The organism is Micromonospora sp. L5, assembly GCF_000177655.2.
Taxonomy (GTDB): Bacteria; Actinomycetota; Actinomycetes; order Mycobacteriales; family Micromonosporaceae; genus Micromonospora; species Micromonospora aurantiaca.
The window spans coordinates 6,380,042-6,495,384 of record NC_014815.1 but is presented as its reverse complement, the minus strand read 5'-3'; the positions used below and the strand labels follow the sequence as shown (position 1 = coordinate 6,495,384).

General features: G+C 75.6%; 9 protein-coding genes and 1 pseudogene (2 of these 10 running past the window's edge). All 10 read left to right on the top strand.

The window, feature by feature from the left end:
* A protein-coding gene (locus ML5_RS29325) for a type I polyketide synthase (protein ID WP_013477278.1) crosses the window boundary here: on the top strand, positions 1-5,728 show its end. 16,835 nt of this gene lie to the left of the window's left edge; the window shows 5,728 of its 22,563 coding nt (coding positions 16,836-22,563); its start codon lies beyond the left edge, outside the window; it ends in the stop codon at positions 5,726-5,728.
* Positions 5,729-5,754: 26 nt separating this feature from the next.
* Positions 5,755-35,568, top strand: coding sequence for a type I polyketide synthase (locus ML5_RS29320; protein WP_013477277.1), 29,814 nt, complete (start codon positions 5,755-5,757; stop codon positions 35,566-35,568).
* Between the two features lie 349 nt (positions 35,569-35,917).
* Complete coding sequence (locus ML5_RS29315) at positions 35,918-46,069, top strand: type I polyketide synthase (protein ID WP_013477276.1); 10,152 nt, start codon at positions 35,918-35,920, stop codon at positions 46,067-46,069.
* Positions 46,070-46,112: 43 nt separating this feature from the next.
* On the top strand, positions 46,113-60,728 hold the full coding sequence (locus tag ML5_RS29310; protein WP_013477275.1) for a type I polyketide synthase: 14,616 nt from the start codon (positions 46,113-46,115) through the stop codon (positions 60,726-60,728).
* 41 nt (positions 60,729-60,769) lie between these two features.
* On the top strand, positions 60,770-72,001 hold the full coding sequence (locus ML5_RS29305) for a type I polyketide synthase (protein WP_013477274.1): 11,232 nt from the start codon (positions 60,770-60,772) through the stop codon (positions 71,999-72,001).
* Positions 72,002-72,047: 46 nt separating this feature from the next.
* Positions 72,048-86,168, top strand: coding sequence for a type I polyketide synthase (locus tag ML5_RS29300; RefSeq protein WP_013477273.1), 14,121 nt, complete (start codon positions 72,048-72,050; stop codon positions 86,166-86,168).
* A gap of 47 nt (positions 86,169-86,215) precedes the next feature.
* Positions 86,216-97,165 carry a type I polyketide synthase gene (locus tag ML5_RS29295; RefSeq protein ID WP_013477272.1) on the top strand — a complete coding sequence of 3,650 codons (10,950 nt, stop codon included), beginning with the start codon at positions 86,216-86,218 and terminating at the stop codon, positions 97,163-97,165.
* Between the two features lie 72 nt (positions 97,166-97,237).
* Positions 97,238-102,196: a type I polyketide synthase gene (locus tag ML5_RS29290; protein ID WP_369752328.1), complete on the top strand. Its 4,959-nt coding sequence runs from the start codon at positions 97,238-97,240 to the stop codon at positions 102,194-102,196.
* Positions 102,197-102,243: 47 nt separating this feature from the next.
* Complete coding sequence (locus tag ML5_RS29285) at positions 102,244-111,741, top strand: type I polyketide synthase (protein ID WP_013477270.1); 9,498 nt, start codon at positions 102,244-102,246, stop codon at positions 111,739-111,741.
* A gap of 25 nt (positions 111,742-111,766) precedes the next feature.
* Positions 111,767-115,343, top strand: a pseudogene (locus ML5_RS33205) (type I polyketide synthase) (its annotated part continues 1,904 nt past the right edge of the window); the annotation flags it as partial.

The following is a 115,343-nucleotide window of genomic DNA, read 5'->3' as shown; positions in this document are numbered from 1 at the left end:
GGACCAGGTGTTCGGTCTGGTGGCGGAGGTGGCCGCCGGGGGTCGGCTGGCAGGTGTGGTGCACACCGCTGGTGTGTTGGACGACGGTGTGGTGGAGGGGCTGACGGCGGAGCGGTTGGCGGGGGTGTTGGCGCCGAAGGTGTCGGCGGGTTGGTTGTTGCATGAGGCGACAGCGTCGCTCGCGCTGGATCTGTTCGTGGTGTTCTCGTCGGTTGCGGGTGTGCTCGGCTCGCCGGGTCAGTCGGCGTATGCGGCGGGTAACGCGTTCCTGGACGGGTTGGCGGTGTGGCGGCGGCAGCTCGGGTTGCCGGCGGTCAGCCTGGCGTGGGGCATGTGGGACACCGCCGGCATGGCCGCCTCGATCGGCGGCAACGACCGGGCCCGTACGGCACGCGCCGGCCTGCGGCCGATGAACGCCCGCACCGGCCTGGAACTCTTCGACGCCGCCGTGGGGGCGGAGCGGGCGGTGCTGGTGCCGGCCGCGATCGACGTACCCGCGCTGCGGGCGGCAGCCGCCGGCGCGGTCGTACCGCCGATGCTGCGCAACCTGGTCGACGTGGCGACGACCCGCCGCCGCGCCGGCCAGGGCGCCCCCGGCGGCTGGGCCGAGCGCCTCACCGGGCTCAGCGCCGAGGAGGGCCTCGCACAGGTCGACGAGCTGATCCGGGGCCTGGTCGCGCAGGTCCTCGGGCACGGCGGCGCCGAGGCGGTGCCGGCGGACCGGGCGTTCAAGGACCTGGGCTTCGACTCGCTGACCGCCGTCGAGCTGCGTAACCGGGTGAACGGCGCGACCGGCCTGCGCCTCACCTCGACCCTGGTGTTCGACTACCCGTCCCCGCAGGTCCTGGCGGCCCACGTGTACGCGGAACTCGCCGGCACCCGGCCCGGTGCCGTCGCGGCCGACGAGGCGACGGCCGGCGACGCCGACGAGGCGATCGCGATCGTCGGCATGGCCTGCCGCTACCCCGGCGGGGTGGAGTCTCCCGACGAGCTGTGGAGGCTGGTCAGCACCGGTGGGGAGGGCATCGGGGAGTTCCCGGCCGACCGGGGCTGGGACCTGGAGTCCCTGTACGACCCGGACCCCGACCACGCCGGCACCTCGTACACCCGCCACGGCGGCTTCCTGTACGGCGCGGCGGAGTTCGACCCCGGCTTCTTCGGCATCTCGCCGCGCGAGGCCCTCGCCATGGACCCACAGCACCGGCTGCTGCTGGAGGCGTCCTGGGAGACGTTCGAGTCGGCGGGCCTGGACCCGTCGGGCCTGCGGGGCAGCCGGACCGGTGTCTTCGCGGGCGTCATCTACCACGACTACTCGACGCGCCTGATGGAGACGCCCGAGGTCGAGGGCTACATCGGCACCGGCAACTCGGGCAGCGTGCTGTCGGGCCGGGTGGCGTACACGTTCGGGCTCGAAGGCCCGGCGGTGACCGTGGACACGGCCTGCTCGTCCAGCCTGGTGGCGTTGCACCTGGCGGTGCAGGCGCTGCGCGGCGGCGAGTGCGACCTGGCGCTGGCCGGCGGCGTGACGGTGATGGCCACGCCCGGCACGTTCATCGAGTTCTCCCGGCAGCGTGGCCTGTCGGCCGACGGCCGGTGCAAGTCCTTCGCGGCGTCGGCGGACGGCACGGGCTGGTCCGAGGGCGTGGGCGTGCTCCTGGTGCAACGCCTGTCGGACGCCCAGCGTGAGGGCCGGCGGATCCTGGCGGTCGTACGCGGCAGCGCCGTGAACCAGGACGGTGCGTCGAACGGTCTGACCGCGCCGAACGGTCCGTCGCAGCAGCGGGTGATCCGGCAGGCCCTGGCGAACGCGCGGCTCACTGCGGCCGACGTGGATGTGGTGGAGGCGCACGGCACGGGTACGACGCTGGGTGATCCGATCGAGGCGCAGGCCGTCCTGGCGACGTACGGGCAGGACCGGCAGGGGCGGGAGCCGTTGTGGCTCGGCTCGGTGAAGTCGAACATCGGGCACGCACAGGCGGCAGCCGGTGTCGCCGGTGTGATCAAGATGGTCATGGCGATGCGCCACGGCCTCGTCCCGCCGACCCTGCACGTCGACGAGCCGTCCCCGCACATCGACTGGACGGCCGGGGCGGTGGCCCTCGCCACCGAGCCCACTCCGTGGCCGCGGGTGGACCGGCCGCGTCGGGCGGCGGTGTCGTCGTTCGGGATCTCCGGCACGAACGCGCACGTGATCATCGAGCAGCCGCCGGCCGGGACGATCGAGGGTGAGGTCGTCGCACGCGAGGTGCCGGCGGTCGTGCCGGTGCTGTTGTCGGCCCGCGACGTGGCCGGGCTGTCGGCGCAGGCGGGTCGGTGGGCGGGGTGGCTGGCGGCCGGCGAGGCTCCGCGTGTGGTGGATGTGGCGTGGTCGTCGGTGGCGTCGCGGTCTGTGCTGGAGCACCGGGCGGTTGTGTCCGGCGCGAGCCGGGATGAGCTGTTGGCGGGTCTCGCGGCCGTGGCGGCCGGCGATCCGTCGGGAGCTGTCGTGACCGGCGCGGCGGGTCAGCGTGGTCAGCTTGCGCTGTTGTTTTCGGGTCAGGGTGCGCAGCGTGTGGGTATGGGCCGGGAGTTGTATGGCGGGTTCCCGGTGTTCGCGGCGGCGTTGGATGAGGTGTGCGGACACCTCGACCCGCTGCTGCCGCGCCCGCTGCGGGAGGTGCTGTTCGCGTCGTCGGGCACGGCCGAGGCGGAGTTGCTGGACCAGACCGTGTTCACGCAGGCCGGTCTGTTCGCGGTCGAGGTGGCGTTGTTCCGTCTGGTGGAGTCGTTCGGGATCGTTCCCGACGTGGTGGCCGGTCACTCGATCGGTGAGGTGACGGCGGCGTATGTGGCGGGGGTGTTGTCGCTCGCGGATGCGTGTGAGCTTGTGGCGGCGCGGGGTCGGTTGATGCAGGCGTTGCCGGCGGGTGGCGGGATGTTGGCGGTGGCGGCGGACGAGGCTTCGGTGGGGGAGTCGATCGCGGGGTTGGCGGACGTCGGTGTTGCGGCGGTCAACGGTCCGGCTGCTGTGGTGGTGTCGGGTGCCGTCGAGGCTCTCGACGCGGTGGAGCGGGTCTGGCGTGGGCGGGGTGTGCGGACGCGCCGGTTGGCGGTGAGTCATGCGTTCCACAGTCCGTTGATGGAGCCGATGCTGGCGGAGTTCCGGGCGGTGCTGGAGGGGCTGGCTTTCGCGGCGCCGTTGTTGCCGGTGGTGTCGAATGTGACCGGTGCGCTGGCTGACGCCGAGGAGATCCGCAGCCCGGAGTACTGGGTGCGGCATGTGCGGGAGGCTGTGCGCTACGCCGACGGGGTGACCGCGTTGCGTGAGGCGGGTGTGGACACGTTCCTGGAGGTCGGCCCGCAGAGTGTGCTGACCGCGATGAACGCCGACGTGCTCGCCGAGGACGCGCTCGCGGTGGCCGTGCAGCGCCGGGACCGGTCCGAGACGCAGGCGTTGCTGCACGCCCTGGCGGAGCTGCACGTCCACGGCGTGCCGGTGTCCTGGACGCAGTGGTTCACCGACACTGGTGCCGCCCGGGTCGACCTTCCCACGTACGCCTTCCACCGCGAGCGGTACTGGCCCGAGCCGGCGAGCCGGCCGCGACAGACGGCGACCCACGGCGGCGACGCCGACTTCTGGAACGCCGTCGAACGCGGCGACCTGAACGCCCTGGCCGCGCAGTTCGGCGACGACGGCACCGCCCTGGACGCCCTCACCCCGGCCCTGCCGGTCCTGTCGAGCTGGCACCGGGCGCGTACGCAGCGGGCCGTCCTGGACGCGTGGTCGTACCGGGTCGGATGGAAGCGCACCGACATCACCGCCGAACCGGCGCGGCCCGGCGTGTGGCTGCTCGTGACGGCGCAGGACGACCTGGCGGACGGCACCCGGGCGGAGGCGGTGACCAAGGCCCTCGCCGAGGTCGGCGCCGACGTGGTCCGGCTCACCGTCGACCCGGTCGGCACCGACCGGGTGGGCCTCGCCCGACGGCTGGGCGACGCGCTGGCCGACGGCCCCGTCACCGGCGTGCTCTCCCTGCTCGGCCTCCGCGACCAGCCGCACCCCGCCCACCCGGCCGTGCCGGTCGGGGCGGCCGCCACGCTGCTGCTGCTCCAGGCGCTGCACGACACCGGGGCGACGACCCGGCTCTGGTGCCTGACCCGGGGCGCGGTCAGCACCGGCGACGGGGACACCGTGCACGCCGTCGCCCAGAGCGGGCTCTGGGGCCTGGGGCTCGTGGCGGGCCTGGAACACCCCCACCTGTGGGGCGGGCTGGTGGACCTGCCCGAGCAGGTCGACGCGACGGCCTGGGACCGGCTGGTGCGGGTGGTGACCGGCGCCGGCGACGAGGACCAGCTGGCCGTGCGCCCCTCCGGGGTGTTCGTCCGTCGCCTGGTCCGCTCGGCACCCACCGTTCCCGACGCGGCGCAGCGGTGGCGGCCGTCCGGCACCGTGCTGGTCACCGGCGGCACCGGCGCGCTGGGCGCGCACGTGGCCCGCTGGGCGGCGGCCAACGGGGCGGAGCACGTCGTGCTGACCAGCCGCCGGGGCGAGCGCGCCCCCGGGGCGGCCGAGCTGTGCGAGGAGCTCACCGCCCAGGGCGTACGGGCGTCGGTCGTGGCCTGCGACGTCGCCGATCGCGACCAGGTGGCGGAGCTGCTGGCCCGCCTCGACGAGGATCCCGCGCCGCTGACGGCCGTGGTCCACGCGGCGGGCGCCGGCGAGTCCGGGCTGATCGCCGACACCGACCTGGCCGCGTTCGCGGGCGTGCTCGACGGCAAGGTGGCCGGCGCGCTGCACCTGGACGCCCTGCTCGGCGACCGGCCGCTGGACGCGTTCGTGCTCTTCTCCTCCATCGCCGGGGTGTGGGGCAGCGGCGGACAGTCCGCGTACGCCGCCGGCAACGCCTTCCTCGACGCGCTCGCGGAGCAGCGGCGCGGTCGGGGCCTGGCGGCGACGTCCGTGGCCTGGGGACCGTGGGCCGACGGCGGCATGGCCACCGGCGAAGCCCAGCAGATGCTGGCCCGGCGCGGCCTGACCGCCATGGCGCCGGCCGACGCCGTGCACGCCATGCGGTACGCCGCCGGCCTGCCCAGGGCGGCGCTGACCGTGGCGGACGTCGACTGGGCGGTCTTCGCCCCGGCGTACGCCTCGGCCCGCCCCCGGCCGCTGCTCGACGACATCGCCGAGGCCCGGGAGGCGCTGCACGCCCACGCCGGGGAGCAGCAGCCCGGCGCTGCCGATGCCCTGCGGGAGCACCTGCTCACCCTGCCCCGCCCCGAGCGGGGCCGGCACCTGGTCGACCTGGTCCGTACCCACGCCTCGGCCGTGCTCGGCCACGCGGGCACGGACCGGGTCAAGCCCCAGCGGGCGTTCAAGGAACTCGGATTCGACTCGCTGACGGCGGTCGAGCTGCGCAACCGACTGGCCGGCGCCACCGGCCTGTCACTGCCCGCGACCCTCGTCTTCGACCACCCGACCCCGGCCGTGCTCGCCGAGAACCTGCTCGACGGCCTGGTGCCCGAGGCGGCGCAGGCGGACGACGGCGACCCGGCGGAGGCGGCCGTCCGGCAGACGCTCGCGGCGATACCGCTGGCCCGCCTGCGCGAGGCGGGGCTGCTGGACCTGCTGCTCAACCTCGCCGACGCCGACGGCGGTACCGGGGCCGAGCCCACCGACGAGGCCCTGGACCTCGACGACCTCGACACCGACACCCTCGTCAGGCTGGCGCTTGACGGAACCGATTCCTGACCGTTGTCCCCAGTACGGAGCTCATGATGTCTACGTCCGCAGACAAGGTCGTCGAGGCGCTTCGCGCGTCGCTCAAGGAGACGGGTCGCCTCCGCCAGCTCAACCAGCAGCTGACCGCCGCCGCCCGGGAGCCGATCGCGATCGTCGCGATGTCCTGCCGCTACCCGGGCGGCGTCGCCAGCCCCGAGCAGCTCTGGGACCTGGTGGCCGCCGGCGGCGACGCGATCGGCGGCTTCCCGACGGACCGGGGCTGGGACCTGGACAACCTGTACGACCCGGACGCCGACCGGGCCGGCCGCTCCACGACCCGCGAGGGCGGCTTCCTCTACGACGCGGCCGACTTCGACGCCGAGTTCTTCGGCATCTCGCCGCGCGAGGCCGTGGCGATGGACCCCCAGCAGCGGCTGCTGCTGGAGACGTCGTGGGAGGCGTTCGAGCACGCCGGCATCGCACCCGCCTCGATGCGGGGGCAGAAGGTCGGCGTCTTCGTCGGCACCGCCGCCAACGGCTACGGCATGGGCCCGCAGAGCGAGGCCGAGGGCGCCGACGAGGGCTACCTGCTGACCGGTACGGCCACCAGCGTCGTCTCCGGCCGGATCGCGTACGCCCTCGGCCTGGAAGGCCCCGCGGTCACCGTCGACACCGCCTGCTCGTCGTCGCTGGTCGCCCTGCACCTGGCGTGCCAGGCGCTGCGGCAGGGCGACTTCGACCTGGCCCTGGCCGGCGGCGTGTGCGTCATGGCCACCCCCGGCCCGTTCGTGGGTTTCTCCCGGCAGCGGGGGCTCGCCCCGGACGGCCGCTGCAAGTCGTTCGCCGCCGCCGCCGACGGCACGGGCTGGTCCGAGGGCGTCGGCATCCTGCTGGTGGAGCGGCTGTCGGACGCGCAGCGCAAGGGACACCCGATCCTCGCCGTGATCCGGGGCAGCGCCGTCAACCAGGACGGCGCGTCCAACGGCCTCACCGCACCCAACGGCCCCGCCCAGCAGCGGGTGATCCGGCAGGCCCTCGCAAACGCCCGGCTGACCACGGCCGACGTGGACGCCGTCGAGGCGCACGGCACCGGCACCGTCCTCGGCGATCCGATCGAGGCGCAGGCCCTGCTGGCCACGTACGGGCGGGACCGCCCCGCCGACCGGCCGTTGCTGCTCGGCTCGATCAAGTCGAACATCGGTCACAGTCAGTCCGCCGCAGGCGTGGCCGGCGTGATCAAGATGGTGATGGCGATGCGGCACGGACTGGTGCCGTCCACCCTGCACGTCGACGAGCCGACGCCGAAGGTGGACTGGTCGGCCGGCGAGGTGTCGCTGGTGACGGAGTCGACGCCGTGGCCGGCGACCGACCGTCCCCGCCGGGCGGCCGTGTCGTCGTTCGGCATCTCCGGCACGAACGCGCACACCATCATCGAGGAGCCACCGACCCCGGATGCCGTCGAGCCCGCCGACGCCGGACCGGCACCCACAGTCGCCCTGCCGGCGGTGCCCGTGCTGCTCTCCGCCCGCTCCGAGGCCGCGCTCGGCGCGCAGGCGGGCCGCTGGACCCGGTGGCTGGAGGACGACGAGGCCCTCCGCACCGTGGACGTCGGCTGGTCGTCGGTCGTGTCGCGCTCCGCGCTGGAACACCGCGCGGTGCTCACCGCCACCGACCGCGAGGAGCTGCTGGCCGGGCTGCGCGCCCTCGCCGCCGGCCAGCCGTCCGGCGCGCTGGTCGCCGGGCAGGCCGCCGACCGGGGTCCGCTCGCGGTGCTCTTCTCCGGTCAGGGCGCGCAGCGTGCCGGCATGGGCCGGGAGTTGTACGCGGAGTTCCCGGTCTTCGCCGCCGCGCTGGACGAGGTGTGCGCACAGCTCGACGCGCTGCTGCCGCGCCCGCTCAAGGAGGTGCTGTTCGCACCCGAGGGTTCCGCCGAGGCGGAGCTGCTGGACCGGACGGTGTTCACGCAGGCCGGTCTGTTCGCGGTCGAGGTGGCGCTGTTCCGGCTCGTCGAGTCCTTCGGCGTCGCCCCCGACATGGTCGGCGGTCATTCGATCGGCGAGGTCACGGCGGCGCATGTGGCGGGGGTGTTGTCGCTGGCGGATGCGTGTGAGCTTGTGGCGGCGCGGGGCCGGTTGATGCAGGCGTTGCCGGCGGGTGGCGGGATGCTGGCCGTTGCGGCGGCCGAGGCCGATGTGCTGGCGACGCTGGACGGCTCGACCGGTGTGGGGGTCGCGGCGGTCAACGGGCCGACGTCGGTGGTGGTCTCCGGTGCGGTGGAGGCGCTCGACGAGGTGGAGCGGGTCTGGCGTGGGCGGGGTGTGCGGACGCGCCGGTTGTCGGTGAGTCATGCGTTCCACAGTCCGTTGATGGAGCCGATGCTGGATGAGTTCCGGGTGGTCCTGGACGGGTTGACGTTCGAGGCGCCGGCGTTGCCGGTCGTGTCGAACGTGACCGGTGCGCTGGCTGACGTCGACGAGATCCGTTCGGCCGACTACTGGGTGCGGCACGTCCGGGAGGCTGTGCGTTTCGCCGACGGGGTCGCCGCGCTGCGCGCCGCCGGGGTGGACACGTTCCTGGAGATCGGCCCGCGCAGCGTCCTGACCGCCATGACCCGGGACGTGCTGAGCGGGCGGGAGCCGGCGGACGCCGACGACGACACCCCGGTCGTCGCCGTACCCGCCCTGCGCGCCGACCGCCCCGAGTCGCGGGCCCTGCTCGCCGCCCTGTCCGAGCTGCACGTCAACGGAACACCCGTCGACTGGGCGGCCCTCTACGCCGGCACCGGAGCGACCCCGGTCGCCCTGCCCACATACGCGTTCCAGCGGCAGCGCTACTGGCCCGAGCAGATGCCGGCCTCGGCCACCGGCCCGGTCAGCCCGGACGTGGTGGACGTCGAGTTCTGGTCGGCCGTCGAGCGCTCCGACGTGGCGGCGCTCGCGGCGCAGATCGGCGTCGACGGCGCGGCCCTGGACGTGCTCGCCCCGGCCCTGCCGGTGCTGTCGTCCTGGCGCAGGGCGCGGCTGCGGGACGCCGTCGTCGACGGCTGGTCGTACCGGGTGGTGTGGAAGCGGACCGCCGCCCCCGCACCGGTCACCCCGTCGGGCCGGTGGCTGCTCGTGGAGCCCGCCGACGACGCCGCCACGACCGAGTGGGCCGGGGCGCTCGCGGGGGCGCTGAGCGCCGCCGGCGGCGAGGTGTCCCGGCTGGCGGTGGACCCGCTCGCCGAGCGCGACCAGGTGACGTCGCGGGTGGCCCAGGCCGTACAGAACGCCCCGTTCACCGGGATCGTCTCCCTGCTGGGCCTGCTGGAGCGGCCCCACCCCGGCCGGCCGGCGGTGCCGCTCGGCACGGCCGCCACGATGACGCTGGTGCAGGCCCTGCACGCCGCCGACGTCACGGCACCACTGTGGATGCTCACGCGGGGCGCGGTCGGCACCGGCGACACCGACCCGGTGCGCAGCGTCGCCCAGGGCGGGCTGTGGGGCCTGGCCCGGGTCGCCGGGCTGGAACACCCGCAGCTCTGGGGCGGCCTGGTCGACCTGCCGGACGCGCCCGGGCGCGGCGACTGGGACCACGCGGTGGGCGTCCTCACCGGCGGTGGCCCCGAGGACCAGGTGGCCGTACGACCCTCCGGCGTCTTCGTACGGCGACTGGTGCGTGCCACGCCGGCGGCCGTCGGCGCCGTCGACCGCTGGCAGCCGTCCGGCACCGTCCTCGTCACCGGCGGCACCGGCGCGCTGGGCGCGCACGTGGCCCGCTGGGCGGCGGCCAACGGGGCGGAGCACCTCGTGCTGACCAGCCGCCGCGGCGAGCACGCCCCCGGGGCGGCCGAGCTGCGCGACGAACTGACCGGGCTCGGCGCCCGGGTGACCCTGGTCGCCGCCGACATGGCCGACCGCGCCCGCGTCGAGGCGCTGCTGCGCGACGTCGACGCCGACCCGGCGCCGCTGACCGCGGTGGTACACGCCGCCGGCGTGGGCCAGCTGACCATGCTGGTCGACACCGACCTCGCCGGGCTGGCCGGGGTGCTCGACGGCAAGATCGCCGGCGCCGTGCACCTGGACGAGCTGCTGGGCGACCGGCCGCTCGACGCGTTCGTGCTGTTCTCCTCCATCGCCGGCATCTGGGGCAGCGGCGGACAGGCCGCGTACGCCGCCGGCAACGCCTTCCTCGACGCCCTCGCCGAGCGGCGCCGCGCCCGCGGCCTGGCCGCCACCGCCGTGGCCTGGGGCCCCTGGGCCGAGGGCGGCATGGCCAGCGGCGAGGGCCAGGAACTGCTGGCCCGCCGCGGCCTCAGCCCGATGTCCCCGGCCCAGGCCGTGTACGCGCTGCGCAGCGCCGTCGGCCGGGCCGTGCCGTCGGTGACCGTGGCGGACGTCGACTGGTCCCTGTTCACCCCGGCGTTCGCCGCCGCCCGCGCCCGCCCCCTGCTCGACGACGTCGCCGAGGCGCGCGACGCCCTGCGCGTGGTCGATGCCGAGCCGGAGGACACCGCCGGCGGCGGGCTGCGCCAGCACCTGCTGACGCTGCCCCGCGCCGAGCAGGACCGCCACCTGACCGACCTCGTACGCACGCACACCGCCGCCGTGCTCGGCCACTCCGGCACGGACCTGGTCAAGGCCGGCCGGGCGTTCAAGGAACTCGGCTTCGACTCGCTGACCGCCGTCGAGCTGCGCAACCGGCTCGGCGCCGCCACCGGCCTCACCCTGCCCACCACCCTGGTCTTCGACTACCCGAACCCGGCCGCCCTCGCCGACCACCTGTCGGTGACGCTGCGCCTGCACGAGGTCGAGACCGTGACCGCCTGGGGCCCCGCAGGGCCGGTGGACGGCGACCCGATCGTCATCGTCGGTATGAGCTGCCGCTATCCGGGCGGCGTGGCCAACCCGGACGACCTGTGGGACCTGGTCGCCACCGGGCGCGACGGCATCAGCGGCTTCCCCGACGACCGGCACTGGGACATGGGCCGGCTGCTGGCCGTCGACGCCGACGGGCAACCCGTCTCGCACACCCGCGAGGGCGGCTTCGTCGACGGCGCCACCACCTTCGACCCGGGCTTCTTCGGCATCTCGCCGCGCGAGGCCGTCGCCATGGACCCGCAGCAGCGCCTGCTGCTGGAGGCGTCCTGGGAGGCCATGGAGCAGGCCGGCATCGACCCGGACGAGCTGCGCGGCAGCCGTACCGGCGTCTTCGTCGGCGCCTCCCCGTCGGGCTACGGCACCACCGACACACCGGCCGAGCTGGCCGGCTACCAGCTCACCGGCGGCGCGCACAGCGTCATCTCCGGCCGCGTGTCGTACACCTTCGGGCTGGAGGGCCCGGCGGTGACGGTCGACACCGCCTGCTCGTCCTCCCTCGTGGCTGTGCACCTGGCCGCTCAGGCGCTGCGCGGCGGCGAGTGCGACATGGCGCTGGCCGGCGGCGTCACCGTCATGGTGACCCCCGGTGCCTTCGTCGAGTTCTCCCGCCAGGGCGGCCTCGCCCCGGACGGTCGCTGCAAGTCCTTCGCCGCCGACGCCGACGGCACCGGCTGGTCGGAGGGCGTCGGCGTGCTGCTGGTCCAGCGGCTCTCCGACGCCCGGCGGCAGGGCCGCCAGGTGCTCGCCGTGCTCGCCGGCAGCGCCGTCAACCAGGACGGCGCGTCCAACGGCCTCACCGCCCCCAACGGCCCCGCCCAGCAGCGGGTGATCCGGCAGGCCCTCGCGAACGCCCGGTTGACCACGGCCGACGTCGACGCGGTCGAGGCGCACGGCACGGGAACGACGCTCGGCGACCCCATCGAGGCGCAGGCCCTGCTGGCCACCTACGGCCAGGGCCGCCCCGCCGACCGGCCGCTGCTGCTCGGCTCGATCAAGTCGAACATCGGCCACAGCCAGGCCGCGGCCGGCGTCGCCGGCATGATCAAGATGGTGCAGGCGATGCGGTACGGCCTGCTCCCGCGGACCCTGCACCTCGACGAGCCGACCCCCCACGTGGACTGGTCCTCCGGCGCGGTCTCCCTGCTCACCGAGGCGCGCCCCTGGCCGGCGGTGGACCGGCCGCGCCGGGCCGCCGTGTCGTCGTTCGGCATCAGCGGTACGAACGTGCACCTGATCCTGGAGCAGCCGTCCGCGCCGACCGACGCGGACGAGCCGGCCGACGGCGACGAGCCGGTCACCGGTGACGAGCCGTCCCGGCCGCCGACGGTGCTGCCGCTGCTGCTGTCGGCCCGCGACGCGGCCGGGCTGTCGGCGCAGGCCGGCCGCTGGGCGCAATGGCTCGGCGGCACCGAGGCCCCGCGCCCGCTCGACGTGGCGTGGTCCTCGGTGGCGTCGCGCTCCGTACTGGAGCACCGGGCCGTCGTGTCCGGGGCGAGCCGGGACGAACTGCTGGCGGGCCTCGAAGCCGTGTCGGCGGGCGAGCTTCCGGCCGGCGTGCTCACCGGCCCGGGCGGCCAGCGCGGCCAGCTGGCGCTGTTGTTCTCCGGTCAGGGTGCGCAGCGTGCCGGGATGGGCCGGGAGTTGTACGGGGTCTTCCCGGTGTTCGCCGCCGCGCTGGACGAGGTGTGCGGGCAGTTGGATCCGTTGTTGCCGCGTCCGTTGCGGGAGGTGCTGTTCGCTTCTGCGAATTCCGCCGAGGCGGGGTTGCTGGACCAGACCGTGTTCACGCAGGCCGGTCTGTTCGCGGTCGAGGTGGCCTTGTTCCGCCTCGTGGAGTCGTTCGGGGTCGTTCCCGACATGCTGGCCGGTCACTCGATCGGTGAGGTGACGGCGGCGCATGTCGCGGGTGTGTTGTCCCTGGCGGATGCGTGCGCCCTCGTGGCGGCGCGGGGTCGGTTGATGCAGGCGCTGCCGACCGGTGGCGGGATGCTGGCCGTAGCCGCTGATGAGGCGGCCGTGGCGGAGTCGGTCGCGGGGCTGACCGATCGGGTCGGTATCGCGGCGGTCAACGGGCCTGCCGCAGTGGTGGTGTCGGGTGCCGTCGAGGCCCTGGCCGAGGTGGAGCGGGTCTGGCGGGATCGGGGGGTGCGTACCCGTCGGCTCACCCTCAGCCACGCGTTCCACAGCCCGTTGATGGCGCCGATGCTCGATGAGTTCCGTACGGTTCTGGGCGGGTTGGCGTTTGCGGCGCCGTTGTTGCCGGTCGTGTCGAACGTGACCGGTGCCCTGGTTGGTGACGAGATCTGCACGCCGGAGTATTGGGTGCGGCACGTGCGCGAGGCTGTGCGGTACGCCGACGGGGTCGCCGCCGTGCGGGCTGCCGGTGTGGATACGTTCCTGGAGGTCGGCCCGCAGAGCGTCCTGACCGCTATGAACGCCGACCTGCTCGCCGATGACGAGGCCGTGCTGGCGGTGGCTGTGCAGCGCCGTGACCGTTCGGAGGCGCAGGCGTTGCTGCACGCCCTGGCCGAGTTGCACGTGCACGGCGTGCCGGTGACCTGGCAGTCGTGGTTCGCCGAGACCGGCGCGCGGCGGGTGGACCTGCCCACGTACGCCTTCCAGCGGGAGCGGTACTGGCTGCCGCCGACCGGCCGGTCGGCCGACGTCTCGGGGGCCGGCCTCGGCGTGGCGCGGCACCCGCTGCTCGGCGCGGCGGTGTCGGTCGCCGGCGAGGACATGGTGGTGCTGACCGGCCGGCTGTCGGTGTCGACGCACCCGTGGCTCGCCGACCACGTCGTCTCCGGCGCCGTGGTCGTGCCGGGCACCGCCCTGGTGGACCTCGTCGTCCGGGCGGGCGACGAGGTCGGTGCCTCCCGTGTCCGTGAGCTGACCGTGCTAGCCCCGCTCGTGCTGCTCGCCACCGGCGGCGGGGTACGGGTGCAGGTCCGGGTCGGTCCCGTCGACGGCACCGGCAGCCGGTCGGTGACCGTGCACTCGCAGTCCGAGGACGACCCCGAGTCGGGGTGGACCCGGCACGCCGACGGCCTCGTCGGCGCCCCCACTGCCGACGAGCCCACCCTTGGCGCGTGGCCGCCGCCCGGTGCGTCCGAGGTGGACGTCACCGGCTGGTACGCGACGGTCGCCGAGCACGGGCTCGCGTACGGGCCGGTCTTCCGGGGCCTGCGCCGGGCGTGGACCGCCGACGGCGAGGTGTTCGCCGAGGTCGCCCTCGCCGACGAGTTCGCCGGTGATCCGGCGGGCTTCGGGGTGCACCCGGCGCTGCTGGACGCCGCCCTGCACCCTGTCGGGCTGCTGCCCGCCGACGAGGCGGGCGGCGGTCCCCGGGTGCCGTTCGCGTTCGAGGGGGTGCAGGTTCACGCCGTCGGCGCCCGGACGCTCCGGGTCCGCCTCACCGCCTCCGGCAGCTCGGTGCGGCTGGTAGCCACCGACGAGACGGGCGTGCCCGTGGTGTCGGTGGACTCGCTGACGCTGCGCGAGATGACCGGCCTGGCGGCCGCGCCGGACGAGGCGTACCGATCCCTGTTCGAGGTCTCCTGGCAGCCGGAGCAGATCGCCGCGCCCGACGGCGCGTACGGCTGGGTCGTGCTCGGTGGGCGTCCGCTCGACGGCGCCCCGCAGCTTCCGGCGTACGCCGGCGTCGCCGATCTGACCACGGCGGCGACGGACGGCACCGCCCCGGCGGCGCTGCTGCTGCCCGTCACCCCGGCGCCTTCCGGCGCGGACGTGCCCGACGCGGTGCGCTCCGTCACGGCGGACGTCCTCGGCGTGGTGCAGGCGTGGCTGGCGGCCGCGCCGCTGGCGGACTCGCGGCTGGTCGTCGTGACCCGCGGCGCGGTGGCTACCGGCGCCGACGACCGCGTCACCGACCTGGCGGGGGCGGCGGTCTGGGGCCTGCTGCGCTCGGCCCAGTCGGAGCACCCCGGCCGGATCGTGCTGGCCGACCTGGAACCCGGCACCGACCTGGACGCCGACCTGCTGGCCCTGCTCGCCGCCGTCGCCGACGGCCCCGCCCTCGGCGGGCAGGTCGCGGTGCGGTCGGGCACGGCGTACCTGCCGCGGCTGGTCCGCGCCACGGGCGCCGCGCGCACCCCGGCGGCCCTCGGCGGGGGAACCGTCCTGGTGACCGGCGGCACCGGATCGCTGGGCGCCCTGGTGTCCGAACACCTCGTCACCGCGTACGGCGTGCGTTCGCTGGTGCTGGTGTCCCGGCAGGGGCCGGCTGCCCCCGGCGCCGACGAACTGGTGCGGCGGCTGGCCGCGCTGGGCGCGACCGCCCGGGTGGTCGCCACCGACGTCACCGACCGCGAGCGCGTCGGCGAGCTGGTCCGGTCCATCACCGCCGACGACCGCCTGGCCGGGGTGGTCCACACCGCCGGCGTCCTCGACGACGGCATCGTCAGCGGGATCACCGCCGACCGGCTGGCGGACGTGCTTGCCCCGAAGGTCACGGCGGGCTGGTGGCTGCACGAGGCGACCGCCGAGCTGGACCTCGACCTCTTCGTGCTCTTCTCCTCCGTCGCCGGAGTGCTCGGCTCTCCCGGCCAGGCCGCGTACGCGGCCGGCAACGCCTTCCTGGACGCCCTCGCCGTGCTGCGGGCGCAGCGCGGGCTGCCCGCCGTCAGCCTCGCCTGGGGCATGTGGGACACCGACGGCATGGCGGCGTCGATCAACGACGCCGACCGGGCCCGGGTGACCCGGGCCGGCCTGGTCCCGATGACCGCCCCCGTCGGGCTCGGGCTGTGGGACGCCGCCCTGACCCACGGCGGCGCGGCCCTGGTGCCGGCCGTGGTCGACCTGCCCGCCATGCGGGCGCAGACCGCCGCCGGCCGGGTGCCGGTGATGCTGCGGGGCCTGGTGGGACCGGCCGCAAAGCGCCGCCGCTCCGGCACCGGCGCGTGGGCCGACCGGCTGGCCGGCCTCGACCCGCAGGAGGCGCGTACGCAGGTGGCGCTGCTGGTGCGCGGAATGATCGCGCAGGTCCTCGGCCACGGCGGCGCCGAGGCGGTGCCGGCGGACCGGGCGTTCCGGGAGCTGGGCTTCGACTCGCTGACCGCCGTCGAGCTGCGCAACCGGATCAACAGCGCGAGCGGGCTGCGACTCACGTCGACACTCGTCTTCGACTACCCGACCCCCGGTGCCCTGTCGGAGCACCTCTACGAGCAGCTGTCCGGCCAGGTCGCCGCGCAGCAGCAGGCCGTGCGGGCGACAACCGTCGACGAGCCGATCGCCATCGTGGGCATGGCGTGCCGCTACCCGGGTGGCGTGACGAACCCGCAGCAGCTGTGGGACCTGGTCGCCGCCGGCGCCGACGGCATCGGCGAGTTCCCCACCGACCGGGGCTGGGACCTCGACCGGCTCTTCCACCCCGACCCGGACAACCCCGGGACGTCGTACACCCGCCACGGTGGCTTCCTGTACGGGGCCGCCGAGTTCGACCCGGACTTCTTCGGCATCTCGCCGCGCGAGGCGATCGCCATGGACCCGCAGCAGCGGCTGCTGCTGGAGGCGTCCTGGGAGACGTTCGAGTCGGCCGGTCTCGACCCCTCGCGGCTGCGCGGCAGCCGGACCGGCGTCTTCGCCGGCCTGATGTACCACGACTACGCCTCCGGCGTGCAGGACCTGCCCGAGGGCGTGGGCGGCTACCTCGGCACCGGCACCTCCGGCAGCGTGCTGTCCGGCCGGGTGGCGTACACGTTCGGGCTCGAAGGCCCGGCGGTGACCGTGGACACCGCGTGTTCGTCGTCGCTGGTCGCGCTGCACCTGGCGGTGCAGGCGCTGCGCGGCGGCGAGTGCGACCTGGCGCTGGCCGGCGGCGTGACGGTGATGGCCACGCCCGGCACGTTCATCGAGTTCTCCCGGCAGCGTGGCCTGTCGGCCGACGGCCGGTGCAAGTCCTTCGCGGCGTCGGCGGACGGCACGGGCTGGTCCGAGGGCGTGGGCGTGCTCCTGGTGGAGCGCCTGTCGGACGCGCAGCGCAACGGGCACCGCGTGCTTGCGGTCGTGCGTGGCACTGCCGTCAACCAGGACGGCGCGTCGAACGGTCTGACCGCCCCGAACGGCCCGTCGCAGCAGCGCGTGATCCGTCAGGCGCTGGCCAACGCGCGGCTCACCGCCGCCGACGTGGACGCCGTCGAGGCGCACGGCACCGGCACGACCCTGGGCGACCCGATCGAGGCGCAGGCCCTGCTGGCGACGTACGGGCAGGACCGGCCCGCCGACCGGCCGCTCTGGCTGGGCTCGGTCAAGTCGAACATCGGCCACACCCAGGCCGCCGCCGGGGCAGCCGGCATCATCAAGATGATCATGGCGATGCGGCACGGCGTGCTGCCGTCGACGCTGCACGTCGACGAGCCGTCCCCGCACATCGAGTGGAGCGCCGGGGAGGTCTCCCTGCTCACCGAGGCCCGCGACTGGCCTGCGGCGGGCCGGCCCCGTCGCGCCGCGATCTCGTCGTTCGGCGTCAGCGGCACGAACGCGCATGTGATCATCGAGCAGCCGCCCGCCGAGGCGGAGCCGACCCGGGGCGAGGGCGCGCCGACGCCCACCGCCGGGCAGCTGCCGTCGCCGGTGCTGCTGTCGGCCCGCTCCGAGGCCGCCGTCGCGGCCCAGGCGGAGCGCTGGGCCCGCTGGATCGCCGGCGACGAGGAACTGCGCCCCCTCGACGTCGGCTGGTCGTCGACCGTCAGCCGGGCCGTCATGGAGCACCGCGCGGTGGCCACCGCGACGGACCGGGACGAACTGCTGGCCGGGCTGCGCGCCCTCGCCGACGGTGAGCCGGCCGCCACCGTGGTCACCGGCACGGGCGCGACGCGTACGCAACTGGCCGTGCTCTTCTCGGGCCAGGGTGCGCAGCGTGCCGGGATGGGCCGGGAGTTGTACGCCGGGTTCCCCGTGTTCGCGACCGCGCTGGACGAGGTGTGTGCGCAGCTCGATCCGTTGTTGCCGCGTGCGTTGCGGGAGGTGCTGTTCGCGTCGGCGGGCACGGCCGAGGTGGAGTTGCTGGATCAGACGGTGTTCACGCAGGCCGGGTTGTTCGCGGTCGAGGTGGCGTTGTTCCGTCTGGTGGAGTCGTTCGGGGTCGTTCCCGACGTGGTGGCTGGTCACTCGATCGGTGAGGTGACGGCGGCGTACGTGGCCGGGGTGTTGTCCCTGGCCGACGCGTGTGCCCTCGTGGCCGCGCGGGGTCGGTTGATGCAGGCGTTGCCCACGGGCGGCGGCATGCTGGCCGTGGCCGCTGACGAGGCTGCGGTGGCGGAGTCTCTCGCCGGGATGACCGATCGGCTGGGTATCGCGGCGGTCAACGGTCCGGCCGCCGTGGTGGTGTCCGGTGCCGTCGAGGCTCTCGACGAGGTGGAGCGGGTCTGGCGGGAGCGGGGTGTGCGTACGCGCCGGCTGACGGTGAGCCACGCGTTCCACAGTCCGCTGATGGAGCCGATGCTCGACGAGTTCCGCGCCGTCCTGGCGGGGCTGACGTTCCGGGCGCCGCTGCTGCCGGTGGTGTCGAACCTGACCGGCGCGCTCGCCGACCCGCAGGAGATCACCCGCGCCGAGTACTGGGTGCGGCACGTGCGGGAGGCCGTCCGCTACGCCGACGGCATCGCCGCCCTGCGGGCCACCGGGGTCGACACCTTCCTGGAGATCGGCCCGCAGAGCGTCCTGACCGCGATGAACGCCGACCTGCTCGCCGAGGACGCGCTCGCGGTGGCCGTCCAGCGCCGGGACCGGCCCGCCCCGCAGGCACTCCTGCACGCCCTCGCCGACCTGCACGTCCACGGTGTCCCGGTGACCTGGACGCAGTGGTTCACCGACGCCGGCGCCGCCCGGGTCGACCTGCCGACGTACGCCTTCCAGCACCAGCGGTACTGGCTCGGCGCGGGCCAGGCGCGTGCCGCCGACGTGTCCGGGGCGGGCCTCGGCGTGGCCGGGCACCCGCTGCTCGCCGCGGCCGTCTCCGTGGCCGGCGCGGACATGGTGGTGCTGACCGGCCGCCTCTCGACGTCGACGCACGCGTGGCTCGCCGACCACGTCGTCTCCGGCGCGGTGATCGTGCCGGGCGCCGCCCTGGTGGAGTTGGCGGTGCGGGCGGGCGACGAGGTGGGCGCGTCGCGGGTGCGGGAGTTGACCGTGGCCGCGCCGCTGGTGCTGCCGCAGGCGGGTGCGGTGCGGGTGCAGGTGCGCGTCGGTGCGGCCGACGAGACCGGCGTCCGGGTCGTGGCGGTGCACTCGCAGTCCGAGGGTGATCCGGAGGCCGACTGGGTGCGGCATGCGGAGGGCGTGCTGGAGCCGGCGTCGGCCGGCGAGCCGAGCCTGGGGGAGTGGCCGCCGGTCGGCGCGTCCGAGGTGGACGTGGCGGGCTGGTACCCGACGCTGGCGGAGCACGGCCTGGCGTACGGGCCGGTGTTCCGGGGGCTGCGCCGGGTGTGGACGGGCGGCGACGAGGTGTTCGCCGAGGTGGCGTTGCCGGACGAGGTGGCGACGGAGGCGGCGCGCTTCGGTGTGCACCCGGCGCTGCTGGACGCCGCCCTGCACCCGATCGGGCTGCTGCCCGGCACCGAGGGGTCGGGCGGGCCGCGGGTGCCGTTCGCGTTCGAGGGTGTGCAGGTGTATGCCTCGGGCGCGCGGGTGCTGCGGGTGCGGTTGTCGCGTACGGGCTCGGCGGTGCGTCTGGTCGCGTGCGACGAGTCGGGCGCGGCCGTGGTCTCGGTCGACTCCCTCGCCCTGCGCGAGCTGACCGGCGTGACCGCGGCGGGCGCGGCGGCCCGCGCGATGTTCGAACTCACCTGGCAGGCCGAGGAGATCGCCGCCACCGGGGACCTCTCCGGGTGGGCGCTGGTCGGCTCGCCGGCAACCGCCGACCTGCCGGCGTACGGCGACGTCGAGGCGCTCGTCGCGGCGGTCGACGCCGGCCGGACGGTCGCACCGAGGGCGCTGCTGCTGCCGATCGACGGGCCGGAGAGGGCCGTCCCCGATGCGGTACGCGCGGCGACCTCGGAGGTGCTGGCGACCGTCCGGTCCTGGCTGGCAGCCGATGCGCTGGCGGAGTCGCGGCTCGTGGTGGTGACGCGGGGTGCGGTGTCGGTGGCGGCGGACGACCGGGTGTCGGACCTGGCCGGTGCGGCGGTGTGGGGTCTGCTGCGGTCGGCGCAGTCGGAGCACCCGGGTCGCATCGTGCTGGCGGACGTGGACGGTGACGTGGATGCCGGGCTGCTGGGTGTGCTGACCACGGTGGCCGACGAGCCGTCGACGCACGGCGGTCAGGTCGCGGTGCGTGCGGGCGCGGTGTTCGTGCCGCGTCTGGTGCGCGCGGTCGCTGCGGCGTCGGTGGAGACGCCGGTTGTGGGTGACGGTGCGGTGCTGGTGACCGGTGGTACGGGTGCGTTGGGTGCGTTGGTCGCGGAGCATCTGGTGTCGGCGCATGGTGTGCGGTCGCTGGTGCTGGTGTCGCGTCGTGGTGCGGAGGCCGCTGGTGCGGGTGAGCTGTCGGAGCGGTTGTCGGCGTTGGGTGCGTCGGTGCGGGTCGTTGCCTGTGACGTGACGGACCGGGACCAGGTGTTCGGTCTGGTGGCCGAGGTGGCCGCCGGGGGTCGGTTGGCGGGTGTGGTGCACACGGCTGGTGTGTTGGATGACGGTGTGGTGGAGGGGCTGACGGCGGAGCGGTTGGTGGGGGTGTTGGCGCCGAAGGTGTCGGCGGGTTGGTTGTTGCATGAGGCGACAGCGTCGCTCGCGCTGGATCTGTTCGTGGTGTTCTCGTCGGTTGCGGGTGTGCTGGGTTCGCCGGGTCAGTCGGCGTATGCGGCGGGTAACGCGTTCCTGGACGGGTTGGCGGTGTATCGGCGGCAGCTCGGGTTGCCGGCGGTGAGTCTGGCGTGGGGGATGTGGGACACGGCAGGCATGGCCGCCTCGATCGACGAGGCGGACCGGGCGCGGTCCGCGCGGGCGGGTCTGACGCCGATGAGCGCCGAGATCGGGTTGGAGCTGTTCGACGCCGCCCTGGTGGCGGAGCGGCCGGCGTTGGTGCCGGCCGTGATCGACGTACCGGCGATGCGCGCAGCGCTCGGCGCCGGCCCGGTGCCGGCCGTGCTGCGTACCCTGATCGGGTCGACGGCGGCCCGGCGACGGGCCGCGCGGAGCGGCGACTGGGCCAACCAGCTCGCGGGCCTGGCGCCCGACGAGGCGCGCGCCCAGATCGACGTGCTGGTACGGGGTCTGGTCGCGCAGGTGTTGGGGCACGGTGGTGCGGAAGCCGTGCCGGCGGACCGGGCGTTCCGGGAGTTGGGCTTCGACTCGCTGACGGCGGTGGACCTGCGTAACCGGTTGAACGCGGCCACCGGGCTGCGGCTGGCCTCGACGCTGGTCTTCGACTACCCGACCCCGGCCGTGCTCGCCGACCACCTGCACGAGCAGGTCTCCGGGCAGATCACCGCCCGCCAGACGGCGGTACTCACCGCCGGCACCGACGAGCCGATCGCGATCGTGGGCATGGCCTGCCGCTACCCCGGTGGCGTCGATGGTCCGGACCAGCTGTGGGCGTTGCTGGCCGGCGGCGGCGACGGGATCTCGGAGTTCCCCACCGATCGCGGCTGGGACCTGGAGTCGCTGTTCGACCCGGACCCGGAGCACAGCGGTACGTCGTACACGCGCCATGGTGGTTTCCTGTACGGGGCGGCGGAGTTCGATCCGGGCTTCTTCGGGATCTCGCCGCGTGAGGCTCTGGCGATGGATCCGCAGCAGCGGTTGCTGCTGGAGGCGTCGTGGGAGTCGTTCGAGTCGGCGGGGCTGGACCCGCAGCGGTTGCGGGGCAGCCGGACGGGTGTCTTCGCCGGTGTCATGTACCACGACTACGCCTCCCGCCTGATGGACCTGCCGCCGGACGCCGAGGGCTTCGTCGGCACGGGCACGTCGGGCAGCGTGCTGTCCGGTCGGGTCGCCTACACCTTCGGGTTGGAGGGCCCGGCCGTCACCGTCGACACGGCCTGCTCGTCCAGCCTCGTCGCGCTGCACCTCGCCGCGCAGGCGTTGCGTTCCGGTGAGTGCGACCTGGCGTTGGCCGGTGGTGTGACGGTGATGGCGACGCCGGGGACGTTCATCGAGTTCTCCCGGCAGCGGGGCCTGTCGGCCGACGGCCGCTGCAAGTCGTTTGCGGCGTCGGCCGACGGCACCGGCTGGTCCGAGGGCGTCGGCGTGCTGCTCGTGGAGCGGCTGTCGGACGCGCGGCGCAACGGGCACCGCGTGCTGGCGGTGGTACGTGGCTCGGCCGTGAATCAGGACGGTGCGTCGAACGGTCTGACGGCGCCGAACGGTCCGTCGCAGCAGCGGGTGATCCGGCAGGCGCTGGCGAACGCCCGCCTGACTCCGGCGGACGTGGACGCCGTCGAGGCACACGGCACGGGTACGACGCTGGGTGACCCGATCGAGGCGCAGGCGTTGCTGGCGACGTACGGGCAGGAGCGTCCGCAGGATCGGCCGTTGTTGCTGGGGTCGGTGAAGTCGAACATCGGGCACACGCAGGCGGCTGCGGGTGTGGCTGGTGTGATCAAGATGGTGTTGGCGATGCGGCACGGCGTCGTCCCGGCGACGTTGCATGTGGACGAGGCGTCGCCGCATGTGGACTGGTCGGCGGGGGCGGTGGCCCTGGCCACCGAGCCCACTCCGTGGCCGCGGGTGGACCGTCCGCGTCGGGCGGCGGTGTCGTCGTTCGGCATCTCCGGCACGAACGCGCACGTGATCATCGAGCAGCCGCCCGCTGAGACGATCGAGGGTGAGGTCGTCGCCGGCGACGTGCCGCCGGTCGTACCGGTGCTGCTGTCGGCCCGCGACGCCGCCGCGCTGTCGGCGCAGGCGGGCCGGTGGGCGCGCTGGCTGACCGCCGACGAGGCCCCGCGTCCGCTGGACGTGGCCTGGTCCTCCGTCACCACCCGACCCGCGCTGGAGCACCGGGCGGTCGTCACCGCCGCCGACCGGGACGACCTGGTCGCGGCGTTGACTGCCCTCGCCGACGGCGACCCCACCGGTACGGTCGTCTCCGGCGCCACCGGCCAGCGCGGCCGGCTCGCCCTGCTCTTCTCGGGCCAGGGCGCGCAGCGCGCCGGGATGGGCCGGGAGCTGTCGGCCGGGTTCCCGGTGTTCGCCGCCGCGCTGGACGAGGTGTGCGGACACCTCGACCCGCTGCTGCCGCGTCCGTTGCGGGAGGTGCTGTTCGCGTCTGCGGGTTCCGCCGAGGCGGAGCTGCTGGACCAGACGGTGTTCACGCAGGCCGGGTTGTTCGCGGTCGAGGTGGCGCTGTTCCGCCTGGTGGAGTCGTTCGGGATCGTGCCGGACATGCTGGCTGGTCACTCGATCGGTGAGGTGACGGCCGCGTACGTGGCCGGGGTGTTGTCCCTGGCCGACGCGTGCGCTCTCGTGGCCGCGCGGGGTCGGTTGATGCAGGCGTTGCCCACGGGCGGCGGCATGCTGGCCGTGGCCGCTGACGAGGCCGCAGTGGTCGAGTCGATCGCCGGGCTCGCCGACCGGGCAGGCGTCGCTGCGGTCAACGGACCCACCGCAGTGGTGGTGTCCGGTGCCGTCGAGGCCCTCGACGAGGTGGAGCGGCACTGGCGCGACCGGGGTGTGCGCACTCGCCGTCTCATGGTGAGCCACGCGTTCCACAGCCCGCTGATGGAGCCGATGCTCGACGAGTTCCGCACGGTCCTGGACGGGTTGACGTTCTCCGCGCCGCTGCTGCCGGTCGTGTCGAACGTGACCGGGGCCCTGGCCGGGGACGAGATCCGCACGGCCGACTACTGGGTGCGGCACGTGCGCGACGCCGTGCGTTTCGCCGACGGGATCACCGCCCTGAGGGCCGCCGGTATCGACACGTTCCTGGAGGTCGGGCCGCAGAGCGTGCTGACCGCGATGGCCGCTGACGTGCTGCCCGGCGACGACGCCGTGCTGGCCGTCGCGGTGCAGCGCCGGGACCGTCCGGAGGCGCACGCGCTGCTGCACGCCCTGGCGGAGCTGCACGTGCACGGCGTGCCGGTGACCTGGCAGTCGTGGTTCGCGGACACCGGCGCGCGCCGCGTCGACCTGCCGACGTACGCCTTCCAGCACCAGCGCTACTGGCCCACCGCCGGCCGGGCGCGTACGGGCGACGTGTCCGGGGCCGGGCTCGGCCGCACCGGGCACCCGCTGCTCGGCGCGACGGTGGACCTGGCCGGCGACGACGAGATGGTGCTGACGGGCCGGCTCTCCCTGGCCACGCACCCGTGGCTGGCCGACCACACGGTCTCCGGGCTGACGCTGGTGCCGGGCACCGCCCTGGTCGAGCTGGCGGTGCGGGCCGGCGACGAGGTGGGCCTCTCCCGGCTGCGGGAGCTGACCATGGCCACCCCGCTGGCCCTCCCCGGAACGGGAGGCGTACGGATCCAGGTGCGGGTGTCCACGTCGGAGTCGCCGCAGCGTCCCGTCGCCGTCTACTCCCGCCCCGACGACGATCCCGAGGCGGGCTGGACCCGGCACGCGGAGGGCGTGCTGGAGCCTTTCACCGCCGACGAGCCGGACCCGGTCACCTGGCCCCCCGCCGGCGCGGCGGAGGTGGACCTGGCGAGCTGGTACCCGACGCTGGCGGAACACGGCCTGACGTACGGGCCGGCCTTCCAGGGGCTCCGGCGTGCCTGGACCGGCGGCGACGAGGTGTACGCCGAGGTGGTCCTGCCGGACGACGCGACGGAGGCCGCCGGGTTCGGCGTGCACCCGGCGCTGCTGGACGCCGCCCTGCACCCGATCGGGCTGCTGCTGGTCGGCGAGGAGTCGGGCGGGCCACGGGTGCCGTTCGCGTTCGAGGGCGTGCAGGTGCACGCCTCGGGAGCGGGGGCGCTGCGGGTACGCCTGACCCGCGACGGCTCCGGGCTGCGGCTGGCCGCGTACGACGAGGTGGGCGCGCCGGTCGTGTCGGTGGACTCCCTCGCCCTGCGGGAGCTGACCGGCGTGGCCGCGCCGGGCGTGGCCACGCGGTCGCTGTTCGAGCTGCGATGGCCGGCCGTGGAGGCCGCGCCCGCCGGGGAGCTTTCCGGCTGGGCGCTGGTGACCGGCGGCCGGGAGCTGCCGGCACCCGTCGGAATGCCCACGTACCCCGACGTGGCGACGGCCGCGGGGGAGGAGTCTGTCCCCCGGACGCTGCTGCTGCCGGTGTTCCCCGCGCCCGGGTCGGCGACGGCGGAGTCGGTCCGGGCGGTGACCTCGGACGTGCTGGCGACCGTGCAGTCCTGGCTCGCGGCGGATGCCCTGGCGGACTCGCGGCTCGTGGTGGTGACCCGGGGCGCGGTGTCCGTCGGGGACGACGACCGGGTGACCGACCTGGCCGGCGCGGCGGTGTGGGGTCTGCTGCGGTCGGCGCAGTCGGAGCACCCGGGCCGCATCGTGCTCGCGGACGTCGACGGCGACCCGGATGCCGCGCTGATGGCCCTGCTGGACGGCGTCCTGCGGGAACCGACCGCGACCGGCGGCCAGTTGGCCGTCCGCGGGGGTGCGGTGCACTCGCCGCGCCTGGTCCGGGCCGGCATCACGGCGGCGGAGACGCCGGCCGTGGGTGACGGTGCGGTGCTGGTCACCGGCGGTACGGGTGCGCTCGGTGCGCTGGTCGCGGAGCACCTGGTGTCGGTGCACGGCGTGCGGTCTCTCGTGCTGGTGTCGCGGCGCGGCCCGGAGGCCGCCGGTGCGGGCGAGCTGTCGGAGCGGCTGTCTGCGTTGGGTGCGTCTGTGCGGGTCGTTGCCTGTGACGTGACGGACCGGGACCAGGTGTTCGGTCTGGTGGCCGAGGTGGCCGCCGAGGGTCGGCTGGCAGGTGTGGTGCACACCGCTGGTGTGTTGGACGACGGTGTGGTGGAGGGGCTGACGGCGGAGCGGTTGGCGGGGGTGTTGGCGCCGAAGGTGTCGGCGGGTTGGTTCCTGCACGAGGCGACGGCGTCGCTGGATCTCGACTTGTTCGTGGTGTTCTCGTCGGTGGCTGGTGTGCTGGGTTCGCCGGGTCAGTCGGCGTACGCGGCGGGCAACGCCTTCCTCGACGGGCTTGCGGTCCACCGGCGGCAGCTCGGGTTGCCTGCGGTCAGCCTGGCGTGGGGGATGTGGGACACGGCAGGCATGGCCGCCTCGATCGACGAGGCGGACCGGGCGCGGTCCGCGCGGGCGGGTCTGACGCCGATGAGCGCCGAGATCGGGCTGGAGCTGTTCGACGCCGCGCTGGGCGCCGACCGGGCGGTCCTCGTACCGGCCGTGATCGACGTGCCCGCGCTGCGGGCGGCGACCTCCGGCGGCCCCGTGCCGGCCGTGCTGCGCACCCTGATCGGCGTGACCGGCACCCGCCGCCAGGCAGGGCAGGGCGGTGGCGGCTGGGCCGACCGGCTCGCCGGGCTGACCGAGGACGAGGGCCGCGCCCAGGTCGACGTGCTGGTGCGGGGTCTGGTCGCGCAGGTGTTGGGGCACGGTGGCGCGGAGTCGGTGCCGGCGGACCGGGCGTTCCGGGAGTTGGGCTTCGACTCGCTGACGGCGGTGGACCTTCGTAACCGGTTGAACGCGGCCACCGGGCTGCGGCTGGCCTCGACGCTGGTCTTCGACTACCCGACCCCGGCCGTGCTCGCCGACCACCTGTGGTCGGAGTTGGCCGGGGTGCGCCAGTCGACCGCCGGCCCGGTCGCCGGCCCGGTCGTCGGCACCGACGAGCCGATCGCGATCGTGGGCATGGCCTGCCGCTACCCGGGCGGGGTGGAATCCCCCGACGAACTGTGGGGGCTGCTGGCCGGCGGCGGCGACGGGATCTCCGAGTTCCCGGCGGACCGGGGCTGGGACCTGGAGTCGCTGTTCGACCCGGACCCGAACCGCAGCGGTACGTCGTACACGCGCCACGGGGGTTTCCTGTACGGGGCGGCGGAGTTCGACCCGGGCTTCTTCGGGATCTCGCCGCGTGAGGCTCTGGCGATGGATCCGCAGCAGCGGTTGCTGCTGGAGGCGTCGTGGGAGTCGTTCGAGTCGGCGGGGCTGGACCCGCAGCGGTTGCGGGGCAGCCGGACGGGTGTCTTCGCCGGTGTCATGTACCACGACTACGCCTCCCGGCTCATGGACCTGCCGACCGAGGTGGAGGGCTACGTCGGGACCGGCACCTCCGGCAGCGTGCTGTCCGGTCGGGTCGCCTACACCTTCGGGTTGGAGGGGCCGGCGGTCACAGTGGACACGGCGTGCTCGTCGTCGCTGGTGGCGCTGCACCTCGCCGCGCAGGCGTTGCGGTCGGGTGAGTGTGATCTGGCGTTGGCCGGTGGTGTGACGGTGATGGCGACGCCGGGGACGTTCATCGAGTTCTCCCGGCAGCGGGGCCTGTCGCAGGACGGCCGCTGCAAGTCGTTTGCGGCGTCCGCCGACGGCACCGGCTGGTCCGAGGGCGTGGGTGTCCTGCTGGTGCAACGGCTCTCCGACGCCCAGCGCGAGGGCCGAAAGATCTACGCCGTGGTGCGTGGCACGGCCGTGAACCAGGACGGTGCGTCGAACGGTCTGACCGCGCCGAACGGTCCGTCGCAGCAGCGGGTGATCCGGCAGGCGCTGGCGTCGGCGCGGCTGTCGCCGTCCGATGTGGACGTGGTCGAGGCGCACGGTACGGGTACGACGCTGGGTGACCCGATCGAGGCGCAGGCCGTCCTGGCCACGTACGGGCAGGACCGGCAGGGGCGGGAGCCGTTGTGGCTCGGCTCGGTCAAGTCGAACATCGGGCACACGCAGGCTGCTGCGGGTGTGGCTGGTGTGATCAAGATGGTCATGGCGATGCGGCACGGCCTCGTGCCGGCGACGCTGCACGTGGACGAGCCGTCGCCGCATGTGGACTGGTCGGCCGGGGCGGTGGCCCTCGCGACCGAGCCCACCCCGTGGCCGGCGGTGGACCGTCCGCGTCGGGCGGCGGTGTCGTCGTTCGGGATCTCCGGCACGAACGCGCATGTGATCATCGAGCAGCCGCCGGCTGAGACGATCGAGGGCGAGATCGTCGCCCGCGACCTGCCGCCGGTCGTACCGGTGCTGCTCTCCGCGCGCTCCGACGCGGCCCTGGCCGGCCAAGCGGGCCGGTGGGCGCGCTGGCTCGCCGCCGACGAGGCCCCGCGTCCGCTGGACGTGGCCTGGTCCTCCGTCACCACCCGGCCCGCGCTGGAACAGCGCGCCGTCGCCGTGGTGGCCGACGGCAACGACCTGCTCACCGCGCTTCGGGCCCTCGATGCGAGCGAGCCCTCCGGGACCGTCGTGACCGGCTCCACCGCCGTACGCGGCCAGCTCGCGCTGCTGTTCTCGGGCCAGGGCGCGCAGCGCGCCGGCATGGGCCGGGAGTTGTACGCCGGGTTCCCGGTGTTCGCGACCGCGCTGGACGAGGTGTGTGGACACCTCGATCCGTTGCTGCCGCGTCCGTTGCGGGAGGTGCTGTTCGCGTCGTCGGGTTCCGCCGAGGCGGGGTTGCTGGATCAGACGGTGTTCACGCAGGCCGGGTTGTTCGCGGTCGAGGTGGCGTTGTTCCGTCTGGTGGAGTCGTTCGGGGTCGTTCCCGACGTGGTGGCTGGTCACTCGATCGGTGAGGTGACGGCGGCGCATGTCGCGGGCGTGTTGTCCCTGGCCGACGCGTGTCAGCTTGTCGCCGCGCGGGGTCGGTTGATGCAGGCGTTGCCCACGGGCGGCGGCATGCTGGCCGTGGCCGCTGACGAGGCCGCAGTGGTCGAGTCGATCGCCGGGCTCGCCGACCGGGCAGGCGTCGCTGCGGTCAACGGACCCACCGCAGTGGTGGTGTCCGGTGCCGTCGAGGCCCTGGACGAGGTGGAGCGGGCCTGGCGGGACCGAGGTGTGCGTACCCGCCGGCTCACCGTCAGCCACGCGTTCCACAGCCCGCTGATGGAGCCGATGCTCGACGAGTTCCGCACGATCCTGCACGGCCTCACCTTTGCCACGCCGCTGCTGCCGGTCGTGTCGAACGTGACCGGGGCCCTGGCCGACGCCGACGAGATCCGCACGGCCGACTACTGGGTGCGGCACGTCCGCGACGCCGTGCGCTTCGCCGACGGGATCACCGCCCTGAAGGCCGCCGGTATCGACACGTTCCTGGAGGTCGGGCCGCAGAGCGTGCTGACCGCGATGGCTGCCGACGTGCTGCCCGGCGACGACGCCGTGCTGGCCGTCGCGGTGCAGCGCCGGGACCGTCCGGAGGCGCACGCGCTGCTGCACGCCCTGGCGGAGCTGCACGTGCACGGCGTGCCGGTGACCTGGCAGTCGTGGTTCGCGGACACCGGCGCGCGCCGCGTCGACCTGCCCACGTACGCCTTCCAGCACCAGCGCTACTGGCCTGAGGGTACGCCCACGAGGCAGGCCGCCCCGGAGGGCGGCGACACCGAGTTCTGGGCCGCCGTCGAGCGCGGCGACCTGGCCGCCCTCGCCGCCGAACTCGGCGGCGACACCGAGGACCTGGACGCGCTCGGCCCGGCCCTGCCGCTCCTGGCGCGCTGGCGTCAGCACCGGTCGCGCGACACCGCCCTCGACGGGTGGTCGTACCGGATCGGGTGGGAGCCGGTACGGCCGGCCCCGGCGACCCGGCTGTCCGGGCGGTGGCTGGTCGTCACCGTCGACAGCGGTGCCGACGCGGGCGTGGCGAAGACCCTCACCCAGGCGGGCGCCCGGGTGGACACGCTCACCGTGTCGTCCACCCTCGCCCGCGCCGAACTGGGCGAGCGACTGGGCCGGATCAGCGGGGACGGCTGGGCCGGGGTGCTCTGCGTGCTGCCCCGCCAGGACCGGCCCCTGGCGGACACCCCGGCGGTGCCCGCCGGCACGGCGGTGCTGCTCACCCTTGTCCGCGCGCTGACCGACACCGGCCTGGCCGGAAGGGTGTGGGCGCTCAGCCGTACCGCGATGCCGGTCACGGCGGGGGAGCGGGCCGGCGACGTGTGGGCGGCGCTGGCGTGGGGCCTGGGCCGGGTCGTCGCCCTCGAACAGCCGGACCGCTGGGGTGGCCTGGTCGACCTGCCCGACCGCGCCGACCGCGGCGCCCGCGCCGGGCTCGTCGCGGTCCTCGCCGACGGCACCCTGGACCAGGTGGCCGTCCGCCGCAACGGCCTCTTCGGCCGGCGGCTGGTGCCGGCCGCGCCGCCCGCGGGTGCGGGTTGGCGGCCCGCCGGGACGGTGCTGGTGACCGGTGGTACGGGCGCCTTGGGTCGGCATGTGGCGCGCTGGTTGCTGGCGAACGGGGCGGCCGAGGTGGTGCTGGCGTCGCGGCGGGGTCCGGCGGCTCCGGGCGCTGCGGAGCTGGTGGCGGAGCTGGGCGCGGTGCGGGTGGTGGCGTGCGACGTCACCGATCGGGCCGCGGTCGAGGCTCTGGTCTCCGGGCTGCCGGAGCTGACCGCCGTCGTGCACACCGCCGGGGCGTCCGGCGGCACCGCCGCAGCGCACGAGGTGACCGACGGCGAGCTGTCGGAGACCCTGGCCGGCAAGGTGCTCGGCGCCCTGCACCTCGACACCGCCTGCCGGGGTCGGGACCTCGACGCGTTCGTGGTCTTCTCCTCGGTCGCCGGTGTCTGGGGCGGCGGCGGGCAGGCCGGCTACGCGGCCGGCAACGCCCTGCTCGACACCCTCGTAGCCGCCCGCCGGGCGAAGGGCCTGCCCGCCACCGCGCTGGCGTACGGCCCGTGGGCGGAGGACGGCATGGCCGCCGGGGAGACCGCGGACGGCCTGCGCCGCCGCGGGTTCAGCCCGCTCGCGCCCGACGCCGCCGTCGCGGCGCTCGGCCGCTGGGTGAACGCCCCCGAGGCGGCCCCGGTGATCGTGGACGTCGACTGGTCCCGGTTCGTCACGGCGTTCACCGCCGCACGGCCGAGCCACCTCTTCGACCGGGTCGCCCCCGCCGTCGCCGGGGAGCCGCAGCGGCCGGAGAACACCGCCGCGACCGACGGGCTGCGCAACCGGCTCGCCACGCTGCCGGCGACCGGCCAGGAGGCGCTGCTGGTCGACCTCGTCCGCGCGGAGGCGGCGGCCGTGCTCGGCCACCCCACCACCGACCAGGTGCCGGCCGGCCGGGCGTTCCGCGAGCTGGGCTTCGACTCCCTCGCCGCCGTGCAGCTGCGGGACCGGCTGGGCCGGGTCACCGGCCTGACCCTGCCGTCGACAGTGGTCTTCGACCACCCCTCGGCGGCGGAACTGGCCCGCTTCCTGCGTACCGAAATCGTGGTCGGCGCGGACGGCGGCCCGGCTGCCGGCGGCGCGACCGCGGCCCGGCCCGCGGCCGACGAGCCGATCGCGATCGTCTCCATGGCCTGCCGCTTCCCGGGCGGGGTGTCGTCGCCGCAGGAGCTGTGGCGGCTGCTGGCCGACGGAGTGGACGCGGTCACGCCGATGCCTGCCGACCGGGGCTGGGACCTCGACGCCCTGTTCGACAGCGACCCGGAGCAGGTCGGCACCAGCTACACCCGCAGCGGCGGGTTCCTGCACGACGTCGCCGGCTTCGACGCCGCGTTCTTCGGGATCAACCCGCGCGAGGCCCTCGCCATGGACCCGCAGCAGCGGCTGCTGCTGCACACCACCTGGGAGGCCTTCGAACACGCCGGCATCGACCCGCACCGGGTACGCGGCTCCGCCACCGGCGTCTTCATGGGCACCAACGGGCAGGACTACGCCACGCTGCTGCTGGGCGCCCGAGCCCAGGTGGAGGGCTACCAGGCGACCGGCAACGGCGCGTCGGTGGTCTCGGGCCGCCTGGCGTACTCGTTCGGGCTGCACGGCCCGGCGGTCACCGTCGACACGGCCTGCTCGTCGTCGCTGGTGGCCCTGCACCTCGCCACGCAGGCGCTGCGCAGCGGCGAATGCGACCTCGCGCTGGCCGGCGGCGTGACGGTGATGTCGACGCCGGGCGCGTTCCTGGAGTTCTCCCGGCAGCGCGGCCTCGCCGCCGACGGGCGGGTCAAGGCGTTCGCCGAGGCCGCCGACGGCACCGGCTGGGGCGAGGGCGTCGGCGTCCTGCTGCTCCAGCGGCTCTCCGACGCCCAGCGCGACGGCAACCGGATCCTCGCCGTCGTACGGGGCAGCGCCGTCAACTCCGACGGCGCGAGCAACGGCCTCACCGCGCCGAACGGGCCCGCGCAGCAGCGGGTCATCCGGCACGCGCTCGACAACGCCGGCCTCACCCCCGCCGACGTGGACGTCGTCGAGGCGCACGGCACCGGCACCACCCTCGGCGACCCGATCGAGGCGCAGGCCCTGCTGGCCACGTACGGCAGGGACCGGACCGCCGACCGGCCGCTGTGGCTCGGGTCGGTGAAGTCGAACATCGGCCACACCCAGGCCGCGGCGGGCGCCGCCAGCCTCATCAAGATGGTGCTGGCCCTGCAGCACGAGGTGCTGCCGAAGACCCTGCACGTCGACGCGCCGACCCCGCACGTCGACTGGTCCTCCGGCACGCTGGCGCTGCTCACCGAGGCACGACCGTGGACCACCACGGAAGGGCCGCGCCGGGCGGGCGTCTCCTCGTTCGGCATCAGCGGCACCAACGCCCACGTCATCCTGGAACAGGCCCCGGACCGTCCGGAGCCGGTCTTCCCCGACGGGGACCGTCCCGCGGCGATCCTGCCGTGGCCGGTCTCCGCCGCCGACCTGCCCGCGCTGCGCGAGCAGGCCGGCCGGCTGGCCGACCGCGCCGCGACGGGCGACGACCCCGCCGACCTGGTCGCCTGGGCGCTCGCCGACGGCCGGGCCCACCTCGGCCGGCGGGCCACAGTGGTGGCCGCCGACCGGGCGACCCGAACGGCCGCGCTGCGGGCCCTGGCCGCCGGGGAGGAGCACCCCGCGGTGGTCACCGCCCGGCGACGCGGCGGCGGCCTCGCCGTCCAGTTCTCCGGCCAGGGCGCCCAGCGCCCCGGTGCCGGCCGCCGGCTGTACGACACGTTCCCCGTCTTCGCGGCGGCCCTCGACGAGGTCTGCGCGGTCCTGGACCACCAGCTGCCGCAGCCGCTGAAGCCGGTGCTGTTCGCGGCCGAGGGCAGCGCCGAGGCGACGCTGCTCGACGAGACGGTCTTCACCCAGGCGGGGCTGTTCGCGCTGGAGGTGGCCCTGTTCCGGCTGGTCGAGTCGTTCGGGGTGGTGCCCGGGCACGTTGCCGGGCACTCCATCGGCGAGATCACCGCCGCTCACGTCGCCGGCGTGCTGTCCCTCGCCGACGCCGCCACGCTGGTGGCCGCCCGGGGCCGGCTCATGCAGGCCCTGCCCGCCGGGGGCGGGATGCTCGCCGTCGCCGCCGACGAGGCGGCCGTCGTCGAGTCCCTGGCCGGGCTGGGCGACCGGGTCGGCGTCGCCGCCGTCAACGGCCCCACCGCCGTGGTCCTCGCCGGGGCCCTCGACGCCCTCGACGGGCTGGAACGGCTCTGGCGGGAACGCGGCGTACGCACCCGCCGGCTGCGGGTCAGCCACGCGTTCCACAGCCCGCTGATGGAGCCGATGCTGACCGATTTCCGAGCCGTCCTCGACGGACTGACGTTCGCCGCGCCGCTGCTGCCGATCGTGTCGAACCTGACCGGGCGGCTCGCCGAGCCCGACGAGATCCGTACGCCCGGCTACTGGGTGCGCCACGTCCGGGAGGCCGTCCGGTACGCCGACGGGATCGCCGCGCTGCGCGACGCGGGCGTGGACACCTTCCTGGAGCTCGGACCGCAGGCGGTGCTGACGGCGATGACCGCCGGCCTGCTCCCCGACGCCGACGACGGCACGGCCGTGGCGGCGCTGCGCGCAGGCGCCGACGAGCCGGCCGCCCTGCTCGCCGCGCTGGCCGTCGTGCACGGCACCGGGCGCGACGTCGACTGGGCGGCGGTGCTCGCCGCGCTGGCCGGCCCCCGCCCGGATCGCCGGCTGCTGCCCGAGCTGCCGACGTACGCGTTCCGGCCGCAGCGCTACTGGCCGACCCTCGACACGTTGCCGGCACCGGCCGCCGACGACCCGGTCGACGACGCGTTCTGGCGGGCCGTCACCGACGGCGACCTGGGCCGCCTCGGCCTCGACCCGGACCAGCCGATGCGCGAGCTGCTGCCGGAACTGGAGTCGTGGCGGCGCCGCCGGCAGCTCGACGGCACCCTGGCCGGCTGGCGGTACCGGGTCACCTGGGAACGCCGGGCGCTGACCGTCGCCGACCCCGGCACGTGGCTGGTGGTGGCCCCGCCGCACCAGGTCACCGAGCGGGTGCTCGCCGCCCTCACGGCCGGAGCCGCGACGGTGCACCTGCTGACCGTCGACCCGGCCACCGTCACCCGCGACGGTCTGACCGCCGACCTCGACCGGCTCGCCGCCGCGCACCAGCCGACGGCACTGCTGTCCCTGCTGGCGCTGGACGAGGCGCCGCACCCGGAGCAGTCCGCGCTGCCGACCGGCCTGGCGGCGAACCTGCTGCTCGTGCAGGCGCACACCGGCCGCTCCGGCCCGGCCGTGCCGCTGTGGCTGGCCACCACCGGCGCGGTCGCCGTCGGCGGGGAAGCGGTCGTGCACCCGACGCAGGCCACGACCTGGGGCCTCGGCCTCGTCGCCGCGCTGGAGCACCCCCGGCACGTCGGCGGAGTCGTCGACCTGCCGGCGGACCCGGCCGAGGCGGCGTACGCGGCCCTGGCCGGGGCCCTGGTCAACGTCGACGGTGAGGACCAGCTCGCCGTCCGGGAGGCCGGCGTGCACACCCGGCGGCTGGTCCGCGACACCGGGCTGCCGGCGGCGGGCGACGGCTACCGGCCGAACGGCACCGTCCTGCTCACCGGCGGGACCGGCCCCCTCGCCCGGCACACCACCGACTGGCTGGGCCGCCACGGCGCCGAGGTGCTCCCGCTGGCCGAGCCGGCCACGGGCAAGCTCGGCGACCTGATGGAGCGGCTCGCCGCCGAGGAACGGCCGGTGACCGCGCTCGTGCACGTCCCGGCCGAGACCGGCTCGGTGCCGCTGACCGAGCTGACCCTCGCCGCCCTGGCCGCCGACCTGGCCGCCACCGTCGGCGACGTCCCGAGGTACGCCGACGAGCTGGCCCACCGCCCGCTCGACGCGTTCGTGCTGTGCACCTCGACCACTGGGGTGTGGGGCGCGGGCGGCCGGGCCGGCCAGTCCGCCGGCGACGCGCTGCTGCACGCGCTCGCGGCGAGCCTGCGCCACGGGGGACTGGCGGCCACCGCCGTGGCGTGGGGCCCGTGGCGCGACGATCCCGAGTCGGCGGAGCAGACGCAACTGCGCCGGCGGGGCCTGCCGGGCCTGCCCCCGGAGCTGGCCGTCGAGGCGTTCGGGCAGGCGCTGCGCGCGCAGGGGGCGCTGATCGTCGCCGACGTGCGCTGGGACCGGTTCGTGCCGACGTTCGCGTCGATGCGGCAGTGCCCGCTGCTGACCGGGGTCCCGGAGGCGGGCGCGGCGATGCCCGCCGACGACGAGCGCCGGCCGGCCGACGACGAGGCGGCGACCGCGCTGCGGGAGCGGCTGCGTCCGCTGAGCCCCGCCGACCGCGAGGGCGTCCTCGTCGACCTCGTGGGCGGCCTGGCGGCGACCGTGCTCGGCCACGGCGGCGACGCGGGGCTGGAGCCCGACCGGGCGTTCCGCGAGGTCGGCTTCGACTCGATGACGGCCGTGGAGCTGCGCAACCGGCTCCGCGCCGCCACCGGCGTCCACCTGCCCGCCGCCGTGGTGTTCGACTACCCCACGCCGGCGGCCCTCGCCCGGCACCTGCGCGACCGGCTCGCCGAGGACGGCGCCGCCGCGGCGGCGCCGCTGCTCGCCGAGCTGGAACGGCTCGACGGCGCCTTCGCGGCCGAGGCGCCGGACCGGCTGACCCGGCAGAAGCTGCTGGTGCAGCTGCAGGCGTTCGTCGCCCGGTGGGGCGACGACCGTGGTCCCGCCGAGGAGAAATCGGCCACGCACACCCTCGACGACGCCACCGACGCCGAGATCTTCGATTTCATCCACCGCGAGCTGGGTGGCCCCGGCGGCAATTTGCCAGGAATCTAGAAATGGTGTCGTACGACCGTTGTCGGCGGTCGTGACACGCCGGGCCGGGCGGGTCCGCGCACTCGCCCGGCCGCACCCCGCGAGGGCGGTGCGCCGCACCGCTCGCAGGGCGGGTCGGCCCAGCCTGCGCCCCCGCCACCTAGGGGCACCCGTAGGGGCACGCTAGGGGTTGTGACCGCCGTCCGGCGACAATTACCTTTCGTCCGGCGCGTAAGACCTGGTGGGGGGCTGAAACGCCATTTTGTCTGGCAATTCGTGGTCGGCTGAATGGGTTTGGATCTTCGCGGCTTGTGGCGTCCGTGGACGGTATTGGGTCGCTGTTTCTCTCCGACCCGAAGAGGTGGCGTCAATGGCGACTGAAGATACGCTCCGGGAGTACCTGAAATGGGTGACGGCGGACCTTCACCAGACCCGGAGGAAGCTCGGCGAGCTTGAGGCGGCCAGCCGCGAGCCGATCGCCATCGTCGGCATGGCCTGCCGATTCCCGGGCGGGGTGGGCTCGCCCGAGGAGCTGTGGGAACTCGTCGAGTCCCGCCGCGACGCCTACTCCGCGTTCCCCGCCGACCGCGGCTGGGACCTGGCGCGGCTGTTCCACCCGGACCCCGACCATCCCGGCACGTCGTACGTCGCCGAGGGCGGCTTCGTCGACTCCGCCACCGAGTTCGACGCCGCGTTCTTCGGCATCTCGCCGCGCGAGGCGCTGGCCATGGACCCCCAGCAGCGGCTGCTGCTGGAGACCTCGTGGGAGGCGTTCGAGCACGCCGGCATCGACCCCTCGACGCTGCGAGGCCACCAGGTCGGGGTGTTCGCCAGCACCACCGGCCAGGACTACGTGGGGCTGCTTCAGCAGCCGCCACCCGGCACCGAGGGCTACATCCTCACCGGCACCGCGGCCAGCGTCGTGTCCGGCCGGATCTCGTACGCGCTCGGCATCGAGGGGCCCGCCGTCACCGTCGACACCGCCTGCTCGTCGTCGCTGGTCGCGCTGCACCTGGCCTGCCAGGCGCTGCGGCAGGGCGAGTGCACCCTGGCGCTGGCCGGCGGCGCCACCGTCATGTCCACCCCGTCCGCGTTCATCGGCTTCAGCCGCCAGCGCGGCCTGGCCCTGGACGGCCGGGTCAAGTCGTTCGCCGCCGCCGCCGACGGCACCGCCTGGGGCGAGGGGGCCGGCCTGCTGCTCGTCGAGCGGCTCTCCGACGCCCGCCGCAACGGCCACCCCGTGCTCGCGGTCGTACGCGGCAGCGCCGTCAACTCCGACGGCGCGAGCAACGGCCTGACCGCCCCCAACGGCCCGTCCCAGCAGCGGGTAGTGCTCCAGGCGCTGGCCAGCGCCCGGCTCGCGCCCGAGCAGGTCGACGTCGTGGAGGCGCACGGCACCGGCACCACCCTCGGCGACCCGATCGAGGCGCAGGCGCTGCTGTCGACGTACGGGCAGGGCCGGCCGGCCGACCAACCGCTCTGGCTCGGCTCGGTCAAGTCGAACATCGGCCACACCCAGGCCGCCGCCGGCGTGGCCGGCGTGATCAAGATGGTGATGGCGTTGCGGCACGACACCGTGCCCGCCACCCTGCACGTCGACGAGCCGACGCCCAACGTGGACTGGACGGCCGGCGCGGTGTCGCTGGCCACCGAGCCGCAGCCGTGGCCCGCCGGGGAGCAGCCCCGCCGCGCCGGCATCTCCTCCTTCGGCATGAGCGGCACCAACGCCCACGTGATCATCGAGGAGGCGCCCGCCGCCGACCCGGCCCCGGCGGACGCCCCGGACGGCCCCGCCGCCGCGACCGACCCGGTCACCGTGCCCGGCACCGCCCCGGTCGACGGGGCCGGCCTCGTGCCGGTGCTGGTCTCCGCCCGCGACGCCGGATCCCTGACCGCGCAGGCCACCCGCTGGGCCGACTGGCTCGACGACCGCCCCGGGCTGCGGCTGACCGACGTCGGCTGGTCGTCGGCGAGCACCCGGGCCGGCCTGGAGCACCGCGCCGTGCTGCTCGCCACCGACCGCGCCGACCTGGCCGCCGCCCTGCGCGCGCTGGCCGCCGGCGGCGACGCCCCGGGCCTGGTCACCGGCGCGGGTCCGCGCGGCGGCAAGCTCGCGTTCCTCTTCTCCGGCCAGGGCGCGCAGCGCAGCGGCATGGGCCGCGAGCTGGCCGCCGCGTTCCCCGTCTTCGACCGGGCACTGGCCGAGGTCTGCGCCGAGCTGGACCGGCACCTGCCCCGCCCGCTCGCCCCGGTGCTCTTCGCGCCCGAGGGCGACGAGGCGGCCGGGCTGCTCAACCAGACCCTCTACACCCAGGCCGGTCTGTTCGCCGTCGAGGTCGCGCTGTTCCGGCTCCTGGAGAGCTGGGGGGTCGTCCCGGACGTGCTGCTCGGCCACTCGATCGGCGAGCTCTCCGCCGCGCACGCGGCCGGCGTGCTGTCGCTGCCCGACGCCGCCACGTTGGTGGCCGCCCGGGGCCGGCTGATGCAGGCCCTGCCGGCCGGCGGCGCGATGCTGGCCGTCCAGCTCCCCGCCGACGCCGTCCGGTCCGCTCTGGCCGACGTCGAGGACCGGGTCGCGGTGGCCGCCGTCAACGGGCCCACCGCCGTCGTCGTCTCCGGCGCCGCCGACGCCGTCGAGGAACTCGAACGCCGCTGGGCCGACCAGGGCGTACGCACCAGGCCGCTGCGGGTCAGCCACGCCTTCCACAGCCCGCTGATGGAACCGATGCTCGCCGAGTTCGCCGCCGTGGTGCGCCGGCTGGAGCTGCACCCGCCGGCGCTGCCGATCGTGTCGAACCTGACCGGCGCCGTCGCCGACCCCGACGAGATCCGCACCTCCGAGTACTGGGTGCGGCACGTGCGGGAGGCGGTCCGCTTCGCCGACGGCGTCGAGCAGCTGCGCGCCCTGGGCGTGCGTACGTTCCTGGAGGTCGGCCCCAGCGGAGTGCTCACCGCGCTGACCCGCGACGTCCTGGCCGACGACGAGACCTCCGCCGTGGCGCTGCTGCGCCGCGACCGCCCCGAGCCCACGTCGGCGCTCACCGCCCTCGCCGAGCTGCACGTCGGCGGGGTGGAGGTCGCCTGGACGAGGCTGTACGCGGGAGCCGACACCGCGCGGGTGCCGCTGCCCGGGTACGCCTTCCGCCGCCGGCGCTTCTGGCCCGAGCCGCCGCCCGCCGGCCCCGGCCCCGCCTCCTCCGACGGCGACGACGAGTTCTGGACCGCCCTGGAGCAGGCGGACGTCGACACGCTGCGCGGCGAGCTGGGCGACGACGAGCAGGTACGGGCGCTGCTGCCGGCCCTGCCCGCGCTGTCCTCCTGGCGCCGGTCCCGGCGGGAACGCTCCCTCGTGGACGGGTGGTCGTACCAGGTGAGCTGGCAGCCCGTGCCGGTCGAGGACGGCGACGCCCCGGCGGGCCGCTGGCTGGTTGTGCTGCCCGCCGAGGACGCGCCGGCGTGGGCCGACGGCCTGGCCGGGCTCTTCGGCGACGCCGAGCCGCTGGTGCTGCGCGTCGGCGCCGCGGACCTGGACCGCGCGGCGCTCGCCGCCCGGCTCCGGATGCTGACCGGCGACCGCGGTGTCGACGGCGTGCTCGCCGTCGTCGCCGGCCAGGACCGGCTGCTGCCCGAGCACCCCGGCGTGACCCTCGCCGCCGCCGGCACCCTCGCCCTCGTCCAGGCGATGACCGACCTGGACCTGGTGGCGCCGCTGTGGTGCGTCACCAGCGGCGCGGTGGCGGCGGCCCCGGGCGACCGGGTCGTGCACCCGCTGCAGACCGAGGTCTGGGGCCTCGGCCGCGCGGCGGCCGTCGAGCAACCGCACCGCTGGGGCGGCCTGGTCGACGTGCCGGCCACCGTCGACGCCGCCATCACCCGGCGGCTCGCCGCCGTGCTGGCCGGCCACGGCGGCGAGGACCAGGTGGCCGTGCGCCCCGGCGGAACCTGGGCCCGGAGGCTCACGCCGGCCCCGCCGACGACCGACGAGAACCCCGCCGGCGACTGGTGGTCCGGCGCCGTCCTGGTCACCGGCGGCACCGGCGCCCTCGGCGGCCACGTCACCCGCTGGCTGCTCGACCGGGGCGCCGGGCGGGTGGTCCTGGCCAGCCGCCGGGGCGCCGCCGCCCCCGCCGTGGCGGACCTGCTCGACCGGTACGGAGCCGACGGGCGGGTCACCGCCGCCACCTGCGACGTCACCGACCGGCGGTCCGTGGCGGACCTGGTCGGCTCGCTGCCCGACCTGACGGCGGTCGTGCACGCCGCCGGCACCGACCAGCTCACCCCGATCACCGACACCACCCTCGACGAGTTCTCCCACGTCGTCGCGGGCAAGGTGCTCGGCGCCCTGCACCTCGACGCCTGCCTCGCCGAGCGCGACCTCGCCGCGTTCGTCATGTTCTCCTCCATCTCCGGCGTGTGGGGCAGCGCCGGGCAGTGCGCGTACGGCGCCGGCAACTCTCTGCTGGACGGCCTGGCCGTCAACCGGCGCGACCGGGGCCTGCCGGCCACCGCCGTGTCCTGGACGGCCTGGGGCGGCGCGCACGGCATGGCCGCCGAGAACGTCGCCACCGAGCAGCTCAACCGGATGGGCCTGCCGCCCGTCGACCCGGAGAAGGCGCTCGTCGCCCTCGACCGGGCGCTGCGCCGGCCCACGCCCTGCGTGACCGTCGCCGACGTCGACTGGAGCCGGTTCCACCCCGCGTTCACAGTGGCCCGGCCCAGCCCGTTCCTCGGCGACCTGCCGCAGGTGCGGGCGCTCGTCGCCGAGGAGGAGGCCGCCACGCCGGCGGACGGGGTCGCCGCGCCATTGCGCCACCTCGCGGCGCTCCCGGCCGCGGAGCAGGAGCGGGAGCTGCTGCGCCTGGTCAACGAGCAGACCGCGGCGGTGCTGGGCCACGCCACCCCCGACGAGCTGCGCGGCCGCCCGTTCAAGGACCTCGGCTTCGACTCGCTGACCGCCGTGGACTTCCGGGGACGGTTGAACGCGGCCACCGGCCTGCGGCTGCCCACCACACTGGTCTTCGACTACCCGACCCCCGCCGAGCTGGCCGCGCACCTGCGCGAGCTGGTCTCCGGCGCCGCCCCGGCCGCCGCCCCGCAGACCGTCGTCGTCGATGCCGACGAGCCCGTCGCGATCGTCGGCATGGCCTGCCGCTACCCCGGCGGCGTCGACGGGCCGGAGGCGTTCTGGCGGCTCGTCGCCGACGGCGTGGACGCCATCTCGCCGTTCCCCACCGACCGGGGCTGGGAGATACCCGAGCCGGCCGAGGGGACGCACCCGCCGGCGGGCGGCTTCCTCCACGACGTGGCGGACTTCGACCCCGCCTTCTTCGAGATCTCGCCCCGCGAGGCCCTCGCCATGGACCCGCAGCAGCGGCTCACCCTGGAGACGTCCTGGGAGGCACTGGAGCGGGCCGGGGTGGACCCCGCGTCGCTGCGCGGCAGCCGTACGGGCGTCTTCGTGGGCGCTTCCACCTCCGGCTACGGCACGGGCCTGACCGAGGTCCCCGAGGGCGTCGAGGGCTACCTGATGACGGGCGCCGCGCACAGCGTCATCTCCGGCCGGGTCGCGTACGCCCTCGGGCTGGAGGGCCCCGCCGTCACCGTCGACACCGCCTGCTCCTCGTCGCTGGTGGCGCTGCACCTCGCCGGGGCGGCGCTGCGGCGCGGCGAGTGCGACCTGGCGCTGGCCGGCGGCGTGGCCGTGATGGCCACCCCGACGGCGTTCCAGGAGTTCTCCCGCCAGGGCGGCCTCGCCTCCGACGGGCGGTGCAAGTCCTTCGCCGCGACGGCGGACGGCACCGGCTGGTCCGAGGGCGTCGGCATGCTGCTCGTGCAGCGGCTCTCCGACGCCCGGCGGCAGGGCCGCCGCGTCCTCGCCGTCGTCCGCGGCTCCGCCGTCAACTCCGACGGCGCGTCGAACGGCCTGACCGCCCCCAACGGCCCCTCCCAGCAGCGGGTGATCCGGCAGGCGCTGGCCGGCGCCGGGCTGGCGGTCACCGACGTGGACGTCGTCGAGGCGCACGGCACCGGCACCGTCCTCGGTGACCCGATCGAGGCGCAGGCGCTGCTGGCGACGTACGGGCAGGACCGGGGCGACGCCGGCCCGCTGCTGCTGGGCTCGGTCAAGTCGAACATGGGCCACGCGCAGGCCGCCGCCGGTGTGGCCGGCGTGATCAAGGTGGTGCTGGCGATGCGGGAGGGGACCGTACCGGCGACGCTGCACGTGGACGAGCCGTCGCCGCACATCGACTGGTCGGCCGGCGACGTGGAACTGGTGACCCGGTCCCGGCCGTGGCCGGCCGTCGACCGGCCCCGCCGCGCGGCGGTCTCCTCGTTCGGCATCTCCGGCACGAACGCCCACGTGGTCGTCGAGCTGCCCACCGACGCGCCCGCCGACGCGCCCGCCGACGCCGAGCCGGTCGACGCACCGATGCCGCCCGCAGCCGCTGCGGAGGGGGAACGCGCCGCCGGGCTGCTCACCGCCGACGTGGTGGCCTGGCCCGTCTCGGCCCGCTCCACCTCGGCCCTGGCCGCGCAGGCGTCCCGGCTGGCCCGGCACCTTCGCGCGTACCCCGGCCTCGCCCCGGCGGCGGTCGGCTGGTCGCTCGCCGCGACCCGCTCGGCGTTCGACCGGCGCGCCGCCGTGCTCGGCGCGACCCCCGGCGAGCTGCTGGCCGGCCTGGACGCGCTCGCCGCCGGCACCCCGGCCGGCAACGTCGTGACCGGCACCGTCGCCAACCACGGCGCGGGCCCGGTGTTCGTCTTCCCGGGCGCCACCCCGGCGGGGGCGGTGGCCGCACTGGTGGGCCGCTGCCCGGTCTTCGACGACACCCTCGCCGAGTGCCGGCAGGCCCTCGCGCCCTGGGTCGACGTCGATCCGGCCGCCCTGCTCACCGGCGCGGACGCCTCCTGGGGCGAGCGGCCGGAGCTGGCCCGGCCCGTGCTGTTCGCCGTCGGGGTGGCGCTCGCCGCCGTCTGGCGGCACGCCGGCGTCACCCCCGCCGCTGTCGTCGGCACCGGCGACGGCGAGGTCGTGGCCGCGTACGTGGCGGGCCTGCTGTCCCTGCCCGACGCCGCCCGCACGGTGGCGTTGCGGGCCCGCGCCGCCGCCGGCCACCTGGACCCCGACGGCCTCCGCGCCGCCCTCGCGGGGCTCGCCCCGCAGCCGGGGACCGCCCGGCTGGCCTCCACGTTCACCGGCGACTGGGCCGATTCGGCCCGCCTCGGTGTCGACCACTGGGCCGACCTGACCGGCCTTGGTGTCGACCGGGCGGGCCCCGGTGCCGACCCGGCCGGCCTCGGAGCGGCGCCGACCGCCTCCGGCGCCGACCGCCCGGCCGATATCGCCGGGGGACCGGAGCGGCTCGACGCCGCCCTGCGCGCCGCCGTCGCGGCCGGACACGTGACATTCGTGGAGGTCTCGCCGGAGCCGGCACTGGCCGCCCGGGTCGCCGCCGCGCTCGACGCGGCCGGCACCCCCGGGCACGTCCTGAACACCCTCGGCGGCTCGGCCGACGCCGCCACCCGGCTGCTGACCGGCCTCGCCACCGCGCACACCCTCGGCCTGGCGGTGGACCACCGCCGGCTGCTGCCCGAGGCCGAGCCCGTCGACCTGCCCACGTACGCCTTCGACCGGAACCGCTTCTGGCTGGAGCGCACCGGCGCGCACCGCTCGGTCCTGCCCGCAGTGGGCCTCGACGTGGTCGACCACCCGCTGCTCAGCGCGGTGGCCGACCTGCCCGGCGACGAGGGCCTGCTGTTCACCGGCCGGATCACCCTCGCCACCCACCCCTGGCTCGCCGACCACGCCGTGCTGGGCACGGTGCTGCTGCCCGGCACAGCCCTGGTGGAGCTCGCGTCCTGGACCGGCCGGCAGGCCGGCACGGCGACCGTCGCCGAGCTGAACCTGGAGGCGCCGCTGGCGATCCCCACCGAGGGCGGAATCGACCTGCGGGTCCGCGTCGGCCCGCCGGACGAGACCGGGCACCGGCCCGTCGCCGTCCACACCCGGCGCGACGACGACACCGGACCCGACGGTTCCCGGGCCTGGCAGCGGCACGCCTCCGGCCAGCTCGCCGACACCGTCGACCCGGACCCCGTGCCGGCCGCCGTGTGGCCGCCCGCCGACGCCGAGCCGATCGCCCTCGACGGGCTCTACGCCCGGCTCGCCGCCCAGGGCTACCACTACGGCCCCACCTTCCGGGCGCTGCGCGCCGCCTGGCGCTCGGGCCGGGACATCCTCGCCGAGGTCGCCCTGGACGCCGACGCGTCCACCGACACCACGGCCTTCTCCGTGCACCCGGCCCTGATGGACGCGGCGCTGCACGCCATCGGCGCCAGCGCCACGGACGGCGCCACCGACGCCACGGCCGGCGACCCCGCCGGTGGCGCGTCGGGCACCGAGGGCGGCCCCGACATCCGCCCGGGCCTGCCGTTCACCTGGTCGGGCGTCACCATCCGACCCACCCGCGCCCGCGAACTGCGGATCCGGCTGCGCGCCACCGACGCCGGCTCCGTGGCCCTGACCGTGACCGACACGGGCGCCACCCCGGTCGCCTCCGTCGACGGTCTGGTCCTGCGGCCCATCTCCGGCGAGCAGCTCAGCGCCGCCCGCCGCTCGGCCAGCCGGTCCCTGCACCGCCTCGACTGGGTCGCCCCCGCCACCGGCCGCGCCGACGCCACCTCCCGGCTCGTCGTCCTCGGCGCCGACTGGCCCGGCGCCGACCGGCACCCGGACCTGTCGACGCTCGTCGCCGACGTACGCGCTGGTGCCGCCGCACCCGACGCGGTGGTGGTGACCTGCGCCGGAACCGCCGCCGGCGAGCCACACCCGGCCGCCCAGGCGCACCGGGTCGCCCACCGGATGCTCGCGCTGGCCCAGCAGTGGCTCGCCGAGGAGTCCCTCACCGCCGCCCGGCTGGTGGTGGTCACCTGCGGCGCGGTCCGGGTCGACCCGGACGAGCGGATCGCCGACGTGCCGGCCGCCACCGCCTGGGGCCTGCTGCGCTCGGCCCAGTCGGAGAACCCCGACCGGATCGTGCTCCTCGACGTCGACGACGACGCCCCGGCCGCCGCGCTGCTGCCGGCCGCTCTCGCCACGGGCGAACCCCAGCTCGCCGTACGTGCCGGGCAGCTCCGGGTGCCCCGGCTGACCCGGCTCGGCCCGCCCCCGGCCGACGCGCCGGGCCCCGACCTGGCCGCCGGCACCGTCCTGGTGACCGGGGCGACCGGTCTGCTCGGGCGGCTCGTGGCACGGCGGCTCGTCACCCGCCACGACGTACGGCACCTGCTGCTGGTCAGCCGCAGCGGGGCGGACGCACCGGGCGTCGCCGCGCTGGTCGACGACCTGGCCGGGCTGGGTGCCACCGCCCGGGTGGCCGCCTGCGACGTCACCGACCGCGATGCGCTCGCCCTGCTGGTCGATGAGCTCCCCGCCGACCAGCCGCTGACCGGCGTGGTGCACGCCGCCGGGGTACTCGACGACGGCGTCCTGCCCGCGCTCACCCCGGAGCGCTTCGACGCCGTGCTGCGTCCCAAGGTCGACGCGGCGTGGCACCTGCACGAGCTGACCGAGAAGCTGGACCTGGCCGCGTTCGTGCTCTTCTCCTCGGCGGCCGGCCTGTTCGGCGGCCCCGGGCAGGCCAACCATGCGGCGGCGAACTGTTTCCTCGACGCCCTCGCCCAGCACCGGCGCGACCGGGGACTCCCGGCGCTCTCGCTGGCCTGGGGCCCGTGGGTGAACGACACCGGCGACGGGCGGACCGGGCACGTCGACGAGGCCCGGATGAACCGGGGCGGCTTCGTGCCGCTCGGCGCCGAGGAGGGCATGGACCTGTTCAGCGAGGCCCTGCGCTTCGCCGAGCCGGTGGTCGTACCGGTCAACCTGGACCTCGCCCTGATCGGCCGGCACGGGCCGGCGGCGGTGCCGCCGGTGCTGCGGTCGCTGGTGCGGCCGGCGACGACCGGCGCGGTACGGGCCGCCGAACGCGATCCGGCCGAGGCGCTGCGGGAGACCCTCGCCGCCACGGCGGAGGCCGACCGCGACCAGGTGCTCTCCGACCTGGTGCGGACCCACGCCGCCGCGGTCCTCGGCTACGCGTCGATCCGCTCGATCGACGCCGAGCGCGGCTTCGTCGAGCTGGGCTTCGACTCGCTGACCGCGGTCGAGTTCCGCAACCGGCTCAACGCGGCCACCGGGCTGCGGCTGCCGTCCACGCTGATCTACGACCGGCCGACCACGGCCGCGCTGGTCGAGTACCTGCGGGGCGCGCTGCTGGCGGAGCGGAGCACCTCCGCGCTGACGGTGCTCGGCGAGCTGAACAAGCTGGAGCACGCCATGCGGGCGGTGGCCTCTGCCGACACCGACCGGGCCGCCGTCGGCGCCCGGCTGCGCGAACTGCTCTCCCTGTGGACCTACACCGAGTCCGGTGCGGACTCCGCCGCCGACGAGGGCGCCAGCCTCGAGTCGGCCTCCGCCGAGGAGATCTTCAGCCTGCTGGACGAAGAGTTCGGCTCGGCCTGATCCGGCATGTCGCACACCTCGAACCCCGATACGGAGTGGCCCGATGCCCACTGAGGCAGAGTTCCTCGACTACCTCCGGCGTGCGACTGCCGACCTGCGCGACGCGCGTCGGCGGGTACGCGAGGTGGAGGCCAAGGACCGCGAGCCGATGGCAGTCATCGGCATGGCGTGTCGGTTCCCGGGCGGCGTGTCCAGCCCGGCGGAGCTGTGGGACCTCGTCGACCGGGGCGGCGACGGGGTGGGCGACTTCCCGGCCGACCGGGGCTGGGACCTGGAGCGGCTCTTCGACGTCGACCCGGACAACCCGGGCACGTCGACCAGCAGCCAGGGTGGCTTCCTCTACGACGCGCCGCAGTTCGACCCGGGCTTCTTCGGCATCAGCCCCCGCGAGGCCCTGGCGATGGACCCCCACCAGCGGTTGCTGCTGGAGACCTCCTGGGAGGCGTTCGAGCACGCCGGCATCGACCCGCAGGCGCTGCGCGGCAGCCGGACCGGCGTCTTCGCCGGGGTCATGTACCACGACTACGCGTCGCGGGTGCTGGACCTGCCCGACGGCGTCGAGGGCTACATCGGCACCGGCAACTCCGGCAGCGTGGTGTCCGGGCGGGTGGCGTACACATTCGGGCTGGAGGGCCCAGCCGTCACTGTGGACACGGCGTGCTCGTCGTCGCTGGTCGCCGTGCACCTCGCCACGCAGTCGCTGCGCCAGCGGGACTGCGACTTCGCCCTCGCCGGCGGCGTCACCGTGATGTCCACCCCCGGCACGTTCGCCGACTTCTCCCGCCAGCGGGGCCTGGCCTCGGACGGCCGCTGCAAGTCCTTCGCCGCCGCCGCCGACGGCACCGGCTGGTCCGAGGGCGTCGGCGTGCTGCTCCTGCAACGGCTCTCCGACGCCCGCCGCGACGGCCGCCGGATCCTCGCCGTGGTCCGGGGCAGCGCCGTCAACCAGGACGGCGCCAGCAGCGGGCTCACCGCGCCCAACGGACCGTCACAGGAGCGGGTCATCCGGCAGGCTCTCGCCAACGCCCGGCTCTCGCCGGCCGACATCGACGTGGTCGAGGCGCACGGCACCGGCACCACCCTCGGCGACCCCATCGAGGCACAGGCACTGCTGGCCACGTACGGGCAGGACCGGGGCGAAGGCGGGCCGCTCTGGCTGGGCTCGGTCAAGTCGAACCTGGGCCACACTCAGGCTGCCGCCGGTGCCGCCGGCCTGATCAAGATGATCGAGGCGATCCGGCACCGCACCATGCCCGCCACCCTGCACGTCGACGAGCCCTCCCCGCACATCGACTGGTCCGCCGGGCAGGTCTCGCTGCTGACCGAGGCACGCACGTGGTCGGCCACCGACCGGCCGCGCCGGGCCGCCGTGTCGTCCTTCGGCATCAGCGGTACGAACGCGCACGTCATCCTGGAGGAGGCGCCCGTCGACGACGCCCCGTCCACGGAGGAGGCCCCGTCCGCCGCCGACGCGCCGGTGGCGCTTCCGCTCGCCCCGGTGTTCCTCTCCGCCCGTACGCCCGAGGCGCTCGCCGGGCAGGCCGGCCGTTGGGCCGACCACCTCGCCCGCGCCGACTCCCCGCGCCCGGTGGACGTCGCGGCCTCCTCGGTCAGCCGCGCGGGACTGGAGCACCGCGCGGTCGTCCTGGCCGGCGACGCGGACGACCTGCTCGCCGGGCTGCGGGCCCTCGCCGCAGGCGAGCCGGCCGGCACCGTCACCACCGGCGCGTCGGCGCCGCGCGGCCGGGTGGCCTTCCTCTTCTCCGGTCAGGGCGCGCAGCGCGCCGGTATGGGTCGTGAGCTGTACGCGGCCTTCCCGGTCTTCGCCGCCGCCTTGGACGAGGTGTGTGCTCACCTCGACCCGCTGCTGCCGCGCCCGCTGCGCGAGGTGCTCTTCGCCGGGGCGGGCACGCCCGAGGCGGAGCTGCTGGACCAGACGGTGTTCACCCAGGCGGGGCTGTTCGCCGTCGAGGTGGCCCTGTTCCGCCTGGTCGAGTCGTTCGGTGTCGCGCCGGACCTGGTGGCCGGGCACTCCATCGGTGAGATCGCGGCGGCGCATGTGGCGAGCGTGCTTTCCCTGGCCGACGCGTGCGCGCTGGTCGCGGCGCGGGGTCGGCTGATGCAGGCCCTGCCGGCGGGCGGCGGCATGCTCGCCGTGGCAGCCGACGAGGCCGCGGTGGCCGCCTCCCTGGCGGGGATGACCGGCCGGCTGGACGTGGCCGCCGTGAACGGCCCCGCCGCCGTGGTGGTGGCGGGCGACGCCGAGGCCCTCGACGAGGTGCAGCGGGTGTGGTCCGAGCGGGGCGTGCAGACCCGCCGCCTGCGGGTCAGCCACGCCTTCCACAGCGCGCGGATGGACCCGATGCTGGCCGAGTTCGCGGCCGTCGCCGAGGGGCTGACGTTCCGGCCGCCGACGATCCCGGTGGTGTCGAACCTGACCGGCCGCGTCGCCGACGCCGACCAGCTCTGCGACCCGGGCTACTGGGTGCGCCACGTACGCGGCACGGTGCGCTTCGCCGACGCCGTCGACTGCCTGCGCGCCGGGGACGTCGACACCTACCTCGAGGTCGGACCGAACGGCGTCCTGACCGCCATGGCGCAGAACTGCCTCGCCGAGCGCTCGGACGACGAACCGGCGCCCCTGCTGGTGTCCGCGTCGCGCCACGACCGCCCCGAGCCGCAGGCCCTCCTGGAAGCCCTCGCAGCGCTGCACGTGCACGGCGTGACCGTCGGCTGGGCGGACCTGCTCGGCCGGGCCGGCGGCCGGCACCTGGACCTGCCGACGTACGCCTTCCAGCACCAGCGCTACTGGCTGGAGCCGGCGGGCCGCTGGACGGACGTGTCCGGGGCGGGCCTCGGCGTGGCCGGGCATCCGCTGCTCGCCGCGGCCGTCTCCGTGGCCGGCGCGGACATGGTGGTCCTGACCGGCCGCCTCTCGACGTCGACGCACGCGTGGCTCGCCGACCACGTCGTCTCCGGCGCGGTGATCGTGCCGGGCGCCGCCCTGGTGGAGTTGGCGGTGCGGGCGGGCGACGAGGTGGGCGCGTCGCGGGTGCGGGAGTTGACCGTGGCCGCGCCGCTGGTGCTGCCGCAGGCGGGTGCGGTGCGGGTGCAGGTGCGCGTCGGCGCGGCCGACGAGACCGGCGTGCGATCGGTGACCGTGCACTCGCAGCCCGAGGAGGCCGCCGACCCGGAGTGGGTCCGGCACGCGGAGGGTGTGCTGGAGCCGGCGTCGGCCGACGAGCCGGGCGTGGGGGAGTGGCCGCCGGTCGACGGCGTCGAGGTGGACGTGGCGGGCTGGTACCCGACCCTGGCGGAGCACGGCCTGTCGTACGGGCCGGTGTTCCGGGGGCTGCGCCGGGTGTGGACCGTCGGCGAGGACGTGTACGCCGAGGTGGCGTTGCCGGACGAGGTGGCCGGTGACGCCGCGGGGTTCGGCGTGCACCCGGCGCTGCTGGACGCCGCGCTGCATCCGATCGGGTTGCTGTCCGGCTTGGAGGGCTCGGGTGGGCCTCGGGTGCCGTTCGCGTTCGAGGGTGTGCAGGTGTATGCCTCGGGTGCGCGGGTGCTGCGGGTGCGGCTCACGCGCGCGGGTTCGGCGGTGCGCCTGGTCGCGTGCGACGAGTCGGGCGCGGCCGTGGTCTCGGTCGACACCCTCGCCCTGCGCGAGCTGACCGGGGTGTCGTCGTCCCCGGACGCGTCGGCCCGATCGCTGTTCGAACTCACCTGGCAGGCCCAGGAGGTCGCCCCAGCCGGGGACGCCTCCGGGTGGGCGCTGCTGGGCTCGCCCGCCGCCGCCACCGACCTGCCGGCCGTCGCTGAGCTGCCGGTGTACGCCGACGTCGAGGCGGTCGCCGTGGCGTCGGGTGTGGCGCCGCGTCTGTTGCTGGTGCCGGCGGGTGGCCTGCGCCGGGCCCTTCACGTCGGGACGGAACCTGCTTCGGCCCCCGGTGAGATGCCCGCCGCCGCCGTCGACAACGGCCCCGAGTCGGTGCGGGCGGCGACGTCGCAGGTGCTGGCGACGGTGCGGTCCTGGCTGGCGGCCGACGCGCTGGCGGAGTCGCGGTTGGTCGTGGTGACCCGGGGTGCGGTGTCGGTCGGGGACGGAGACCGGGTCACCGACCTGGCCGCAGCGGCGGTCTGGGGTCTGCTGCGCTCGGCGCAGTCGGAGCACCCGGGTCGCATCGTCCTGGCGGACGTCGACGGTGATGTGGACGCCGGGCTGCTGGATGTGCTGACTTCCGTGGCCGACGAGCCGGTGGCGTTCGGTGGTCAGGTCGCGGTGCGTGCGGGCGAGGTGTTCGTACCGCGTCTGGTGCGCGCGGTCGCCCCGGCGTCGGTGGAGACGCCGGTCGTGGGTGACGGTGCGGTGCTGGTGACCGGCGGTACGGGTGCGCTCGGGGCGTTGGTCGCGGAGCATCTGGTGTCGGCGTACGGCGTGCGGTCGCTGGTGCTGGTGTCGCGTCGTGGCCCGGCGGCTGCGGGTGCCGGTGAGTTGTCGGAGCGGCTGACCGCGCTGGGTGCGTCGGTGCGGGTGGTCGCCTGCGACGTGACGGACTGGGATCAGGCGTCCGCCCTGGTGGCGGAGGTTTCCGCTGGAGGCCGGCTGGCGGGTGTGGTGCACACCGCCGGTGTCCTGGACGACGGCGTAGTCGAGGGGCTGACCGCCGAGCGGCTTCGTGCGGTGCTGGCGCCGAAGGTGTCGGCGGGTTGGTTCCTGCACGAGGCGACGGCGGGTCTGGGTCTGGATCTGTTCGTGGTGTTCTCGTCGGTTGCGGGTGTGCTGGGTTCGCCGGGTCAGTCGGCGTACGCGGCGGGTAACGCGTTCCTCGACGCCCTGGCGGTCTACCGGCGGCAGCTCGGGTTGCCTGCCGTCAGCCTCGCCTGGGGCATGTGGGACACCGCCGGCATGGCCGCGTCCCTCGACGACGCCGACCGGGCGCGATCGGCGCGGGGCGGCCTCACGGCGATGAGCGCCGAGACCGGGTTGCGCCTGTTCGACGCGGCGCTCACCGCAGACCGCCCCGCCCTGGTGCCCGCCGTGATCGACCTGTCCGCCCTCCGGGCCGCCGTCGGCGCCGGCCCGGTGCCGCCGATGCTCCGCAACCTGATCGGTACGACCACGATCCGGCGCCAGGCGGGACAGGGCACCACCTGGGCGACCCGTATCGGTGGCCTGACCGCCGATGAGGCGCGCGCCCAGGTCGACGTGCTGGTACGCGGCCTCGTCGCGCAGGTGCTCGGGCACGGCGGGGCGGAAGCCGTGCCTGCCGACCGGGCGTTCCGCGAGCTGGGCTTCGACTCGCTGACCGCCGTCGACCTGCGCAACCGTGTGAACGCGGCCACCGGCCTGCGGCTGCCCTCGACGCTGGTGTTCGACTACCCTACGCCGCAGGCGCTCGCCGTCCACGTGCACGCCGAACTCGCCGGCGCCGCCGGCGGTCCCGCCGCGCCGGGCGCGCGGACCACCACCCGCGCCGACGAGCCGCTCGCCATCGTCGGCATGGCCTGCCGCTACCCGGGCGGCGTCGAGACGCCCGACCAGTTGTGGGCGCTGCTGGCCGCCGGCGGGGAGGGGATCGAGGAGTTCCCCACCGACCGTGGCTGGGACCTGGAGAGCCTGTTCGACCCCGACCCGGACCACCCCGGGACGTCGTACACCCGGCACGGCGGCTTCCTGTATGACGCGGGTGCGTTCGACCCGGCGTTCTTCGGCATCTCGCCGCGTGAAGCCCTGGCGATGGACCCGCAGCAGCGGTTGTTGCTGGAGGCGTCGTGGGAGACGTTCGAGTCCGCCGGTCTCGATCCGCAGCGGTTGCGGGGCAGCCGGACCGGTGTCTTCGCCGGCGTCATGTACCACGACTACGCGTCGCAGCTCATGGAGCTGGCCGGCGAGGTCGAGGGCTACGTCGGCACCGGCAACTCGGGCAGCGTGCTGTCCGGGCGGGTGGCGTACACGTTCGGCCTCGAAGGCCCGGCGGTCACCGTCGACACGGCCTGCTCGTCCAGCCTCGTCGCGCTGCACCTCGCCGCGCAGGCGTTGCGGTCGGGTGAATGTGACCTCGCCCTGGCTGGCGGCGTGACGGTGATGGCGACGCCGGGGACGTTCATCGAGTTCTCCCGGCAGCGGGGGTTGTCGCAGGACGGCCGGTGCAAGTCGTTCGCCGCCTCGGCCGACGGCACCGGCTGGAGCGAGGGCGTGGGTGTCCTGCTCGTGCAGCGGCTCTCCGACGCCCAGCGGGAAGGCCGGCGCATCCACGCCGTCCTGCGGGGTACGGCTGTGAACCAGGACGGTGCGTCCAACGGCCTGACCGCGCCGAACGGTCCGTCGCAGCAGCGCGTGATCCGGCAGGCCCTCGCGAACGCGCGCCTGACTCCGGCGGACGTGGACGCCGTGGAGGCACACGGCACGGGCACGACCCTCGGTGACCCGATCGAGGCGCAGGCTCTGCTGGCGACGTACGGGCAGGAGCGTCCGCAGGATCGGCCGTTGCTGTTGGGGTCGGTGAAGTCGAACATCGGGCACACGCAGGCGGCTGCGGGTGTGGCTGGTGTGATCAAGATGGTCATGGCGATGCGGCACGGTCTGGTGCCGGCGACGTTGCATGTGGACGAGGCGTCGCCGCATGTGGATTGGTCGGCCGGGGCGGTGGCCCTGGCTACGGAGGCGACCCCGTGGCCGCGGGTGGACCGTCCGCGTCGGGCGGCGGTGTCGTCGTTCGGGATCTCCGGCACGAACGCGCATGTGATCATCGAGCAGCCACCCGCCGAGACGATCGACGCGCGGCCCGCCGACCGGCCGCGCCCCGGACTCGTACCCCTGGTGCTCTCCGCCGCGGACGCTCCGGCGCTGCGCGACCAGGCGGCCCGGCTGGGCGCGCACCTCGCGGCACACCCGGAGCTGGCGCCGGCCGACGTCGCACACGCCCTGGTCACCACCCGGACCGCGTTCGCGCACCGCGCCGTCGTCCTCGGCCGCGACACAGTCGGCCTGACGCGCGCCTTGGAGTCGTTCCACCTCGGCGAGGCCACCCCCGCCACGGTCACCGGCACCGCGCTGCGCGGCGGCGACCCGATCCTCGTCTTCCCCGGCCACGGCGACCCGTGGCCCGCCGCGACGGTCGAGCTGCTGGACCGGGCACCGGAGTTCGCCGCCGTGATCGCCGCCTGCGAGGCGGCCCTCGCCCCCCACGTGGACTGGTCGCTCGCCGCCGTGCTGCGCGGCGCGGACGGCGCCCCGACCCCGGCCGACCCCGGGGTGGCGCCGGCCGTCCGGTGGGCCGTGGCCGTCTCGCTGGGACGCTGGTGGCGCTCGCTCGGCGTACGGCCCGCCGCCGTGCTCGGGCACGCCCACGGGGCGCTCGCGGCCGCCTGCGTGGCCGGCGCGCTGTCGCCGGAGGACGCGGCGAGGACGATCGCCCTCGGCAGCCGGGCCGGCGCCGACCCGGACGCGCTGGCCGGGACCACCCTCGGGGCGGCCGAGGTGCCGCTGTACTCGGCCGTGACCGGCGGACGGGTCGACACCGACGGCCTCGACGCCGCCCGGTGGTACCGGGAACTGTCCGCCGACGCCGACGCCGACGCCGACGCCGACGCCGACGCCTTACGCGTCCTGCTCGACGAGGGCCACCGGGTCTTCCTCGAGGCCGCTCCCGCGTCCGTGCTCGCCGCCGGGATCCGCGAGAGCGCGCGGGCCGACGACGCCGTCGTGGTGGCCGCCGAGGACACCCTGGCCGGTGGCTGGCAGCGCATGCTGACGGTCCTCGCCGGGCTGCACGTGCACGGCGTGCCGGTCGACTGGACGGCGATCCTGGGCGCCCCCACCGGCCCGCCGGTCGCGCTGCCCACGTACGCCTTCCAGCGCCAGCGCTACTGGCCGCAGCCGACGTCAGCGACCGCCCCCGCCCTCGCCGTCGCCGACGAGGCGGACCGGAAATTCTGGGAGGCCGTGGAACGCGCCGACGCACAGGCGCTGGCCGCCGCGATGCGCATCGACGAGGCCACGGCCCGCTCCCTCGACCCCGCGCTGCCGCTGCTCTCCTCGTGGCGTCGGCGCCGCCGCGAAGAGTCCACCGTCGACTTGTGGCGCTACCGGGTGACCTGGAAGCCGCTGACCGTCGCGGAGGCCACCCTCGCCGGCACCTGGCTGCTGGTCGTGCCGGCCGCCGGCGTCGAGCACCCCCTGGTCGACGGCGTCGCCCGGGTGCTGGGCGAGGGCGGGGCCGAGGTCGTCCGGATCGACGCGACGGAGCCGGACCGGCAGGCGCTTGCCGACCGGCTCGCGCGTACCGGTGGGCCCGTCGCCGGCGTGCTCTCGCTGCTCGGCCTGGACGACGCGCCGCACCCGGCCCACCCGGTCGTCCCGGCGGGCCTCGCCGCCACGTACGCACTGGTCCAGGCCCTCGGCGACGCCGGAATCACAGCGCCGCTGTGGTGCGCCACCGCCGGTGCGGTCTCGACCGGCCGGGCCGACCAGCTCGACCGCCCCCGGCAGGCGATGCTCTGGGGGCTCGGCCGGGTGGTCGCCCTGGAGCACCCGGACCGCTGGGGTGGCCTCGTCGACCTGCCCACGAAGCTGGACCCCCGGGACCGGGCCCGGCTCGTGGCGGTGCTGGCCGGCGTCGACGCCGAGGACCAGCTGGCGCTGCGCCCCTCCGGGGTGTTCGCCCGGCGGCTGGTCCGGGCCCGCGCCGACCGGACGGCGACCGGGGACTGGCGTCCCGCCAGCGGCGCCGTCCTGGTCACCGGCGGCCTCGGGTCGATCGGGGCCCAGGTCGCGCGCTGGCTGGCCCGCGAGGGCGTCGGCGAGCTGGTGCTGACCGGCCGCCAGGGGCCCGCCACGCCCGGCGCCGACGCGCTGGCCGACGAACTGCGCGCCGCCGGTGCCACCGTCACCGTGGCCGCCTGCGACGTCGCGGACCCCGCCGCCGTACGGGCCCTCGTCGAGCGGCTGGCCGGGCAGGGCACCCGCGTCGGGGCCGTGTTCCACACCGCGGGCGTGGCCCACGCCGCGCCGGTCGCGGCCACCGACGTGGCCGACCTCGCCGACGCCCTGCGGGCCAAGGTGGCCGGCGCGGTGAACCTGGACGAGGCGTGCGGCGACGATCTGTCGGCGTTCGTGCTCTTCTCCTCCGGCGCGGGCGTCTGGGGCGGCGGGCACCAGGGCGGCTACGCCGCCGCCAACGCCTTCCTCGACGCGCTCGCCGAGGACCGGCGACGGCGCGGCCGGGCCGCCACCGCCATCGCCTGGGGCGCCTGGGACGGCGGCGGCATGGTCGACGCCGAGGGCGCCGCCGACCAGATGTTCCGCTCGGGCGTCCGGGCCATGCGCCCCGACCTCGCGGTCTCCGTGCTGGCCGGGGCGCTCGACGACGGCGACACCACGCTCACCGTGGCGGACATCGCCTGGGACCGGTTCCTCCAGACCTACACGCTGGCCCGCCCCCGGCCGCTGATCGCCGACGTCCCCGAGGTGGCGCGGCTGCTCGCCGCCGGGCAGCGCGACGCCGACCCGTCCGACACGGCCTCGCCGCTGCGCGGCCGGCTGGCCGGCCTCGCCGAACCGGAGCGGCGCCGGGTCCTGCTCGACCTCGTACGGGTCCACGCGGCGGCGGTGCTGCGGCTGGCCTCGCCGCAGGCGCTCGCTGCGGACCGGTCGTTCCGGGAGATCGGCTTCGACTCGCTCAGCGCCGTCGAGATGCGCAACCGGCTCGCCGAGGCGGTGGGGCTGAACCTGCCGGCGACCCTGGTGTTCGACCGCCCGACGCCCGACGCCCTCGCCGAGCACCTGGCGGGCAGGCTCGCGGGCGACGACAGCCCGGCGGCGGTTCCCACCCGGGCCGCCACCGCGCTGGACGAGCCGATCGCCATCGTCTCGATGAGCTGCCGCTACCCCGGCGGCGTCGCCGGCCCCGAGGACCTGTGGCGACTCGTCGCCGAGGGGCGCGACGGCATCGCGGAGTTCCCGGCCGACCGGGGCTGGGACCTGGCGGCCATCTACGACCCCGACCCCGACCGGCCCGGCACCTCGTACGTGCGGGAGGGCGGCTTCCTCACCGACGCCGCCGGCTTCGACGCGGCCCTGTTCGGCATCTCCCCGCGCGAGGCGATGGTGATGGACCCGCAGCAGCGGGTGCTGCTGGAGAGCGCCTGGGAGTTGTTCGAGCGGGCCGGCACCGCGCCGGCCGACATGCGGGAGACCAACACCGGCGTCTTCGTCGGCACCAACGGCCAGGACTACGCGACGCTGCTGATGGCCGCCCGGGTCGAGACCGAGGGCTACCAGGCCACCGGCAACGTCGCCGCCGTCATCAGCGGTCGGCTGGCGTACCACTTCGGGTTGCAGGGCCCGGCCGTCAGCGTCGACACCGCCTGCTCGTCGTCGCTGGTGGCGCTGCACCTGGCCTGCCAGTCCCTGCGGCAGGGCGAGTGCGACGTCGCGGTCGCCGGCGGCGTGACGGTGATGGCCACCCCCGGCCCGTTCCTCGAGTTCGCCCGGCAGCGTGGGCTCGCCCTCGACGGCCGGTGCAAGTCGTTCGCCGGGGCCGCCGACGGCACCGGCTGGGGCGAGGGCGTCGGCCTGGTGATGTTGCAGCGGCTCTCCGACGCCCAGCGCGACGGCCGGCGGATCCTTGCCGTCGTCCGCGGCTCGGCGATGAACCAGGACGGCGCCAGCAACGGCCTGACCGCGCCCAACGGGCCCGCCCAGGAGCGGGTGATCAACCAGGCGCTGGCCAACGCGCGGCTGACCGCCGCCGACGTGGACGCCGTCGACGGGCACGGCACCGGCACCCGGCTCGGCGACCCGATCGAGGCGCAGGCGCTCCTGGCCACGTACGGGCAGGACCGGCCCGCCGACCGGCCGCTGCTGCTCGGCTCGGTCAAGTCGAACATCGGCCACACCCAGGCCGCCGCCGGGGTCTCCGGCGTGATCAAGATGGTGCTGGCGCTCCAGCACGACCTGCTGCCGCCCACCCTGCACGTGGACGAGCCGTCGCCGCACGTGGACTGGTCGGCGGGCGCCGTCGCGCTGCTGACCGAGGCGCAGCCGTGGCCGGACGTGGAGCGGCCTCGCCGGGCCGCCGTGTCGTCGTTCGGCGTCAGCGGCACCAACGTGCACGTCATCCTCGAACAGGCGCCGGCCGCGCCGCCGGCCGACACCGGCACGCCCCGCCCCGCCGCCGGGCCGCCGGTGCTGCCCTGGGTCGTCTCGGCCGACACCGCCGACAGCCTGCGGGCCCAGGCGGCCCGGCTGGCCGACTGGCTGCCGCAGACCGCCGCGTCCGCCGCCGACGTGGCCCGGGCACTGGCGACCGGACGGTCCCCGCTGCGGCACCGCGCGGTGCTGCTCGCCGAGGACGCCGACGCCGCCCTCGGCGGCCTGCGGGCCCTCGCCGCCGGGCAGGAGCACCCCGGGCTCACCCGGGGCGTCGCCGAGCCCGGCGGGGCGCTGGCGATGCTCTTCTCCGGCCAGGGCGCCCAGCACGCCGGCATGGGCCGCCGCCTGTACGAGACGTTCCCCGTCTTCGCGGCGGCCGTCGACGAGGCGTGCCAGCACCTGGACGCGTACCTGCCGCGGCCGCTGCGCACGGTGCTGTTCGCCGAGCCCGGCACCGCCGAGGCCGACCTGCTCGACCAGACGGTCTTCACCCAGGCCGGGCTCTTCGCCGTCGAGGTGGCGCTGTTCCGGCTGCTCGAACACTGGGGGATCCGGCCCGACTTCGTGGCCGGGCACTCCGTCGGGGAGATCAGCGCGGCCCACGTCGCCGGGGTGCTCGACCTGCCCGACGCCTGCGCGCTCGTCGGCAACCGGGGCCGGCTGATGCAGGCCCTGCCCGCCGGCGGCGGGATGCTGGCCGTCGCCGCGCCCGAGGTTGACGTGCTGCGGGCGCTGGACGGCACGCCGGGACAGGCGGCCGTCGCCGCCGTGAACGGGCCGGCCGCCGTCGTCGTCGCCGGCGCCGACGAGGCGCTGGCCGGGTTGGCCGCCCACTTCGCCGACCTCGGCGTACGCACCAAGCGGCTGCGGGTCAGCCACGCCTTCCACAGCCCGTTGATGGAGCCGATGCTCGCCGAGTTCGCGGCCGTCGCGGCGACCCTGTCGTACGCCCCGCCGACGGTGTCGCTGGTGTCGAACCTGACCGGCGCGGTCGTCGACGCCGAGCAGCTCTGCACCCCCGGCTACTGGGTGCGCCACGTCCGGGAGGCGGTCCGCTTCGCCGACACCGTCACCCACCTGCACGCCCACGGGGTGACGCGGTTCCTGGAGGTCGGGCCGGACACCGTGCTGACCGCACTGACCGCCGACGCGCTGCCGGTGGACGCCCCGATCGTCGTGACCGGTGTGCAGCGGCCCGGCCAGGACGAGGTGACCACCCTGCTCGGCGCGGTGGCCGAGCTGTACTGCCACGGCATGCCCGTACGCTTCCCGGCGCTGCTTCCCGGTGGCGGCCACGTGGACCTGCCCACGTACGCGTTCGCCCACCAGCGGTTCTGGCCGACCCTCGACGCGGTGCCGGGGCCCACCCCCGCCACCACCCCCGACGACGTCGACTCGGCGTTCTGGCGGGCCGTGGCATCGGGCGACGGCGACGAACTCTCCAGCCGGCTCGGACTCGACGCGGACCGGCCGCTGCGGAAGCTGCTGCCGGACCTGGACCGGTGGCGGCGCCGGCAGCGGGAGGACACCCTCGCCGGCGGCTGGCGCTACCGGATCACCTGGCGTCCGCGGGCCCTCGCGGCGGGCGCCGTCGAGGGCACCTGGACCCTTGTGCACAGCGGCACCGGCCAGCCGGTCGCCGACCGGCTCGCCGAACTGCTCACCGCCCGGGGCGGTGACGTGCGGCAGATCGTCGTCGATCCGGCGACGATCGACCGGAACGCGCTCGCCGGGCAGCTCGCCGCCGCGGCGCCCGCCCGGATCGTGTCGCTGCTCGCCCTCGACGAGCGGGCGCACCCCGAGCGCCCGGCCGTGCCGCTGGGCCTGACCGCGAACCTCGCCCTCGTGCAGGCGGTCACGGACGCCCTGCCCCCGGCACCGTTGTGGCTGCTCACCCGGCAGGCAGTCGCCACCGGCGCCGACGACCCCGTCGCCCGCCCCGCCCAGGCCACCACGTGGGGCCTCGGCCTGGTGACCGCGCTGGAACACCCCCGGCACTGGGGTGGCCTGCTGGACCTGCCCGCCACCCTGGACACCGCCGCCGCCGAGGGAGTCCTGGCGGCCCTCACCGCCGCCGGCGACGAGGACCAGCTCGCGGTGCGCGACTCCGGGACGTACCTGCGGCGGCTGGAGCGCGCGCCCCGCGCCGAGGCACCGGCCGGCTGGCAGGCACCGGACACCGTCCTGGTCACCGGCGGCACCGGCGCCGTCGGCCGGTACGCCGCAGGCTGGTTCGTCCGGCACGGCGCGCGGCGACTGCTGCTGGTCAGCCGGCGCGGCGCGGCCGCCCCCGGGGCCGACGAGGCGGTGGCGGAACTGGCCGCCCTCGGCGCCGAGGCCCGGGTGCTGGCCTGCGACCTGGCCGACCGGGACGCCGTCGCGGACCTCGTGCGCTCCCTGCGCGCCGACGGCGAGACCGTGCACGCGGTGGTGCACGCCGCCGGGGTGGGCCGGCTCAACCCGGTCGCCGCCGTGACCGAGGCGGAACTCGCCGACGTCGTCTCCGGCAAGATCGCCGGCGCCCGGCACCTCGGCGAGCTCCTCGACCCGGAGCCGCTCGACCTGGTCGTGCACTTCTCCTCCATCGCGGCCGTCTGGGGCGTCGGCGACCACGGCGCGTACGCCGCCGGCAACGCCTTCCTGGACGCCTGGGCGCAGTCCCGGCCTGCCGGGCGGGCCCGGCACCTCTCGGTGAACTGGGGCCCCTGGGCCGGCGGCGGCATGGTGACCGACGCGCACGCCGCGGCCATGAGCCGGCGCGGGGTGTCCCTGCTCGACCGGGAACCGGCGATGGCCGCCCTGCGCGCCGGCCTCGACGGCGACGACACCGCCCTCACCGTCGCCGACATCGACTGGGACCGCTTCGCGCCGGTGTTCGCCTCCGCCCGGCCCCGGCCGCTGATCAGCGAGATCGCCGAGGTGGCCGCGCAGGCCGCGGCGGCGCGTGCCACCGCCGAGGAGGGCGACCAGGTCGCCGGCGAACTGCGCAAGCGGCTCGGCGAGCTGTCGCAGGCCGAACAGGTACGGCTGCTGGTCGACCTCATCCGCACCGCCGCGGGCGAGGTCATCGGCCACGACACCCCGTACGCGGTGGAGGCCGGGCGGCCCTTCCGGGACCTCGGCTTCGACTCGCTCACCGCCGTGGAGCTGCGGGGCCGGCTGGCCCGCTCGACCGGGCTGAGCCTGCCCAGCTCGGTGGTGTTCGACCACCCGACCCCGCAGGCGCTGGCCGAGCACCTTCGGGCCGAACTGCTCGACGAGGCGTCGGTGGAGGCGCTGCCCACCCTCGCGGAGCTGGACCAGTTGGAGAGCGTCCTCGCGCTGCGCGACCCGGACGACATCGGCCGGGTGCGGATCACGATGCGCCTGCACAGCCTGCTCGAACGGCTCGGCGTCGCGGAGGAACGCCGGGAGGAGACCGCCGAGGTGGCCGACCGGCTGCGGGCGGCCAGCAACCAGGAGCTGTTCGACCTCATCGACCAGGACCTCGGGCTCTCCTGAGCCGTACGGGGACCTGTGGTGTCACGAGAAAGCGAGATGTCATGGCGGACGAAGAGCGGCTGCGCGAATACCTGACGCGCGTCGTCGCCGAGCTGCAGCAGACCCGCCAACGGCTGCGCGAGGTCACCGCCGAGGAGTCCGAGCCGGTGGCGATCGTGGCGATGAGCTGCCGCTACCCGGGCGGCATCAGCTCGCCCGAGGAGCTGTGGGAGTTCGTCTCGTCCGGCGGGGACGCCATCGGCGACTTCCCCACGGACCGCGGCTGGGACCTGAAGCGGCTCTACCACGCCGATCCGAACAACGCCGGCACCTCGTACACCACGGCCGGCGGGTTCCTGCGCGACGCGGGGGAGTTCGACGCCGCGCTGTTCGGCATCTCGCCGCGCGAGGCGGTCGCCATGGACCCGCAGCAGCGGCTGCTGCTGGAGGTCACCTGGGAGCTGTTCGAACGCGCCGGCATCGCCCCGCTGTCGCTGCGTGGCAGCCGCTCCGGCGTCTTCGTGGGCACCTCCGGGCAGGACTACGCCGCCGTGCTGCACCGGGCGCCCGGCGTCGAGGGGTACGTGCTGACCGGCACCGCCGCCAGTGTCGTGTCCGGTCGGCTGGCGTACACGTTCGGGCTGGAAGGCCCGTCGGTCACCGTGGACACCGCCTGCTCGTCGGCGTCGGTCGCCATCCATCTCGCCTGCCAGGCGCTGCGCCAGCGCGAGTGCGGCCTCGCCCTGGCCGGCGGCGCGACCGTGCTGGCCACCCCCGGCCCGTTCGTCGAGTTCTCCCGGCAGCGCGGCCTCGCCGCCGACGGCCGGTGCAAGTCGTTCGCCGCCTCCGCCGACGGCACCGGCTGGTCCGAGGGCGTCGGCATGCTGCTGCTGGAACGGCTCAGCGACGCCCGCCGCAACGGCCACCCCGTGCTCGGCGTCATCCGCAGCTCGGCGGTCAACTCCGACGGCGCGTCGAACGGCCTCACCGCCCCCAACGGCCCGTCCCAGCAGCGGGTCATCCGGCAGGCCCTGGCCGGCGCGAAGCTCACCCCCGACCTGGTCGACGTGGTCGAGGCGCACGGCACCGGCACCACCCTCGGCGACCCGATCGAGGCCCAGGCGCTGCTCGTCACGTACGGCCGGGAGCGGGGCGACGCCGCGCCGCTGCTGCTCGGCTCCATCAAGTCGAACATCGGCCACACCCAGGCCGCCGCCGGCATCGCCGGTGTGATCAAGATGGTGCTGGCGATGCGGCACGGCGTCGTGCCGGCCACCCTGCACGTCGACGAGCCCACCCCGCACGTGGACTGGGCCGCCGGCGCGGTCACCCTCGTCACCGAGGCCACGCCGTGGCCGGCCGTGGACCGGCCGCGCCGGGCCGCCGTCTCGTCGTTCGGGATGAGCGGCACCAACACCCACCTCATCCTCGAACAGCCCGAACCGGCCGGCGTCGAGGCGGACCACCCGGTGCCGCCCGCGCCCGCGCCGGTGCTGCTCACCGGCCGCACCCGCACCGCCCTGCGCCGCCAGGCCGAGCGCTGGTCGGCCTACGTCGCCGACGACGCGCACCTGCGCCCGGCCGACGTCGCCTGGACCTCGGCGGTCTCCCGCTCACCCCTGGAGCACCGGGCGGTCGTGCTCGCCGACGACCGCGACGGCCTGCTCGCCGCCCTGCACGCCCTCGCCGACGACCGGCCCGCCCCCGGCCTGGTCACCGGCACCGCCGCCGAGCGGGGCGGGGTCGCGTTCCTCTTCTCCGGCCAGGGTGCCCAGCGCGCCGGCGCCGGCCGGGAACTGTACGAGGCGTACCCGGTCTTCGCGGAGGCGCTCGACGAGGTCTGCGCCCACCTCGACCACCGGCTGCCCCGGCCGCTGAAGCCGCTGCTGTTCGCCGGGCCCGGCACCGCCGAGGCCGACCTGCTCGACCAGACCGTCTTCACCCAGGCCGCGCTGTTCGCCGTCGAGGTGGCGTTGCACCGGTTGCTCGGCTCCTGGGGGCTGGCCCCCGACATGGTCGCCGGGCACTCCGTCGGCGAACTGACCGCCGCCCACGTGGCCGGCGTGCTCGGCCTCGACGACGCGTGCGCCCTCGTCGCCGCCCGGGGCCGGCTCATGCAGGCCCTGCCCACCGGCGGCGCGATGCTCGCCGTGGCCGCCGACGAGGCCCGGGTCGCCGAGTCGATCGCCGCGCTGACCGGCCGGGTCGCCGTCGCCGCCGTCAACGGCCCCGACGCCGTCGTCGTCTCCGGCGAGGCGGCGGCCATCGACGAGCTGGCGGGACTCTGGACCGACCGGGGGGTGCAGGTGCGGCGGCTGCGGGTCAGCCACGCCTTCCACAGCCCGCTGATGGAGCCGATGCTCGCCGAGTTCGCCGCCGTCGCGGCCCGGCTCGACCTGCGCGCCCCGACCCTGCCGGTGGTGTCCAACGTGACCGGTGAGCTGGCCGACCCGGCGCAGCTCACCGACCCGGACTACTGGGTGCGCCACGTCCGGGAGGCGGTCCGCTTCGCCGACGGCGTACGCGCCCTGCGCGCCCACGGCGTCGGTACCTTCGTGGAGGTCGGACCGGACGCCGTGCTCACCGCCGGCGTCCAGGAGACCCTCGCCGGGACCGAGACCGAGACCACCGACGCGGCCCCCGCCGTGGTGGTTCCGGTGCTGCGCCGGGACCGCCCGGACCGCCGTACCCTGCTCGCCGCCCTCGCCCAGCTCCACGTCGCCGGTACGCCGCCGCGCTGGGCGGACGTCCTCGCCGACCTGCCCGGCCGGCTCGTCGACCTGCCCACCTACCCGTTCGAGCGGCAGCACTACTGGGTGCCGGCCGAGGCGCCCGCCGACGACACCACGACGGGCGGGGCCGGCGCGCTCGACCGGCGGTTCTGGGCCGCCGTCGAACGCGCCGATCTCGACGCGCTGCGCGACACCCTCGCCGTCACCGACACCGCCGCCGCCGAGTCGCTGCGTACCCTGCTGCCCGTCCTCGCCGACTGGCGGCGGCAGCGGCAGGAACACTCGGTCCTCGACGGCTGGCGGTACCGGGAGGAGTGGCAGGTGGCCCCCGAGCCCGCCCCCGCCCGGCTGACCGGCACCTGGCTGCTGGCGGTGCCCGCCGCCGACGCGGACGACCCGGCGGCGCGGGCCGTCCGGGCTGCGCTGACCGACGCCGGCGCCGACGTGCGGCCCCTGACCGTCGAGCCGGACGCCGACCGGGCGGCCCTCGCGGCAGCCCTCGCCGGCACCGAGCCCGCCGGCGTCGTCTCCCTGCTCGCCGGGGAACCGCGCACCGGCGGCACGGTCCTGCCCGGCCTGACCGCCACCCTCGCGCTCGCGCAGGCGCTCGGCGACGCCGGCGGGGCCACGTCGCTGTGGCTGGTCACCCGGGGCGCGGTCGCCGCCGCCTCATACGACCGGCTCGTCGACCCGGCGCAGGCAGCGATCTGGGGCCTCGGCCGGGTCGTCGGCGTCGAGGCGCCGCACCGCTGGGGCGGCCTGGTCGACCTGCCGTCCGACCCCGACGACCGGGCCGTCGCCCGGCTCGCCGCGATCCTCACCGGATCGACCGGCGAGGACCAGCTGGCGGTACGCGGCCCCGGGGTCTTCGCCCGCCGCCTCGTCCGCGCCGCCCTCGGCGACCGCCCGCCGGCGCGCCGGTTCACGCCCACCGGCACCGCCCTGGTCACCGGCGGCACGGGCGGGCTCGGGGCCCGCGCCGCCCGCTGGCTCGCCGCCGCCGGAGCCGAACACGTCGTGCTGGTCAGCCGGCGCGGGCCCGACGCCCCCGGCGCGGCCGCGCTGGAGGCAGAGCTGACCGCCCTCGGGACCAGGGTCACCGTCGCCGCCTGCGACATCGCCGACCGGGCCGCCGTCGCCGACCTGCTCGACCGTGTCGAGGCCGCCGGCCCGCCGGTGCGTACGGTCGTGCACACCGCCGGCGTCGCGCAGGCCACCCCGCTGGCGGAGGTCACCCCCGCCGAACTGGCCGAGGTCACCGCCGGCAAGACCGCCGGGGCCACCCACCTCGCCGACCTGCTCGCCGACCGGGAACTGGACGCCTTCGTCGTCTACTCGTCCATCGCCGCCACCTGGGGCAGCGGCGGGCAGGCCGGATACGCGGCCGGCAACGCCTACCTCGACGCGCTCGTGCAGCGGCGGCGCGCCGACGGCCGGTCCGGCACCGCCATCGCCTGGGGGCCCTGGTCCGACGGCGGCATGCACGCCGCCGACGCCGAACGGAACCTGCGCCGTCGGGGCCTGCCCGCCATGGACCCGGCCGTCGCCACGGCCGCGTTGCAGCAGGCCCTCGACCACGACGACGTCACCGTGACGGTGGCCGACGTGGACTGGGCCCGGTTCGCCCCCGCGTACGCCTCCGCCCGCCGCCGGCCACTGCTGGAGGGCGTACCGGAGGCGCGGGCCGCCCTCGACGGCGGCGCCGCAGCCGACGACGGCGACGACGGCCCGGCGGCGACCCTGCGCCGGCGCCTCGCCGCGCTGGCCCCGGCCCGACGCGAGGAGACCGTCGCCGAGATGGTCCGCGAACTCGCCGCCGACGTGCTCGGCCACGACGGCGGGGCCGCCGCCGTCGGCGCGACCACCGCGTTCCGCGACCTCGGCTTCGACTCGCTGACCGCTGTGGAGCTGCGCAACCGGCTCGTCGCCGCCACCGGGCAGGCGCTGCCCACCACCCTGGTCTTCGACCACCCGACCCCGGCCGTGCTGGCCCGCTTCCTGCTCACCGGCCTCTTCGGCGCCGGCGCCGACGCCGGGCCGGCCCCCGTCGCCGCCCCGGCCGCCGTGGGCGACGACGAGCCGGTGGCCGTCGTCGCCATGGCCTGCCGCTACCCGGGCGGCGTCGACGGCCCCGAGCAGCTGTGGCGCCTCGTCGCCGACGGCGTCGACGCGATCGGAGACTTCCCGACCGACCGGGGCTGGGACCTCGACCGGCTCTACGACCCCGACCCGGCCAACCCCGGCACCACGTACGCCGACAAGGGCGGCTTCCTGCACGCGGCGGGCGAGTTCGACCCGGGCTTCTTCGGGATCTCGCCGCGCGAGGCGGCGGCGATGGACCCGCAGCAGCGGTTGCTGCTGGAGGTCTCGTGGGAGGCGGTCGAGCGGGCAGGGGTTGAGCCTGGGGTCCTTCGGGGTTCGCGAACAGGGGTGTTCGTGGGCACGAATGGTCAGGACTATGGGGCCCTGCTCATGGCTGCGGGGGAGCAGGCCGAAGGGTTCGGGGCCACGGGCAACGCCGCGAGTGTGGTGTCGGGTCGGGTGGCGTACGCGTTGGGGTTGGAGGGGCCGGCGGTGTCGGTGGACACGGCGTGTTCGTCGTCGCTTGTGGCGTTGCACCTGGCGGTGCAGTCGCTGCGGCGCGGCGAGTGCGACATGGCCCTCGCCGGCGGCGTCACGGTCATGGCCACCCCCGGCACCTTCTTTGAGTTCTCCCGGCAGCGGGGCCTGGCGGCCGACGGCCGGTGCAAGGCGTTCGCGGCGGGTGCCGACGGCACGGGCTGGGGCGAGGGCGTGGGCGTGCTGGTGGTGGAGCGGTTGTCGGACGCGCGGCGTAACGGTCACGAGGTGCTGGCGATCGTGCGGGGCAGTGCGGTCAATCAGGATGGTGCGTCGAACGGGCTGACGGCCCCGAACGGTCCGTCGCAGCAGCGGGTGATCCGCCAGGCGCTCGCCGGTGCCCGGCTGGGCAGCGCGGATGTCGACGTGGTGGAGGCGCACGGTACGGGCACGACGCTGGGTGACCCGATCGAGGCGCAGGCCCTGCTGGCGACCTACGGGCAGGGCCGCGAGGGACACGAGCCGCTGCTGCTCGGCTCGATCAAGTCGAACATCGGCCACACCCAGGCCGCCTCGGGTGTCGCCGGTGTGATCAAGATGGTGCTGGCGATGCGGGAGGGCGTGGTCCCGGCGACGCTGCACGTGGACGAGCCGTCGCCGCACATCGACTGGACCTCCGGTGCGGTGGAGCTGGCGACGCAGGCGCGGCCGTGGCCGGCGGTGGAGCGCCCGCGTCGGGCGGCGGTGTCGTCGTTCGGCATGTCCGGCACGAATGCCCATGTGATCATCGAGCAGGCCGACGAGCTGTCCGTCGCTCCGGTCGAGCACGGCCCGGGCCTGGTGGCCTCCGATGTCGTGGTGTGGCCGGTGTCGGCGCGGTCGAAGGGCGCGCTCGCGGGGCAGGCGGCCCGCCTGGCGGACTTCCTGCGCGGGCGCGGCGCCGGCGGCGCCGGGCACCTCCAGCGGGCCAACGAAGCCGTGGTGGATGTGGCAGCGGTGGGCTGGTCCCTGGCTACGACCCGGTCGGCGTTCGATCACCGTGCCGCTGTCGTCGGGTCGGGCACGGAGGAGTTGCTGGCGGGGCTGGAGGCCCTGTCCGCCGGTACCCCGGCGGGGAACCTCGTGACGGGCGCGGTTTCCGGCACCGGTGCGGGTGTGGTGTTCGTGTTCCCGGGTCAGGGTGCGCAGTCGGCACGAATGGCGGCGGGTCTCGTCGGTCGTACGCCGGTGTTCGACGCGAAGCTGGCCGAGTGCCGGCGGGCCCTGGCGCCGTACCTCGACGTGGACCTCATCGCGGTGTTGACCGGCGAGGACGAGTCGTGGTTGGAGCGGGTGGAGGTCGTGCAGCCGGTGCTGTGGGCCGTGGGTGTGGCTCTGGCGGCGGTGTGGCAGCACGCCGGGGTCACCCCGGCGGCGGTGGTCGGTCACTCGCAGGGCGAGATCGGCGCGGCGTGCCTGGCCGGGATCCTGTCTCTGGAGGACGCGGCGAAGGCCGTGGCCCTGCGCTCGCGGGCGCTGACGGTACTGCGGGGCACCGGCACGATGGCGTCGATCGACCTGTCCGCCGAGGCGGTGGGCGAGCGGCTGCCGGCGTTCCCGGGCGTCGGTGTCGCGGCGGTCAACGGCCCGTCCACCGTCGTGGTGTCGGGTCCGCCGCAACCGGTCGCCGACCTCGTGGAGGCGTGCCAGACCGACGGCGTTCGGGCCCGCTTGATCCCGGTGGACTACGCCTCGCATTCGGCGGCGGTGCAGGACGTCGCGGAGCAGTTGCGCGCCGACCTGGCCGACGTGACGCCGCAGCCGGGCCACACCCGCCTGGTGTCGACGCTCACCGGGGACTGGGTGGACCCGGCGTCGATGACGGCGGACTACTGGTACGACAATCTGCGGCAGACCGTCCAGTTCGAGGCCGCCGTCCGGGTGGCCGTCGAGGCGGGTCACACGACGTTCGTGGAGATCTCCCCGCATCCGGTGCTGGCGATGCCGGTCACGGCGATCCTGGACGACGTCGGCGTGGGCGGGCACACGCTGGGCAGTCTGCGGCGCGGTGACGACGACGCGACGCGGCTGCTGACGAACCTCGCCACCGCGCACACGATCGGCCTGCCCGTCGACCTGACGGCCGTACTCGCCGAGACCGGCACCGTCGCACTGCCCACGTACGCCTTCGAGCACGGACGCTACTGGCTGGACGCCCCCGCGCACCGCGTACGTGACGTCGGCTCCGCCGGCCTCCAGGACACCGGGCACCCGCTGCTCAGCGCGGCGGTACCCGTCGCCGACGACCGGACGGTGGTGCTGACCGGGCGGCTGTCGGTGCGTACCCACCCGTGGCTGGCCGACCACGCCGTCGGCGGGGCAGTGATCGTCCCCGGCACCGGCGTCGTCGACATGGTGGTCCGGGCCGGTGACGAGGTCGACGCCGGCCAGGTGGGCGACCTGACGCTGATCAACCCGCTGGTGCTCCCCGCGACCGGCGCGATGCAGGTGCAGGTCCGCGTGGGCCCGCCCGCCGACACCGGCGAGCGGAGCGTCACAGTGCACTCCCGCCCCGAGGAGGACGCCGACGCCGAGTGGACCCGGCACGCCGAGGGCCTCCTGCTGCCGCAACTGCCCGACCCGGCCGCCGTACCAGGGCAGTGGCCGCCGGCCGGCGCCGTCGAGATCGACGCCGACCTGGACGCCTGGTACGCACAGATGGCCGAGGGTGGCCTCGGCTACGGCCCCGCCTTCCGAGGGCTGCGCCGGGTGTGGCGCGGCGACGGCGAGGTCTACGCCGAGGTGGCCCTCCCCGAGGAGGCGAGCGCCGACGCGTCCCGCTTCGGGCTGCACCCGGCCCTGTTCGACGCGGCCCTGCAGGCCAGCGGGGTCACCGCCCTGCTCGACGACCCGGCGGACACCTCCGGGGCGGGCTGGATGCCGTTCGCCTTCCGCTCGGTCGCCCTGCACGCCCACGGGGCCACCCGGCTGCGGGCGCGGCTGCGCTCCCTCGGCCCGGACACCGTCGCGGTCACCCTCGCCGACACCGCCGGCCAGCCGGTCGCCACCGTCGAGTCGCTGACGTTCCGCCCCGTCGCCGCGGGCCGGGCCGACGAGGCGGCCGCGCTGCGCCGCACCTCGGTGTTCCACCTGGACTGGACGCCGCTGCCGGGTGCCGACGCGGCGGCGGGGCAGACGGTCAGCTGGGCGCTGCTCGGCGACGACACCCTCGGCCTCACCGGTGCGCTCACCGCCGCCGGGCACCCGGTGCGGTCCCACGCCGACCTGGCGGCGCTGGTCGCCGAGATCGGGGAGTCCGGGGACGTACCCGATATGGTGCTGGACCTGCGCTCCGGCGCGGAGCCGGACCCGCAGCGGGCCGGCGAGGCCGCGCACGACGCGGCCCGCGACGCGCTCGCGCTGGTGCAGCAGTGGCTGGGCGAGTCCCGGCTGGAGCGGTCCCGGCTGGTCCTGCACACCCGGGGCGCGGTCGGCGCGGCCCCGGGCGAGGCCCCCCGCGACCTGGCCCGGGCGAGCCTGTGGGGACTGGTCCGCTCCGCGCAGTCCGAGCACCCCGGCCGGTTCACGCTGCTCGACACCGACGAGGACGCCGCCTCCCTGGCGGCCGTCCCGGCGGCCGTCGCCTCCGGCGAGCCGCAGCTCGCGCTCCGCGACGGCGCGCCGCTCGTGCCGCGGCTGACCCGGGCCCGCGACGCCGGGGTGCTGCCGCTGCCCGCCGGCGAGGTGCCATGGCGCCTCGACGTCACCGAGAAGGGCACGCTGGAGAACCTCGCCCTGCTGCCCGGCCCCGAGACGGCCGGGGAGCTGCCGGCGGGCCACGTCCTGGTCGGGATGCGCGCCTCCGGGCTGAACTTCCGCGACGTGGTGCTGGCCCTCGGCATGGTCCCCGACCAGGAGGTGCTGGGCAACGAGGGCGCCGGCGTGGTGCTCGGCGTGGGGCCGGGCGTCACCGACCTCGCCCCCGGCGACCGGGTGACGGGCATCTTCTCCGGCTCGTTCTCCTCGGCGGCGGTCACCGACCGCAGGCTGCTCACCCGCATCCCCGACGGCTGGTCCTACACCGACGCCGCCGCCGTGCCCGTGGTCTTCCTGACCGCCTGGTACGGGCTGGTGGAGCTGGCCCGGCTGCGCGCGGGCGAGTCAGTGATCATCCACGCGGCGGCCGGCGGCGTCGGCATGGCCGCCGTGCAGATCGCCCGCCACCTCGGCGCGGAGGTCTACGGCACGGCCAGCCCCGGCAAGTGGCCGGCGCTGCGCGCCACCGGCTTCGACGACGCGCACCTCGCCTCCTCCCGCAGCCTCGACTTCGCCGACGAGTTCGCCCACCGCACCGGTGGCCGGGGCGTCGACGTGGTGCTCAACGCCCTGCGCGGCGAGTACGTCGACGCGTCGCTGCGGCTGCTCGCCGACGGCGGCCGGTTCGTCGAGATGGGCAAGACCGACAAGCGCGACCCGCGGCAGGTCGCCGCCGACCACCCGGGCGTCAGCTACCAGGTCTTCGACCTCATCGAGGCCGGCCCCGGGAAAATCGGTGCGATGCTGGGCGAACTGATGGCGCTCTTCGCCGCCGGTGCGCTGCGGCCCCTGCCCCGGCGCACCTGGGACGTCCGGCGCGCCCCCGAGGCGTTCCGCTTCCTCAGCCAGGCCCGGCACGTCGGCAAGCTCGCCCTGAGTATCCCGCAGACGCCCCGGCTCGACGGCACGGTCCTGGTCTCCGGGGCGACCGGCACCCTCGGCGCGCTGCTCTGCCGGCATCTGGTCACCGCGCACGGCGCCCGGCAACTGCTGCTGGTCAGCCGGCGCGGCCCGGACGCCGAGGGCGCCGACGACCTGCTCGCCGACCTCAAGGCCCTCGGCGCGGACGTGTCGATCGTCGCCGTCGACCTGGCCCACCCGGACGCCGTGGCGGACGTGCTGTCCACGGTGGACCGGCGCCACCCGCTGCGCGCCGTCGTGCACGCCGCCGGCGTCCTCGACGACGCCACCGTCGAGTCGCTCACCCCCGACCGCCTCGCCGCGGTGCTGCGGCCCAAGGTCGACGTGGCGTGGAACCTGCACCGGGCCACCCTCGGCCACGAGCTGAGCGCGTTCGTGCTCTTCTCCGCCGCCGCGGGCGTGTTCGGCGGTCCCGGCCAGGGCAACTACGCCGCCGGCAACGCGTTCCTCGACGCCCTCGCCGAGCACCGGCGGGCCCTCGGCCTGCCGGCCGTCGCGCTGGCGTGGGGCCGCTGGGCGCAGGCCAGCGGCATGACCGGTCACCTCGACTCGGCCGACATCCGCCGCCTCGACCGGGGCGGCATGGCCGCCCTCTCCGACGCCGAGGGGCTCGCCCTGTTCGACGCGGTCTGGCGCTCGGAGCGGGCGACCCTCATGCCCGCGAAGATCGTCACCGGCGTGGCCGCGCCCGGGTCGCCCGTACACCCGCTGCTGACCAACCTGGTCCGCGCCGCCGGCCGCCGGGCCGCGGCCGGTGCGGCCACCGACGGGCAGGCGTACGCCGAGACGCTGCGCGCCCTGCCCGACGACAAGCGGGCACGCGCCCTGCGCGACCTGGTGCTGTCGCACGTGGCGGTCGTCCTCGGCCACGGCGACCCGGCCGGCATCGAGCCGACCCGGGCGTTCCGGGAACTCGGCTTCGACTCGCTCACCGCCGTCGAGCTGCGCAACCGGCTCGGCGCGGCCACCGGGCTGCGGCTGCCGGCGACGCTGGTCTTCGACAACCCGACGCCCGAGGCGCTCGCCGCCCACCTGGGCGGGCAGTTCGTCCCGGCGACCTCGGCGGGCGAGCCGTCGGGGGCGGGCCGGGAACTCGACCGGCTGGAGGCGGCGCTCGTCGGGCTGGACCCGGCCGACGACGAGTTCCGCCGGATCACCGACCGGCTGCACGGCCTGCTGGGCCGGCTGACCGAGCGGCAGGCGGACGCGGACGGCGACGACGACCTGGAGTCGGCCACCGCCGCGAACATCTTCGACCTGATCGACCGCGAGCTGGAGACGTCGTGACCACCAGCCGCAACGACATCGGCATGCCGAGTGAGGTAGGTCCACGGTGAGCAACGAGGACGAGAAGTACGTCGAGTACCTGAAGCGTACGACCTCGGAGCTGCGGCGTACCCGGCGTCGGCTGCGCGAGCTGGAGGCCCGCGACGCCGAGCCCGTCGCCATCGTGGCGATGAGCTGCCGTTACCCCGGCGGGGTCGACAGCCCCGAGGCGCTGTGGCAGCTCGTGCACGACGGCGGCGACGGGATCGGGCCGTTCCCCGCCGACCGGGGCTGGGACCTGGAGAGCCTCTTCCACCCCGACCCCGACCACCCGGGCACCAGCTACGTGCGCGAGGGCGGCTTCGTCTACTCCGCCGCCGACTTCGACGCCGACCTGTTCGGCATCTCGCCCCGCGAGGCCGTCGCCATGGACCCGCAGCAGCGGCTGCTGCTGGAGACGTCCTGGGAGGCGTTCGAGCGGGCCGGGCTGCCGCTGCCGGCCGTCCGGGGCAGCCGCACCGGCGTCTTCGTCGGGGCGTCGTCGCACGGCTACGACGGCATGATGGCGCAGGCCGAGAACGGCGAGGGGCACCTGCTCACCGGCAACGCCACGAGCGTCATCTCCGGCCGCGTCGCGTACACGCTCGGGCTGGAGGGGCCGGCGGTCACAGTCGACACCGCCTGCTCGTCCTCGCTCGTCGCCCTTCACCTGGCCGCGCAGGCCCTGCGCAACGGCGACTGCGAGCTGGCCCTCGCGGGCGGCGTGACGGTGATGCCCACCCCGGCGGTCTTCGTCGGCTTCAGCCGGCAGCGCGGCCTCGCCGCCGACGGCCGGTGCAAGGCGTTCGCCGCCGGCGCGGACGGCACCTCGTGGTCCGAGGGCATCGGCATGCTGCTGCTCACCCGGCTCTCCGACGCGCAGCGGCACGGCCACCCGGTGCTCGCCGTGATACGCGGCAGCGCGGTCAACCAGGACGGCGCGTCCAACGGGCTCAGCGCCCCGCACGGCCCCTCCCAGGTGCGCGTCATCCGCCAGGCCCTGGGCAACGCCCGCCTCACGCCCGAGCAGGTGGACGTGGTGGAGGCGCACGGTACGGGCACCCGGCTCGGCGACCCGATCGAGGCGCAGGCGCTGCTGGCCACGTACGGGCAGGACCGCGACGAGGCCGCGCCACTGCTGCTCGGGTCGGTCAAGTCGAACATCGGGCACACGCAGGCCGCCGCCGGCGTGGCCGGTGTGATCAAGATGGTGATGGCGATGCGGCACGGCGTGGTGCCGCCCACCCTGCACGTCGACGAGCCGTCCCCGCACATCGACTGGACCGCCGGGGCGGTCACCCTCGCCACCGCCGCGACGCCCTGGCCCGCCGTGGACCGGCCGCGCCGGGCCGCCGTGTCGTCGTTCGGCGTGTCCGGCACCAACGCGCACACCATCATCGAGCAGGCCCCGGCTCCCGCCGAGGCCGAGGCCGAGCCGACCACGCCGCAGGCCCGCACGGTGGCCCCCGTGCTGCTCTCCGCCCGCTCCGACGCCGCGCTCGCCGCGCAGGCCGGCCGCTGGGCCGCCCGGTTCGCCGCCGACGAGACCCTCCGCCCGCTCGACGTGGCCTTCTCGTCGGTCACCTCCCGCTCCACCCTGGACCGTCGGGCCGTGCTGTCCGCGACCGGCCGCGACGACCTGCTCGCGGGGCTGCGCGCCCTTGCCGCCGGGGAACCGGCCGGTACCGTCGTGACCGGTGCCGGGGCGCCGCGCGGCCAGCTCGCGGTGCTCTTCTCGGGTCAGGGCGCGCAGCGCGCCGGCATGGGCCGGGAGTTGTACGCCGAGTTCCCCGTGTTCGCCGCCGCCCTCGACGAGGTGTGCGGGCACCTGGACCGAGCCCTGCCGCGCCCCCTGCGTGAGGTGCTCTTCGCCGCCGAGGGCTCGGCCGACGCCGGCCTGCTGGACCAGACGGTGTTCACGCAGGCCGGTCTGTTCGCGGTCGAGGTGGCGTTGTTCCGGCTGGTGGAGTCCTTCGGCGTCGCCCCCGACCTGGTCGGCGGTCATTCGATCGGCGAGGTCACGGCCGCGTACGTGGCCGGGGTGCTGTCGCTGGAGCACGCCTGCGCGCTGGTGACGGCGCGGGGCCGGTTGATGCAGGCGCTGCCCGCCGGGGGTGGGATGCTGGCCGTCGCGGCCACCGAGGCCGAGGTGGCGGCCACGCTGGACGGCCTGGCCGACGTGGGGATCGCGGCGGTCAACGGTCCGCAGGCCGTCGTGGTCTCCGGCGCCGTCGAGGCCCTCGACGAGGTGGAGCGGGTCTGGCGTGAGCGGGGCGTACGCACCCGCCGCCTCACCGTCAGCCACGCGTTCCACAGCCCGCTGATGGAGCCGATGCTCGCCCGGTTCCGCGCGGTGCTCGACAAGCTCACCTTCGCCGCGCCGTCGCTGCCGGTGGTGTCGAACGTGACCGGTGCGCTGGCCGACGCCGACGAGATCCGCACCGCCGACTACTGGGTGCGTCACGTCCGCGAGGCCGTCCGCTTCGCCGACGGGGTCGCTGCGCTGCGCGCCGCCGGGGCGGACACGTTCCTGGAGGTCGGGCCGCGCAGCGTACTGACCGCGATGGTCGGCGACGCCCTGTCGGACGGGGCCGGCGTGCTCGCCGTGCCGGCGCAGCGCGGGGACCGGCCCGAGGCGCACGGGCTGCTGGCCGGGCTGGCGGAGCTGCACGTGCGCGGGGTTGCGGTCGACTGGCTGCAGTGGTTCGCCGAGACCGGCGCGCGGCGGGTGGACCTGCCCACGTACGCCTTCCAGCACCAGCGCTACTGGCCCGAGGCCGGCGGCACCGCCGTGACGGCCGCGCCGGGCGACGCCGCCGAGGGGGACTTCTGGGCGGCCGTGGAGCGCGGCGACCTGACCGGGGTCGCCGCCCACCTGGCCGTGCAGGACGACCCCGCCGCGGTCGAGGCCCTCGCCCCGGCCGTACCGGTGCTGTCGTCGTGGCGACGGGCCCGGCAGCGCGACGCAGTGGTGGACGGCTGGACGTACCGGATCGACTGGGAGCCGGTACGCCCCGCCGCCGCGCCCGCGCTGACCGGCCGCTGGCTGGTCGTCACCGCCGACGCCGACGACGCCGGGGCGGCCGGCACGCTGACCGGCGCGGGCGCCCACGTCGACACGCTCACCGTCGCCCCCGGCGTCGACCGTGCCGAGCTGACCGGGCTGCTGCGCGGCCACGGCGAGCAGGGCTGGACCGGCGTGCTCTGCGTGCTCCCCGCGACCGACCGGGCGCTGCCGGCCGCCCCGGCCGTCTCCGTCGGCGCCGCGCTGCTGCTCACCCTCACCCAGGCGCTCGCCGACGCCGGCCTGCCCGGCCGGCTCTGGTGCCTCACCCGGGGCGCCGTGCGCGTCGGGGCCGGCGAGACCCTCACCGACCCCTGGCCCGCCCTGGCCTGGGGCCTGGGCCGGGTCGTCGCGCTCGAACAGCCCGACCGCTGGGGCGGCCTGATCGACCTGCCCGTCCGCGCCGAGCGCACCGCGGCGGACGCGCTGCTCGCCGTCCTCGCCGACGCCGGCCACGACCAGGTGGCGATCCGCCCGCAGGGCATCTTCGGCCGGCGGCTGGTGCCGGCCGCGCCGCCCGCGGGTGCGGGTTGGCGGCCTGCCGGGACGGTGCTGGTGACCGGCGGTACGGGTGCCCTGGGCCGGCACGTGGCGCGCTGGTTGCTGGCGAACGGGGCGGCCGAGGTGGTGCTGGCCTCGCGGCGGGGTCCGGCGGCTCCGGGCGCGGCCGAGCTGGTCGACGAGTCGGTCGCGGTACGGGTGGTGGCGTGCGACGTCACCGATCGGGCGGCCGTCGACGCCCTCGTGGCCGGCCTGCCGGAGTTGACCGCCGTCGTGCACACCGCCGGCGTGATCGACGACGGCGTCCTCGACGGGCTCGACCTGGGCCGGATGCAGACCGTCCTCGACGGCAAGGTCCGCGCCGCCCAGGTGCTGCACGAGGCCACCGCCCACCGCGACCTCGACGCGTTCGTGCTCTTCTCCTCCCTCGCCGGGATCATCGGCAGCGCCGGACAGGGCAACTACGCGGCGGCCAACGCCTATCTCGACGCGTTCGCGGCCTGGCGACGCGACCAGGGCCTGCCCGGCACCGCCATCGCCTGGGGCGCCTGGGCCGAGGACGGCATGGCCGCCGCGCTGACCGCCCGGCTCGCCCGGGGCGGCGTCGACGCGCTCCCCACCGCCGAGGCCGTCACCGCCCTCGGCCGGCTGGTCAACACCGCCGAGCCGGCCGTCACCGTCGCCGCCGTCGACTGGGGCCGCCTCGCCGCCTCCTGGGGCCGCCCGACGCCACTGATCGCCGCCCTGCGCGGGGTGCCCGCCGTGCCCACCGGCCCCGCCCGCGCCGTGGTGGTCGGCCGGTCCCTGCCGCAGCTCGCCGACCTCGTACGCACCCAGGCCGCCGTCGTGCTCGGCTACCCGGCCGGCCGGCCGCTGCCCGAGCGCACCTTCCGCGACCTCGGCTTCGACTCGCTCACCGCCGTCGAGCTGCGCAACCGGCTCACCGCCGAGACCGGTATGACCCTGCCCGCCACGCTGGTCTTCGACCACCCCACGGTCGCCGAACTCGCCGCCCACCTGCACGGCCTCACCGCCGGGCACACCACCGGCGAGGTGGTCGCCGACGGCACCGGCCGCGACCGCGAACCGATCGCCATCGTCGCCATGAGCTGCCGCTTCCCCGGCGGGGTCACCTCGCCCGAGCAGCTCTGGGACCTGCTGGCCAACGGCACCGACGCGCTGAGCCTGATGCCCGGCGAGCGCGGCTGGAACCTCGCCGAGCTGTACCACCCCGACCCCGAGCACCTCGGCACCAGCTACGTCCGGGAGGGCGGCTTCGTCGCCGGAGCCGGCGAGTTCGACCCGGCTTTCTTCGGCATCAGCCCCCGCGAGGCCCTCGCCATGGACCCGCAGCAGCGGCTGCTGCTGGAGACCACCTGGGAGGCGTTCGAGCGGGCCCGGATCGACCCGACCGCCCTGCGCGGCAGCCGCACCGGCGTGTACGTCGGCACCAACGGCCAGGACTACGGCTCGCTGCTGATGGCGACCGGGGACGTCGACGAGAACTACCTCGCCACCGGCACCTCCGCCAGCGTCATCTCCGGCCGGCTGGCGTACACCTTCGGGCTGCACGGCCCGGCCGTCACCGTCGACACGGCCTGCTCGTCGTCGCTGGTCGCGATGCACCTGGCCGCGCAGGCCCTTCAGACGGGCGAGTGTGACCTGGCCCTGGCCGGCGGCGCCACCGTGATGGCCACCCCCGGCATCTTCGTCGGCTTCTCCCGCCAGCGTGGCCTCGCCGCCGACGGCCGGTGCAAGCCGTTCGCCGGAGCCGCGGACGGCACCGGCTGGGGCGAGGGCGTCGGCCTGCTGGTGCTCCAGCGGCTCTCCGACGCCCGCCGCGACGGCAACCCGGTCCTCGCCGTGCTGCGCGGCAGCGCCGTCAACCAGGACGGCGCCTCCAACGGTCTCACCGCACCCAACGGCCCCGCCCAGCAGCGGGTGATCCGGCAGGCCCTCGCCAATGCCGGACTCACCGCCGAGCAGGTGGACGCCGTCGAGGCGCACGGCACCGGCACCACCCTCGGTGACCCGATCGAGGCGCAGGCCCTCATCGCCACGTACGGCCAGGACCGGCCCGCGGACCGGCCGCTCTGGCTCGGCTCGATCAAGTCGAACATCGGGCACACCCAGGCCGCCGCCGGCGTCGCCGGGGTGATGAAGATGGTCCTGGCCATGCGGCACGGGGTGCTGCCGCCCACCCTGCACGTGGACGAGCCCACCCCGCACGTCGACTGGACCGCCGGCAGCGTCGAGCTGCTCACCTCCGCCCGGCCGTGGGAGCCGGCCGACGGGGTACGCCGCGCCGCCGTCTCCTCGTTCGGGATCAGCGGCACCAACGTGCACACCATCCTCGAACAGGCCCCCGCCGACGAGCCGGAGCCCGGACCGGCAGCCGACGTGCCGACCGGGGAACTGCCCTGGGTCCTCTCCGGGCGCACCGTCGACGCCCTCACCGCCCGCAGCCGGGACCTGCGCGAGCACCTCGGCACAGTGGACGACGACGCGCTCGCCGACGTCGGCTGGTCGCTGGCCGCCACCCGCGCGTCGCACGACCACCGGGCCGTCGTCTTCGCCGCCGACCGCGACGAACTGGCCGCGTCCCTCGACGCGCTCGCCGCCGGCCGGCCCGGCCCGCAGACCGTCACCCGCGTCCCCGGCACGCCGGGCGAGGTCGCGTTCGTCTTCCCGGGCCAGGGCTCGCAGTGGGCCGGGATGGCCGCCGAGCTGCTCGACACCGCCCCCGTCTTCGCGGAGACGTTCGCCGCCTGCGCCGAGGCGCTGCGCCCGTACGTCGACTGGTCACCGACCGACGTGGTGCGCGGCGCGCCCGACGCCCCGTCGCTGGAGCGCGTCGACGTCGTGCAGCCCACCCTGTTCGCGGTCAGCGTCTCGCTCGCCGCGCTCTGGGAGTCGTACGGGGTGCGCCCCGCAGCCGTCGTCGGGCACTCCCAGGGCGAGATCGCCGCCGCGTACGTCGCCGGTGGCCTCACCCTCGACGACGCGGCGGCCGTGGTCGCGCTGCGCAGCCGGATCATCGCCGGCATCGCCGGGGACGGCGGCATGGTCTCGGTCGCCACCACCGCCGACGAGGCCACCGCGACGATCGCCCGCTGGGCCGGCCGCATCGCCCTGGCCGCCGTCAACGGACCCACCTCCGTCGTGGTCTCCGGCGACGGCGCCGCCCTCGACGAGTTCGTCGCCCACTACGAGTCCCGCGAGGTGCGGGTGCGCCGCGTGCCCGTGGACTACGCCTCCCACTCCGCCCACGTCGAGCAGCTGCGCGAGCAGCTCCTGGAACTGCTCGCCGGGCTGCGGCCCCGCACCGGCGAGGTCCGGTTCCGCTCCACAGTCGAGGGCGACTGGCTCGACACCGCCGCCCTCGACGCCGACTACTGGTACCGCAACCTGCGGCAGACCGTCCGCTTCGACGAGGCGGTACGCAGCCTCGTCACCGCCGGCTACCAGACCTTCGTCGAGGTCAGCGCCCACCCCGTGCTGACCATGGCCGTGCAGGAGAGCGTCGAGCTGGCCGCCGCCGACCCGGACGCGGTCACCGTCACCGGCAGCCTGCGCCGGGGCGAGGGCGGCCTTGGCCGCTTCCTGCGCGCCCTGGCCGAGGTCTGGGCCGGGGGTACGGCCGTGGACTGGCGGCCCGCCTTCGCCGGCCTCGCCGGGCGTCGTCTCGACCTGCCCACGTATCCGTTCCAGCGGCAGCTCTACTGGCCGCAGCCGTCAACCGCGCCCGCCCCCGCGGCCGCCGGTCCCGTGGCCGACGACGAGGTCGACGCCCGGTTCTGGGCGGCCGTCGAGGCGGAGGACCTGACCGCGCTCACGGCCGAACTCTCCGCCACGGCCGAGTCGCGGCCCGTCCCGGAGACGGCGTTCGCCGACGTGCTGCCGGTGCTCGCCGCCTGGCGTCGCCGGCACCGCGACCAGGCCACCGTGGACTCCTGGCGGTACCGGGACAACTGGACGCCCGTCGCTCCCGACGCCTCCGGCGAGCCGGCCGCCACCGGCACCTGGTGGCTGCTCACCGGCCCCGACGACACCGGCGCGGCCGAGGCCGACTTCTGCACCGACGCATTGCGGCGGCACGGCGGCACCGTCGTACCGCTGGCGCTGGACGCCGACCGCACGGACCGCGCGGCGCTCGCCGCTCGGCTGCGCGACCTCGCCGACGGCGGCCCTCGCCCCGCCGGGATCGTGTCGCTGCTGCCGCTCGACGAGACGCCCGCCCCGGCGCACCAGTCGGTGCCGGTCGGTTTCGCCGGCACCGTCACCCTCGTGCAGGCGCTCGGCGACGCCGGAGTCCGCGCGCCGCTGTGGTGCCTCACCCGGGGTGCCGTCGCCACCGGCCCGGCCGACCCGCTGCCGCACCCGCTCCAGCAGCTCACCTGGGGCTTCGGCCGGGTCGCCGCACTCGAACACCCGGACCGCTGGGGCGGCCTCGTGGACCTGCCCGACGAACTCGACGACGCGGCCGGCCGACGGCTGGTCCGTGTCCTCGCCGGCGCCGACGGTGAGGACCAGGTCGCGCTGCGGTGGGCCGGCGCGTTCGGCCGGCGACTGCTGCACGCCCCGCTCGGCGACGCCCCCGCCCCGCGCACCTGGCGACCGTCGGGCACCGCCCTGGTCACCGGCGGCACCGGCGCGCTCGGCGGACACATGGCCCGCTGGCTCGCCGCCAGCGGCGCCGCGCACCTGGTGCTGGTCAGCCGGCGCGGCCGGCAGGCCGAGGGCATCGCCGACCTCGAGGCCGAGCTGGTCGCACTGGGCGCCCGGGTCACCGTCGCCGCCTGCGACGCCGCCGACCGGTCGGCGCTCGCCGCCGTCCTCGCCGACCTGCCGCCCGAGCACCCGCTGACCACAGTCGTGCACACCGCCGCCGTCCTCGACGACTCGGTGATCAACTCGCTGACCCTGGAGCAGGTCGACTACGCGCTCAGCGCGAAGGTCACGACCGCGCTGAACCTGCACGAGCTGACCCGCGAGCTGGACCTCGACGCGTTCATCCTGTTCTCGTCGATGGCCGGCACCGTCGGCAGCTCCGGCGTGGGCAACTACGCCCCCGGCAACGCGTTCCTCAACGCCCTCGCCGAGCACCGCCGTGCCCTCGGCCTGCCCGCCACCTCCATCGGCTGGGGCGCCTGGGGCGGCGGTGGCATGGCCGACGGCGAGTTCGGCCGGATGCTGCACCGCCACGGCGCGCCCGAGATGCCCCCGCGGCTCGCCGTGGCGGCCCTGCACCAGGCCGTCGAGCACGACGAGACCTTCCTGACCATCTCGAACATCGCCTGGGACCGGTTCTTCGTCGCGTTCACCGCCACCCGTCCCGGTCCGCTGATCTCGGAGATCCCCGAGGCGCAGCGGTTGCAGGCCACCAAGGGCCTCGCCGAGACGAAGGAGACCGGCGAGGCCGGCCCCGCCGGCGCGTTCACCCGGATGAGCGCCGCCGAGCGCCAGCAGGCGCTGCTCGATCTGGTCCGCGACCAGGCGGCCGCAGTCCTCAAGTACGCCGACGGCCAGGCCGTCGACCCGCACCACGCGTTCCGGGACCTCGGCTTCGACTCGGTGACGGCGGTGGAGCTGCGTAACCGGCTCGCCACCGCCACCTCGCTGCGGCTGCCGGTGACCCTGGTCTTCGACTACCCGTCGCCGACCGCGCTCGCCCGGCACCTGCACGAGGAGTTGGGCGGCGAGGCCGCCGTGGCCGTCGAGGCCGCCCCGGTGACGCTCGGCGACGACGAGCCGGTGGCCATCGTCGCCATGTCCTGCCGCTTCCCCGGCGGGGCGAACGACCCCGAGCGGTTCTGGCAGATGCTGCACGCCGGCCGTGACGCCGTGTCCGACCTACCCGGCGATCGGGGTTGGGACGTCGAGAAGCTCTACGACCCCGACCCCTATTCCACCGGCACCTCATACGTCCGCAGCGGCGCCTTCCTCTACGAGGCGGCGGAGTTTGATGCCGGTTTCTTCGGGATTTCCCCCCGTGAGGCCTTGGCGATGGACCCGCAGCAGCGGTTGTTGCTGGAGGTTTCGTGGGAGGCGGTCGAGCGGGCAGGGGTTGAGCCTGGGGTTCTTCGGGGTTCGCGAACAGGGGTGTTCGTGGGCACGAATGGTCAGGACTATGGGGCCCTGCTGATGGTGGCGGGGGACGAGGTGGAGGGCTTCGCGGGCACGGGGAACGCCGCGAGTGTGGTGTCGGGTCGGGTGGCGTACGCGTTGGGGTTGGAGGGGCCGGCGGTGTCGGTGGACACGGCGTGTTCGTCGTCGCTTGTGGCGTTGCACCTGGCGGTGCAGTCGCTGCGGCGTGGCGAGTGCGACCTGGCCCTGGCCGGCGGCGTGACTGTGATGGCGACGCCCGGGCTGTTCGTGGAGTTCTCCCGGCAGCGGGGCCTGGCGGCCGACGGCCGGTGCAAGGCGTTCGCGGCGGGTGCCGACGGCACGGGCTGGGGCGAGGGTGTTGGTGTGCTGGTGGTGGAGCGGTTGTCGGACGCGCGGCGTAACGGTCATGAGGTGCTGGCGATCGTGCGGGGCAGTGCGGTCAATCAGGATGGTGCGTCGAACGGGCTGACGGCCCCGAACGGTCCGTCGCAGCAGCGGGTGATCCGGCAGGCGCTGGCGTCGGCCCGCCTCACCACGGCCGACGTGGACGTGGTCGAGGCGCACGGCACGGGCACCACCCTCGGTGACCCGATCGAGGCGCAGGCCCTGCTCGCCACGTACGGGCAGGAGCGCGACGAGCCGCTGCTGCTCGGCTCCGTGAAGTCGAACATCGGCCACACCCAGGCCGCCGCCGGCGTCGCCGGTGTGATCAAGATGGTGCTGGCGATGCGCGAGGGCGTGGTCCCCGCGACGCTGCACGTGGACGAGCCGTCCCCGCACATCGACTGGAACTCCGGGGCCGTCGAGCTGGCGATCGAGTCGCGGCCGTGGCCGGCCGTGGGCCGGGCGCGCCGGTCGGCGGTGTCCTCGTTCGGCATCTCCGGCACCAACGCCCACGTCATCATCGAACTGCCCGAGGACCTCCCCGCCGAGAGCGTGGAGCCCGACGGCGAGGCCGCCGAGGATCGCAGCCCGGGGCTCGTGGCCTCCGACGTCGTCGTCTGGACGGTGTCGGGGCGGTCGAAGGGCGCGCTGGCCGGTCAGGCCGCTCGCCTGGCCCAGCACGTCCGCGCGCACGCCGACCTCGACGCGGCGGCGTTGGGCTGGTCCCTCGCCGCCACCCGGTCGACGTTCGACCAGCGGGCCGCCGTCGTCGGGGCCACCGTGGCCGAGTTGCTGGCGGGGCTCGACGCCCTGTCCGCCGGCGCGCCGGCGGGGAACCTCGTCACGGGTACGGCCTCCGGAACCGGTGCGGTGTTCGTGTTCCCGGGCCAGGGTGCGCAGTCGGCGCGGATGGCGGCCGGTCTCGTCGGTCGTACGCCGGTGTTCGACGCGCGTCTGGCGGAGTGCCAGCGGGCCCTGGCGCCGTACCTGGATGTCGATCTCGTGTCGGTGTTGACCGGCGACGACGAGTCGTGGCTGGAGCGGGTGGAGGTCGTGCAGCCGGTGTTGTGGGCCGTCGGTGTGGCCCTGGCGGCGGTGTGGCAGCACGCCGGGGTCACCCCGGCGGCGGTGGTCGGTCACTCGCAGGGCGAGATCGGCGCGGCGTGTGTGGCCGGGATCCTCAGCCTGGAGGACGCGGCGAAGGCGGTCGCGTTGCGGTCGCGGGCGCTGACGGTGCTGCGGGGCACCGGCACGATGGCGTCGGTGGACCTGTCGGCGGAGGCGGTGGCCGAGCGGCTCGGGGAATTCCCCGGGGTGGGCGTTGCGGCGGTGAACGGTCCGTCGACGGTGGTGGTGTCGGGTCCGCCGCAGCCGGTCGCCGACCTGGTGGAGGCGTGTCAGGCCGACGGGGTGCGGGCCCGCCTGATCCCGGTGGACTACGCGTCGCACTCCGTGGCGGTGCAGGACGTCGCGGAGCAGTTGCGCGCCGACCTGGCCGACGTGACGCCGCGACAGGGCAACGTCCGGCTCGTCTCCACCCTCACCGGGGACTGGGTGGACCCGGCGTCGATGACGGCGGACTACTGGTACGACAACCTGCGGCAGACCGTCCAGTTCGAGGCCGCCGTCCGGGTGGCCGTCGAGGCGGGTCACACGACGTTCGTGGAGATCTCCCCGCATCCGGTGCTGGCGATGCCGGTCACGGCGATCCTGGACGACGCCGGCGCGACCGGGCACGTGCTGGGCAGCCTGCGGCGCGGTGACGACGACGCGACGCGGCTGCTGACGAATCTCGCGACCGCCCACACGATCGGCCTGCCCGTCGACCTGACGGCCGTACTCGCCGAGACCGGCACCGTCGCACTGCCCACGTACGCCTTCGACCGCAGCCGCTTCTGGCCGACCGCGGCGACCCGGCAGGACGACACCGAGGAGACCTCGAGCGGCGTCGACTCCGCGTTCTGGGCGGCCGTCGAGAGCGAGGACCTGGCCGCGCTCGCGGAACTCACCGAGCAGGACGCGACGGAATCCCTGGAACGGCTGGGCGCGGCCCTGCCCGTGCTCGCCTCCTGGCGACGCCAGCAGCGCAACCGCTCCGCCCTGGACGACCTGCGCTACCGCAGCGTCTGGCAGCCGTACACCGGGACGCCCGTCAGCTTCCTCCCCGGCGCCTGGTGGGTGATCGCCGACGCACGGCACCCGGAGGAGGGCGAGGCCGCCGTCGCCGAGCTGTCCCGCCGGGGCGCCGATGTCCGGCTGGTGTCGCTGCCGGAGAACCTGACCGACCGCGCCGCCCTCACCGCGCACCTGAACGGTGTCACCCGTACCTCCGACGGCGGGCCGGCCCCGGTCGACGGGGTGCTGTCCCTGCTCGCCCTCGCCGACGGCGCGGTCGACGACACCCAGCCGGTGCCGCCGTTCCTCGCCCGGTCGCTCGCGCTGATCCAGGCGCTCGGCGACCTCGACGTCGCCGCGCCACTGTGGTGCGTCACCCGGGGCGCGGCCGGCACCACCCGGGGCGCGGCACCCGGCCGACCGGAGCAGTCGCTGCTCTGGGGCCTCGGCCGGGTCGTGGCCCTCGAACACCCCGAGCGGTGGGGCGGCCTGGTCGACGTACCGGCCACCCTGGACGACCACGGCTGGGACCTGCTCTGCGCCGCCCTCGCCGGACTCGACGGCGAGGACCAGCTCGCGGTCGACGGCGCTACCATCCTGGTACGCCGGCTGGTGCGCTCGCCCGGCGGCGAGGCGCCCGCCGACGACGCCGGCTACCCGGGCACGACGCTGGTCACCGGCGGCACCGGCGCGCTCGGCGCGGAGGTGGCCCGCTGGCTGGCCGCCCGGGGCGCCGAGCACCTGATGCTCGTCAGCCGCCGTGGCGCGGACGCCCCCGGCGCCGCCGAACTCGTCCGCGAGCTGACCGGGGCGGGCACCCGGGTGACCGTCGCGGCCTGCGACGTGGCCGACCGGGCCGCGCTGGCCAAGCTGCTCGACGAGGTACCCGCCGACGCGCCGCTGACCAGCGTCGTGCACGCGGCCGGCGTCCTCGAGGACGGGGTGCTCGACGGGCTCACCGCCGACCGCCTCGCCACCGTCCTGCGCCCCAAGGTGCTCGGTGCCCTGCACCTGCACGAGCTGACCGTCGGGCGGGAACTGCGCGCGTTCGTGCTGTTCTCCGCGCTGGCCGGGCAGCTCGGCGCCGCCGGTCAGGGCAGCTACGCCGCCGCCAACGCCTACCTCGACGCCCTCGCCGAGCAGCGGCACCGGCAGGGCCTGCCGGCCACCTCGGTCGCCTGGGGCCCCTGGGCGGCCGGCGGGATGGCCACCACCGACCCTGCCGTGGAGGAGCGCCGCCGGCGTACCGGCGTGGCCCGCCTCGACACCGCGCCCGCGCTCACGGCGCTCGCGCAGTGCGTCGCGCGGGGCGAGCCGGCGACGATGGTGGCCGGCATCGACTGGGCCCGTTACGTGCCCGGCTTCGTCGCCGTGCGGCCCAGCCCGCTCATCGCGGGCGTGGCCGAGGCGCGGCGGGCCGTCGCCGAGCGGGCCGAGGACACCGGCGTCTCCGCGGAGTCCCTGGCCGCCCTGCTCGCCGGGCAGACCGACGCCGAACGACGCAAGACCCTGCTGGAGCTGGTACGCGGGCAGGCCGCCGCGGTGCTCGGCCACGCCTCGATGGACGCCGTCGAGCCGGACCGGGCGTTCCGCGAACTCGGCTTCGACTCGCTGACCGCCGTGGAGCTGCGCAACCGGCTCACCGCGGCGACCGGCGTCCGGCTGCCCGCCACGGTCGTCTTCGACTATCCGACCGCCGCCGGGCTGGCCGAGTACGTGCGGGCCGCCGTCGTCGACGGCGGGGTGGTCGGGGTCGCACCGGTCTTCGGCGAGCTGGACAGGTTGGAAGCGGCGCTCTCCGGCTCGGCGCCGGACCGCAGCGCCCGAATTCGGATCACCGAGCGGCTGCGGGCGCTGCTGGCCTCCCTCAACGAGGCCGACGCCCCGGCGGACGGCGACACCGTCGCCGAGAAGCTCCAGGACGCGACGCCGGACGAGGTCTTCGACTTCATCGACCGCGAGCTGGGGATGTCCTGACGTGATCGCTGCTGCGACGACGGGTCAACACAAGGAGTGCGCGGTCCATGGCTGACGAGGCGAAGCTTCTCGACTACCTCAAGCGGGTCACCGCTGACCTGCACCAGGTGCGCCAGCGCCTGCGCGAGGTGGAAGCCGGTGAACAGGAACCGGTCGCCATCGTCTCCATGAGCTGCCGCTTCCCGGGCGGGGTGCGCTCGCCCGAGGACCTGTGGGAGGTGGTCGCGTCCGGCCGGGACGTGGTCTCCGACTTCCCGACCGACCGCGGCTGGGACGTCGGGTCGCTCTACGACAGCGACCCCGAGCAGGCCGGTACGTCGTACACGCGGCAGGGTGGCTTCGTCCACGACCTGGCCGACTTCGACCCGGGCTTCTTCGCGATCTCCCCCCGGGAGGCGCTGGCGATGGACCCGCAGCAGCGCTGGCTGCTGGAGACCTCGTGGGAGGCACTGGAGCGGGCCGGCATCGACCCGCACTCGCTGCGCGGCAGCCGCACTGGCGTCTTCGCCGGCAGCACCGGCCAGGACTACGGCACCGTGCTGATGGGTGCCGCGCAGGGCCTCGAGGGGCACCTGATGACCGGCAACGCCGGCAGCGTGGTCTCCGGCCGGATCGCGTACACCTTCGGGTTGGAGGGGCCGGCCGTCACCATCGACACCGCCTGCTCGTCCTCCCTGGTCGCCCTGCACCTCGCGGGCCAGGCGCTGCGGCAGCAGGAGTGCACCCTGGCCATCGTCGCCGGCGTCACCGCCATGTGCACCCCGGCCGCCTTCGTCGAGTTCTCCCGGCAGCGCGGCCTCGCCGCCGACGGCCGGTGCAAGGCGTTCGCCGCCGCCGCCGACGGGACCGGCTGGTCCGAGGGCGTCGGCGTCCTGGTGCTGGAACGGCTCTCGGACGCGCAGCGCAACGGTCACCCCATCCTCGCCGTGGTACGGGGCAGCGCGGTGAACCAGGACGGCGCCTCCAACGGGCTGAGCGCCCCGAACGGACCGTCGCAGCAGCGGGTGATCCAGCAGGCCCTGGCCAACGCCGGCCTCGCCGCCGGCGGCGTGGACGTGGTGGAGGCGCACGGCACCGGCACCCGTCTCGGCGACCCGATCGAGGCGCAGGCGCTGCTGGCCACGTACGGACAGGAGCGGGGGGACTCCGCGCCGCTGCTGCTCGGCTCGGTCAAGTCGAACATCGGCCATGCGCAGGCGGCCGCCGGGGTGGCCGGCGTCATCAAGATGGTCATGGCGATGCGGCACGGCGTCGTACCGCCCACCCTGCACGTCGACGAGCCGACGCCCGAGGTCGACTGGTCGGCCGGCGACGTCTCGCTGGTGACCGAGGCGACGCCGTGGCCGGCGGTGGACCGGCCGCGCCGCTCGGCGGTCTCCTCGTTCGGGGTGTCCGGCACCAACGCGCACACCATCCTGGAGCAGGCCCCGGCACCGCAGCCGGCCCCGTCGGCCACCGCGCCGGTGGTCGAGCGGCCGGTCGTACCGGTGCCGGTGTCGGCCCGGGACGCTGCCGGCCTCGCCGCGCAGGCGGCCCGCTGGGCGGCCCGGATCGCCGCCGACGAGACCCTGCGCCCCCTGGATGTGGCCTTCTCGTCGGTCACCTCCCGGTCCACCCTGGACCACCGCGCCGTGGTCCACGCGACCGGCCGCGAGGACCTGCTGGCCGGGCTGCGCGCCCTCGCCGCCGGTCAGCCGTCCGGCGCGGTCGTCGCCGGGCAGGCCGGCGGCCGGGGCTCGCTCGCGGTGCTCTTCTCCGGCCAGGGCGCGCAGCGCGCCGGCATGGGCCGGGAGCTGTACGTGGGCTTCCCGGTGTTCGCCGCCACGCTGGACGAGGTGTGCGTGTACCTGGACGCGCTGCTGCCGCGTCCGCTGCGGGAGGTGCTGTTCGCGCTGGAGGGTTCCGCCGAGGCGGCTCTGCTGGACCAGACGGTGTTCACGCAGGCGGGCCTGTTCGCCGTCGAGGTGGCGCTGTTCCGCCTCGTCGAGTCGCTCGGCATCGCGCCGGAGTTCGTGGGCGGTCACTCGATCGGTGAGGTGACGGCCGCGTACGTGGCGGGGGTGCTGTCGCTGGCCGACGCGTGTGCGCTGGTGGCGGCGCGGGGCCGGCTGATGCAGGCCCTGCCGGCCGGTGGCGGCATGCTCGCGGTGGCCGCCGACGAGGTGGCGGTGGTCGAGTCGATCGCCGGCTCGACCGACCGGGTCGGGATCGCGGCCGTCAACGGGCCGACCTCGGTCGTGGTCTCCGGTGCCGTCGACGCCCTCGACGAGGTGGAGCGGGTCTGGCGTGAGCGGGGCGTGCGTACGCGCCGGCTGACCGTCAGCCACGCGTTCCACAGTCCGCTGATGGAGCCGATGCTCGCCGAGTTCCGCGCCGTCCTCGACGGGTTGACGTTCTCCGCGCCGTCGCTGCCGGTGGTGTCGAACGTGACCGGTGCGCTGGCCGACGCCGACGAGATCCGTACGGCCGACTACTGGGTGCGCCACGTCCGCGAGGCCGTCCGCTTCGCCGACGGGGTCACCGCGCTGCGCGCCGCCGGGGCGGACACGTTCCTGGAGGTCGGGCCGCGCAGCGTCCTGACCGCGATGGTCGGCGAGATCCTGCCCGCCGACGACGCCGTGCTGGCCGTCGCCGCGCAGCGCAAGGACCGGCCCGAGGTGCACGGGCTGCTGGCCGGGCTGGCGGAGCTGCACGTGCACGGGGTTGCGGTCGACTGGCGGCAGTGGTTCGCCGAGACCGGCGCCCGGCGGGTGGACCTGCCCACGTACGCCTTCCAGCACCAGCGCTACTGGCCCGAGGCGGGCGCCGGGTGGACCGGCGACGTCACCGCGGTCGGCCTGCGCCCCGCGCAACACCCCCTGCTCGGAGCCGCCGTCGGCGTCGCGCACGCCGAGGGCTTCCTCTTCACCGGCCGGCTGGCCCGGCGTACCCACCCGTGGATCTGCGACCACGTCGTCTTCGACACCGTGCTGCTGCCGGGCACGGGTTTCGTCGAACTCGCCCTCCAGGCGGGTGGGCACGTCGGCGCGGACCACGTCCGCGAACTGACCCTGGAGTCGCCGCTGATCCTGCCGGAGACCGGGGGCGTGGACATCCAGCTCTGGATCGGCCCGGCGGACGAGACCGGGTGCCGTTCCGTGTCGCTGCACTCCGCGCAGGACGGCGAGCCGACCGAGGGCACGGGTGAGCGGGCCTGGACCCGCAACGCCAGCGGCGTGCTGGCCAGCGGCCCGGCCGTGCCGAGCGGTCCCGCCGGCTGGTCCGACCTGACCACCTGGCCGCCGCCGGGCGCGACCGAGGTCGGCACCGACGACCTCTACCTGAACCTCGCCGCCCAGGGTTACGACTACGGCCCGTCGTTCATCGCCCTGCGCTCCGCCTGGCGGCGCGGCGACGACCTCTTCGCCGAGCTGGCGCTGCCCGAGGCCCCCGCCGCCGAGGCCGCCGGGTACGGCCTGCACCCGGCCCTGCTCGACGCGGCGCTGCACACCCTCGGCCTGACCACGCCGGCCGGGGAGCCCTCCGGGGCGGGCATGCCCCCCGGATTCGGCCGCCTGCCGTTCTCCTGGAACGACGTCGCCCTGCACGGCGCCGGGGCCGCGGCGGCCCGCGTCCGGGTCTCGCACACCGGCCCCGACAGCATCTCGCTGCTGCTCACCGACGTCACCGGCGCGCCGGTCATCTCCGTCGGCTCCCTCGTCCTGCGGCCGGTCTCCGCCGACCAGCTCCGCACCGCCTCCGGCGGCGGCACCGAGTCGCTGTTCCGGGTCGAGTGGGCCCCGCTCGCGCTTCCCGCCGGCCCGTCCACGGTCGACTGGGCGGTGCTCGGCGACGCCGCGGCGCTCACCGACGCGGTCGCCGCCACCGGCACGGCCGTGGCGGCGTACCCCGACCTGGCGGCCCTGGCCACGGCGATGGACGGCGGGACGGACGCGCCCGGCGTGCTGGTCCTGCCGTTGCTCGACCCGCCCGCGTCGGCGGACGTGCCGCGCGCCGTCGCCGAGGCGACCCACCGGGTGCTCGCCGTGCTCCAGCAGTTCCTCGCCGAGGAGCGCTACGCGGTGTCCCGACTGGTGGTGCTGACCTCGGGCGCGGTCGCCACCGACCGGGACACCGACCTGACGGACCTGGCCGGCGCCGCCGTGATCGGCCTGCTGCGCTCCGCCCAGTCGGAGAACCCCGACCGGTTCGTGCTGGTGGACGTCGACGACGTGGCCGGCTGCGCCGCCGCGCTCGTCCCGGCCGTCGCGACCGACGAGCCGCAGGTCGTGATCCGCGCGGGCGTCGCCGCCGGCGCCCGGCTCACCCGGGGCGCCGCCCCGACCGAACCGCCGGCAGCCCCGTTCGACTCCGACGGCACCGTCCTGATCACCGGCGCCACCGGCACCCTCGGCCGGCTGATGAGCCGGCACCTGGTCAGCACGTACGGCGTCCGGCGCCTGATCCTCACCAGCCGGCGCGGCCGCGCCGCCGAGGGTGTCGCGGAGCTCTGCGCCGAGTTGGAGGCGCTCGGCGTGCGCGTCACCGTCGCCGCCTGCGACGTCGCCGACCGTGGCGCCGTGGCCGAGCTGCTGGCCGGCATCCCGGCGGAGCACCCGCTGACCGCAGTCATCCACGCCGCCGGCGTCCGTGACGACGGCGTCATCTCCTCGCTCACCCCCGAGCGGATGGACGGCGTGCTGCGGCCCAAGGTCGACGCCGCCTGGCACCTGCACGAGCTGACCGCCGACCTCGAACTGAAGGCGTTCGTCTCGTACTCCTCGCTGGCCGCCACCGCCGGTGGCCCGGGCCAGGGCAACTACGCCGCCGCCAACGCGTTCCTCGACGGGCTGGCCCAGCACCGCAAGGCGCGCGGCCTCGCCGCCCTCACCCTCGCCTGGGGCCTCTGGGCCGACCGCAGCGGCATGACCACCGAGCTGGACGACGTCCACCTCAACCGGATCTCCCGCTCCGGCGTCGCCGCCATGGAGGCCGAGGAGGGGCTCGCCCTCTTCGACGCGGCCTGCCGCACCACCGACGCCGCGCTCGTCCCGGCCCGGCTGGATCTCGCCGCGATGAAGGTGCAGTTCGCCGGCGGGACCATCCCGCCGCTGTACCGGGCGCTGATCCGCACGCCCGCCCGCGCCGCCGCGGCCAGCACCGGCGCGTCGCTGGTGCAGCAGCTCGCCGGGCTCGGCGACGCCGAGCGGGCCGCCGCGCTGGTCGAGATCGTCCGGGGCCAGGCCGCCGCCGTGCTCGGCTACCCCGACCCGGCGGCCATCGAGCCGCGCCGGGCGTTCAGCGAGTTCGGCTTCGACTCGCTCACCGCCGTCGAGATGCGCAACCGGCTCAACAACGCCTTCGGGATGCGGCTGCCGGCCACCCTCGTCTTCGACTACCCGACCCCGCACGACCTGGCGGCCTTCCTGGGTACGGAGATCGCCGGCACCCCGGTTCCCGTGCGACCCACGACGACCGCCGTGTCGGTCGGCGACGACGAGCCCCTCGCGATCATCGGCATGGCCTGCCGGCTGCCCGGCGGCGTGTGGTCGCCCGACGACCTGTGGCGGCTGGTGGTCGACGGCGTGGACGCGATCAGCGACCTGCCCACCGACCGTGGCTGGGACCTCGACAGCCTCTACAGCCCCGACCCCGACGCCCCCGGCACCTTCTACGCCCGCGGCGGCGGCTTCCTCAGCGGCGTCGACAGGTTCGACCCCAACTTCTTCGGCATCTCGCCCCGCGAGGCCCTGGCCATGGACCCGCAGCAGCGACTGCTGCTGGAGACCACCTGGGAGTCCTTCGAGTCCGCCGGCATCGACCCCACCGACGTACGGGGCAGCAGCACCGGCGTCTTCGTCGGCACCAGCGGCCAGGACTACGGCTCGCTGCTCGCGTACTCGCCGGAGGCCGCCGAGGGCTACATGCTGACCGGGATGACCAGCAGCGTCATCTCCGGCCGGGTCGCCTACACGTTCGGGCTGGAGGGGCCGGCGGTGTCGCTGGACACGGCCTGCTCGTCGTCGCTGGTGGCGCTGCACTGGGCCGGCCAGGCGCTGCGGCGCGGCGAGTGCGACATGGCCCTCGCCGGCGGTGTCATGGTGATGGCCACCCCGACCGCCTTCGTCGAGTTCTCCCGGCAGCGCGGCCTGGCCGCCGACGGCCGGTGCAAGTCGTTCGCCGCGTCCGCCGACGGCACCGGCTGGTCCGAGGGCGTCGGCATGCTGCTCGTGCAGCGGCTCTCCGACGCCCGCCGGCAGGGCCGCACCGTCTACGCGGTGGTGCGCGGCTCGGCGATCAACTCCGACGGCGCCTCCAACGGGCTGACCGCCCCGAACGGCCCCTCGCAGCAGCGGGTGATCCGGCAGGCGCTGGCGTCGGCCCGCCTCACCACGGCCGACGTCGACGTGGTCGAGGCGCACGGCACGGGCACCACCCTCGGCGACCCGATCGAGGCGCAGGCCCTGCTCGCCACGTACGGGCGGGAGCGGCCCGCCGACCGGCCCCTGCTGCTCGGCTCGATCAAGTCGAACATCGGCCACGCCCAGGCCGCCGCCGGTGTGGCCGGCGTGATCAAGATGGTGCAGGCCATCCGGCACGGCCTCGTCCCGGCGACGCTGCACGTGGACGAGCCGTCCCCGCACATCGACTGGACCTCCGGTGCGGTGGAGCTGGCGACGCAGTCGCGGCCCTGGCCGGCGGTGGACCGGCCGCGCCGGGCGGCGGTGTCGTCGTTCGGCATCTCCGGCACCAACGCCCACGTCATCATCGAGCAGGCCGACGAACTGTCCGTGGCACCGGCCGAGCCCGGCCCCGGGCTCGTGGCCTCCGACGCGGTGCTGTGGCCGCTGTCGGGACGGTCGAAGGGCGCCCTGGCCGGCCAGGCGGCCCGTCTCGCGGAGTACGTGCGTGAGCGCGGCGACATCGACGCGGCGGCGGTGGGCTGGTCCCTGGCTACGACCCGGTCGGCGTTCGGTCACCGTGCCGCTGTCGTCGGGTCGGGCACGGAGGAGTTGCTGGCGGGGCTGGACGCGGTGGCGTCCGGGACGCCGGCCGGCAACGTCGTCGCCGACACCACCACGTCCCACGGCGCGGGCCCGGTGTTCGTGTTCCCGGGCCAGGGCGCGCAGTCGGCGCGGATGGCTGCCGGTCTCGTCGGTCGTACGCCAGTGTTCGACGCGCGTCTGGCGGAGTGTCAGCGGGCCCTGGCCCCGTACCTCGATGTCGATCTCGTGTCGGTGTTGACCGGCGAGGACGAGTCGTGGCTGGAGCGGGTCGAGGTGGTGCAGCCGGTGCTGTGGGCCGTCGGTGTGGCTCTGGCGGCGGTGTGGCAGTACGCCGGGGTCACCCCGGCTGCGGTGATCGGTCATTCGCAGGGTGAGATCGGGGCCGCGTGTGTGGCCGGGATCCTCAGCATCGAGGATGCGGCGAAGGCCGTGGCCCTGCGGTCGCGGGCGCTGACGGTGCTGCGGGGCACCGGCACGATGGCGTCGGTCGACCTGTCGGCGGAGTCGGTGGCCGAGCGGCTGCCGGCGTTCCCGGGCGTCGGTGTCGCGGCGGTCAACGGCCCGTCCACCGTCGTGGTCTCGGGTCCGCCGCAGCCGGTCGCCGACCTCGTGGAGGCGTGCCAGGCCGACGGCGTTCGGGCCCGCTTGATCCCGGTCGACTACGCGTCGCATTCGGCGGCCGTGCAGGACGTCGCCGAGCAGTTGCGCGCCGACCTGGCCGACGTGACGCCGCAGCCGGGCCACACCCGCCTCGTGTCGACGCTCACCGGGGACTGGGTGGACCCGGCGTCGATGACGGCGGACTACTGGTATGAGAACCTGCGGCAGACGGTGCAGTTCGACGCGGCGGTGCGGGTGGCTGTCGCCGCCGGGCACACCACGTTCGTGGAGATCTCTCCGCACCCGGTGTTGGCGATGCCGGTCACGGCGATCCTGGACGACGCCGGCGTGAGCGGGCACACGCTGGGCAGTCTGCGCCGCGGTGACGACGACGCGACGCGGCTGCTGACGAACCTCGCCACCGCGCACACGATCGGTCTGCCCGTCGACCTGACGGCCGTACTCGCCGAGACCGACACCGTCGCACTGCCCACGTACGCCTTCGACCACCAGCGGTACTGGGTCGAGCCGCCGGTGCACCGGGCGCAGGACGTCGCCTCCGCCGGCCTCCAGGACGCCGGGCACCCGCTGCTCAGCGCCGCGCTGACCTTCCCCGACAGCGAGCGGATGGTCTTCACCGGGCGGCTGTCGGTGCGTACCCACCCGTGGCTCGGCGAGCACCGGGTGATGGACAACATCCTGCTGCCCGGCACCGCCTTCGTCGAACTGGCCACGTACGCCGGTGAGCAGGCCGGCTGCCCGACGGTGGAGGAGCTGACCCTGCTCGCCCCGCTCGTCCTGCCCGAACTCGGCGCGCTCCAGGTGCAGCTGACGGTCGGCGACCGGGACGACGACGGGCGGCGTACCGTCCAGCTCTACTCCCGGCCCTACCGGGACGGCTCGGACGAGATCCTCGCCGACGTCGCCTGGACCTGCCACGCCACCGGTCTGCTCGGCCCGCAGCCGGCCGACGCCGCGCCCGCCTTCGACCTAGGGGTCTGGCCGCCGCCCGGCGCGACACGCGTCGAGTCCGACGACTTCTACTCCGGTATCGAGGCGACCGTCTTCGGCTACGGACCGGCGTTCCGTGGCCTGCGCGCCGCGTGGACCCGCGACGACGAGGTCTTCGCCGAGGTCGAGCTGCCCGCCGACCACCACGCCACGGCCGGCCGCTTCGGCGTGCACCCGGCACTGCTGGACGGCGCGCTGCAGGCCATGTCGATCGGCGGCTTCCTCGGCCGGATGGGCGACGGCGCCGACGCCAGCGTGCCCCGTCTGCCGTTCGCCTGGACCGGGGTCTCCCTGCTCGCCGCCGGGGCCACCGCCCTGCGCGTACGCGTCGCCGCGGCCGGCGAGGTCGGCGTCTCCTTCCAGGTGGCCGACGCCACCGGCGCCCCGGTGCTGCACGTCGACTCGCTGATCATGCGCCGCGTCTCCGGGGACTCCCTCGGCGCGGCCCGCTCCGGCCGGCACGAGTCGCTGTTCCAGGTGGACTGGCCGGTGCTGCCGGTGCCAACCGGCCCCGTGCCGGCGGCCACCCGCTGGGTGGCGCTCGGCGACGACCTGGCGCTCAGCGCCGCCTGCGAGGCGGCCGGTGCCCGGGTGCGTACCGACGTCGGGCTCGACTCGCTGGGCGACCTGCTCGCCGGGGGTGAGCCGACGCCCGAGGCGGTGATCGTCCCGGTCGGCGACGCCGGGGACCCGACGGACCCGGAGCTTGCCGCACAGGCGCGGGCCACCACGCACCGTACGCTCGCCGCGTTGCGGACCTGGCTCGCCGACGACCGGTTCGCCGACTCGCGGCTGGTGCTCGTCACCCGGAACGCGGTCGCGGCAGGGGAGCAAAAGCCGGTGAACCTGCGCCAGGCCCCCGTCTGGGGCCTGCTGCGCACCGCCCAGCTCGAACACCCGGGCCGGTGCCAGCTCGTCGACCTCGACGACGCCCCGGACAGCGCCGCCGCGGTGGCCGCCGCCATCGCCTCCGGCGAGCCGCAGCTCGCCGTGCGCGACGGGCAGGTCCGCACGCCACGGCTCGGCCGGGTTCCGGCCGCCGTCGAGCCGCTGCCCGGCGGGATCGACCCGGCCGGCACCGTGCTGATCACCGGCGGCACCGGCGTGCTGGGCCGCATCCTGGCCCGCCACCTCGCCACCAGCCACGGCGTACGGCACCTGCTGCTGGCCGGGCGGCGCGGCGCGGCGGCCGAGGGGATCGGCGACCTGGTCACCGAACTCGCCGGCACCGGTACGGAGGTGGCCGTCGTGGCCTGCGACGCCGCCGACCCCGAGGCCCTGTCGGCGCTGCTGGCCGGGGTGCCTGCGGCGCACCCGCTCACCGCCGTGGTGCACGCCGCCGGCGTCCTCGACGACGGCGTGCTGGAGTCGATGACCCCCGACCGGGTGGACGCGGTCGCCGTGCCGAAGATCGACGCCGCCTGGCACCTGCACCGCCTCACGGCCGACGCGAACCTCGCGGCCTTCGTCCTGTTCTCCTCGGCGGCGGCCACGCTGGGCAGCGCCGGCCAGTCCAACTACGCGGCGTCGAACGCCTTCCTCGACGCCCTCGCGGCGCACCGCCGGGCACGTGGGCTCGCCGGCAACTCGCTCGCCTGGGGCCTGTGGGAGCAGGCCAGCGGCATGACGGGTCACCTCGGCGACGACGACGTGCGACGGATGGCCGAGCAGGGCGCCGTCGGCCTGGCCACCGAGCAGGCGCTGAATCTCTTCGACGCCGCGTGGCGGCTCGACGCGGCGGCCGTCCTGCCGATGCGCCTGGACGTCGGGACGCTGCGCGGGCAGGCGGAGGGCGGCACCCTCGCGCCCATCCTCCGGGCCCTGGTCCGGGTGCCGCTGCGGCGCTCCGTGGACGCCACCGGTGCCCGCTCCGGCGGGGTCCAACTCGGCCAGCGGCTCGCCGGACTGGCCGCCCCGGAGCGGCTCAAGGTGGTGCTCGACGTGGTACGGGCGAACATCGCCGCCGTCCTCGGCCACGCCGGCCCTGACGCGGTCGACCCGAACCGGCTCTTCACCGACCTGGGCTTCGACTCACTCACCGCCGTCGACCTGCGCAACCGGCTCAACAACCTGTCCGGCCTGCGGCTGCCGGCGACGCTCGTCTTCGACTACCCGACGCCGACGGCGCTCGCCGAGAAGCTGACAAGCGAGATCGCCGCCGACGCGGCGCCCTCCACCCAACCGCTCTTCCAGGGCATCGACACGGTGGAGAGCCTGCTCACCGCCATCCCGCTCGACCCGGCGGCCCGCGCCCGGTTCACCGCCCGGATGCAGGACCTGCTCGCCAAGGCGTCCGACCTTGCGGCCGGGCCCTCCGTCGAACCGGACCGGCCAGACCTCGACTCGGCCAGCGACGACGAGATCTTCGACTTCATCAGCAAAGAGTTTGGAATCTCCTGAGATGACCAACCTTCGGATCGAGGCAGGGGCCACCCGATGAGCGACGACAAGCTGCGGTACTTCCTCAAGCGGGTGACCGCAGACCTGCACGACACCAAGCGCAAGCTGCAGACCGTCGAGGCCCGGGATCAGGAGCCGCTGGCCATCGTCTCCATGAGCTGCCGCTTCCCCGGTGGCGTCCGGTCGCCGGAGGACCTGTGGGAGCTCGTCGCCGACGGCCGGGACGCGCTCACCGAGTTCCCCGACGACCGGGGGTGGGACCTGGAGGCGCTCTACGACCCCGATCCCAACAAGCCGGGTAAGAGCTACACCCGCATCGGTGGGTTCCTCGACGGTGCCGGCGACTTCGACCCGTCCCTCTTCGGCATCTCCCCGCGTGAGGCCCTCGCCATGGACCCGCAGCAGCGGTTGTTGCTGGAGACGTCCTGGGAGGCCGTCGAGCGGGCCGGCATCGACCCGCTGTCGCTGCGCGGCAGCTCCACCGGTGTCTTCGTCGGGCTGAGCACCTCGAACTACGGCATGGGTCTGCCGCACGTGCCCGAGGGCGTCGACATGTACATCGGCACCGGCAACACCACAAGCGTCGCGTCCGGCCGGATCTCGTTCACCCTCGGCCTCAACGGCCCGGCCGTCACCGTGGACACCGCCTGCTCCTCCTCGCTGGTGGCCCTGCACCTCGCCGTGAACGCGCTGCGCCGCGGCGAGTGCGACCTGGCCATCGCCGGTGGCGTCACCGTCATGGTCACCCCCGGTGTGTTCGTCGTCTTCTCCCGGCAGCGCGGCATGTCCGTCGACGGCCGGTGCAGGGCCTTCGCGGCCGGCGCGGACGGCACCGGCTGGGGCGAGGGCGGCGGCGTGCTCGTCGTGGAGCGGCTGGCCGACGCCGAACGCAACGGCCACCCGGTCCTCGCCGTGATCCGGGGCAGCGCCCTCAACCAGGACGGCGCCTCCAACGGGCTCACCGCCCCCAACGGCCCCTCCCAGCAGCGGGTCATCCGCCAGGCCCTCGCCAACGCCCGGCTCTCCACCGCCGACGTCGACATGGTCGAGGCGCACGGCACCGGCACCACCCTCGGCGACCCGATCGAGGCGCAGGCGCTCATCGCCACGTACGGGCAGGACCGCCCGGCGGACCGGCCGCTGTGGCTGGGCTCGGTGAAGTCGAACATCGGCCACACCCAGAGCGCCGCCGGCGTCGCAGGTCTGGTCAAGATGGTGATGGCGCTGCGCAACGGCGTCATGCCGGAGACCCTGCACATCGACGAGCCGTCCCCGCACGTGGACTGGACGGCCGGGGCGGTCTCCCTGCTCACCGAGTCCAAGCCGTGGCCGGAGCTGGACCGCCCCCGCCGCGGCGGCGTCTCCTCCTTCGGGGTCAGCGGCACCAACGCCCACGTCATCCTCGAGGAGTACCGCCCGCGCGTCGCCGAGGCGGCGACCGTCGACGGCGAGCAGGCGGACGGGACCGGCGCCGTCGAGCCCGCGCGCCGGCCGGACCTGGTCGCCTCGGACGTGACCCTCTGGCCGGTGTCGGCCCGGTCGAGGACCGCCCTGGGCGGGCAGGCGGCCCGGCTCGCGGACTTCCTGCGCAGGCGCGGCGAGATCGATCCGGCGGCGGTCGGCTGGTCGCTGGCCACCACCCGCTCGACGTTCGACCACCGTGCCGCCGTCGTCGGGTCGACCGCCGACGATCTGCTGGCCGGGCTGGACGCCCTCGCCGCCGGCCAGCCGGCAGGGAACCTCGTCACCGGTACGGTCACCAGCGCCGGCGCAGGTCCCGTCTTCGTGTTCCCGGGTCAGGGGGCGCAGTCGGCGCGGATGGCGGCCGGGCTCGTCGGTCGTACGCCGGTGTTCGACGCGAAGCTGGCCGAGTGCCAGCGGGCCCTGGCGCCGTACCTCGACGTGGACCTCATCGCGGTGTTGACCGGTGATGACGAGTCGTGGCTGGAGCGGGTCGAGGTCGTGCAGCCCGTGCTGTGGGCCGTCGGCATCGCCCTGGCGGCCGTGTGGCGCGCGGCGGGCGTCGTCCCGGACGCGGTGATCGGTCACTCGCAGGGCGAGATCGGCGCGGCCTGTGTCGCCGGGATCCTGAGCCTGGAGGACGCTGCGAGGGCAGTGGCGTTGCGGTCGCGGGCGCTGACGGTGCTGCGGGGGACCGGGACGATGGCGTCGATCGACCTGTCGGCCGACGCGGTTGCCGAGCGCCTGGGGGAGTTCCCGGGTGTCGGTGTCGCGGCCGTCAACGGGCCGTCCACCGTCGTGGTGTCCGGTCCGCCGCAGCCCGTGGCCGACCTCGTGCAGGCGTGCCAGGCGCAGGGCGTCCGCGCCCGGCTGATCCCCGTGGACTACGCGTCGCACTCCGAGGCCGTGCAGCAGGTGGCCGAGCAGCTTCGCGCGGATCTGGCCGGTGTCAGTCCGCGGGCCGGTCATACCCGGCTCGTGTCCACTCTCACCGGGGACTGGGTCGACCCGGCGGTGATGACCGCTGACTACTGGTACGACAATCTGCGGCAGACTGTGCTCTTCGACGCGGCCGTGCGGACGGCTGTGGCTGCCGGGTACACCACGTTCGTCGAGATCAGTCCGCATCCGGTGCTGGCGATGCCGGTGACCGCGATTCTCGACGACGCCGGTGTGAGTGGGCACACCATCGGTAGTCTGCGTCGTGGTGACGACGACGTGACCCGGTTGCTGACCAACCTGGCCACCGCGTACACCGTCGGCCTGCCCGTCGACCTGACGACGGTGCTCCCGGCCGCGGCGACCGTCGACCTGCCCACCTACGCCTTCGACCACCACCGGTACTGGCTCGACGGCAGCGGCGGGCCCGACCTGGAGAGCCTGCTGTCGGGCATGAGCGGCGACCCGGGCGACGCGGGCTTCTGGGCCGCCGTCGAGAGCGGGGACGTCACGGCCCTCGCCGAGACCATCGCCACCGAGGAGACCCCGGCACACGAGGTCCTCGACGCGCTGCTGCCGGCCCTGCCGATGCTCGCCTCCTGGCGCCGGCAGCGGCGCCGGCAGGCCGACATCGACAGCTGGCGCTACCAGGACACCTGGAAGCCGCTGACCGGCGTCGCCAACCGGGGCATGGACGGCACCTGGGTCGTGGTCCTGCCGACCGGCGACATCATCGAGCCATGGCAGGACGCCTGCGTCGAGGCGTTCGCGGCGGCCGGCGCGACCCTCGTCCCGGTGGCCGTCTCCACGCCCGACGTCGACCGCGACCAGTTCGGCAAGCTGCTGCGGGAGGCGCTGGCCGCCGCACCGGGCGGCGACGCCACCGCCGAGGTCACCGGCGTGGTCTCGCTGCTCGCCTTCGACGAACTGGCCCACCCGCTGCACCCCTCCGTGCCCGGCGGCTTCGCCGCCACCGTCGCGCTCTTCCAGGCCCTCGGCGACATCGGCCTGCGCGCGCCGATGTGGAGCGTCACCTCCGGCGCCGCGTCCGTCGGTATGGCCGACCTGCTGCGCTCCCCGGTGCAGTCGCTGGTCTGGGGCTTCGGCCGGGTCGCCGCGCTGGAGCACCCGCAGCGCTGGGGCGGACTCGTGGACCTGCCCGAGGCCGTCGAGGACCGCTGCGCCGACCTGCTCGTCGCGGCCCTCACCACCGCCGGGGACGAGGACCAGATCGCGGTACGGCCGACTGGCCTGCTCGCCCGCCGGCTCACCCGCGTCCCGCTCGGCGACAGCCAGCCCGCCAACCCGTGGCAGCCGTACGGCACGGCGCTCGTCACCGGCGGCACCGGCGCGCTCGGTGGGCACGCCGCCCGCTGGCTGGCCCGCAGCGGTGTGGAGAACATCGTCGTCGTCAGCCGCCGGGGCATGGCCGCACCCGGTGCGCAACAGCTCGTCGACGACCTCACCGCGCTGGGCGCCCAGGCCGTCGTGGCCGAGTGCGACGCCTCCGACCGCGAAGCCCTGGCCGAGCTGATCGACCAGATCCCCGCCGAGTACCCGCTCACCGTGGTCGTGCACGCCTCCGCCGTCCTCGACGACGCCATGATCAACGACATCCGGCCCGAGCAGATCGAACGGGTGCTGCAGGCCAAGGTCGACGTCGCGTACAACCTGCACGAGCTGACCCTCGACCACGAGCTGTCCGCGTTCGTCATGTTCTCGTCCTTCGCCGGCAGCGTGGCCAGCTCCGGCGTCGGCAACTACGCCCCGAGCAACGCGTTCCTCGACGCGCTCGCCCAGCACCGTCGCGGCCTCGGCCTCACCGCCACCTCCGTCGCCTGGGGGGCGTGGGCCGGCGGCGGTATGGCCGACGGGCCGCTCGGCGATCTGCTGCACCGCCACGGTGTACCCGAGATGACCCCGGAGGCGGCGATCACCGCGCTGCACCAGGCCGTGGACCACGGCGAGGCGTTCCTCACCATCGCCGACATCGCCTGGGAACGGTTCTCCGTCGCGTTCACCGCCACCCGGCCCGGTCCGCTGATCAGCGACCTGCCGGACGTCCGGCGGCTCGCCGCCGCCGAGGCGGTGGCCAGTGTGGAGGTCGGCGACGGCCCGGAGTCGTTGCGGGACCGGCTCGCCGGGCTGCCCGCCACCGAGCGGTTCGCCGTGCTGCTCGGCCTGGTCCGTAGCCAGGTCGCCGCCGTGCTCAACTACCCGTCCGCCGAGTCGGTGGACGAGCATCGGGCGTTCCGGGAGCTGGGCTTCGACTCCGTCACCGCCGTCGAGCTGCGTAACCGGCTCGGCTCGGCCACCGCCGTGGCCCTCCCGGTCACCCTGGTCTTCGACTACCCGACCCCGACGACCCTGGCGGAGTACCTCTACGCCGAGGTCGCCCATGACGACGTGGTCACCCCGAACGCGCTCCTCGACGATCTGGACCGGATCGCCGAGGGCCTCGACGTGGTCGCGCGGGACGAGGCGGCCCGGGTGCGGGCCACCGTACGCCTGCAGGCGATGCTCTCCCGGCTCGGCCAGGACAGCGGCGGCGCCGACATCGGCCGGCATCTCGACGACGCCACCGACGACGAACTGTTCGCGATGGTGGACAAGGACCTCGGCATCTCCTGACCCCAGCTCCAGCTCTCTCCCGTCTCTTTCGAGGAAGCGGCACTCCGATGGCCAATGAAGACAAGCTCCGCGATTACCTCAAGCGGGTCATGGCTGATCTCCACGACACCCGCCGCCGACTCAGCGAGGCCCAGTCCCAGGAACTGGAGCCGGTGGCGATCGTGGCGATGAGCTGCCGGTTGCCGGGCGGGGTGCGCAACCCCGACGACCTGTGGGAGCTGTTGCGGGAGGGCCGGGACGCCGTCGCGCCCTTCCCCGACGACCGGGGCTGGGATCTGGAGCGCCTCTACCACCCCGACCCCGACCACCCGGGCACCTCGTACGCCCGGGAGGGCGGGTTCGTCGACGGGGCCGGCGACTTCGACTCCGCCTTCTTCGGCATCTCGCCCCGCGAGGCGCTGACCATGGACCCCCAGCAGCGGCTGCTGCTGGAGACCTCCTGGGAGGCGGTAGAGGCCGCCGGTATCGATCCCGCCTCGCTGCGCGGCAGCCGGACCGGGGTGTTCGTCGGCACCAACGGGCAGGACTACGGCACCCTGCTGATGATGTCGCCCGACGGCGACGAGGGGCACTCGATGACCGGGGGCGCGGCGGCCGTCGCGTCGGGCCGGGTGTCGTACGCCCTCGGGCTCGAAGGACCGGCCGTCTCCATCGACACGGCCTGCTCGTCGTCTCTGGTGGCGCTGCACCTCGCCGTGCAGGCGCTGCGGGCGAGGGAGTGCGACCTGGCGCTGGCCGGCGGGGTGACGGTGATGGCCACTCCGGGCCTCTACATCGGATCCAGCCGGCAGCGCGCACTCTCCACCGACGGGCGGTGCCGGTCGTTCGCCGCCGCCGCGGACGGCGCCGGGTTCTCCGAGGGGGTCGGCTGGCTGCTGGTCGAGCGGCTGTCGGACGCCCGCCGCAACGGCCACCGTGTCCTGGCGGTGGTACGCGGCACGGCCGTCAACCAGGACGGCGCGTCGAACGGGCTGACCGCGCCCAACGGGCCGGCGCAGCAGCGGGTCATCAGCCAGGCCCTCACCTCCGCCCGGCTCTCCACCGCCGACGTCGACGTCGTGGAGGCGCACGGCACCGGCACCAAGCTGGGCGACCCGATCGAGGCGCAGGCGCTCATCGCCACGTACGGGCAGGACCGTGGCGAGGCCCCGCCACTGCTGCTCGGCTCGGTGAAGTCGAACATCGGCCATGCCCAGGCCGCCGCGGGCGTGGCCGGCGTGATCAAGCTGGTGCTCGCCATCCGGCACGGCCTCGTGCCGGCGACGCTGCACGTCGACGCGCCGTCTCCGCACGTCGACTGGGCGGCCGGCGCGGTGGAACTGGCCACGGAGGCACGCCCGTGGCCCGAGACGGGCCGGGTACGCCGGGGTGCCGTCTCCTCGTTCGGCATCTCCGGCACCAACGCCCACGTGATCATCGAGCAGCCGACCGAGCCGGTTGAGCCGGGTGTTGTCGAGTCCGTGTCCGGGTCCGGTCTGGTCGCTTCGGATGTGGTTGTCTGGCCGGTGTCGGCGCGGTCGAGGGCTGCGTTGGCTGGGCAGGTTGTCCGGCTCGCGGGGCACGTGCGTGAGCGGGGTGAGGTCGATCCGGTGGCGGTGGGGTGGTCGTTGGCGACCACCCGGTCGGCGTTCGATCATCGGGTGGTCGCCGTCGGGTCGTCTGCTGAGGGGCTGCTCGCTGGGCTGGACGCTTTCGCTGCCGGTGAGCCGGCGGGGAATGTGGTCGCGGGGGCGGCGTCGGGTCCGGGTGCGGGTCCGGTTTTCGTGTTTCCGGGTCAGGGTGCGCAGTCGGTGCGGATGGCGGCGGGCCTGGTGGGTCGTGTGCCGGTGTTCGACGAGTGTTTGGCCGAGTGCCGGCGGGCTTTGGCGCCGTATCTCGATGTGGATCTCGTGTCGGTGCTCACGGGTGAGGACGAGTCGTGGCTGGAGCGGGTCGAGGTCGTGCAGCCGGTGCTGTGGGCCGTCGGTGTCGCTCTGGCGGCTGTGTGGCGCGCGGCGGGTGTGGTGCCGGAGGTGGTGATCGGCCATTCGCAGGGTGAGATCGGTGCGGCGTGTGTGGCGGGCATTCTGAGTCTGGAGGATGCGGCGAGGACGGTGGCGCTGCGTTCGCGTGCTCTGGCCGTGCTGCGTGGTACGGGGACGATGGCGTCGGTGGACCTGCCGGTCGACGCGGTGGCCGAGCGGCTGCCCGCGTTTGCGGGTGTCGGGGTCGCGGCGGTCAACGGTCCGTCCACCGTCGTGGTGTCCGGTCCGCCGGAGCGTGTCGCCGGCCTTGTGCAGGCGTGCCGGGCCGAGGGTGTCCGTGCCCGGTTGATCCCGGTGGACTACGCGTCGCATTCACCCGCGGTGCAGGAGGTCGCCGAGCAGCTTCGCGCGGATCTGGCCGGTGTCAGTCCGCGGGCCGGTCATACCCGGCTGGTCTCCACCCTCACGGGCGAGTGGGCTGACCCGCTCACCATGACCGCTGACTACTGGTACGACAATCTGCGGCAGACTGTGCTCTTCGACGCGGCCGTGCGGACGGCTGTGGCCGCCGGGTACACCACGTTCGTCGAGATCAGTCCGCATCCGGTGCTGGCGATGCCGGTGACTGCGATTCTTGACGACGCCGGTGTGAGTGGGCACACCATCGGTAGTCTGCGTCGTGGTGACGACGACGTGACCCGGTTGCTGACCAACCTGGCCACCGCGTACACCGTCGGCCTGCCCGTCGACCTGACGACGGTGCTCCCGGCCGCGGCGACCGTCGACCTGCCCACCTACGCCTTCGACCACCACCGGTACTGGCCCGCGCCGCCGCTCTTCCTCGCCGCGGCCGACGCCGCCCCGGACATCGACCGCTGGCGCTACCGGGTCACCTGGCGAGCCCTGCCCGACCTGCCGCTGACCTGGCTCGCCGGCACCTGGCTCGTGCCGGTGCCCGCGGCGCCGGAAGACGACCCGCTGGTCACCGACGTGCTGTCGGCCCTCGGCAACTTCGGCGCGGACGTCGTCCCGGTGGAGCTGGACGCCACCGGCGACCCGGCGGCGCTGGCCGAGCGGCTCAGCGCCGCGCTCGCCGGCCCCGGCGGACCCGTCGCCGTGCTCTCGCTGCTGGGCCTGGACGAGCGGGCGCACCCGGAGCACCCGGCCACCTCGCTGGCCGTCTCGGGCACCGCCCTGCTGGTGCAGGCGCTCGGGCTGCTCGGCGTCGAGGCGCCGCTGTGGTGCGCCACCCGGGGAGCCGTCGTGGCCTGCGCCGACGACCCGGCGCCACGCCCCGCCGCCGCCTCCGTCTGGGGGCTCGGCCGCGCCGTCGCCCTGGAACACCCCGCCCGCTGGGGCGGCCTGCTCGACCTGCCCGACGTGCTCGACGCGCAGGCCGGCGCGCTGCTCTGCGCGGCGCTCGGCGCCAGCGGTGGCGAAGACGCCTTCGGCGACGACGGCGCGGAGCAGTCCGGCCGGGGCGAGGACCAGCTCGCCGTCCGCGCCTCCGGCGTCTTCGTCCGCCGCCTCACCCGGATCACCGAACCCGAGCCGGCCGCCTCCGGCGACGCGGACGACACCTGGCGGATGCGCGGCACCGTGTTGATCACCGGTGGCACCGGCGGACTGGGCGGGCATCTGGCCCGCTGGGCGGGCCGCTCCGGCGCCGCGCACGTCCTGCTGGCCAGCCGGCGCGGCCCGGACGCCCCGGGCGCCGCCGAGCTGGAGGCGGAGCTGACCGACCTCGGCGTACGGGTCACAGTGGCCCGCTGCGACGTCGCCGACCGGGCACAGGTGGCCGATCTGCTCGCCGCCGTCCCCGCCGACGCCCCGCTGAGCGCCGTGCTGCACACCGCCGCCGTCCTCGACGACGGCATCGTCGACACCGTCACCGCGCAGCGCCTGCACACAGTCGCCGCGTCGAAGTGCGTCGCCGCGCTGCACCTGGACGAGCTGACCCGCGACCTCGACCTGGACGCCTTCGTGCTCTTCTCCTCGGTGGCCGGCACCACCGGCAACGCCGGGCAGGGCGCGTACGGGGCGGCCAACGCCTTCCTCGACGCCCTCGCCGAGCGGCGCCGGGCCGAGGGACTGCCCGCCCTCTCGGTGGCCTGGGGTGCCTGGCGCGGAGCCGGCCTGCCAGCCGAGAACGAACGCGCCCAGGAGCGGCTGCGCCGGGGCGGCATGATCGGCATGGACCCGGAACTGGCCGTCGAGGCCCTCGCCCGGGCGCTGCGCCGCGACGAGCCCACCACAGTCGTCGCCGACATCGACTGGGCCCGTTTCGCCCCCGCGTTCACCCTGGTGCGGCCCAGCCCGCTGATCGGCGACCTCGCCGAGGCCCAGGAGGCGACGCAGCCGGCCGGGCAGGAGGGCGCCGAGGAGGAGACGGACGTACCGTCGGCCCTCGCCCGGCGGCTCGCCGCGCTCGCGCCGGGGGAGCGCGCCGCGACACTGCTGGAGCTGGTGCGGCAGTGCGCGGCGACGGCCCTCGGCTACGGGGCCGCCGACGACATCCCGGCCACCCAGCCCTTCCGCGACCTCGGCCTGGATTCGCTGACGGCAGTCGACATGCGCAACTTCTTGGCCGCCGCCACCGACCTGCGGCTGCCCGCGACGCTCGCCTTCGACTATCCGAACCCGACGGTGCTCGCCGCGCACCTCGGCGAACTGCTCACCGGGATCGTGCCCGACGTGTCCACCCCCGCCCCGGCCACCGCGGCCGAGGACGACGACCCGATCGCCATCGTGGCGATGAGCTGCCGCCTGCCCGGTGGGGCGGACACCCCGGAGCAGCTGTGGCAGCTCCTCGCCGCCGGCGGCGACGCCATCGGGGAGTTCCCCACCGACCGGGGCTGGGACCTGGACCGGCTCTTCGACTCCGACCCGGACAAGGAGGGCACCAGCTACGCCCGGGAGGGTGGCTTCGTCACCGGCGCCACCGACTTCGACGCCGGCTTCTTCGGCATCAGCCCCCGCGAGGCCCTCGCCATGGACCCGCAGCAGCGACTGCTGCTGGAGGCGTCCTGGGAGGCGATCGAGCGGGCCGGGATCGACCCGCACACGCTGCGCGGCAGCGCCACCGGCGTCTTCGTCGGCACCAACTACCAGGACTACCGCAACCTGATGTTCAGCGCCGAGGGCGCCGAGGGGCACCTGATGACCGGCAATGCCGGCAGCGTCCTCTCGGGCCGGGTGTCGTACACCCTCGGGCTGGAGGGGCCCGCCGTCTCGGTGGACACCGCCTGCTCGTCGTCGCTGGTCGCGCTGCACTGGGCCTGCCAGGCGCTGCGCCGCTCGGAGTGCTCCCTCGCCCTGGTCGGCGGCGTCACCGTCATGTCCACCCCGGGGGTGTTCGTCGGCTTCAGCCGGCAGCGGGGCCTCGCCCCGGACAGCCGGGTCAAGGCGTTCGCCTCCGCCGCCGACGGCACCGGCTGGGGCGAGGGCCTCGGCCTGCTGCTCGTCGAGCGGCTCTCCGACGCCCGCCGCAACGGTCACCCGGTGCTCGCGGTCATCCGGGGCAGCGCCGTCAACCAGGACGGCGCTTCCAACGGCCTCACCGCCCCGAACGGCCCGTCGCAGCAGCGGGTGATCCGGCAGGCGCTCGCCAACGCCGGCCTCGCCCCGGCCGACGTGGACGCCGTCGAGGCGCACGGCACCGGCACGAAGCTCGGCGACCCGATCGAGGCGCAGGCCCTGCTCGCCACGTACGGCCGGGAGCGGCCCGCCGAGCAGCCGCTCTGGCTCGGCTCGATCAAGTCGAACATCGGTCACACCCAGGCCGCCGCCGGTGTCGCCGGGATCATCAAGATGGTGCTGGCGCTGCGGCACGGCTACCTGCCGCAGACCCTGCACGTCGACGAGCCGACCGACCAGGTGGACTGGAGCGTCGGCGCGGTCGAGCTGCTCGGCGAGGGCCGCCCCTGGCCGGTCACCGACCACCCGCGCCGCGCCGCCGTCTCCTCGTTCGGCATCAGCGGCACCAACGCGCACACCATCCTGGAGCAGGCCCCGGAGCCGGTCGAAGCCGAGCAGCCGACGGGTGACCCGGCGCGGCTGCCGGTGGTGCCGGTGCTGCTGTCGGGCCGTTCGGCGTCCGCGCTGGCCGCCCAGGCGCAGCGCTGGTCCGAGCAGCTCACCGGGCTGGAGGCGCCACGTACGGTCGACGTCGGCTGGTCGTCGGCCGTCGCCCGGGCCGCCCTGGAGCACCGGGCCGTCGTGCTGGCCACCGACCGGATCGCGCTGGATGCCGGGCTGCGCGCCCTCGGCACCGGCAAGGACGCGCCGCTGGTGGTCACCGGCGTGGCGGTGCCCCGGCCGAAGGTGGCGTACCTGTTCTCGGGGCAGGGCGCCCAGCGGGCCGGGATGGGTCGCGAGCTGGCCGAGGCGTTCCCCGTCTTCGCCGCCGCCCTGGACGAGGCCTGCGCCGCCCTCGAAGCGCACCTGCCCCGCCCGCTCAAGCCACTGCTCTTCGCCGAGCCCGGCACGCCCGAGGCCGAGGCGCTGGACCGCACCGAATTCACCCAGCCGGCGTTGTTCGCCGTGGAGGTGGCGCTGTTCCGGCTGTTCGAGGCGTGGGGGGTCCGTCCCGACGCCGTCGCCGGGCACTCGATCGGCGAGATCGCCGCCGCCCACGCCGCAGGCGTGCTCTCCCTGGCCGACGCCGCCGAGCTGGTCGCCGCCCGGGGCCGGCTGATGCAGGCGCTACCGGCCGGCGGGGCGATGCTCGCCGTCGCCGCCACCGAGGCCGAGGTGACCGCCACGCTCGGCGAGCGGGCCGACCGGGTCTCCGTCGCCGCCGTCAACGGCCCCTCCGCCGTCGTGGTGTCCGGGGCCGGCGACGCCGTCGAGGAACTGGCCTCCGAGTGGGCCGGCCGGGGCGTCCGGGTCCGGCGCCTGACGGTCAGCCACGCGTTCCACAGTCCGCTGATGAATCCGGTGCTCGACGACCTCGCCGCCGTCGCCGGACGGCTGCGGTACGCGGCTCCGAGCATCCCGATGGTCTCCACCGTCACCGGCGCGCCGGTCGACGCGGCGGAGATCGGCACGCCCGACTACTGGGTGCGCCACGCCCGCGAGGCGGTGCGCTTCGCCGACGCCGTCGTGGCACTGCGCGAGCGCAACGTCACCGGCTACGTCGAGATCGGCCCGGACGGGGTGCTCACCGCCCTCGCCCAGGCCGTCCTGGCCGAGGCCCCGGCCGGCGGCCGGGCCCCACTGGTGGTGCCCGCCCTGCGCCGGGACCGCGCCGAGCCGACCACCCTGCTGCGCGCGCTCGCCGCGCTGCACACCCACGGCGTCTCCCCGGACTGGTCCGTCCTCTACGCCGGCACCGGCGCCCAGCGGGTCGAGCTGCCCACCTACGCGTTCGACCGGCAGCGCTACTGGCCGGAGCCGCCGCCCTGGGCCGCCCTCGTGGCCGCCGACGAGGCCACCGAGGTCGAGCGCCGCTTCTGGGCCGCGGTCGAGGCCGAGGACCTCGAGTCGCTGGCCCGCGACCTCGACGTGCACCGCGACCAGCCCTTCGGCACCGTGCTGCCCGCCCTGTCGGCGTGGCGCCGGCGCGGCCGGGAGCAGGCGCTGGTCGACGGCACCCGTTACCGGGTGGTCTGGGAGCCCATCGCGGAGACCCCGCAGGAGCAGGACCCCGGCCGGTGGCTGGTGCTGCTGCCCGCCGACCGGGCGGACGACCCCGACCTGCACTCCTGCACCTGGGCCCTGGGCGCCGAGGTGAGCATCGTGCCCGTGGACACCGCCGCCGACTCCGAGGAGCTGTGCGGCGGGTTCGCCGACGTGCTCACCGAGGCGCTCGGCGCGGGCGACGGGCCGCTGTCGATCCTGTCCTTCCTCGGCCTGGACGACGCCCCGCACGCCGAGCACCCGGCGCTGCCGCGCGGCCTCGCCGCGACCGTGCACCTGCTCCAGCAGCTCGTCGACCTCGACGCCTCGGTCCGGCTCTGGTGCGTCACCCAGGGCGCCGTCGGCCTCGGCGACGGCGACGCCCCGGCCAACGCGCGGCAGGCGATGCTGTGGGGCCTGGGCCGGGTGGCCGCGCTGGAGCAGCCCGCCCGCTGGGCCGGGCTGGTCGACCTGCCCACCGACCTGGAGCCGTGGACGGCGATGCGTCTCGGCGGCATCCTCACCGGCGGCGGCGTGGAGGACCAGCTCGCAGTCCGCGAGTCCGGGGTGCTGGTGCGGCGGCTCGTACCGGCCACCACCGACGGGGAGCTCACGCCGTGGCAGCCCCGGGGCACGGTGCTGATCACCGGAGGCGCCGGCGCGCTCGGTGGGCACGTGGCCCGCTGGGTGGCCGCCGAGGGCGCGCAACGGGTGGTGCTGACCAGCCGGCGGGGGACCGACACCCCGGGCGCCGCCGAGCTGCTCTCCGAGCTGGCCGGGCTCGGCGTGGACTGCCGGGTGGTCCGCTGCGACGCCGCCGACCGCGCCGCCGTGGCCGACCTCCTGGCCGATCTCCGGCGGGAGGGGCCGCCGCTGCGCGCGGTGGTGCACGCCGCGGGGGTCAGCGAGGTGGTGCCGCTGGCCGACACCACCCTGGAGGACCTGGCGTACGTCATCGCCCCGAAGGTCAGCGGCGCCGAACACCTCGACGAGCTGCTCGGCGACGCCGAACTGGACGTGTTCGTGCTCTTCTCGTCCATCTCGGCGGTGTGGGGCAGCGGCGGACAGGGCGCGTACGCGGCCGGTAACGCCTACCTGGACGCGCTCGCCGAGCGGCGACGCGGCCGGGGCCTGGCGGCCACCTCCATCGCCTGGGGACCGTGGACCGAGTCGGGCATGTACACCGAGGGTGCGGCGGAGCAACTGCGTCGCCGTGGCCTGCAGGTGATGCCACCCGGTGTGGCGATGGCCGGGCTGCGGCACGCCCTGGCGGCCGGCGACAGCTGCGTCACAGTCGCCGATGTCGACTGGGCCACCTTCCAGCCGCTGTTCACCTCGCTGCGGCCCAGTCCGCTGCTGGCCGACCTGCCGGCCGTACGCGGACTGGCCGCCACCCCCGCCGAGGCGCCGGACGCGGTCGCGCCCGGCTCCCGGGATCTGCTCGCCGGGCTGCGGGCGCTGCCCGACGACGAGCGGCGGGCCGCACTGCTGGAGATGGTGCGGGTCGACGCGGCGAAGGTGCTCGGCCACCCCTCCGCCGACGCGATCGAGACCGACCGGGGCTTCCTGGACCTCGGCTTCGACTCGCTCACGGCCGTGGAACTGCGCAACCTGCTCACCGCGGCGACCGGGCACGACCTGCCCACCACCGTCGTCTTCGACTACCCCACCCCGGACGGCCTGGCCGGCCACCTGTACGAGCAGCTCTTCGCAGACGGCGAGGGGGACGACGGCGACGGCGGCGACGAGGAGTCGGTGCGCCGGGCCCTCGCCGCGATCCCGCTCGACGAGCTGCGGCAGGCGGGCCTGCTCGACCAGCTGCTCCAGCTGGCCCGTACGAGTGCCGGCACGCCGGCCGTGGCACCCGCCGTCCCGGTCACGTCGCCCGCACCCGAGACCCAGATCCGCGAACTCGACGTCGCCGGCCTGGTCCGGATGGCCCTGGAAGGCTCCGACTCGTGACCCGGCCGGCCCTGAGGAGCGCCCGATGACTGTTTCCCTGGACGAGGTCGTCGGCGCGCTGCGTGCGTCCCTGCTCGACAACCAGAAGCTCAAGCAGCAGAACCAGCAGCTCACCGCAGCGCTCAGCGAACCGGTGGCGATCATCGGCATGAGCTGCCGGTTCCCTGGCGGTGTCAGGTCACCCGAGCAGCTCTGGGACCTGGTGGCCGCCGGCAGCGACGCGATGTCGGCGTTCCCGGACGACCGGGGCTGGAACCTGGGCGCGCTCTACGACCCGGACCCCGACCCCGACAGCCGGGGCACGTCGTACGTGCGCGAGGGCGGGTTCCTCTACTCCGCCGGGGACTTCGACCCGGCGTTCTTCGGCATCAGCCCCCGCGAGGCACTCGCCATGGACCCGCAGCAGCGGCTGCTGCTGGAGACCGCCTGGGAGGCGTTCGAGCGGGCCGGCATCGACCCCACCCGGCTGCGCGGCGCGCCGACCGGCGTCTACGCGGCCACCAGCAGTCAGGGTGACTACGCGGCTCTGCTCACCGGGGTCACCGGCGGCGTCGAGGGCTACCTCGGCACCGGCAGCGCCGCAGCCGTGGCGAGCGGCCGGATCTCGTACGCCCTCGGGCTGGAGGGGCCGGCGGTCACCGTTGACACCGCGTGCAGCTCGTCGCTGGTCGCGCTGCACCTCGCCTGCCAGGCGCTGCGGCTGGGCGAATGCACGATGGCGCTGGTCGGCGGGGTGTCGGTGATGGCCACCCCGACCGTCTTCGTGGAGTTCTCCCGGCAGCGGGGCCTGTCCACCGACGGCCGGTGCAAGTCGTTCGCCGCCGCCGCCGACGGCACCGGCTGGTCCGAGGGGGCCGGCATGCTGCTCGTCGAGCGGCTCTCCGACGCCCGCCGCAACGGCCATCCGGTCCTCGCCGTGCTGCGCGGCAGTGCCGTCAACCAGGACGGCGCGAGCAGCGGGCTGACCGCCCCGAACGGCCCGTCGCAGCGCCGGGTGATCCGGCAGGCTCTCGCGAACGCGGGGCTGAGTGCCGACCAGGTGGACGTGGTCGAGGCGCATGGCACGGGTACCACTTTGGGTGATCCGATCGAGGCGCAGGCCCTGATCGCCACGTATGGGCAGGGCCGGTCCGCGGACCGGCCGCTCTGGCTCGGCTCGATCAAGTCGAACATCGGGCACACGCAGGCGGCGGCGGGTGTGGCCGGGGTGATGAAGATGGTGCTGGCGATGCGGCACGGGGTGCTGCCGCCCACGTTGCACGTGGACGACCCCACCCCGCACGTCGACTGGTCGGCCGGGGCGGTGTCCCTGCTGACCGGCACACAGCCCTGGCCGGAGACCGGGCAGCCACGCCGGGCCGGGGTCTCCGCGTTCGGGATCAGCGGCACCAACGCACACGTCGTCATCGAGCAGGCCGTCGCGACGGACACCGACGACGTCCGGCCGGCCGGTACGCCCGCCCCGCCGGCACCGTGGATCGTCTCGGCCCGCTCCGCGCCGGCCCTGGCCGGGCAGGCGCGGCGGCTGCTGGCGCATCTGGCCGATCACCCCGACCTGACCGCCGCCGACGTGGCGTACTCGCTGGTCACCACCCGGGCGGCCCTGCCGTACCGGGCAGCGGTGATCGGCGGGGACCGCGACGAGCTGCGGGCCGGCCTGCACGCGGTCGCCGAGGAGCGCGACACCCCCGGCGTGGTGCGCGGCGTGGCCCGCCGGGCCGGCAAGGTCGCGTTCCTCTTCACCGGGCAGGGTGCCCAGCGCCCCGGCATGGGCGCCGAGCTGTGCCGCCGGTTCCCGGTCTTCGCCGCCGCCTTCGACGAGGTGGCCGGGGAGCTGAACCGGTACTTGAGCCGGCCGCTGCGGGAGGTGGTCTTCGCCGGGGCCGACTCGCCCGACGCGGATCTGCTGGACCGTACCGAGTTCACCCAGCCGGCGCTGTTCGCCTACGAGGTCGCCGCATACCGGCTGGTCACCGCCTGGGGGCTACGCCCGCAGTTCCTGCTCGGCCACTCGGTCGGCGAGCTGGCCGCGGCGCACGTCGCCGGGGTGCTGTCGCTGGCCGACGCGGCGACCCTGGTGGCCGCCCGGGCCCGGCTCATGCAGCAGTTGCCGCCCGGCGGGGCGATGCTGGCGGTACAGGCGTCCGAGGCGGAGGTGGTCCCGCTGCTCGACGAGCGGGTGTCCCTGGCCGCCGTGAACGGCCCCCGGTCGGTGGTGCTCTCCGGCGACGAGGAGGCCGTGCTCGCGGCGGGGCGGCGGCTGTCTGCCGAGGACCGGCGGTCCCGTCGGCTGCGGGTCAGCCACGCCTTCCACTCCGCCCGGATGGACGCCATGCTGGCCGACTTCCGGATCGTCGCGGAGAAGGTCGCCTGGCACCCGCCGAACCTTCCGATCGTCTCCGACCGCACCGGCGAGCCGCTCACCGCCGCCCAGGCCACGGACCCGGGCTACTGGGTCGACCACGTCCGGGACACCGTCCGCTTCCATGCCGGCGTCGCCACCCTCGCCGCCGGCGGCGTCGGAACCTTCGTGGAACTCGGCCCCGACGGCGCCCTGACCGTGCTGGCCCGGGAGTGCCTGCCCGACATGGAACCGGCGGCCTTCGTGCCGCTCGCCCGCCGGGACCAGCCGGAGACGACCACGCTGCTCGCCGCGCTGGCCGCGGTCGACCTGCGCGGTGCCGGAGTCGACTGGGCGGCTCCCTTCGACGGCAGCGACGCCGCGCGCGTCGAACTGCCCACCTACGCCTTCCACCGCGAGCGCTTCTGGCCGGACCCGCCCACCGTGGATCTCGTCCCGCCCGCCGCGACCGGCGAAGACGAGGAGTTCTGGGCGGCCGTGGCGCAGGGACGACCCGCCGAGCTGGCCGCCGCGCTCGGCCTGCCCGCCGACCGGCAGGACGCGCTCGCCGACTTGCTGCCCGCCCTCGCCTCCTACCGGGACCGGCGGCGTCGCGGATCGGAACTGGACGGGCTGCGCTACCGCGCCGACTGGGAACGCGTCGACCTGTCAGCCCCTACCACGCCGGCCGGTCGATGCCTGCTGGTGGCCGGGGCAGGCACCGACGCCACCGCGGTGCTCACCGTGCTGCGCGCCGAGGGCCTGGACCCGACGCTGGTCACCGTGGGCGACGACCTGGACGCCGTGGCCCGGGCCTTGCTCGCCGACGGCACCTGGTCGGTCGTGGTCTCGCTGCTGGCGGCGGAGGAACGGGCGGCCGGCACGGGGACCGGCGCGCTCGCCGGGACAGCCGCGCTCGTGCGGGCCCTCGCCGCTGCGGGGAACGGTACGCCGATGTGGACCGTGACCCGGGGCGCGGTGACCGTCGACGCGCACGACGCCGCTCCCGGCGTGGCCGGGGCGTACGTCTGGGGGCTGGGCCGGGTGCTGGCGCTGGAGCAGCCGCGCTCGTGGGGCGGGCTGGTCGACCTGCCGGCGGAGCCGGACGACGTCGCGCTCGCCGCGCTCGCCCGGGTCGTCGCGTCCGGCGGCGACGAGGACCAGGTGGCGGTACGCACCGGCGGGGTGTACGCCCGGCGGCTCCACCGGGCCCCGGCCGGCGCCACCGATACGGACTGGCGGCCCCGCGGCGCGGTCCTGG

Coding starts and splice junctions, on each gene's coding strand:
- ML5_RS29320 (WP_013477277.1), top strand. CDS start 5,755: ATGTCTACGTCCGCAGACAAGGTCGTCGAGGCGCTTCGCGCGTCGCTC.
- ML5_RS29315 (WP_013477276.1), top strand. CDS start 35,918: ATGGCGACTGAAGATACGCTCCGGGAGTACCTGAAATGGGTGACGGCG.
- ML5_RS29310 (WP_013477275.1), top strand. CDS start 46,113: ATGCCCACTGAGGCAGAGTTCCTCGACTACCTCCGGCGTGCGACTGCC.
- ML5_RS29305 (WP_013477274.1), top strand. CDS start 60,770: ATGGCGGACGAAGAGCGGCTGCGCGAATACCTGACGCGCGTCGTCGCC.
- ML5_RS29295 (WP_013477272.1), top strand. CDS start 86,216: ATGGCTGACGAGGCGAAGCTTCTCGACTACCTCAAGCGGGTCACCGCT.
- ML5_RS29285 (WP_013477270.1), top strand. CDS start 102,244: ATGGCCAATGAAGACAAGCTCCGCGATTACCTCAAGCGGGTCATGGCT.